The organism is Puniceicoccus vermicola (genome assembly GCF_014230055.1).
GTDB lineage: Bacteria > Verrucomicrobiota > Verrucomicrobiia > Opitutales > Puniceicoccaceae > Puniceicoccus > Puniceicoccus vermicola.
Genome location: NZ_JACHVA010000053.1, coordinates 230,687 through 312,358, shown reverse-complemented (window position 1 = coordinate 312,358; position 81,672 = coordinate 230,687). Strand labels below are relative to the sequence as shown.

The following is an 81,672-nucleotide window of genomic DNA, read 5'->3' as shown; positions in this document are numbered from 1 at the left end:
GTTTTTTTAAAAGGGGTCAAACGCAAAATATAATGATCTCTACCCATTCACCAAATTGCTCACGTAGTTTGGATGCCCCATCGCCAACCGCTTGGCAATCCACGGATTCTTTGCCGTCGTTTCTTTGCGCAGTCTTTTGGCGATCTCAATCTTCCAGTCCGCGCTTTTGGGACTGGAGATGATCGTCGCTTCAGAGATCTTTCGCTTCTTCAATTCTTCACACACAATCCCCTCCCAACGCGACTCGTTCAACTCCTTCAGGTCGACGCCATCCCAATCCACCTCCGAACCGGATTTCTCCAATTCCTTGACTAGCTCCTTCTTGGCTTGGCTACTTCCCAGAAACCAACCACGCCCGTATTTCCGATCCAGCTCGTCTTTTCTTTTCGGATCGCTTTCCTCTACAATCTCAAGCCGCTTCTGGTATTTGCGCATTCCCGCCAGACTGTCCGGCAAGTCACAGAGCGATAGGCAGCAACCCCGATCCAGCGGAGGCATCACCACCCTCTTGCGAAACTTTGGAAAACTCGATAGCCTATAGCTCTGCAAGTCCCCGACCGTGCAAAGACCCGCCCGCACCGGATTGAGATGAATGTAATCGATTAGCCCCAGCAAAGGTCGATCCTCCTCCACCAAAATCGATTTGTAGCGCCCTTGAAACACGTGCCCCCGCTCACCTCGGAACCGATTGAAACGGGTCGCAAATGTGCTCTGCAACCACTTCATCCCCTCCACCAGATTCGGCTCAGGCGTTTCCATCGCCAGATGATAGTGGTTACTCATGATCACATACGCAAACAACCGCCAGCCACAACGCTCCGCTGCCTCGAAAATCGTCTTCTCAAAAGACTCCCCACTGCCACCCTCTAGAAACAACTCCTTCCGGTAATTCCCGCGGCTGATCACATGATAGACCGCTCCCGCATACTCAATACGACTCTTCCTTGGCATTTCAATGACCCACAGAATTGATTTCCCTGAGTAATGTAATCTTTATATTTTGCGTTTGACCCCTTTTTCCTTCTCAAAATTTGCCATTTGACCGAACGCATACCCGCCATTTGGGCCATACCCCCTTTCCTTACGGCTGCCAGATACGGGGTTTGCATTAAATCAACTACCCCATTCAACTCGATCAACTTCCACTAAAACATCCTCTGCATCAATCAACAATAAGTCAAATCCTGGATTTCCTTTTTCTTGACCTTCCTCATCCACCAATCGCTGTTTCAACACCCAGGTATCTTTTCCTGACGTATTTTCTATCGTCAAATATTTAATATCCTTTCCTGGACTTTCACCGCTCAATTGAATGATAGCTGATTCTATTCTACTATCATTAATTTTAGCGCTCATATTTTCCCCAGAATCCGAGATCGACGAAGCAATAATATACCTTTCTCCTTCATTCAATTCTATCGAGATAGGAACACCGTTAATTTTTACAAACCAAGTAAGAGTATCATTTTCTGAAAAATTAATTAAATACAATATGCAACCTTTTGAAATAAAGGATTCTTCATGCAATAAAACTCTTTCCCTAGCGGCCGAACACAAGATCGAACTGCAAAAAAAGCAAACTATAAGAATCTTAATATATATAGATTTCACCCTACCTTTCCTTTAATTTAATTTAATTTAAAGTTCTAATAATTTCCACTCAAGTTCGACCACGCCCCCGAAGAGTTTATTGGAAACAACTGTATTCGTTTCTCCCCAATCTCCCCATTCTTCGTCATTCGCATTTCTCGTTCTTGTTTGAGTAATAATATTAATTCTCCCAATAACAACCTCAGCCTGCCACCACTGATTATCTTCATCGGGCGTCCTAGACTCTGCGCTTCCTAACGAAATGGAACTCTCATCGGTTCCACCATATCCCCAAGATACAGAACCACCTCCATACTCTGCAGCGGCGGTAAATTCGTAATGCTGGGCATTCGACCACCCGGAATTGAGAGTCACAGACAATGTCGAACCCGTGTCCCCGACTTTAATTTTTCCGGTGTTATGATACCCGGCATACACTCGTTTGTGCCTCGTTTGTGAATAATATTCTGGCAAACCAGGTCCAGGCCCCCCTCCGGGAGACCCTCCATGCGCAACTTCTTGCCCGACAACCCAATCACCTAACAAGAAAGGATTGGGACTTTCCGTCCTTACAAGAATCATCTCAAGTCCCATCGGATCCAATCCCGCCGTCGGTACCGGCGCGTAAAAATGCCGGTTCGGCCCGTCGGGGAATCCTGCCGGGTCTGCGGATGTCCACCGTGCCAGTTTCGCCGAGTAATTCCTGAACGGAAAGACATAAGCCTGAAGGTCTTCGTCGTAGGGCTTGCCGGTGAAACGGTTCATGACAGGAGCGTCTGCGCCCGTCGACACGTCCTCCTCAACATTCGCACCCATGGCGGTGGTCAGGAAACTGAAACCGGCGGTATCCCGGCGACCTTTGCCAAAGTCCGTGGACTCTTTGCCTGGCAACTCCATCATAGTATTGCCCAAATAATCGCTGACGAAGAATTTCTCATCCTCGCTTACCCGATCCGACCCGGCGACGGGGACTCCTCCGGAAATGTGAGGCTCGTTGGAAAACGATTCGCTTCCTTTGGCCAGCAGAGCTTTCGCTCCCTGCGGGGCACCTCCGGCCCCGAAAGCGTCTTCCCAGACCCAGGGCTCGATAGCCGAATCCGAGTAGTCGTGTCGTCCGGACGCAGAGCCCGAGGAGAAGAATCCGAAACCGGCTTGGGCGATTTGCACCCGGTTGTCGGCGCTTGTGCGCTGCTTCCCGGCGACCATGCCATCGGCTCCGTAGTGGTATTTCACGGCGGTGTCGTTCCGGACCAATTCCATCACCCGGTCGCGGTAGCCATAGCGGTATTCGGCGACGGGGTCGTGCCCATCGAGTTCCGCGACCAAGCGACCCGCATTGTCATAGCGGTAACGGGTGGTTTCTGTTCCGATATGGCTCACTTTCAATTGGTTCGCCAAATCATAATCAAATTGGCTCCGAACGCCAGCTATTGTTTTCTCGATGATGTTCCCCGAGGCGTCGTAGACGTATGTTTCGTCCAGCTCTGGCCGGTCGGCCGATTTCACGGCAACGAGGCGGCCCAAGGGGTCGTATTTGTAGTCCTGAACGATCCGGAACCACTCCTTCTTTTCCGGAACGGCGGTTTTCATCGACGCGAGCATCGGTGCGGCTGCATCGTCCGCTCCGGCAGCGTAGCCTTCGCGGATGCGTAGGGCGAGGCGACCGTCCGAGGACCATTCGTAGCCGATGCGGCCAACGAGTTCGCCCTCGCTGTCAGTCACTTCCATGACGGTGGTGCGGCCTTCGTCGTCATATTGGTAAGCGAGCGTTTCCCCGGAGGCCATGTGCTTGCGGGCTAGGCGCAGGGTGCCGGGGTCGTATTCGTAGAGCACCCCGGGGCGTTCATCGATTTCCACCAAGGTCATGCGACCGAGGGCGTCGTAACGGTAAGCAGTGGAGCGGACGGGGGTGACCATCTCGGCCCCCGGATCGGTCCGCAGGTAGCGGACGCTGGTTTTCTGCCCGGCGGCATTGTAGTCGTAAAGAACGGTGTGGGCCGAACCGTCGGGAAGGGCCGTGAGCTTGGCGGTCAGACGGCTCAGGCCGTCGTAGGCGTACCGGGTGGTGACCCCGCCGGAAGCGGCCTTGCTGACGCGGCCGAACTCGTCGTATTCGTAGGCGGTCTTTTCGTCGCCTCCGTAGTCGATGGCGGAGAGAAAGCCGTTCTCACCGTATTCGTAGGCGATCTTCTGTTCGCCATTGTTGCGGAAGACGAGGTTGCCGTCGGCATCGAACTCGCGGCGTTCGCGCTGGCCGACGCTATTCTCGGTGCCAGTGACCCGACCGAGGGCGTCGCGGTCGAAGCGGACTTCCCCGCCCCGTGGATCGGTCCAACCCACGAGACGGCCGACAGGGTCGTAATCGTAAGCGATTTGGTTGCCGAGGGCGTCTTCCTCCGAGCGAAGGTAGCCCTCCGGGCTGACCTGGCGGATGGTTTCGGCCCCGTGCATGTCCCGGAAGACGAGGCGCCAGTCACCATCGGCTAGTTCTTCGGCGCTGCGGTCGAGGATGCGTTCGCCGTTAAGCGAGACCCGGGAGAGGCGGCCCTGGGGGGAGTACTCATATACCCACTCCCGGTCGCCCTTGGCGACGGTGGCGACGCGGGCGTTGTCGGCAAAGGTGATGTCGGTGCGCTCGCCGTCGAGGTTCTGAAGGCCGACGACGCGGCCCCACTCGTCGTAGGAGATGTTGCGACTGTAGCCCATGGGGAAGTCGTGCCGGATCATCCGCCCGAAGGCGTCGTAACGGAAACCGTGGCGCTCGCCGCGCAGGTCAACCATGTCGACGAGATCGCCGTTCTGGTTGTAGTCGAAGCGGACGCTGTCGCCGAGGGGGTTGGTGACGCGGATCGGCTGACGGGAATCGCCTTTGTATTCCCAGAAGGTCGGTTCGGCACCGACGCGCTGGCGGGCGGTAAGGCGTCCGCGCTCGTCGTATTGGAAAAGTTCGGTGGCCCGACCGGCGCGCTTGACGGCGAGAACGTCGCCGAACTCGTTGTACTTGACCTGCACGAGGGCGATGCCGCCGGGGGAGTCGATCCGTTGGATCTTGCCGGAGGCGGCCCCGTTCGAACGCCCGTAGTAGACACGGGTGACGGCGGAGCCGTCGGGGCGGACGAGGGTCGATTCGCCGGAGCGGAAGTCGATCTCCAGTCGGCTCGTTTCGCCGACTGCGTTTTCGTGAGTGAGCTCTACCCCGTTGGTCCGGGAGCTCATGCGATAGAGGTCGTTCCCGACGCGAGCGATGAGGGCGTCGGCGGAAAACTCGGGGAGGTCGAGCTGGTGGCGGCTGATCCAGCCGTCGCCCGGCACGGTCCATTCGAAAGTAAGGTCGCCGGGAGCATCGCGGTCAACCGTGGAAAGAAGTCCGGCCTGGTAGTCGAAACGGACCGGAGCGCCGGGACGGGTGTTCGAAAGCCATTCGACGAGGCGGAAGTCACCGCTCTCTTTCTTGCCGACTTCTTCGTAGGTGAAGCGATGCTCGACCGGCCCGAGCCGAACGGCGAGCGGGCGGCCGTCTTCGGACCACTCGACCGAGAGAACTTCGAGAACCCGGCGATAACCACCTGGCGCAAGCCCTTGCCTGGGAAGCGTCTCGCGGAATACGCATCCCACCGACTATACCCGCCGAAAAGCCGGTTGATCGAAGGAGGGAACGGACAGATTCCGATCATCGTCGCCGAACCGACCGATCCGGAACCCAAGGCGCTGGTGGTCTACATCCCGGAACCGAAAGCCGGCAGCCCCGATCCGCTCCATTACCTCGCCGACCACGGATTGGTCGGGATCGGGGTTGAGATCGACCCGGAGAAAGAGAAGGAAAACATTCTCCGCGTTCGCCAATGGATCGCGTCGGTCGACTCCTGGCAACAACTCCCGATCTACTACGTCGGATACCGGGAAACCTGGCCCATTCTCGCCACGCTCTACGAGCACCCATCTTCGTCGGACCACGGACTATTTTTTCTGACTCCCGAGCCCACCAAACCCGCCGCTCCCGAATCGGGTCAGGCCCGCATTCCCCTCTATGTCCTCGACCTTCGCCCGAACGCCGAAGAGCTCAAAATGGCCAGCGATCATCCTCTCGCCGGAACGACCCTGGAATCGAGCCGATGGATCAAAATCCCCGGCGAGGAGGACATGGAAAGAGGAAAGCGATGGCAAGCGCTCTGGGAAACGATCGCCGACATGAGCCAGTAGCACCCAAAACGTTCCCTCCGATCACCATTCCGATCCAGTCCCACCTGCAATGATATTTACCGACAGTCCGATCCGCTCGACCTTCGGCTGGGAAAGCCCCAACGAAGCAGCCATTTTTTTCGCGACTCTGGTCCCCTTCCTCTTGACGGGAATGCTTTGGGCTCGGAAAATCCGAATCGCGAAAATCAAGTACCCGCTTCTCACCTGCCTGATGCTCGGAGAAGCGCTTCTCTACCTGAGTCTGGCCCGAACGGGTTCGCGCAGCGGGGCTCTTGCCCTCGTTGTGGGCTCAGGATTCTATTCCCTTCTTCTCTGGCGCGCTCACGCCCTCTCCCCGAAGCTCTGGGCCGCAAACGCCCTCGCCCGCATTTTGCTCTTCGGAGTCGTCGCCCTCTTCACGGTCACCGGCTCCCGGTTTTCTCCGGAGGCCTTATTGAACGACCGCTCGGGGGAGATCCGCCTCGATCTCTGGAAGGCCGGCTTGAAGATGCTCGCCCTTGAGCCCTGGACCGGTTGGGGAGTCGGACAGTCCGGCCTCCAGTATATGCATTGGTTCCAACCCCCAGACGACCCCAAACGGGTCGCTGGAACTATCCAGTCGTTCCTCCATATCGGGGTGGAGCGCGGAATCCCCGCCCTGTGGCTCTTCACGACGACGGTCCTTCTTCTGCCGATTCTCAGCTTTCTGGGCATACGACGCCTCTCGCCCCGTGAGAAATCGGCGAAGAGCATCGAAAACTCAGATCCGTCATTTGCCCGCAGGCACTCCGAAGACAGGGCGGGAACCCGGCGAGCCACAGCCAACCGGCCCGCTCTCCTGCTCGCATCCGTCGGGGCTGTCGGAGCGATTTGGTTCGTCGGCAATTTATTCAGCACGCAATGGATCATTCCAAAGCTGTGGATCGTTCCGTCCCTTTCTCTCGCCTTCGCGATGATTCTTCTTCTCTTCCGAAACCGATGGCGGGTCATCGTGATTTCCTTGGGCACGGCAGCTCTTGTCAGCGGCGTTCTCTGCGCCGTGGCATTCCAGGTAGGCAGTCGGATCCGACATTCCCCGGAAATCGCCGTTGAAGGCGACTGGATCGAAATTCTCCAGGGTGCTCCTGCCGAATCAGATACTCACTCAAAACAACGCATCGTGCTTCCCGACCCAGACATCCTTGGGAGGGATTACGGTCGAGAGCTTCGGAAATTCTTCGCCGAAGAAGAGTTCCCCTCGACAATCGTGCCCCGCTACGAGAACTTTACCATCCCCACCCGACCGTATGAAACGGTGATCGCCATGGGGAAGTACGTGAACAACGCCCTTGCCCTTCCGGCTCCAGAGATTCTCCTCTTTCACCCGACCGTCCGCCCGGACCCGGAAATTGTCGCCTCACCGCCCGAAGGAACTTCGGTCACCCTCTTCCTTCCCGATCTGGACGTCAGTGGGTACGAGGACCTCTGGAGAAAAGCCGCACGCCGTGAGGGTTGGAAAATCACTTCGACCGGATGGACCGGGCTCGACTTAAGAACTCAGTGGCCCGATATCGCCCTGATGCCCGTCGAATCGGCAGAGTGATCCGTTTGAGTGCCGAAAGAGGTGACGCAGGAATCGAACCTCCACGCCCAGAGAAATCCCTTGTAGCGACTGGGTTTACCCCAAGAGACCTCAAGATTGCACCGGGCGCAGGATCAACCCGAACCCTACACGAATTCCCCCTCTTTTTTTGTGATCTATTGTGCCTTTGGGTGGCCCTCGGATTGATCTGCCCGATCCGAGCTACACGGAGCGGGGCCCACACTTCCCTGCCTTGGTATCCTTGCAATGGGTTTTAAACTTCATGCGCGGCGGCAGCACGGGAGCCGACTACAGTCGGAACTACAAACCCGCCCCAACGCAATACGCACGACTAAAGTCATGCACGTACGACAATAATAAAATCGGACACTCATAGATCCCTCACCTCATCCCATGCGACTCCGGACAAACGGTTGTCGCGACTTGATTGATACTATGATACCCCGATCCAATGCAGGGCGCGGGATCAACCCGTAGACTACACGATCCTCCTCCTTTTTGTGCCTCTTGGTGGCCATCGGATTGATCTGCCCGATCCGAGCTACACGGAGCGGGGCCCACACTTCCCTGCCTTGGTATCCTTGCAATGGGTCTTAAACTTCATGCGCGGCGGCAGCACGGGAGCCGACTACAGTCGGAACTGCAAACCCGCTCCAACGAGATGCGCACGACTAAAGTCATGCGAGTACGACAATAATAAAATCGAACACTCATAGATCCTTCACCTCTTCGCATGCGACTCCGGACAAGCGCTTGTCGCGACTTGGTTGATACTGGGAACCCCCGATCCTACGCAGGGACACGGGATCAACCCGGACCCGACACGATCCTCCTCATTTTTCTGATCTTTTGCGCCTTTGGGTAGCACCGGAATCGATTTCGCCACCGCCCCGGAAAACAAAAAGCCCGGAGAGAACGGAGTCTCTCCGGGCGAAAGGTTGCGCCCAATGGCTTTTGCGGCGGGCTTACTTCTTAAACTCGGAAACGAGAGCGGTGACGGTTTCTTTGGCGTCGCCGTAGAGCATCCGAGTCTTTTCGAGGAAGTAGAGCTTGTTGACCAGACCGGAGAAGCCGGCGCCCTTGCCTCGCTTGAGGGCGTAGACGGTGCGGGCTTCGTTGGCCTTGATGATGGGCATGCCGTAGATCGGGCTGGACTGGTCCTCGGAGGCCGCAGGATTCACGACGTCGTTGGCACCGATGACGATGGCCACGTCGACCGAGGGCATGCGCGGATTGATCGCGTCCATTTCCACAAGCTGCTCGTAGGGGACGTCGGCTTCCGCGAGGAGCACGTTCATGTGTCCGGGCATGCGCCCCGCCACCGGGTGGATGGCGTAAAAGACTTCGGCACCATTTTCCTCGAGCAGGTCTCCCAACTCTTTCACGGCGTGCTGCGCCTGGGCGACGGCCATTCCGTATCCGGGAATGATGACCACGGTCTGGGCGGCTTCGAGGACGTAGTAAGCGTCCGAAGTCGTGGCCGCTTTCATCTCTCCTTCCACCTCCGTATCCGCGGCCCCGCCGGCGGAACCGAATCCACTGAAGAGGACGTTGGCCAGGTTACGATTCATGGCCTTACACATGATGAGGGTCAGGATGAGTCCCGAGCAGCCCACCAAACATCCGGCAACGATGAGGACGTTATTCTGAATGGCAAAACCGGCCGCGGAAGCCGCGAGACCCGAAAGACTGTTCAAGAGCGAGATGACCACGGGCATGTCTCCGCCGCCAATAGGCAGGACTCCGAAGATCCCCAAGCCAATCCCGGCCACAAGGACCCCAAGGAAAACTCCGTAGGCCACCGGGCTATCCGGAGCCCACCCGAAGAAGGCAACGCTGCCCACCGAGAGAATCAGCAGGACTAAGGCGATCAAACGCTGCTTCGGGAGAATGGTCGCAGAACCTCCGAGTTTCCCAGAAAGCTTCGCCCAGGCGATCAAACTTCCCGAGAAGGTCAAAGCCCCGATCCAAGTCGCAACTGCGATGACCACGGCAATAAAGGTCGCATTCTCGATGCCTCCGATCCCGCCTTCGCTGAAATACTTTTGATACTCCGCCCAAGCGACAAACACCGAGGCCAATCCTCCGAAACCATTAAAGAGCGCTACGAGCTCGGGCATCCCGGTCATCTTGACTACGCGCGCCCAGACGACACCGATAACGGTCCCTAAGCCGAGGCCGATCCAGACCCATTGAAAATCCATTCCGGATTTCATGAGGGTGACGACGACCGCCAAGAGCATGCCGATGGCCGAAATCATGTTGCCCTTGCGCGCCGTGCTGGCGGACCCGAGCATCTTGATTCCGAAAATGAACAACACCGCCGCAGCGATGTAAGCAATATTGAGGAAAACAGCACTCATTTGGGCGTCTTCTCCTTCTTCTTGAACATTCCGAGCATCCGGTCAGTTACGAGGTAGCCGCCGACGACGTTGATCGTGGCGAGAACGAGAGCGATAAAACCGAGCCATTGAGCAAAGACTGAGTCCGACAGGCCGGTGGCAGTAATTGCCCCAACGATCGTAATACCAGAGATCGCGTTCGAACCCGACATCAGCGGCGTATGCAGCTGCGAAGGCACCTTGGCGATCAACTCGAACCCGAGGAAGGCCGCCAGGGTGAAGATGAATAACAGTAAGACCAGTTCCATAATCGTGGGGTTAGGCGTTCTTGAATTTTTCGTGGACGATGGCTCCATCGCGGACGATGAGGCATCCCTTGAGGATTTCGTCTTCTTCGCGGTAATCGAAGTTGCCCGATTCTTTGTCGAAAAAGTGCTCGATCAAGGCAAAGAGATTGGAGGCAAGCATCCCCGACGCGTCACGGGCAACGGTGCCTTCCATACAGCGGGTGCCGATTATGCGGACGCCGTCGTCGGTCTCCGCGACCTCACCCGGAATCGTTCCTTCAACATTTCCCCCGGTATCGGCGGCCAGGTCGACAATCACCGCGCCCGGGCGCATGCCAGCGACCATTTCCTGGGTCACAATCTTCGGTGCGGGTCGACCGAACAGCTTCGCGGTGGTGATGACGATATCCGCCCCGGCACAGGCTTTCGCCATGCCCTTTTGTTGCAGCTCGATTTGTTCAGGAGTCAATTCCTTGGCATACCCCTGGTCAGTCTGCCCCGTATCTCCGAGATCGATTTTGAGGAACTTGGCCCCGAGGGACTTCACTTGCTCTTCGACGACCGGACGGGTGTCAAAGGCATCGACGCGAGCCCCGAGGCGCTTCGCAGTCGCGATCGCCTGCAATCCTGCAACCCCCACCCCGATCACAAAGACCTTTGCCGGAGAAATGGTCCCCGCTGGCGTCATCATCATCGGAAGAATTTTTCCCAGTAAGCCAGAGGCAACAACCACGGACGAGTAACCAGCCAAATTTGCCTGAGAGCTGAGCACGTCCATCTTTTGGGCAAGAGTGGTCCGCGGAATCATCTCCAGGCTGATAGCGTTCACTCCAGCGGACGAAAACGCTTCCAAAGCCGCACGATTGTTAAAGGGATCGAGCAGACTAATGGAGAGAGCGCCGGACGGATAGGACGCAATCTCGTCTACTGCCGGGGCATTCACCCGCAGCACGACATTGGCCCGCCCCAGGCCTTCTCCCCGAGTCTGGACGACGGTCGCCCCAGCTGATTGATAATCCGCATCCGGATATCCACTGGCGGCACCCAAGCCCGACTCCACGACAACCTCTGGAGCCGGTGCCAGCGCCAAAAGACGCTTTACGGTCTCCGGGGTTGCTGCGCACCGCTTTTCACCAGCACTCGCTTCATTCAGAACAAAAATGACCATAAAGGACTAAAGATAATCGGATTCGGGTGAGACGGAAAGGACAATTTGCGCTGGAACTCGCTCTTCCTTCAATGCTTCGAAATCGCTATCGCGCTTCCGCTCCCATCTCCTACGCACTGGAGAGGAACGGCGAGAGCCGTTTCTGCGAAACTCTCCGGAAAGTCCGAGGACGCTCCGGAACCTACCTCCGAAATCGCTATCGCGCTTCCGCTCCCATCTCCTACGCATTGGAGAGGAACGGCGAGAGCCGTTTCTGCGGACCTCTCCGAAAAGTTCGAGGACGCTCGGAACCTACCTCCGAAATCGCTATCGCGCTTCCGCTCCCATCTCCTACGCATTGGAGAGGAACGGCGAGAGCCGTTTCTGCGAAACTCTCCGAAAAGTTCGAGGACGCTCGGAACCTACCTCCGAAATCGCTATCGCGCTTCCGCTCCCATCTCCTACGTATTGGAGAGGAACGGCGAGAGCCGTTTCTGCGAACTTTCCGGAAAGTCCGAGGACGCTCCGGAACTTACCTTCGAAATCGCTATCGCGCTTCCGCTACGACCCGAGAGGGGAATGCCGATGCGATTACTGGCCGACAGGCACAGCACTTTCTGCATTCCAGGACTCCCAGACTGCTTCGGTGAAGGCCATGTATTTCAACCCATCGGTAAAATTGGTCCGGGTGACCGGAGTGCCTTCGCGGATGGACCGGACAAACTCACCTTCCACATCCCAGGCGTCTTCAATCGTTCGGACGACGGGCTCCTCCCCTTCGACTGCGAGGACAATTTTGCCCGCGGCGAGATCGACCAGCAGAGAGCCTTTTTCGCCGTTAATACAAATCGAATTCTCGGGCTCTCCTCCATGCAGCTGGCTGAGGTCATAGACCAGCCGTGGGCCGGAGGACGGAAATGCTACGATCTGCAAACTCTCAGGGATGACCGTCGGCTGAAGCTCACCGTTCTCATCGGGGCGCTTCTCGGCACCAAAGCCCGCGGTCGCGGTCACTTCGAGATCCGGAAAATCGACCCAGCGCAGGATCGCTTCGTGGAGGATGCCCATGACCATGGTATTTTTCCCGCTCATCTCCGAATCGAGCCGCCAATTCATCGGAGTCTTCGGATCGAGAAGAGCTCCATTGAGAAAACGAGAGCGCACCTCAAGAAGGTTTCCCAAAACACCCTTCGCAATCCGGGAGGCGATCCACTCGTCGTCTCCAAGAGTGAACGGCGAGGGAACAATCTGCGCGACTTGATCTCCATGCTCAGAGGCGACAAGAGCCATCTCCTGGGCCTCCGCCAGATTCCGCGCCATTCTCGCTTCGCAAAGCACATGCTTTCCCGCCCGCAAGGCGGCAATCGTCACTTCACGGTGAAGATATGGCCAAGTACCGATGCAAACCGCGTCAATCTCCGGGTCCGAGACCAGTGACTGCCAGTCCTCGAACACGCGGGGAATGTCAAATTCTTTGGCGGCCTCTTCACTCGACGCCCGGGAGCGGTTGACGACACCCGTAACTTCCACTCCCTCGATTTCCTGAAACCCAGGGATGTGTCGCAACCTGGAATTTCCACCTGCGCCAACGATTCCAATCCGAAGAATTTGCTCTGTCATCACGATACCTTCTGCGCCCCCTCCGCGATCGAAAGACCGCGAAACTTGGGAGCCTCCCCATATTTTTGCGAAAACTGATCGGCGATCTTCTGGGCGTCTTCTTCCGCGAACGACTTCTGGCAAAGAGCCATGACCGCACCGCCAAACCCGCCCCCGGTAAGCCGGGTGCCATACACCTTTTCCTCTGCAGACAGAAATTCAACCAAAGTATCCAACTCTTCGATACTATTCTCAAACAACTTCGATGAGCTCCAGTGAGAGGCGCAGAGCAACTCTCCGACCGCCTTCAAATCACCGTTGGCAAGCAGCTTCACACACTCCTGCACCCGACGGTGCTCTTCAATGACATGCTTCGCGCGACGGAAGACATTCTCCGGGAGTTCGCTTTCAAACTTCTGCAAGTCCTCCGGCGAAACATCGACGAGAAACTGAATCGCCGGGATCTTCTCCTTAAGAAAATCGAAGGCCTGACAGCACTCTTGATTGCGCGCCGAGTAAAGGGAATCGACCAAGCTGTGTTTTTTTCCGGATTCAAAAATCCAGATGCGGGTATGGGCGGGACCATCGACAGTGTGGATCTCCTCCGACGAACAATCGATATGAACGAGACGATCCTTTTCCCCGAATCCAGAAACGCCTTGGTCCAAAATGCCGCAGGGAACTCCCACCACCTCGTTCTCAGCCCGCCGAGCGAGACGCACCCGCTCCAAACGATCCAGCTCCTGGCCCGCAAGCGATTCAAAGGCGATCGAAGAGGCCAATTCAAAGGCGGCGCTACTGCTCAGTCCGGCCCCAGACGGGATCTCACTGGTTACGAGAAAGTCGAATCCCGACTTCACGGAAACGCCCTTTTCTCCCAACAGCGCCAAAACGCCAAGGGGATACTTGACCCACCCCACCCCCGTCGACATCGCGGTATCCAAGTCTGAAAACTCGACTAAATCCGGATTTCCATCGGTGGCAAAAATCAATTTGTCATCGTCTCGAGGGGCTACGCCTACCTCGAGGAAACGGTCAACCGCTGCGCCCAAGACCTCACCTCCGTTGTAGTCGGTATGGTTACCAATGAACTCGACGCGACCCGGGGCACGGGCAATGAATTTCGGCGATCTTCCGAAACGCTGCTCAAACGCTGCTTTTACCTCTGACATATGGGTTCAAGAATCCGTTCGAGGTTTCCTCTGAGCAAGAAAAAAGCCCGTCAGACGAATCCGACGGGCTTTTCAAAGAGAATCTAATCGAGATTAGAGGAGATCCTTCAGGCCTGCACCGGGCTTGAACTTCACGTTCTTAGCAGCCTTGATCTTGATGGCTTCACCAGTGGCGGGGTTGTGACCGGCACGCGCATCACGGCGGACGACGGAGAAGGTTCCAAAACCAACGAGCTGGACAGCTTCTGCCTTGCTGGCAGTACCAGTGAGCTTCACTTCCTTACCAGCCTTCTTGATGCTGGCCTTGACTGCGTCGAGGACGGCATTCAGGGAGCGCTCAGCAGCGGCTTTGGAGGTGTCTTCACCGAGGTTAGCTTGGATTTGTTCTACGAGTTCAGCTTTGTTCATAATTCAGTACTATAATCTTTTGAGGTTAGATAGTTCGAAGCCAAGGAAGGCGGCTCGTTTTCAGCTAGTCAACAGGGAAAAGTGCCCTAACCCCCTATTTTAGCTATCTCAAGAGCGGTTTTCTGGAGAATTGGGCGAATCTCCCACAAAATCTGCACCCATATTCTCGGCGACCAGTCGCTCTGCATCCGCAACTTTCTGTAGCAATTTGCCCATCGCCTCGATCGGGGCGATCCCCTCCTTCTCGGCCATGATCGCCGCACGCTTCATCAATTGACGCGCCGCGAACTCGGCCTGCTCGCGGTTGCCTCCCCGCTGCTCCATCCAGCCAATCAGGCTTTCCCGGTCTTTTTCGGAAAATAGTTCCTCACTCATGGAGAAAAGCCCTAGCGACCTTTGCGCAGAAAGGCCACTCCGAAGCGTCGAGGATCAGGAGGCAATTGCGACGGGCCGATCTGACGAGGTGGGCGCTGGAAGCAACCCACCCACTGTGGGGCATGGCTTCAGCCTTGCCCATCAGCCTGTTCCGGACGCCACCTCAGAAAAACCTTCCGAGACCGCTAGACCGCGCTGCTAAAGCTGAGCGGCTACTTTGATCGAAGACTTGCCCAAGAATCGGACTTGCTCCCCCGCATATCCAGCAACGCACCCAGCTCGCCACAGGCACACAAAACGCAGACCAGGGTCTCGAACCGATCTGACGAGGTGGGCGCTGGAAGCAACCCACTCCCACTGTGGGGCATGGCTTCAGCCTTGCCCATCAGCCTGTTCCGGACGGCACCTCAGAAACACCTTCCGAGACCGCTAGACCGCACAGCTAAAGCCGAGCGGCTACTTTGATCGAAGACTTGCCCAAGAATCGGACTTGCCCACACACACCCAGCAACGCACCCAGCTCGCCACAGGCGCACAAAACGCAGACCAGAATCTCGCACAGACCCGATGAGGTGGGTGCTGAAGGCAACCCACCCACTGATGGGCATGGCTTCAGCCTTGCCCATCACGCCTGCTCCGAACGGCACCTCAGAAAAACCTTTCGAAACCGCTAGACCGCGCAGCTAAAGCTGAGCGGCTACTTTGATCGAAGACTTGCCCAAGAACCGGCCTTGCCCACGCGCCCTCAGCAACTCACCGATCCTGCCGATGCACCTAAACCGCACTTCCAGCCTCACTCTGCAGCCCACTTCGCCTTGACCCAGAGGGCTTCCGCGACGATTCTGAGGGTTTTCTTCCATGCAAATCCATCCGCACCAGACAACCGACATCAATGTCGAAACTTTCGGTCCACTTCCGTCACCCGCCGGGCTGTGCACCGAGATTCCCGCCAGTGATGCCAACGAAGAGTTCATCCGCCAGAGCCGGGAAAACATCCACCAAATCATTTTTGGGAACGATTCACGCCATTTGGCCATCGTCGGGCCGTGCTCGATTCACGACACCGAAGCGGGTCTGGAGTACGCCGAGAAGCTCGCCGGACTGGCCGAAGAGGTGAAAGACCAGATCCACATCGTCATGCGGGTCTACTTCGAAAAGCCTCGGACGACGGTCGGCTGGAAGGGTCTCATTATGGATCCGCGTCTGGACGGATCCTGCAACCTGCCCGAAGGTCTGCGCAAAGCTCGGAAATTCCTCCTGTCCGTCCTCTCGACGGGACTCCCGACGGCGACCGAATTTCTCGACCCGATCACTCCTCAGTTCATTGCCGACCTAATCAGCTGGGCCGCAATTGGGGCCCGGACGACGGAGTCGCAGACGCACCGCCAAATGGCCTCCGGCCTATCGATGCCGATTGGCTTCAAGAATACCACCGCTGGAGCGGTTCAACCTGCAGTCAACGCGATCAAGGCGGCCAGTGAACGGCAGACTTTTCTCGGGATCGACCCGGAAGGGCACGCCTGTTCGGTTACGACCAAGGGCAACCCGAACTGCCACGTCATTCTGCGCGGGGGATCTTCCGGCGAGAATTACTCTGCCGAACATGTGTCCGCCGCCCGCGCCGCACTGGAGAAGGCCTCCCTTCCTCCCGCCATTCTCGTAGACTGCAGCCACGCCAATTCCAGCAAGAAGCCCGAGCGCCAGCCGGATGTCTTCCGCAACATCATCGAGCAGCGTCTCAATGGCGAATCGGCCATCATCGGCTCGATGATCGAAAGCAACCTCAAGGAAGGGAACCAATCCTTCCCCCGGCCTCTTTCCGATCTCGAACGCGGCGTATCCATCACCGATGGCTGCATCGGATGGGAAACCACTGCCGAAACGCTCCGCCGCGCCGCCGACCGGTTGTCCAAGTTATCTTGAGTCGAGCGATCGAGAATCGGCGCAAAGGACACCCGACTTCAGGTCTGAGTCCTTTTTCGACCTCTCGGCATTGCATCGAACCCGAAGTCTCTTACCCGTTCCCAGAATGAAAACCTCCCTCACCACTCTCTTCACCCTCCTAGGAACCGCCTCGGTCGCCCTCCTTTCCGGTTGCGGAGATGGGAACGAAGAGGTTCGCGTCTATCAGATATCGCATCCCGAGGGCCACGATCCTCACGCAGGACATAACCACGGGCCCCAGGAAACGGGTCCCGCCATGGCAGCTCCGACCCCGGCGGCTCCGCCCCCTGCTACTGGTCAGCCTTCCGTAAACCCGTCCTCGACCATGAGCACCCTGCCGGGGATGGAATCCGCCGCGGCCTCCATCGACACTCCGGACTGGACGGTTCCCGAGAGCTGGGAAGAACTCGCCCCGACCTCAATCCGCAAAGGCAATTTCCGTATTGTCGACGGGGAGAAGACGGTTGAGATTACCGTCACCGCTTTTCCCGGCGACGTGGGTGGACTCGAGGCGAACGTCAACCGCTGGCGCCGCCAGATCGGCCTCCCGCCAGAACCTTTGTCGACCTTGTCAGAATCGATCGAAACGATTGAAGTCGACGGCCAACCCGCCTCCTACGTGGACCTACTGTCCGTAGGGACACCGAATGGCATCGGAATTGTCGGGGCCGTCGTCCCCCACGGGGCGAAAACCTGGTTTGTGAAGATGGTGGGAGACCCCACCCTCCTCCAGGGACAAGAGTCCGAGCTCATGAGTTTCCTGAATTCCATCCAATTCTGATCCGTGGCTCGCCGCATCCTCCTCTTCTTCACTTCTCTCCGGCTGACGGTTGTTCTGCTGGGGTTTTCCATGGCGCTGGTACTCTTCGGAACACTGGACCAGGTCCACTTCGGGATCCATGAAACCCAACAACGCTATTTCGAGAGCTTCCTCGTTGTCTGGAATCCACTGCCACCGTATTCCGACTCGCCCTTTGCCCGCATCGGGCTCCCCCTACCCGGCGGCTATCTTCTGGGTCCACTCCTACTGATCAATCTGATCGCGGCTCAAGTTTTCCGCTTCCGCTGGTCGTGGCAAAAGTCCGGCATCCTCCTCATTCACGGGGGGCTGGTCCTCCTCATCCTCAGTGAGTTCATCACCGATTTCTATGCCGAAGAACGGCAGATGTGGCTGGATGAAGGCCAGACCAAGAATTGGGCGGAGTCTTTTATTGAGAATGAGATCGTGCTCATCGATCAAACCGATCCCAGCCTGGAAACCGTCTACGCCATCGATTCCGATGACCTGCGTTCGGGACAGTGGATCGAGAACGAGAAGCTCCCCTTCCGCATTCTCGTCGAGACCTATCTCCCCAACGCCAGCATCCGCAGAACGGGACCGAACGAGAATCTACCCGTCCAAGCCACCCGAGGCGTTGCCCCGCGGATGGGACTTTACGCCCAATACGCCCGTGAGACCTTTAAGGATAACGAAATCAACGCGGATACCGCCATCGTCCGTCTCTTCGACGGGGAAAAAGATCTCGGCTCCTGGATGATTTCCAATCTCTTTGACGAACGCTTCCCCCCCCAGACCTTTGAAGCGGGAGGCAAGACCTACGAAATCGATCTTCGCTTCAAGCGGAGCTATTATCCATTTTCGGTCACGCTCCTCGACTTCACCCACAAGCGCTACCCGGGCACCGAGATTCCGATGGATTTCTCCAGCCGCGTCGTCGTAACTCAGCCCGAAGAAAACGTGGAGCGTGAAAGCCTGATCTATATGAACCACCCTCTACGGTACGGCGGGAACACCTTTTACCAAGCCTCCTTCGCCAATCAGGACACCTCCTCCATGCTTCAGGTCGTGAAAAATCCCGGGTGGACGCTACCCTACATCAGTGTGACCCTCGTCGGCATTGGCCTCGTGGTGCAGTTTGCCCTCGGGCTCTCCCGCTCCCGCGTCATCCGCAACTCTCGCAAGAAGGAGGCCCGCTCATGAAACTCTCGCGCAAACTCGTTCCCTGGATCGCCTTCATTCTCGGGCTCGTCTACGTCTCCAGTGGCTGGCTTCCCAAAAAGAGTTCCCCCACTTTCGATTTTGAATCCTTCGGGAAACTGCCGGTCCAGGTCGGAGGACGCATCAAGCCGCTCGATTCGGTCGCCCGCAACTCTCTTCTCATCCTCAGCGAACGCCAAAAGGCCGTGCTGCCAGCCGAAGAAGCCGAGGCAGAAGACCAGACCGTTCCCGCCCTGATTTGGCTCGTTGAAGTCGCAACCCGACCCGAGGTCGCCGATCGGATGAAAGTCTTTCGCGTCCTCCACCCCCAACTCCGAAATACGCTGGGGATCATGGACGATGCCGGAAAGGTCTTTTCTTACTCTGACCTTCAACCCTACTTCGGCGAGATCTCCCGCCTTCAGGAACAGGTCAACCCGGAGCCCAAGCAGCGGGACAGCTTTGAAGAAGCCGTCGTTCGCCTGAACGAAAACCTTACCCGCTACCATCGTCTTCTTCACAGCTTCCATCCCTTGGGCAACCTCGACCAGTTGACCCAAGAGTATGAATCCTACCAATTGATCATGGCCCCTGGATTGGCTCAACTCAGCCTCCAGCAAAACGGCCAGCCCCACGAGGCCCAGATCCTCGAGAACTTCATGGCGTTCGCCGACCGCTACCTCAAGCTGTCGCAGCAAGCGATGCTGCGGGTCGTTCCCCCCGAAGGCGACGATCCGGTGAACAACGACTGGGAAAACGTCGGCGACAGCCTACTCCGCTCCATCCAAACCGGAACTCTCTCCCCGACCGTCCTTCAATACGCAATCCTGACCGAAGCCTATCGTTCAGGAGACGTCGAGACCTTCAACCAAACGGTTCAGGACATGCGCTCAAACTTCCGCGAACGGTTTCCCGATGAAAAGTTCCGGGTCAGTTTCGAATTCCTCTTCAACGCCGCCGAACCCTTCTACCGGGCGAGCGTTCTCTATGTGCTGGTTCTCGTCCTGGTGCTCATTTCCTGGCTCCGCTGGGGACCGGTTTTGAACTCCACGGCCTACGCCCTGCTGCTCGCGGCCTTCCTCATGCACACCTTCGGACTCCTCGCCCGGATGTATATCCAGGGGCGTCCCCCCGTCACCAACCTCTACTCCTCGGCCGTCTTCGTGGGCTGGGGTGCGGTCTTCCTCGGGATCATTTTCGAGCGATTTTTCCGCAACGGTTTTGGCAGCGCGACTTCGGCGCTTATTGGGTTTTCGACCCTTATCATCGCCCACCACCTGAGCCTGAGCGGCGACACCTTGGAGATGATGCGAGCGGTGCTGGACTCCAACTTCTGGTTGGCGACCCACGTCATCGTGATCACCATCGGCTATTCGGGTGTCTTCCTCGCTGGAGCCCTCGCCGTCTTCGCCATCCTTCGCGGAGTCCTCACGCCCAGCCTTGATCGCAAGACGGAGAAAAGCCTCTACACGATGGTGTACGGGATCACCTGCTTCTCCATTCTCACCTCATTCGTTGGCACCATGCTCGGCGGCATCTGGGCCGACCAGAGCTGGGGACGATTCTGGGGCTGGGACCCCAAGGAAAATGGCGCCCTACTCATTGTCATTTGGACCGCCATCATGCTCCACGCCCGCTGGGGAGCTCTGGTCAAAGCGAGAGGATTTTTCATTCTCGCCGTCTTTGGGAACATTGTCACCGCCTGGTCCTGGTTCGGCACCAACATGCTCGGTGTCGGACTCCACAGCTACGGCTTCATGAACGCCGCCTTCTTCTGGCTCTCCGCCTTCGTCGCCAGCCAATTGGTTATCATGGGCCTGGCCGCCATTCCCAAAGAACGCTGGCGCAGCGCCCACAACCTGGTGCGCGGGTAAGCTCGGAATCCTCTCTTCCGTGGAGAACGGCTTCGACAGCAGGGGTATTCCCGAAGACCTTCGGATCGCCCAGACTCAGCTCATTCTCTCCAGTTTTCGCGACGTCCTCGGGCGCGAGTTAATTCCGTCTACGGGGGATGCAGCCCGAGATGCCCAGCGACTTTTCGACGCTGAGTTCGTCGTCGTTTCTGCCGGCACTGAGAACGATCCGATCCTCAACTACGGCAACGCCACTGCTCTTCGGCTGTGGGAAATGAACTGGGAAGAACTCATTCGCACTCCGGGACGCAAGACCGCCGAACCCATGCACCGGGAAGAACGAGCACGCTTCCTGGAAAAAGTTCGCGAGCAAGGATACGTGGACGACTATTCGGGGATTCGGATCTCCCGCAGCGGAAAGCGGTTTCGCATCGAAAATGCGATCGTGTGGAACCTGACCGACTCTGAGGGCAACGACCGAGGGCAAGCCGCTACCTTTGCCGACTGGACGTTTCTGGATTGGGCGAGGCCAACCCGGACTTAAGCGCAACCCACCCACTGTGGGGCATGGCTTCAGCCTTGCACACTCACACCCCCGACACGCTCCTCTCCGGCAAAAGGGCAACATCCCGAGTATGCGGACCCCAGACCAACCTATCAGGTGGGCGTTGAAACAACCCACCCACTGTGGGGCATGGCTTCAGCCTTGCCCACGCACACCCCCGACATGCTCCTCTCCGACAAAAGAGCAACATCCCGAGTATGCGGGCCCCAGACCAAACCTCTCAGGTGAGCGTTGAAACAACCCACCCACTGTGGGGTATGGCTTCAGCCTTGCCCGCAGACAGATGGCGTTCGCCATTCGGGGGATGGACAAAATCGAAGGTAATTTGGATGTTCGCCAATTCCCGAAAACCTATCGATTCGGTATCCTCTCAACGCTCTACCCAATGAGAGCGCGAACCGAACTACCAAAAACTGGAGCTTCCCATGACCGTATCTTCCCTCGTCAGACTTTCCCCCTTTCCTTTGGGCTCACTGCACACAAAAGGCCCTGTTTCCGAACATTTGGAAACGTTCGCCTACGAGCGCATAACTTCGGAGTATGCGCGGGATGTGGTCTTTCAAGAAGCGGAAGACGCTTTTCGCAACAAACTGGACGACAGCTCTGGAGTCCATGGTATCTGGCAAGGCGAGTATTGGGGCAAGTGGATGATCGGCGCGGTGCGCTATTGCGAGTACGCCAACGACTCAAGTCTCAAGGAGTTCATTCGAAAGAGCGTGGGAATCCTGATGGCGATGCAAGAACCCTCCGGCTATATCGGAACCTATCGGGATCCGATGAATATCTTCCCCGCCGACCCGCAGGAAACAATGAAGGTTCTCGGCCATCCCAGCGAGTGGAACTGGAATATCTGGTGCCGTAAATACACCCTCTGGGGCCTGATCGAAGCGCACAGACTACTCGGTGATCCCAAAATACTTCGCTCCGCAGAACGGCTGGCCACCCACCTGATCCGCTCTCTCCGGGACAACGGCATCCGTCTCGGCGAAACCGGAACGTTCGCGGGAGTGGCCAGCGGATCCATACTCAAGCCGATCATCCTTCTTTACCGTCAAACTCGCAACGAACTCTACTTGGACTTTGCCCAAGAAATCGTGGCAGATTGGAATCGAGAAGACGGCCTCTCTCCCAACCTCATAGCGAATGCGATGGCGGGAAAACCGGTCCACGCCTGGTACGACGACCCCCACGACTACGCGAAAGCTTACGAAATGATGTCGTGCTACGAAGGGATTATTGAGCTCTACCGAACCACGGGGGAAAGCGAACTACTCGAAAGCGTGATCCGCTTCCACAAGCTCCTGAAAGAGCACGAATATAATACGGTCCATTCCGTCGCTTTCAACGACATCTTCCACAACGGATCTTCACAAATCAGTGCCATTACCGAACCCTGCGACGTGATTCACTGGATGCGGCTGTGCGGGGAACTCTTCCTGGAAACAGGCGATAGCTCCTACCTCGAGGATTTCGAACTGGCATTCTACAATCCCTTCCTCGCCTCCGTTTGTCGTGACGGTAAATGGGGGGCTCGAGGCGTTCGCAGCCACACCCATCATCTTTACGCTTTCGGACAGGCAAAAATGAAGTATAATCACTGTTGCGTGAACAACATACCACGCGGTTTCCTCAATTTCGCCCAGATGGCGGTGATTGCCGACGAGAATGGCCTCGCCGTCAACTTCTACTCTCCCTTCGACTCCGAACTCAGCCTGCCGAATGGCGGATCCGTCCAACTCCGCATCAGCGGCGACTACCTTGGCAGCGGCACGGTCGATATCAATTGGGATGCACAGATTGACATCCCCGTGAAGATGCGTCTCCGAATTCCAAAATGGGCCACGGAATCCACTATCGACATTAAGGGTTCTCAAGAAACCGGAGAAGGAGAATGGTTTGAGATCCAAATTGAACCCGGCCAATCCAATGCGCGACTGACTTTCGAACGGGACGTGATCGTGCGAGAGCATCCATCCACGCCTGAGGTCCCTGCATGGCACCACAAGCGATGGTCCGAGCCCGGCATCGAATCATCGATGCGCACGGAGCGTGGCAGCACCTTACAATACGGGCCTCTTCTTCTGGCCCGCAGTCACTTTATCGACAACACCGAGGAGGAAATGTTCGGCGACCCTCTGCCAAAGGGATTTGCCTGCACCCTTAAACCCTCCCCCTCCGACAAGGTGGATTATGCGTTCGAAGCCGAAATTCATTCCGATGACCGGAAACTCCACACAACGGTCTGTGATTTTGCCTCCGCCGCCAATGTAATTACGAAAGAACCAAAGCTGTTCAGCGTGTTTTTCTAAGCTCCCCGAAAGACCAACGGGCTTTTCTCTCTATATCTTAAGGATGACACGAAAACTATCTGGGCTCCCCAAATCTACGCGTCGATGAAAAAGGATGCCCCCTCCTACCTCGAAATTCTACCGAACCGGGTGCGTCGCAACTATCGCGGAGGAGCTCTGTTGGAAAGCTGGACAGGCGAAGGCCACGAAGGTGATAGCGAACGGCCGGAAGATTGGATTGGATCCACGGTCCGGGCTCTCAACCCCGGGCTCGCGAAGGTTCAAAACGAGGGACTCACGAGCGTTCGCCTTCCCGATGGGAGAAGCGCTTCCTTGCCAGAAGTGCTGACCGACGCTCCTGAATATTTCCTCGGGCCGAACCACGTCAAACAGCGCGGCCACGAACTCGGATTCCTCGCAAAACTCCTGGACTCCGCCATACGGTTGAACGTGCAGGCGCATCCGACTGCAGCGTTCGCCCGCGAGCACCTAAACTCTCCCTATGGAAAGTTTGAAACTTATGTGGTTCTCGCCGTGCGCGAAGGAGCGAACCCCTACCTCCGCCTCGGTTTCCAACACGCTCCTGAACGTGAAGAATGGAGGCGAATCATTGACGAGCAGGACATTCCGGCAATGGATGCCTGCTTCGAACCGATCCCTCTAAAGACGGGCGAGGTCTGGCGGGTCCCAGGCGGATACCCCCATGCCATTGGAGAAGGAGCCCTTGTACTCGAAGTGATGGAACCTTCGGACTGGGTGGTCCGCTGCGAATTCGAACGGGAAGGTATCGTCGTTCCTCCCCAAGGACGCTTTATGCAGCGCGGTTTGGAGTTTTGCTTGAATGTCTTCGATTACGCTTCGCGAAGTGTTAGCGAAATCAGAGAATTCTGTCGCCTCGAACCGAAGACCATTTCCAAGAATACCGAACTGACCGTCGAACAACTGGTCGACGAGACCCATACCGATTGTTTTTCCGTACGCCGCTTGACACTACGAGGCGAAACTCGTCTGCCTCGACCCGGAGCCGTTGGACTCTATCTCGTCTCTCATGGTGAGGGAGAACTACACTCCGGCGAGCAACCCTTAGGCCTCAAGCAAGGAAGCCGCTTTCTGATTCCTGCAGGTGCCGAGGCCCCCACCATCGTCCCCACTCGTACCGACGCCCTCCAACTTCTACTATGCCTCCCGACTCTGCAATCGACCACCTAGCGCTGAAATCCATCCCGTTCGGAGTCGTGCTGCTGGCCGAACGGGGCGTTTCGCTCATAGAAACCCGCAACGACCTGGAGAACATCGCCGCGCTCGGATTCAACACCGTCGTGCTCTATCCGAGCGTCAGCCGCTGGGATGCCGACATCCCCGGAGATCTCGCTTTTGACACGATCGATTCCATTCTGGACGTTTGCGCAGAGCTAAACCTCCAAGTGATTCTCGAACTCCAGGGCCAGGTCATGCAGGACGCCGACGCGCCGGAAAGTTCCGGCTACGCACAGGCTTCGAATTATCGGGAAAACGGTTTTCATCAGCCGGCCAAAGAAGTCCTCCTGGCCACATACCTGCGTGCGGTGGCAGCTCACTTCCGGGGCCATCCCGCCTTGCTGGCCTACGACCTCTTCAACGAGGTCGGTAACCACTCGCGGTCTCCCGAAACGATCCAAGCCTTCACGGAATACCTAGCCGGCCAATATGATGGAAATATCCAGGCGCTCAACCACGCCTGGGCCACCTACTTCCCGGACTTCGAATCGATTACGCGCGTCCCGCCCAACTACCGTGTGTGGAGTTGGTCGTCCGTCGTCGCCGAACGGGATTGGCAACGCTTCCGCTCAGCCGACTTCGCGACCCAGATCCGCCGTTGGCGCGTGATCATTCGTGAGGTCGACCCGGATACACCCTTGTTTGTCGACGTTCTCGGATCCGATGTACTCCACAATCGAACCGACGACTATTTCGGAGTCAGCGACTGGGACATCTCCGAAACCACCGACATCTTGGGCCTCTCCTGCTACGCCAACATGCTCGGACCTCGCTGGTGGGAAAGCGACGCTTGGCAATGGCCGCAATTCTGGCGTCATGCAATCAGTGTCGCCGACGGCAAGCAGACCATGATTTCCGAACTGATGACTGCGAACCGCTCTCTCTTTCCGACCGAGGGTTCTTCCATGACCGACGAGATCGGGCTCTGGAGTTATCAAGCGGTTTTCCACGGAATCCAGGGCATGATCTACTGGAAATACCGTCCCTTCCGCCGTGGACGGCAAGTGTCCGGTCGGGGACTGACCGATTTCGACGGCACCCCGAATCGACATGCCCACCAAGCGTCCAAGGTGGCAAAGTTTGTGGTCGAAAACGCGGTATCTCTCGCCGAGTCCCATCCAGACACCGCCGGATGCGCAATCGTCTTCGACCCGGATATGGAGCGCCTTTTCAGCGCCATCGGCGAAGGAGAGGCAACCGTGCCTCCCAAACCTTTTTATACCGATACGCATCGGGGTTGGTTTCAAGCGTTCTGGAAAAGCGGGATCGCACCGTGCTACCTGACCCCGGCCCGCATCGCAGCGCAAGGAATCCCGGCAGCAATTCGGGTTCTTGTGGTCCCGTGCCTGCCCGGAATTACCACTGAGTTCGCGGAATCGATTCGGGACTTCGTCCAGCGAGGCGGAACACTCGTCACCGAGAGCCGCTTTGGTCTACTCGACATCGACGGCAACCTCCAACCGCATGCCCCGGGGTTCGGCCTGCAAGAGATAACCGGCTTCGAAGAAAGAGGGTTCCACTGCCGCGGAGAGCATCGGATCCCCCTCCCCGAAAGTGAGCTCGTTCTGCAAGGCGACTACTTTCAGGAAATCGATTGTCCGGCCGACACCGAAATTCTAGTCGCGACTGAATCCAACCATCCGGCTCTCGTTCAACGATCCGCATCGACCGGACAATGCCTTCACGTTCCCTTTCTCCTAGGACACAAGGTCGAACGCGGCGAATCCCATTCCCAGGCGTTGACCTACTTCAACGTGCTGTTGGAACGGCTACGTCCTCACCTGACTCCGTCGGTCGTTGTGAGAGAAAAGTCTCCATTGCTGGACATCTCCGTCCTCCTTCGAGCCAACGGCACCCCATGGTTGATCGGCCTAACGAATTTTGACCACGCAACGGGAACGGTAACTTTGCGTCTCCCGAAGGGGACCGAACTCGCCGAGAACACACCATTCGACAACCTCACAAAAGAGGGCAGAACGATCACCGTCACCCTCCCGAAACGATCCGCCCACGCCGTAAAACTCGCCTAGATCCACAGAATGCAAACTTCACGCCTCAATGCCCCCCAATCTTTTGAGTTCATCTGGCGGAACGATTGTTCCTGCTGAAACGCGGTGCCCGGACACAGAGATTCGTCGGCGAGGGAAGATGTGGTGGGAGCTTCCAGCTCCCGCATCGAAACGTCCACCGACAAGACCGTCTGACCCTTGCCTCCATCTATCCAATGACGAGAACTACGAGTCAGTTAGAACGGATATTTCCCAACGAACGACCACAAAAGACCTTTTGCGAGGCAGGTTGACAACAAACCGGTTCTTCTCGATGGGGCCTACCGTCCCGGCGCCCGCAATCAACTCCGACTCCTCGAACATACTCTCCTCCAATTCATACACACGGGGCACTGAGAAAGAGAAATGATCGTCCGGGTGCAACTCTCGGAAAATGATTCCGTACAGAACTGTCTTTCCCTCCTGTTGATCGAGCGACAAAAACCCGGTCCAGCTGAATCCATTGGGCGGATCTCCAATCGGCAATACCGAGCCGCGATGAAATGCCCTCCGATGAGGTTGCCAAGCCTTGAATAGGTCTCCCCATATTCTCCGACGCTCCTCCGGCACCCGACTCATTTCCATCCACGCCAGCGGTGAAGCCGCTAACGTAATCGCCACCTGATAATCCGCAGGCCAGCGTTCAGGACTCAGAGGGTCGCCCTCTGAATAGCAGTCCGGGTTTCGCGTCGTATTCAGAAACTCAAGTCGTATCCGAGACGGCAGAATTCCATGCAAAGTCAGTGTCCACAGAGCTCTCAAGGTTTGGTGTGGGTAATAATTCCCAAAGTCCGTATAGCGGTTTTCCAAGAACAACTGCCCACCCCCGACCCGTCCCCAATAGGTTGGACGCCTCTCCGCCGTGGCATCGAAATCAAAGACAATCGCACAGTCACTCGCCTTCAGGACTTTCTCACAGAGTTGATGAAAACGCGTTTCCGCCAAACGGGATGTCAGCTTTACGGCATCCAACTTAAAGTATCGAACTCCCCACTTCCTCCAAAGACCCAGCAAAACCAAAACATCCTTTTCCCAGTTCGCGAATTCGTTACTGGAATCGGGCGCGAACCAAAGCCCCAACTCGATCCCGACTTCGCGCATTTTCTCCACGATCGGACGGAACCCATTCGGAAACCGGCCCGGATGCACTTCCCAAAAATTCGGATCCGCCTCCCAAAAACCATTCCAGACCCCGGCCGACCGATCCTCTACGGTATTGACCGTAGCACCCTTCTGCCAACCGTCGTCGATCTGCAAAACCTCGACCCCCATCTCCTTTGCTGCCTCGATCTCCTCCTCCAGAAAGGATGCCGACAAATGGCGAGCCCCGCCCCGATCGCCCCAAGTATTCGAGAGAACCGTCCCTTCCGCGGAAACTCCGAACGAGCGCAATGTTTTCTGCAATCTCTGCATCGCAAGCAACGCACCGTTACGTCCGCCTTGATAAGCGACCCGGGCCAAGGAGTATCCCGAAGTCCAGATACGGAATGTCAAGTGCTCCTCCCCAAAAGCCAGCAAGAAATCGAAGGGAGCACTCCAGCTTTTGCGAACGTGACCGAGGGGAGCCAACAACACCCACAGGACGCCTTCTCCGTGCTCGTCTGGATTCACAGACTCGAGGGAGACTACATTCGACCTCATCGGAAGAACTTTTTCAGAGGGATGCATCAACCACTCGCGCTGGTAGGCGAATTCAGAATGGTAATCCGTTTGATCCACATACTGAAACTCCCGCAAACAGAGATGGCGGTCTTCCAATTGCCATGCAGGCAGCGTTTCGTTCGGTAGAGTGACCCCCAATCCACCATCACTTTCCGTCTCGAATCCGTCGGCCTCGTGGACTCCCAGCGAATGATTGGCATCCGAACCTTCGTTTCCCTCCACGGACGGATCTTCCACCTCAAGAATCGAACCAGCCAAATCGGGAAACAACTGGAACCTGAAGCTGCGCCATCGGTCCGACTCCTTCAAGCTCTCCAGACGCAACGAAACAATAAGACCCTCCGCACTACTGACACTCCGCTTACCGTATTCGCAAGAGCAACAAACCCGCCATTCCGATTCCCAAACGCTTTCTCCACCGGTCCGATCTCCCCAGATTTTCCCACCCTTGCGGCGGAGATCCTGGGGTTTCAGAAACCCATCAGGGGCCTGAACCCACCGCTCCTCGAAATAAGAGTTCCCGAACTTAAGAATTCCATCCTCCCAGGTCGCATAACAATCCTCAAGACGATCCGAATCATGACCATTCTCTTTGTGTATGCTCATAGATCTTAATTTACCGTTTCAAATAGCTTTCTGGATCCTTTGATGGACAACACTTTCACGATCCGATCAGTAGTATCCTAGGGAGTCACGTCTTCTGCGAAGCTTCTCCAGATCCGACGCGTACCGGACGTCATCGACAAAATTGATCCGCTCTAATGGATCTCGGGCAAGGTCAAAAAGGACTTCCGGACCATCGTCACCATAGCATTGATACTTCAATTCGTCCCGTTTGATCATGAGATGCCCGTTTCCGAAATGAGACAGGCACTCGTTGTCCCATCGCAGATCATTCCCACCCTCCAACAAGGGCCGAAGGCTCCGGCTGTCCAAACCTTCGGGACACTCCAACGCCGCGAGGTCGCAAAAGGTCGCATAAAGATCGCATAAACTGACGTTCTGGGGAATCCGCCGTCCGCCCGCAAAGCCCTTGGGCCATCGAATCATCAAGGGAACCCGAACAGAGCCTTCGAAGAATTTCTGTTTCTCCCATGCGGCATGCTCACCCAGCATATCGCCATGGTCGGCGGTAAAGACAACAATCCACTCATCAAGATTCTGGCCGACCGCTTCCAGCGCTCGGCCCAAACGGGCAAAATCCGCGTCCGTCTCCTCAACCATACCGTAATAGGCGGCGGTCGCCCGCCTTAAATCGCGCTCCGTGAGGGAGGAGTCCGTGCTCACGTGCAAGTCTTCCGCCCCCAGAACCGGATGATCGAACCGGGGCTCATCCGCATAGACCGGGACCCGATTCAGATAGTAGGCGAAGCGCTCCTCCGACGTCAGAAATGCGTAGTGAGGCCGATTAAAGCTGACCTTCAACATCAACGGCTGATGCGCTCCGGGCCGGTCATAGTAGGAATCGCAGAAATGTTGCTCGATAAAGCGCAATGCACCCTCCAAGGCATAAGCGTCGGTATCGTGAGTATTCGGACCATGTCCGATTCCCGCCCGCAGGATCTCCTTCCGCTGCGACCATTTTCCGCAACCGGGTAGGGGCTTCACCGGATCCGCGCGGTAATCGTCGATGAAGTTCGGACTCACATGAGTGTTGTCGCCAATACGACGAAGCCACCCCTGCATCTGGTCACGTCCCATATGATGAAGCTTTCCGGCACAAACGGTAAGATAACCATTCCGCGAAAAATGATCGGCAAACGTATTGCTGAATGGGGGTAAGTCTTCCCCGTACCGCCGAACGTTACAGGTATGCGGGTACTGCCCCATGGCAAGACATTGACGAGACGGTATACAAATCGGAGAAGGTGTATAGGCATTGTCAAAAACCAATCCGGTCTCCGCCAACTGATCCAAAAAAGGCGTGCGCACCACTTGATTTCCAGCACAGCCCAGAACATCGAAACGGTGTTCGTCGTTCATCAAAAAGAGGATATTCGGTCTCATGGGCTTTTCCAGTTCTCAAACGATTGTATCCCATCGCAAAGATCACCGGAATCGGACAATATCCAAATAACCTTCGCTTTCGTCTAAGTCAGCGGACATTCAGAGATCCTTCACCTCTTGCCATGCGACTCCGAACAAATGCCTGTAGCGACTGGGTCTTCCTCTGTAGGCCCGATCCAAAGCATCAGAGCAGAACGAAATCGACCCCGCGCGAGAAGCGCCCTCGTCGCAGGCCGAGGTTCAACGACTGAGAGAGCCGCCCGCCAAAGCTCAACGCTCCAAAATTTTCTTTCGGAATTCTCGTGGTGGCTGACCAAAAGCGCGACGAAACCTCGTAGAAAAGTAATAGGCATCCGGCATTCCAACCTGCTGAGCGATCTCGGATATCGAATACTCCGGCAACGCGAGCAGCTGGACCGCTCGACGCAGCCGAGTGTCCTCCCGATATTGGCGGGGAGACACTCCCACCGCATCTTTGAACTTCTGGTAGAGCCCCGCCCGGGAGACACCACAACGCTCGGCAATTTCGTCCACGCTGTCATTCGACTCCGTGAGCATCTGCTGCGCCCGAAGAACCATTCTGCCAATTCCCGCCGACTCGGAGATGTTCTGATTGTACCCGCGAATCAGCACGCTCTCCACCAGAATCAATGCCAAATCACACCAGTTCCGCGGCCGCCTCAAATCCAGAAAGAGAGCCTCTTCCAACGCACTCTTCGCTCGACGAAACTCCTCCGGCTCCAGATGAACCTTACCCACTCCCCGAATCACTTCGGGCCAACTCAGCGCTTCGGTAATATGCGGACGCACCGGAAAATGAAACCATTGGAAAGACCAACCCTCGCCGGGATGAAACGAATGAGGCACCCCGGGTTTGAGAAGGAGAAGATCCGACGGCAACACATCGACATCCCGATTCTCGAATCGAACCATACCTTTCCCTTCTCCACAAAGGACCAAGCCCACTCGTTCGGTAATTCTCTGGCTCCACGACTTCTTCTCCGAGGCGCAATGCCGAGATCCGCAAAGAAAATCATAGTGAGGATCCGGGTTCTTAAGATGACTTTCCCTTCGGACGTGGTGTGAAAAATTTTCTGACATGCTTGTGATGGGCCAAATCGATCTGGCAATCAAAATTGCACTGAGTCTCCCCTATCTCCCAACCTCCTCGAATCAACATGATCTCTCGAATTTTGTCTACAGAACAATCACTTCGCGAGGATCATAATCGACCTCCCAGCCTCGATTTTTACCCGATCCTAACAACTCTTGCCCACTCCAATTCTAGAAGAAGGAGTAGCTCTCCCGGAGAGATCACGGCAAAGCTCAAGTTTTCCGAAAAAGGGGAAACTCAACGCCATTGAGAGGCAACGACCACGCGGGGATTATCAAAGATAATGGCGAACACCGAACCGACACCGTCTCTTGAGCGTCCAACCAATCCGAGCAATCCAGAAATCAGTATTCAGGAGAACCGGAACCATGGCCCGGCGCACCCGTTTATGGCATACCGTTCATTCTGGCCGCAAAAAGAGGCGGTCGCTCAGTTCGCAGGGATCGGGATCGATACCATTTGCATCTACCCCTCCAATACCCTGAACAGCCTCGGGGTCCAATACAGTCAACACCCCCCCAACTGGACTCATTTTGGCGTCTACAAATGGGAGAATCTGGATTGTCAGTTTGACGAGATCCTCGAAGCCAATCCAAAGGCTCGATTCATCTGCATGGTCGATCTGAATACCCCAAATTGGCTGACTCGGTATTCCCGCTACGACGACTCCTTTTACAACCTCGGAAAGGTTGTGAGCGATGCACGTTGGCGCAAAGAGACGGCAGAGTACATGAATGTTTTTCTCGAACATTGTGAGACTCATTACGGAGACCACATCGACAGCTACATTCTTTGTGCGGGAGCCACTTGCGAGTGGCAGGACTCCTCCAACGGCCAGGAATCTCCCAGCCGCATCGAAGCGTGGCGCAATTGGTGTCACGAACACGACATCGACGAATCGAGCGACCTCCCCTCCCGCAACCAACGGGGAAGCGCCGCCCACGGGCTCTTAAGAGACCCGAAGATCGACAAACTGGGTCGTCTATACTGGGACTTCAATCGCAACCAGATCGCCGACACGATTCTTCACTTCGCCCGCAAGGCGCAATCCATCCTGCGCCACCGAGCGAAGCTCGGAGTCTTCTACGGATACCTGCTCGAACACGGCAAGGGACGTCTCGTCTCTTACGGGCACCTCGGATACGATAAAGTCTTTTCGTCCCCCGACATTGATTTCTTTGTTTCCCCCGGCACTTATTTCGACCGTGAAATGGGCGGAGCCAGTGGATTCATGTCGCTTATCGACAGCATGAAGCTTCACGGGAAATACTACATCCGCGAACTCGATCACTTCACCCACACGGCCAACGGCAATCCTCTTCTTCCCTGGGGAATCCCTTGGGGAGAATCCTGGAACCATCGCTGGCCCGATGAACTTTCCTCGATCGCCGGGCTACAACGCGAATTTTCGATCGCCCTCACCGCAGGAGTCTCACTCTGGTGGTTCGACATGTGGAACCACTGGTATGAAGCTACCGAGGTCATCGATGCCCTCAACCGCATGAAGGAGATCTGGATGGAGCAAGCCCAAGACAGCCTCCCACCCTCCGCCAAGGAGATCGCGGTAATCGTAGACGCGGAGAGCTGTCTCCACCTCAACGAAAACCATGAAGACATTACCAAAGTCCTCCGCAACATTCGTAAACCTCTGGGCAGAATTGGGGCACCCTACAGTCTCTATTCCTTCGCTGACATCGATCGAATCGACTTTTCCCACTACAAGCTGGTGATCTTCCCGAACCTATTTTCGTGCGACAACGAGAAGTCGGAAAGAATCCGACAATATGTAGCCAAGAACAACCGAACGATCCTCTGGATTCATCGCGCCGGCGTTATTTCCGGAGAATCCTACAATGAGACCAACATCAAGAATCTCACCGGAGTTTCCTACGAACCCGGAACGATCGGCGAGTACCAGTTCGACCATTGGAAATCCATCCTCCATGCCGACCTAATGCCCTCTTACTCGTTTCTCCGGGAAGTCGCCGGAGATGCGGGCGTCCACCTTTACGGAGATGGCGGCGAACCCGTCTACGCGAATTCGAATCTACTCGCGACGCACACGACCACTGGCGGCAAGCGCAAATTCCGCCTCCCCTATCAATGTCTCACCGTACGAGAACTCTTCAGCAATCGAATCGTGGCCAACGATTGTCGTGAATTCGAAGATACGCTGAGCTCCCCCGGCAGCGCCCTCTACTCCCTGGAATGGTAACCCGCGGCTCTACAGCTAGCGGCCCGAAACTCGAGGCTCACTGAAACTCTCCAGCCCAACCTGGCGAGTGTGCAGTCCCTGCCCATTGAGTAAGATCAATTTCGGGCCACAAAAAATCACAAAAAAGGAATCGTTTAGGGGCTGAGTCGATCCCGTGCCTCGCTTTGCCTATCGCTGATCCTTTCCAACACGCGGGAACGGTGGAACGGAAGCGCTACAGCGATTTCGACAAGGGATTGGACACGAATCGCACTTTTCCGGAGTTTCGGAGAAACGGCTCTCGTCATTCCTCTCCAACACCGGGCAAAGAGACCAACAAAATCTTGTACAGGCCGGACGCAAAATATCTCGCATCAACAAACTGGTCACACCGCCTCTACCAACCCCTTGGCGACTTCCTATCGACTCCCGGGGTGATCAAATCGTCAAAATTCCACTCCTCTCATTTCTTCTCCGGAAGGGAACCGTCCGGATAAACGATTTCGAAATAGGGAGTTCCATACTCAAGCGATTCCGTATCCATCTGAAGTGTCAGCTCGCCAGCCTTCAATTCACAGGGAACTGTCTCACCCCGGGTCCCATCCATATTCAACGCATAGACTACTGGTTTGACGGTCTGGGAGGTTTTTAACCGGAGCGAAACTTTCGCGGTCTCCATCAGAATGGGGAGGTCTCCGATCTCAGCGAGAAGCAGCATGTTCGAACGCTCGAACGTCATTCCATCATTCAACGCATTCGTTGCGAATACGAGGAGCAGGTGGCTGGAATTGAGAATATCTCCCTCGCTCTCGAGGGTCCCCACTACAACCGATGCAGGACGGGAACATTCCTCAATTTTCAGATTTCCCAAATCAACGGGAGAGTTCTCTTTCAGGATAGCCCCCTCCAAACGTGGGCTCACGACAGACATTGTTTCCTTTTTGGCATCCAGAACGATTTCCTTCGTATCACTTTCAAAAACTCTCTCTTCAAAGCTGGTTCGATTGTCCGAAGCGAGGACACCCGCGTCTCTCAATTCCTCGATCAGGCCATCGAAATACCCTTCGTCCGCGGACGAGGCCTTCACATACCAGGTTGTGACTTTCAAAGGAGAAAAATGGTTGGGCATCATCTTCAAGGTGGGCGTCACCTTTCCGACCGCCATGAGCGGCTCCACCTCAGAGTAGGACACCCCGATTTTCGCAAGCATGGAGAGCTTCGCATACCCATCTCCGATCGCTGCAAGGAAATGCTTGGGAAACATAAGGTCCCAGGTCAGAGGAAATTCGATCGTCTGCTTCGACTCTTCCACATCTCCCCGCCGGAATGCGAGTGCGGCCACGGTTTCGGACGCTCTCGATATCGGATCGATGGCGCTTTCAAAAAGGGCCAGGGGCTCATACACAGTATCTCTCACTGCCGTGGTATCTCCATGAACCGTTAGGCAATCCCATCCTTGAAACGAAGCATAAGAACCGAAGTAAAGCCCTCGCTCGTGACGAAACTTATTGTACGCACTGTGCGAATATTCGGTAACCAAGAACGGCCTATCCAGAAAGCGCGCAGCGGCAGCCGCCCGAAAGTAACTCGAATTCAAGGAGCTTTCCTGGCGTACCATGATGTCGTACTGAGGACTTCCGAGTTTGAAGCGCCAATTCGGCGATTTCTCGACCAAATTCTTCGTAGGGATTCCCTTTGAAGGATGACTGAAATATGAATGCTGGGCGATGACCGGCATCAATGCCCGGACAGGAACTTCCATTGTTCGCATAATCATATCCCACTGCGAGATCAGGCCGTTATATCCGATCCCTCGAAGAGTCTCAAAATACCACTTTGTCATGTCCGACATCGTTTCGATGAGAAAGCTTCCAGCATCCTCCGACCTTGCATCCCCTTTTCGCAGCAAGTCCTCACTGATCACCGGAACGTTTGCGAACGTAATCGAAGGATCACTCCAGGCCTTCTGAAGATCTTGATCATTGCCATACTTCTCCCGCAGGAATTCGACAAAGAAGGGAGTAAACTCCTTCAGCATGTTTTTGTCGTAGAGACGAAGATCCTGTTCATTGAATGGTTCTACGAGAGCCACCATCGGATCACTCTTCAGACTGGTTCCCGTATACTGGTTCTCTCGGGTGAGGAGATATTCGACGGCATTTTTCCAATGCTTTCGATACTCCGAATTGAAGAGAAGCTGCGTTCGAAAACTCCTCCGTGAATCAACCTTGCTGGTGTAGGCTAAGGTGTAGCCACTGTTGGCGGCCATCAGATCGAGGTTGATATAGATCCCACGCTCCTTCAGGCAAAAGATCAGGTATTCGAAGCGATCGTAATTTTCAAAATCGAAATCGATTTCTTCGGCCGATTCTGGAATTCCGGTCTCCAGCAAAGTCTTGTGAGGCCGGTCATGAATTTTGAATCCCAGAAGAAACCGTTCCACGTGATGCAAACGCACCATATTATACCCCTGCCGCGCGATCGCATCGGCGTAGTTTTCAATATCCTGCTTTGTCCAAGTGTGCGCGTTCTTGCGCCACCAACTAAGGGAATTGTTAAAGGCAAGAAACCGAACCGGATGATCCGGACGTTGTTCGAAGACCAACCGCCCTTCCTCCGAGACGATCAGACGCCCATAAGATCCGGCGGGCTCGGGCTTCCCCATGAGATTCGCGAAATCCAGAGCCGTACCGGATTTCACGATGTAGGCATCCATATTCAGTGGCTTCCACCGTTTTCCCGGCCGAATCACTAGCAGACCGGGGTCGAGAGGAGCTCGTGACGGCTCGCCATAGACAAAGCGCCAGCCCTTCGATCCACTTTTCACCTTAACCGCAAGAACGTTGTTTCCCTTTTGGACCGGAAAATCAAATACATGGTCATTGACGGAAAAGTCCTGGGAAACGTTCCCGGTGCCCAGCGTATCATAGATCGGCTTGCCATTCATGAAGACCTGCATCCACCAATCGGCGGCCATCCCGACGCGCATTGTCCCCACGCCCGAGGACTCAAACTCATTGAATAGAATCGCAACTCTTCCGGATTCTCCGCCCCCCGAAGCGGACTCCAGGTCGATCTCTCCATCAACACCCCCCACGAGGAAAGGAGTCACCGAGCCCGAAGGTCCCTTCATCTCGCTCGGGATTCTCGCAAAATCCTCGGGCGGAGATACATTTTTAAATACCACCCAATCGTCACTCAGTGCCAACGGCACCATGGGAGGAACCTCCCGCAATCGAATCGGTCCAAAGTATAAAGTCGAGGGCTGACCATAGGAGGCCAGCATTACCCGGGATACGGTCATTTCCTCCGCGTAATCCCTATCCGTTTTAAATTGAAAAGAGTATTTTTTCCAGTCTTCCGAGACTTGAAACTCCTTGGTCGATCCGGGCACCACCGTATAGGGATTATTCCTCAGTCCGGCACAGATATCCAGAACTCCCCCTTCGGTGGCTCGACAAAAGAAGCTCACTTCATAGGTCTTCCCGACCTCCAGGCCTCCCTTGTAATCTGCAGAAAATTGAATCTCCCAGGGCACCGCTCCGAAGTTCAAGCTCTCCAGTTCAATCATTGCCACCTTCTCGCCAGCAGGGGTGCGAACCTCGGAATTATAGAAAATCTCTGCAGAATGATGCTTTGATGCAGAAAATCGCACATTCTCGGGAGGATCATACTCCCACGTAGCGAGGGAGGAATCGCCAAAAACAATCGACGACGACGACACCACACCCAGAAACAAGCACTTACAAAACAATTTATTCATATCAAATGTTGTCATGATTCGTTCAGCCAAATTACTGGCCGCAAAGCTTTTCACTCCGCCTCGACCAGCAGATAATCCCGAAAGTTTTCAGCAAATTCGTCTTCGGGCACCGCTTCCACGTGACCATCAGCGAAGACTCCCAGAACCGTATCCGTTCCCCGAGTGCTAGGCCTCGCTCGCGAGATACCGAAGACATCGCCACCGAGCTTCTTGGAGTTTATGTACCACATCCCGTGCTCATTCTCCGCGCCTCCATTTTCGGCTGCCAAAACCATCATTAACTTCGCCGTATTGGTGTTCCCAAGACTCGAAATCCGCAAAGCTCCTTCCCCCGGGTAGCTGGGATAGCCTCTCAACACTTCTGCATTTGCGCCATAATCCCCCAGTGTTCCATGTCTATCGTAAGCGAGCATGGGATCGACAAATACCGGGTGTATTCTCCTTCCGCCCTCAAGCTCAAATCGATTTTCATCGAGGTATTCAGGCAACGTATTCGTGCTCCAGATCGGGCTCTGCCATGCATCCGAAGAACACATAAGAGGGAATTTCCCGGAATGGTCTGCCGCGTACAGCATGATAGCCTGCCCGATTTCTTTGAGATTGGAGACACTTTGGGATTTTTGCGCATTTACTCGAGCCCGAGAAATGCCGGCGTATCCCAATCCAATTAGAACGAAAATCACGGCGACCGTGGCAATCAGCTCAATCAAAGAAAAACCGGAGCGTTTCGACAAACTATTCATGGGGAGGACAATAAACTGGGATATCTTCGGATCGAAACGGTGGTTTTAGAAACCCAAGGGAGACTCCCATGTCGAACCCGTGAGATTCCCTTTGTCGAATCTCCTAGGGAGGGACAAAACGGAGTTGTCGACTATTTCCTTCTACGGCGAACGAGGACGACAAATGAAATCACCGAGCCGAGTAGTAACAACGAGGTGGAATTGGGCTCGGGAATCGACTCCAAAGACATATTGTCGACCGCGAAATAGGAATCCGCACTTGGGGAGGTCAGGGAAACCGCGTTCAAGGAGTCGATCTCAGATTGAAAATAGGTAATGTTCGAAACCGTCGTTTCCTCGTCGCCAACCATTCCGTAGGAGATCGAATACGACGGGGTTTCGGACGCGAAATCGACCTCAACGGAAAGATTGTATAGATTTTCCGTGGTAAAAGTCCCGCCTTCGTAAACCGATCCTTCAAACGCATTCTCAACCACGTTCACCCATCCGGCACCGGATCCATCGTAGGCCTGCAAACTGAGCAGATTTGAGTCCCACTCTCCGGTGGTATTGACCATCCGAAAATTGATCGACGGAGTCGAACCGCCTTCAAATGATCCGATCCCCAGATTAAAGGCTCTATTGCTCGCGCTCGTCGAGCTACTGGCGGCAAAGGTTAGACTCAGTTTCGCGACCGCCGGACCGTCGACAATCATTTGCCGAATCGAATCACCGTTTTCGATCAACACGGCGGAAGTGGATCCGAGAACCAAACCGTCGATCTGAGTGGGCTCTGTCGCACCGCTTCCGAAAAGGGACCATCCGACCGGCATCCCATCTTCCCAATCGTCAAAAGATCCGTTCTCGATCAATTGAGCGGACAAATGTGAAGCCGACAGAAGGAACAGGGAGCCAAAGGTCGACAACAGGATTTTTTTCGTCGGGGCAGTGAGGAAATTTGAGGTAAATGAGAACATTCTTACGAAAATACCTCGAAACAGATACTTTCAAAGGCGAATAAGTTACCCGTTCTTGATAAAACTTACTGAGATTCCATAATTCGCTCCAGAGAGCCTTCATATAGCATCAAAAACTCAACTTAGGATTTGTTATCTCTCTGTCTTAAAAATGATTTCCCTCGAAATTCCCTGGGGGAAACTTGCTCCAATCTTTTAAACCAATTCGAGAACTTGGAGAGATCCACGAATCCCATTTCATACGCAACTTCCTTAATACGCACTTCCGGACGCAGCAATTGCCGGCGTGCATATCGGATCCGCCTTTGCTCGTGATAACCGCACAAGCTCTGGTGATAGAACTCGAAAAACAGCTTGTTTAGGTGCCCTAAACTCAGGTTAACCCGATCCGCCGCTCCTTCAAAGTCCAACACCGGCAGCATCTCAGACTGCTCCTCCAACCACCGGCGCGCTTCCACCACCCTCGGATCAACCTCACTGGAACTATCCAGATCTGGGAGAGATTCGCGCCAAACGGGAATCGACGCAGCCAGCCAGGAAAGGAACCAAGTCTTAATCTCCAACACCTTCGATAGATCACAGGTGATTCCGCGAAAATGCCATTCGAACTCCTCTGGATGACCCTCCTGTTCTCGGATTCGGTTCATCGCCTTTTCCAATTCGCCCAATTGCGGAACAATCAATCCAGGGCGAAGGTCGAGTGCCGGTCGCAAACTGTCCAACCAGAACACCCGAAAGGCCAATGAGAACAATCGGGCATCCGCACTAAATTCCTGCCTTCTGTATCCATTGGGCAGAAACAACCACTGCCCCGTTTCAGCAGTGAAGTTACGCCGCGACGTTCTCACCTCGACCTGACCCGACTCCAAATACCAAGCGGTTAACTCATCGGGACTGCACTCCATGGATCGACCGGATTTCGTCGGCTCCCCCCAGCGTAAACAAAGCAAATGAACACAGCAATTTTGCCACTTTTCGGGGGTCAGGGAAAGGGTGCCGGACATAACCCAAGATTACCTAAGATTCTCAAATATCCGCAAGTTTATCCATCCCGATTCTGATGTTTTCATCCACCTCCCCGTTCCCTCCAATCCTGATTTTTGATAAGATTTTGGCCGATTTTCATTATCGATCCATTTAATGATGTCCATAAAGTATTGTCGTTCTCGATGAGATCCGATCAACTCAATGTTTTTCACCAAAGCATCCGATCAAACCTCAAGTGCGGGGAGTTTTGGAACGAAATGATCGCATTTGCTCCGGCCTTTAGGAGCGCAACGCTTCAGCCTGCGCTGCGTAATCACAAGAACGCACCGAAGACGCGGGCTGAAGCACCGCGCTCCCCTGAACCTTTCCGTGGTTTTCTCCCAAAGAGGGCTGCTCTTGCCAAGTGAAGTCCACGCACCCGTGGTTAGACCCTCTCCTCAACTCACTGAAATTCCCACTCGACAATTCAGCCGGAAACCGGAGAATCCTCCGCTTTTACGTCCCATCTTGCTTCGTCGGCAGTGGGACATTCCGCTTCAGGAAACGGCCGGGGGATTAGCTCAGCTGGTTAGAGCGCCTGCTTCACACGCAGGAGGTCGGCGGTTCGAGTCCGCCATCTCCCACCAGGCTTCGTTCCGAGCGAAGCGAAAGAACGAAGCCTGCCACGGCGTATAGCGCGAAGCGCAGGAGCCGGGCCCTAAACAGCAACACCGTTCGCTCTCCTCTACGCCCGGGCGCGCCATTTTTGCTAGATCTCATCCACCACGATTCAATTCAACCGTGTTTCCCACCGAGAATTGAAGGATTGTCTCTGCTGGTAATTGACGTCCTAATCGGAGATTCTCTGAGCACCAATTTGCACGTCCTCCCTCCGCACTACATCTGGACCGTCCGGAATGATCACCAACTTTTTCAGACCTCTCGTTTTTGGCCTTTCGGTCATTGTCGCCGGTTCACTTCACAGCGAACCGGAAGACTTTCCTCTTCCCGCTGAGACCTCATCCCCTCGGGAGACCTTGGAGACCTTTCTTCAATCTACCCGCAAGGTCGACGAGTATTTCCAGTCTCCCAAACACGGCGATGACCAAACCCAGAACTTGGACTGGGAGATCAAACGAGCCCTCGACACCCTCGACCTCAGCGAGATTCCCGATTTCGTCAAAAGGCAAATGAGTCGCGAAGCGGTCCTCAAGCTCCGGGAAATTCTCGACCGAGTAAACCTCCCCCCAATGGATTCGATTCCCGGGACCAACGACCCCTCGCTCCCAAAAATCTGGCGGGTGCCCGGAACCATGATTGAGATCGGCAGAGTCGAGAGTGAAGGCGAAGAAACCCAATACCTCTTTACCTCGGAAACGGTCGCGCGCCTCGATGACTACTACGCCCGGGTTGAGCCGTTTCCCTACCAGTCCGGAGCCCTCCCCGGCTTTTACGAACGACTCAGATACGTTCCCGGCGATCCCTTCCTCCGCCGGATCGTTGCCAGTCTTCCGGACTGGACGCAGCGGGTTTGGTTGAATCTGAAAATCTGGCAGTGGATTGGATTCGTCGGTTCCATTGCAGCCGGATCCTTCCTGCTCGTTTTCCTCATCTGTATGGCTCGCCTCTCCCGCAGGATCGACCCATCGCGGCATCGCATCGGACTACTGGTTTCCTCGATTCTCCCTTTAGCAGTACTCCTCGTTCCTTTCAGTCTCAAGTGGTTTGCCAACCACGGCCTCGCTCTTTACGGCGTCCTCCTCGAGGCAACCAACCTGATTCTCAATGTCTTTTTGATTGCGACCGCCCTCTTTGCGGTCTGGGGGATTGGCTTCCGATTTGTCGAGGTATTCGCCGAGCTGGCCTCCCGCTCCTCCCGAGCGATGGACCGTCTACTGGTTCGCCTCTTCGGGCGCCTTGCGACTATTTTCTTTGCGATCGTCGTTCTTCTGGAGGGCGGCAACAGCCTGGGAATCCCCATGACGACCCTGATCGCCGGTGCGGGAGTAGGAGGTCTGGCCCTTGCGCTGGGCGCGCAAGCTGCGGTCAAAAATCTGGTTGGCAGCATGATGATCCTTCTCGACAAACCTTACAAGGTCGGGGAACGAATCTTGACTCGCGGGTTCGACGGGATCGTCGATGACGTCGGCATTCGTTCCACCCGAATCAAATTGCTGAACGGAAATATCGCCACTATCCCTAACGAAGAGATGGCCCAAGCGGAGGTCGAGAACATCTCGCGGCGGCCCTATATCCAGAAGTTCTTCAAATTCTACCTCCCCCTCAATTCTACCGAAGAAGAGCTCGCAACCACTCTGCGCATTCTCCGGGAGACCCTTGCTGACCACGATGGCATGGTCGAAGACTTTCCTCCGCGGGTCGTGATCGGAGGATTCGAACGCGACGGGATCGAGGTGATGGGAATCGTCTGGCACCACCCCCCTGGAATCATCGGCTTTCCAGATTGGATGGAGTCCACCACCCGCACCCTGTTGCGCGAATTCAAGGAGAACAAGATCCGCCTTATTCCGCCAGCTCGCTGGATGGAGTCCCCGCAGGATTCCGCGAAGACGAATTTGCCAGAGGCTTAGACCTTACTGTCCGGCCCGCAAGCCTTCCACACGCCGACGGAAGGATCGGGCTATTCGGCGATAAAGTTCCATGCCGAGCATTTTGTCCTCGATGCCCGCTTCAATCGATGGGTTGTCATTGACCTCAATGACCATGACCTCCTTCCCGATCTGCTTGAGATCGACTCCATAGAGTCCATCGCCGACGAGACGAGCTGCGCGTTGAGCGGTCTCGAGCACCTCACGGGGAGTGTCGTCAACATGCAGGGTTTGCGCCGCACCGCTTTGAAGATCTTCCGATTCGGCCGCCCAGTTGTAGATTTGCCAATGCCCCTTAGCCATGAAGTAACGACAGACAAACAAAGGCTGATGATCCAGAATGCCCACCCTCCAGTCGTACTCACTGGGAACATACGCCTGAGCAAGAATGAGTTCTGATTTTTCAAGCATACTCGACAATGTGGAAATCAGCTCCTCAAGATTCTCTACTTTTCGGACCCCGAGACTGAAAGCCCCATCTGGAATTTTCAGCACGCATGGATAGGTCACTTTCAAAGAGGCTCCATTCTTCAGATCATCCTTGGTGAGAATCCATGTCTGAGGCGCCGGGATCCGGGCTCGGGCCAGCGATTCTGAGAGGTAGATTTTATTCGTGCTCTTAAGAATCGACCATGGGTCATCAATCACTGCCAAGCCTTCGGCGTAAGCCAATCGCGACAGTTGATAGATGGGGCGATCCACGGCGGTCGTCTGTCGAATAAAGACTGCATCAAATTCTCGAATACGATCAACATCATCCGTGGTAATGGTCTCCGTGTAGAAACCCTCCTCACGGGCCGCTGTAGAGAAGCGTTCGAGAGCCTTGGCGTCGGAGGGAGGAGCCGGATCCAAGGGGTCAACAACAATCGCCATATCGTAAAGAAACTTCTTCTTCAGCTTTGGGACCTGCTGCCGTTTTGCGAAGAATTTGCCGACCCGCTCCTTAACCTGTGAGCGCTCTTCCTCCGAGAAGGATTGAAGGGATAGCGGCGCGACACTGGCAATTGCCCAAGTTTTCTTCCGGCGGGCAAACTGCACCCGCAAGAGAGGCGCCGGGAACAATCGATAGAGACGCTGCCCCAACGCCCCGAACCCGGGAGTCAACGGCTGACCAAAAACCAAGCGCAATGCGATCTCATCCGTTTCCACTTTACGGAGAGCCGACTGAATTTCATCCTCCCACTCCATTCCGCGCAGACGCAGAACGGCGTTGGAACGAAAGTCGCGAAGCGTAGCCACGTCCGGAATTGCCCGATGCCCCCGCGCCTCCGCCAGAAGCGACACATAATAGCCGAGACTTTGGTAGCTATAGGATCGGCACAGATTGAAAACGCGAGCTCCCGTACTGAATCGCTGAAAGCGAACATGCGACAGGTAGTTTCTGGCAGAAACCACCTCGACGAGTTCACCGGGAAACTCCCAACGAGCCGGATTATCGACGACGAGCAAATTGAGGACAGGCATGGATGATGAAGAGAGTCAGGAAGAGAGTTCAGAAGGGGAAAGGTCCTTAAACATACGAATCCCCGAATCCGTCGGGCCATAATAGTCGGGCAGAAACTCGTCCCGGCCAAAACCACGGCGGTGATAGAAGTCGACTAATCGCACGTCCGAGGCATCTACCTCGAGGCTCATTCGTAAGGCCTTACGGTCGATGGCGCGGGACTCGCCCCAATCAAGAAGAGTTCGACCTCCTCCTTTCGCCTGAGCCTCGGGGAGAACTCCCAAAGAGTAGATTCGGGTGAGGTGCGGATGGTTCCGCAGCGTGATGGAACCAATGGATTGATTCAATTCGTCGAGGAGAAGCCAGACTTCCTGGTGGGGGCTGACCACGCTCCGCCGAATGGACCGGCGGCTCTCTCTTCGCGTTGGGGCGAAAAGGACACATTCCAAATTAAAGAGGAAAGGCAGGTCGGCGAGCGCCGCCCGACGGATATGCAGGGGCATCGATGTAAAAAGAAGACGATATAAATGACCGGTCTGGGTTCGCCCGTCTAGGCAAATCAATCGACTCTGATGCGAATTCCGCCTCGCCGCCGGAGCCCCTAAAAGTCCGGAGGACTTACTTTGCCTCGGCTTGTTCGTCCTGCTCTTCCAATTCCTTCTCGTGCTCGGCGACGACCTCTTCGTGTTCCGCCTTTCCTTGCAGCGGATCCTTGCGCTCAGACAATGCCGCGATCCGTTCCGTCTTCCCATAGATGACCAACTTATCGTCTTCGAGGATCTCGTATTTTCCCCGCGGAACACCGATATAAGTGTTGTCCCCCCGAATGATTCCGAGAGCGAGGAGCCCCTCCTCATCCAGATTCAACTCCGCCAGGGTTCGCCCTTTCATCCACTCATTTTCGCCGACATCGACTTCGGCAATTTCGAAATCCTCCATGACATTCATCAGGCTTGAAAAGTCTTTTGTTCGAATCCCGGTATAGCGATCGAGCAGACGGTTGATCAATGGGGTCAACAATCGGTCCAACCGCTGTGATTTAGCCAAAAAGAAGAGAAACCCCAAACCAAAGAAAAGAAGAAGAAGAGTCTCGACGTTGCTCAACTTGGAGCCGCCACTCACGAAGCCGAGAATCAAGGTAGACACCGCCGTCACCAAACCCGCGTTTCCGACGAGAATGAGAATCATAATGATTCGCCGGCGGACCGGGTGCTTCACAACCATCTCAGATTCCTGAGTGGTGAAGCCCGCACCCGAAAAGGCCGAGCGAGCCTGAAAACGGGCCCGATTTCGCGACATCCCGGTATGCGTCAGAGCGATTGTGGCCACTTTGGTCACCAGCATCGAAAAGCCAACGACGAATAAAAGAGTGATGATGGGAACCATTTGAAATCAGTTTAGTGCAACGGCGATCAGAACTCAAGAATCCTGAACACACCTGGGAATGAGAACACGAAAGAGGGTCCCTTTTTCTTCCTCGGATTGGACTTCAACCGTCCCTCCCAACGATTCGACGGCCTCGCGAACGAGAACCAGTCCTAACCCTGAACTCGGCTCTCCCTCGGTGCCCGCTCGACCATTGCGCGCAGAGATTTCCCACAAATCCCGGAGAAGTTTTTCAGGGATTCCGATACCGTGATCTTCCACCTCAAAACACACATCCTTGACCCCATGAGCAAAAACCCGCAAGTGAACTGTGGCCCGCTTGGGGGAAAACTTGACCGCATTGGAGAGAAGGTTTCTCAGACAGGTCTCCAGAAGGGTTCGATCCGTCGTCAACTCGAGCTCGGAATCTGAACTTTCTTCCAACTCGATCTCTTTGCTGGTGAGAGATGCTGCCAAGTAAGAGCGAACCTGCTGGACAACCTCCGAAACCGGAAAACAGGTGGACTGCTGCGTATACTTGCCCCGTTGCATTTTCGCCCAAAACAAAAGATTTTCAAGAAAGGCCGAGGTTGCGGCAGCAGACTCCTGCATCGTTTTCAGCAATTCTCTGGACTCCTCCGAACTGAGATCTATATCGGCCTGCGACAGGATTCCGCTCAGATTCTCCAGTCCTCCCAAGGATCCCCGCAAATCGTGACCGATCACCGAGAAGAGTTTATCTTTTTCGGCGTTAAGGTTTCTCAATTCCTGCTCCATTCGAAGCTGCGCGGTATCGTCTCGGATGACCAAGAGATATCCCGTGCGATGATGATGGCTATCTTCAATGTTGCTGCGCGAGGCTACACAAATTTTCGCCCCTTCTCCACCGCCAATCGTGACCCGCACCGTCTCTCCGTCCGCCATGTCCGAGGTCTGGTTCAGGGCAGGATAGGCCTCAAAAACCCGAGAGCTAGTTTCTCCAATCGGCAACTCATCCAGCCCCAAGAGATCCTTCGCGCTCTGGTTCGCTTTGACCAAACGCCCATGATAATCGAAGACCAAACAAGCGTTGCCGATTCGCTCGAAAACTCTTTCCAAAGCGACGGGGAGCAGATCGAACAGCTGGAACCAGAATATCCCAACTCCGAGAAGAATCCCGGATGCGAGGAAGAAATAGGTCGTCAGATCAATGTCCGGAGCCCAAAACCAGTCTCCCAAAAAGAGGATAAACCCGACATAGGGGAGAATCACCGCAATCAGAACAAAACCGAATTGCTTCCGCATAGTCGGTTCCGATCGAGGCGGAAAACGCCGCAACAAGTGCAGGACTCCGATAGCCCCCATCCCACAAACGTAAATTGCGTCGATGATATACCATGGCCCTGCCGTCAGCGAGAGCCAACTCCTGCTCCCGTTCCCAAACACCTCAATGGACTCATAGAAAAGATGATGAAACTCGTTAGTCGTCTGCAGCAAGAAGGTGGTCGCCGGGACAAACCAAAGGCCCACCCGCAAAGAGGGGCGGAGTTTCGGCATCCCGAGAAACTCCCGCAGGATGAGGTACATCATCGGTGCCACCAGTGGAATCGCGAAATACTCGGCCTTGAGCCAGAAGCGCATTCCTTCCTCGTGGATGCTCCCGAGCTCCAATGCATAAGTGAGGCTCCACCACCCCAGGGACAGAGTCAGAACTGAGAACATTTTTCCCAGATGCCCAAATTTTGGCCGCGAGGTTTCAATTGCCAGCCAGAAGGAGACAGCAGCGGGGGCGATGAGAAAGAGACTCCACCCGTTGGGAGCGAGTGCGAAGAGCGAGGCCATGGAAAGCCCTTTCTTTATGCCGATTGAAGGGTGGGGTCAAGCGGGGGTGAAATGCAATTTTCCACCAGCGCCCCCTCCAGAATACGAACTACCGGGCCAACGAATCGTCAATCGCGTTCTGTTGGCGGGCAATATCGTGCAGAGTGACGATCCCCAAGAGTTTGGAGCCATCCTTACGGCTAACGACCGGCACCTGCATCACATCCTCCATCACCAGCGTATTGGCCACATCCCGAATGGAGTTATCCGGAAAAACCGAGACGAGATTTTTCTGAGCGAGGAATTCGGCCACCGATCCAGAGTTTCCAGCTTCGACAGCTTCGCGCAGTTCATGGTGAGTAAACATCCCGATGAGTCCATCTGCCTCATTCACCACCGGGTAACCGTGGTGAAGATGAGTAGCCGCATCCTCGAGAGCGCTCTCCAATTCGTCCGCACCCTGAAGAACAACCGGATCGTGGGTCATGATCGTGGAGACCGGCAGATTCCGCCAATCCTGTTCCCCTTGATAAGAGGGCATCCGTTTCAGGCTTACGTGATCCTGAATCAGCAGAGCATCGTAAACTGGGACCGCCCGCAGACGGGCTGAAATCAGGTAGGCGATCATATTCCCCACCATGAGCGGGAGAATCAGCGAATAGTTTTGCGTCATCTCGAAAATGATCAGCATCGAGGTCATGGGACAACGAATCACCGCAGCGAAGAAGGCTCCCATCCCGAGAAAGGCGCAACCGGCGGCAACTTCCATGCCCATATCGAAAGCCTGAACAGCGCCCATCCCAAAGGTACCCCCGAGCATCACCCCCATGAAGAGAACCGGTGCAAACAGCCCGCCACTGCCTCCCATGGCATAACACAAGGCCGTGGCCACAAGTTTACCAATGAAGAGCATGAGCAGCATATCCCAAGCGAGGGTGCCCTGGAGGGATGAATTCAAGTCCTGATATCCAATGCTAAATACCCCGAGACGATCGGTGAAAAGGAGGACCGTGCATCCGATGATGCCCACGATTAAACCGCCAGCTGCGGGACGCAGAACCGCCGGGAAATGCTTTGACTCCCGCACCTTGCCCCGGGTTCTGAGCAACATCTCGATAAAGAAATGCCCCGAGATCGCGGCCGCGACCCCGAGCGGGACGCAAATCAACATCCACCAAGCGAGCCGGAAATCGTCCAATCCCCCGACATTGAAAATCGGGTGCTCTCCGAGGATGCTGCGCTCGACGACCGCGGCAATGACCACGGCGACGAGGATCGCTCCGAGGGCCTTACTGCTGAAGTCGTCCAACAGTTCTTCAAAAACAAAAGTAATTGCCGAGATCGGGGTATTAAAGGCCGCCGCGAGTCCCGCTCCCATCCCGACCGGAACCATCGCCTGAATTCGTCGGCGAGCCAGCCCGAAATAACGACCCAGGGCCGAGGAGACAGCACTGCAGATATGCACAGTGGGCCCCTCTCGCCCGAGGCTGTTCCCAGTCCCGATCGAAATCGTCCCGGCAATGAAGCGCCAAAATCCATCCCGCAAACTGATGTTTCCGAAATCATTGTGGAAGGCCTGCTTCACCTGCGGAATCCCACTCCCCGCAGCCCGAGGAGCAATATAGGTCAAAATGACCCCGGTCACCAATCCCCCAAAAGCCGGAGCCAACAGGAGGACGACGTAGGCGGTCTTTTCCCCAAAATGATCACGCAGAGAGAGCACCCCATGAAAAACGGCCTCGATCGAAAAGTGAAAACTGACGGCCACCAGCCCACACAGGGCTCCGGCAATAATGCAGAGAAACAAATACCTCTGCGCATCGTCAAAATGGATCCTCAACCAATTGGGAAACGTCTTCACTCTTTTCTTCTTACTCTCGCGGTTTCTGACAAAAAAAACAGGGGCTGGTAAACCTGCCCCATCCTTCGCATGGCTTAAGGCAATTGCCTCACATAGACAAGGGAAGAAGTCACGACCCCCACCGAAACTTCCGCACTCTCATCAAACCGCCCTCTTTACCCCTCCGACACAGCAGCGCGGTTCCCTCTGAAAACTTACCTCTTAAAAAACTCTAGATTGCCGTTGCGAGGAAGACCATCACTCCTATCTTACCAACTAGTGATAGAAGTCAGGGAGAAACCTAAACTCGTTGAGCGCGCCTTTCTAGTCGGCATCACCTCCCCCGAGCAAACGGACGAACATACCGAGCTCCTTCTCGACGAACTGGCCAGTTTGGTGGAAACGTTGGAGATTGGTGTCAATGGCAGGACCGTAATCCATCTCAGTAAGCCCCAACCGAAGCTTATGGTCGGAAAAGGGAAGGCGGAGGAGATTCTCGCGGAAGCGCGTGCGCTCGATTGCGACGTCATCATTTTCGATCAGGAGCTCTCCCCCTCCCAACAACGCAACTGGGAAAGAATGGCCGAGAAGTTTCTGGTGATTGATCGTCAGGAAATCATTCTCGATATTTTCGGAGAGCGGGCATCGACCAAAGAGGCTCGCCTCCAAATCGAACTCGCCCGCATGGAATACAGCCTGCCTCGATTGCGCCGGGCATGGACTCACCTCGGCCGCCAACGCGGGGGCGTCATGCAGCGTGGTGAAGGGGAAACTCAGCTCGAGGTCGACCAACGACTGGTCCGAAAACGCATTCAGCGGATGCGGGCCCAGCTCGAAATCGTCCGCCGTCAGCGCGAAACCCAGCGTAAACGACGCCGCTCGCTTCCCGTTCCGACCGGAGCCATTGTCGGCTACACCAACGCGGGGAAATCCTCCCTGCTCAACGCATTGACCGAGTCCGACGTTCTCGCCGAGGACAAACTCTTCGCGACTCTCGACCCAACGAGCCGACGACTTTCCCTGCCCAACGGGCAAAACCTCGTCCTCACCGACACGGTGGGATTTGTCCGCAACCTGCCCCACCGCTTGGTCGAAGCCTTTAAAGCTACCCTCGAAGAAGCGGTGGTTTCCGACTTTCTCCTCCACGTCGTCGACGTTCGCAGCGCCGAACTCGAAGAACATAAGGAAACGACGGAATCCGTCCTCGAAGAACTTCACGCCCTCGACAAACCGACGGTGCTCGTCTTCAACAAAATCGACGGGGAAGTCGATCCCGCAACCATTTCCTATTGGCGTTCTCGCTACCCCGAAGCCCACTTCGTCAGCGCCCGCACGGGAGAAGGGCTAGGCGCCCTCAAGGAGCGGATGGTCGATCTCGTGCAACAGGGCATCCGCCCAATGAAACTCCTCATCCCGCACGACCGCTATGATCTCGTGCACTTCCTTCACGAAATCGGGGCGGTCGACAAAGAATCCTATGAAGATGAAGGCGTGCTCATCCGGGGCAACATCCCGGAGAAACAAGTCGCCCGCGTCACCGATTTTGCCCTAGCCGGCACATGAAACGAGCGTCAACCGGAACCGGATTCTGGCGCAATCTCTCCCTCTTCCTGCTAGGGATCGCCCTGCTTAACGGGTCCCTGATGGCTGAGGACGGCCCTGAAAAGCAAATCCTCCGTCGAGGCAACGGATCGGAGCTGCAAAGCTTGGACCCTCATGTCATTTCCGGAGTGCCCGAGTCTCGGGTCCTCCGCGCAATCTTCTCAGGTCTCGTCGCACTCGACTCGCGCACACTCGAACCGGTTCCAGCCGCAGCCCTCTCCTGGGAAATCCTCGACGAGGGAACTCGATACCGCTTCCACCTCGATCCGAACGGGCGCTGGTCCAACGGAGAGCCCGTTCGGGCTAACGATTTCAAGCAGAGCATCCAGCGCATTCTCACCCCCGCCCTCGCCGCACCCTACGCCTCCCAACTCTTCGTCCTCAAGAACGCCCGCGACTTTTTCGAAGGCCAATTGGAGGACTTCGACCCCGTGGGAGTGAAGGTCCTGGATCCGCTCACCCTTGAACTCTCGCTCGAAGCTCCGACTCCGTACTTCCTCTCGCTTCTCGTGAATCCGGCCTGGTTCCCGGTTCATCGTCCGAGCATCGAAGCCGCCGGCTCCTGGACCTCCCGCAATGCAGAGTGGGCGAAACCGGGAAAACTCATTTCGAACGGCCCCTACCAACTCGCCGAATGGAGGCTCAATGACTTTTTGCGGGTCACCCGCAACCCTTACTTTCCCAATCCCGAAGAGTTCCCTCTGGATGAGATCGTTTTCTTTCCCATCCCCAACATCTATACCGAAGAGCGCGCCTTCCTCGACGGCCTCCTCGACGTGACCGCCATCGTCTCCCCACAGCGGATTCGCTACTATCTCGAAGGAGACGACCCCGGCATCCTGCAAATCGAGCCCGACCTCGGCGTCTACTACCTCCTCCTCAACACCCGCAGGCCCCCGCTTGACGACGTGCGCGTGCGCCAAGCATTAAGCCTCGCCCTCGAGCGTTCCTCCATCAGCCGCGACATCCGCAAACGTGGCGAACCCCCTGCGGGCCACTTCACTCCGGTCGGCATCGGGGGCTACAACCCACCGGCCCTTCTCGAAGAAGATCTGCAGCAAGCCCGCGATCTGCTTGCCGAGGCTGGCTACGGCCCCGACAACCCTCTCCCGCCGATCCCCTTCCTGTTCAACACCTCCGAGACTCACCGCCCCATTGCCGAAGCGATCCAATCCCTCTGGAAAAACCGCCTCGGGATTGATATCGAACTCGTCAACAAGGAGTGGAAGACCTACCTCGCCGACCGCCAGCAAAGAGATTTCTCCATCGCCCGCGCCGGATGGCTCGGCGACTACCTCGACCCCGAAACCTTCCTCGGTCTCTGGACAACCGGATCCACGAACAACTTCAGCGGCTGGAGCAACCCAGAATACGACGGCCTCATGGCCGAAGCCGCCAAACTCCCGGCCGGTCCCGAGCGAAACGACTTCCTCGTCGACGCCGAGTCCATCCTCCTCGAGGAGGTTCCCATCATCCCCATTTTCTTCTACAATCGGGCCTACCTCCTTGCCCCCCGGGTCGAAAACTGGCCCACCAACATCCTCGGATACACCAACTACGAAGGAATCCGCGTTCAGAAGTAACGCAGGTCATGGCGCGCTTCCGCTCCAAAAGATCTCCCGGAGAGGATCGACGATAGGCGCTTCTACGCATTGGCCTAAAGGAGGAGGAAGGCGCTGAAGCAACCTCCCCACAATGGAGTCATGGGGTGAACACGTCTGTTTCAATTCGCGCCAGAGAGGTTCGACGATAGTCGTTTCCATCCATCGGAGGTCGTTCGAAATCGTTCTCGCGCTTCCGCTCCAAGGATCCCAGCTTTCCGCTCTTGCCCGAATCCGCGAAGAGCATTCACTCTTCCGAAAATGCCTTCCGCAAAGAACAGCCGCCTGCCTTGGTTCGGAGAAGGGAAATTCCCCCTCTATCTTGCCCCGATGGCCGGCTTCACCGACATCGCCTTCCGGCATCTCTGCAAACGATTCGGGGCGGACGTCATGGTGTCGGAGTTCGTGATGTGCGAAGCGCTCCTCCGCGATGCACCGAACGTCTGGGAAACCATCGAATTTACTGAGTTCCAACGGCCGATGGGAGTTCAGATTTTTGGTTCGGAACCTGATCGGATGGCCGAAGCGGCCAAAGCCATCGAGGAACGCCTGCGCCCCGACTTTCTTGACCTCAATTTCGGATGCCCCTCCGAGAAGGTGACGCGGGCGGAGGCGGGATGCTCCCTCCTCCGGAACCTTCCCCTTCTCGGGAAAATCGCCGGCGCAGTGCGACACGCGCTGCCCAACACACCCGTCACGGCAAAGATTCGCATCGGTTGGGACACAGACTCGATTGTCGCCTCGGAGACGGGAAAAATCCTTGAAGACGAAGGAATGGAGGCTTTGGCGATCCACGGGCGCACCCGAATGCAAGGCTACAAGGGCGATGCCGACATGGAGGTCATCGAGACGGTTGCCCGCGAACGCAAAATCCCGGTAATCGCCAACGGCAGCGTCGAAGATTGGGAACGAATCCACCACTTGGCCAACGGTGCGACTTGCGCCGGAGCCATGATCGGGAGAGGAGCCCTCGGCAATCCATGGATCTTTGACCGAATCAAAGAATTCCTCCGCACAGGAGAAATCCCCCCCGCCCCTACGCTGGAAGAACGCATCGAGGCCCTCTGCTTTTTTGCCGAAGAACTCCTTCGTTCGCCTCTCGGCCAGACACGAGGAGATTCCGTCGCCTGGATGCGGCCCAAGCTGAAAGCCCTCCTCAAGGATCTACCTCATAGTCGCAAAGCTCGAGTCGCCATCGATCAAGCCAACAACCCGACAGAGTTGATGACGGTCCTCGAGACCATTTCCGCCCGAGTTGCTGCCCTCTAGGGTCAATTCACAAAGTTGTTACCTCTCAAACGTCTGGCTTTCGCTTGGAAGACCTTTCCAGAGTTGCCGAGAAAAGATGAATCCGACAATCTGATGCCGTCATGAGAAAGCTCCCCCTCCTTGCCCTCCTTTTTACGGTTCTTTTTTCACCCTCCGCTCGAGCGACCAACGTCGAGCTCGTCGGATTCCATATCGGGAGCGAATACTTCATCCTTACGGAGGAAATCAATTCGGACGACTTCCGGGCTCGCCAAATCATTTTCGTCCTCAAGTGCACCTTCAACGAAGGGCAAATCAGTGGGATCAACGAGGATTCCATCCGGTTGCGAGTCATTCCGGAGGGATCCACCAGTGGGATCTCCTACTCCGCGAATGACCTTTCCGTCCTCGTAACCGAGGTTCTCGACGACCGAACCGCCCTTCTCCAAATTTCCTGCCCCTACGACGTCAACGTCCTGGGCACCAAAGCCGAGATTCAGGGCGAGGTTCTGGTGATTCTCGAAGAAGAAGAGAAGCAATCACGGCCGATTCAACTCAAGCTGGAGCCCGGCTTCGAGATCATGCTCGACACCTTTCCAGTTCTGCTCTCCGGGGTCGAGATTCCGAAGAACTCCCCTTATCCCCTGGCCATCACCTTCCGCATGTCCAAGGGCAATAACAACGAGCGCAAATATTCCGTCCAGTTCTTCGACGAGAAAATGCGCCCGATAGCCTCCGACCGGAGCGACTACGTGATCGACGATATTCACGAGGCGACCTACAACCTGCAAAAGCGCCCTTCTACCGTAAATGCCGTTTTCAAGTATGTCGGAGTCTCGAAGAGTTCGACCGTCAAATTCAATCTGGATTGCGACCTCAACCTCGTAAACATGACCCAGGACTCCGAGTAATTCTCCGAGTTCTCACCGCCCCACCGCCCTGAAAACCGGCATCTTTCGCTTACCTCTGAAAGATTTCGCAAAACAGTTTTCACAGTTCTTGCGAAATCGCTTGCGCATCGCGCCGGATTCCGATTGCCTCCTCCCTTCTCTGATTGGCGGGGTATAGCGCAGCCTGGTAGCGCATCTGCTTTGGGAGCAGAGGGTCGCAGGTTCGAATCCTGCTGCCCCGACCATTTTCAGAATTACGTCACCCCTCGTGCAGCCTGTGCACGAGAAGACTTGCGCGCTCGTTCGCATAATGGCGAAATAAAGGGATGAAACTTCCCAGCGCCGCCCAGACGCACAATATTGCCGAATTCATCGAGCATCCGGAATCTGGACTATCAGCCATCAGCCGGATTCCACAAAGCGTCCGAGAGCATTTAAACGACAACGCCCGCCAGCGAGCGCTTTACAGCACCGGGTGCGAGATCCGCTTCAGACTCCAGAGCCCGTCCGCAAAGATTCACATCCGCACCTGCGAAATCGGGGCGGCCCACCATGGGCCCGGTCTCGGGCAAATTCTGTTTGGCGACTTTAGCCAAACCTACTTCTACGTCGGCAAGGAGCCCACGGTCGTCGAAATCAACGCCCCGGACTACGAACATCTCTCGAAAGCATGCAATCAATCTTCGCTATTCGATCCAAGGCTCCTCCGGGTGCTGCTTCCCACCCACACGGCCATCTGTGAAGTTTCCGTAGAAGGTGAAATTGCCCCTCCGGAGGCCGGGGACATTCCTTCCCGGAGGATCCTCAACTACGGCTCCTCCATCACCCACGGCTCGGGTGCTCTCACATCTCGCGAGTGTTGGGCGGGCTGCTGTGCCCACAACCTTGGATTCGATCTCATCAACCTCGGATTCGGCGGAGGCTGCCACTGCGAACCCGAAATGACCGAATACCTCTGCCAACGGAATGACTTCGACTGCGCCATCATCGAGACCGGCATCAACATGCTAGGACTTGAGGCTTCACTCGTCAACGAACGCATCGAAAACCTGATCCGACGGCTTAGCTCAACACATTCCGAAGTGCCAATATTTTGCCTGGGAGTCTTTCCCTGCGACGAGGATATCGGCAAAGATTGGAATGGCCGGGCCGAGGAAATTCGACAATTTGTCCAGAAACTGGTCGCCACGATCGATTCACCGAACCTGCACTTTATCGACGGCAAACAAGCGGTGCGTCATTCGCTGGGAATGACAGTCGACCTCACCCATCCTTCCCCCGCGGGAATGATCGAGATCGGGACTTACGTCGCGCGACAGATTCGCAAAACTCTTGGCTGGGACGACTCGGCGCCCCAAGGCTAGGCGAAGGACTCTACTGACCTCCCCCATCGGCTCCGGGCGGTGCCGATCTCATGGACTGAACTAAACGACGCCTCTGCCAATCCTCAGATCTGAAGCAAAGACTCTTGAGAAAAGTTTAGTGGACGGCCCTCTCCGAAGAGAGGCCCTACCCACAAACCTATTCGGAACCAGGAACCGAACCAGGAGAAAAATTATTCTTTGCTCGAAGCGGAAGAAGCTGCCGGATAAATCGACACCCAATCGTCTTTCATGCTGACCACCAGCCAGTCGTTATCGGAAGCGGCATCAAGTGCTTTGTCCAGCTTCCCAAAATGGGAGTCACGGTCGTAAGCCCACTCGCGATCAGCGTCGTCGTGATGAACCAAAAGTCCAAACCGGGGTAAGTCATCGTCACTGCTCCGGCGAACCGTCGTATACTGCAACATCTGCATGTCTCCATCGGAATTTCCCGCAGCGAAAATAGGACGACGGCCGATGTGCTGGTAGATGCCCAAGGGTTTACCGGCCTTATCGTCGATAAAGTCGAGCGAAGACTCTTTGATCATAACCGGCACACCGTCTTGCATTGCAAACTTTGCTTGCAGCTCACTTCCCACAACTTGCTCAGGAGGGATTCCGTAAACTTCCTCGGCGAAGACTCGCATGAAATCAATTCCACCTCCGGAAACGATGTAAGTCTTGTAGCCCTCTGCCCTCAAATAGGTCAGAAGCTCTAGCATCGGCTGAAAAACCATGTCTGTGTAGAGCATTTTCTTTTCCGGGTTCTTTGCAGTCTTGATCCAGTCACGGACTGCATCCGAATACTCTTCGCTAGTCATTCCAGAACTCGTTGCTGCCACCAGCTCCATGATCGCCTTGTCCCCACCGGAGAGGGCTTTGGCGTAGTCCCCTTTCAATACGGAGGCGAAAGGCTCCTGCGTCTTCCAATCAGGGTGCTTTGGGGCCAGCTCGTTCACTCGATCGAAAATAAAGAACAACTGGGAATACATCGGCTGCTCTGACCAAAGGGTTCCATCGTTATCAAAGGTCGCGATGCGCTCGGCGGGCGGCACATAGCTATCCGACTCAGGATCCGTGGTCGATTCGACAAATTGAATGATCTCCGTCTTCGCAGGAGTTTCTTCCCACGAGGGCAAAGGATCCGCTCGCAGCGCAGAAGCAACAAGCAAAATGGGCAGCAAAGAAGTAATGGTCTTATCGGCAATTTTCATGATTTCAAAAACAGGGATTTTATCGAAGTGAATCGCAAAAAAAAGTGGGCCGTCCTTCTGGAAGGACGACCCACTGGCAGAGAATTGTATTAGTTGCCGGTGGGCATCGGGAGGCTAATGCCTTCCTTTTCCACGGCTTCACGAATGTGCTCGTAGCGCTCGTAATCGGTGAGCGTAACCGGACCGGTGTAGACCTCGCTCTGCAGCTTCCGCGGAGGATATTGCGCGTAGGTCTTCATCAACTTGGAGGTCGCTTCACCGAAGGAGACAAGAGCCCAAGTGCGTTCTGTCCAATTCGTCATGAATAGGTCGTAGCGTTCTTGAGGATCCTGCAAGAGGTCGAAAATCTGCGGAACCGTAGCGACATACTTTTCCGGACCCTTCCATCCGAGATTGGTATCCACGGCCAGACCACCGGTCACAGCCCCGTCATCCCCACGAATGTTGTAGAGAGCCTTGAGGTGACCGACACGGGCTGCACCGGGACTCAACTCATTTTCTGAGAAGTAGAACCAGGAGTTCCGAGGGTTTTCACCCGTTCCGAAAAGGACCGGAGAAATGTCGTAACTATCGAAGATAATGGGCTCGCCGGCACGGTCGACCTTGGGAAGGCGCTGACCCGCGAGAGAGGCAAAAGTTGCCATCAAATCCAAACCGCCGGTGATGTCGTGATTACGCACACCTTCTTCGATCTTACCAGGCCAGACAGCAATCGCGGGCACTCGGTTTGCACCTTCACGAAGAGTTCCCTTGGTTCCACGGAAAGGGGTATAACCGGAATCCGGATACACATCTTGCCAGGCACCATTGTCAACCGTGTAGAAAACGAGAGTGTTTTTGTCGAGGCCGAGTTCTTTCAGCTTGGCCATCACGTTTCCGATGCGAGTATCGAGCTCAACAACCGAATCTGCATAATCCGTCTTGGAGATGGACTTATGTTTGAAGTCCGGATGTGGAAGATTCGGCTGGTGGTTCTTCATGAAGTTGATGTTGATGAAGAACGGCTCATCGGGAGTTTTCGCGGCTTCTTCGAGGAAGGAAATACCCGCTTTTTCCACGTAAGCATCCAGGTAAGGGATTCCCACAACGCCTTTATCCGGTGTATCGACATACTCGCCGGTCACGCTGAACATTTCTTTCGCTTCTCCGCCGGCTTTTCCGCTCAGAGCACCTTTCGTCACCTTCTTGAACATCTCGCGAAGTTCATCCGGCATGTCGGGGAACCAATTTGGATCGGTATAGGTATAGGCATTCAGGTGGTAGAGGAAGCAGTATTCCATCTCGTCGTAACCCTGATTGATCGGCAGAGCGTAATCCGACTCTCCCAAGTGCCATTTCCCGGTAAAGTAGGTCTTGTATCCGGCTTGCTTGAGCACGGAAGCCAAAGTCCACTCAGCCGCAGGAAGACCACCACCTTGACCTTGGAAGGCCACTGTCGTCATTCCGCTGCGGTTCGGGATACGACCAGTCTGGATCGCGGCCCGTCCTGGGGTGCAGCTAGGCTGCCCATAGAAAGAAAACAAAGTCATTCCGGAATCGGCCATGGCGTCCAGATTCGGAGTCGGCATCCCGCGACCCTCGCCACCACCATACACACCGGGATCACCCCATCCGGTGTCGTCGGAGACGATCAGAAGAATGTTTGGCTTGGAAGTATCAGGAGATTGGTCTTTCGAAGTTTTATCCTCTTTCGACGATTGCGCCGAGAGAGACCCTCCGAGGCAGAGGCAGCTGAATAGAGCCGCGAGAGTGAGTCGTTTTAGTTTCATTAAGTGAATAGTGGTTTTTTAGAAGCTACTAAGAATCAGCCTCAGTTTACCCGCCCAGAAGGCGCCTCACAATAGAGCATATGTGCAAACCTTTTGCACCTTTGGGCAATAAATTGTAAAAATTCTAAGTTTCTTATTGAGAGGGACCTAGGAGCCCAAATCGACTAACGAAGTCCGGCTTCGAAATGGAATCGGACTAGATCGGCGACGCACTGCGCATTCAATTTTCGGGAGAGATTGGATCGATGCAGCTTTACCGTTCTCTCAGCGTTCCCGATTCGAGACGCGATCGCCTTATTCGGCAGCCCTTCGATGATCATCTGATAGATCTTCTTCTCCGTTGGAGTCAGGGTAGCGAACAATTCCTTGAGCCTCTTGCGATCCTTCTCTTTCCGAATCGATTCCTCGCCATGAATCAAGGCATTGCGAATGACCTCAATCAATCGCTCCTTCTCAACGGGCTTACTCAGGATATCGAAGGCCCCTTTTCGCATCGCCTCGACGGCAGTCGGAACATCTCCGTGACCTGTAAGAAATACCACCGGCGGTCCCACTTCCTCCTTCCGCAGATAATCCAGAAGCTCCATTCCATCGGGCCCTGGCATTTTTATGTCCAGGAGCAAGCAACCTTCAGCCGATCTTGAAAACTTCAACAGGAAGTCTCCCACCGAAGCGAAGTCATAAACCTTGAACTTGGAAAGGCTCAACAAACGAGCAACCGACTTGCGAAACGACTCGTCGTCATCGACCAAATAAACTGGCCCCTGCAAACAATCCTGTATCTCAGTGCTCATTCGTAGGTTCATGGAGCAAGAGCCTTATCTGGAAACGGGCTCCGCTGCCATCCATATTTCTTACGGTGATTTCTCCTCGATGATCTTCGACAATAAAACGGGAAATGGCCAGTCCCAATCCCATACCGTCCTCCTTGGTGGAATAGAAGAACTCGAAAACGGAGGAAAGGTGATCGGGGGGTATCCCCGGTCCACGGTCGCAGACAATGAGATCGACCCACCCATCCTCCAAAGAAGCCTCGCACGCCAGGGAGACGATTCGCTTGGACATCGGCACCCCACCGACCGCATCCATCGCATTAAAGACGAGATTCAAAAGAACTTGGACAAGCAAGACCCGATCCCCGAGAACCGACACCTTAGGGATCCCTCCCGAGGGGTATCGCAGATCTACCACCCGGCGTTTCGCTTCGGGCGAAGCCATTCGGAAGACATCATCAAATATCTCGGAAACCGCCAAGGGGCTTTTCGTTGTCGAATGATTCCCCAACATGGTGCGAATGTGTTCCACAACTTTGGTGGCCCGCCGATCCTCCTTCTTAATATCGGAGAGAATTTCCTGAAGTTCTGTGTCACGTGCCTGCTCCGCCTCTCGCTCCAAGAGGAGCAGTCCAGACTCCGCATTGCTCAGAATCGATCCCAGGGGTTGATTGATCTCATGGGCAATCCAAGCAGAAACCTGCCCGAGCTGGGCGACCCGATTCCCACGAGAGAGACTGTTCCGCAGCTTTTCCGCCTCGATTCGGTCGCTAGCATCAACCGTGGTAAGAATGCGCACTCGGCTCCCTCCGACTTCAACTGTGTTGCTGTAGAATGCCACATTCCGCAACTCTCCGGACCCCGTGCGCACTTCGCGTTCGTAGCCGGAAAGGACCTTACCATTCTTGACAAAATCCTCATATAAGCCGGCGTCTGTATCGCGGGAGAGAATTCCGACATCGAGAGGAGTCCTTCCTAAAACCGCCTCACGGGTCAGCTCATAGAGCTTCTCCCAAGCAGGATTAATGTCCTGCAGGGTCCCATCGGATACCCGGATCACCGCCATCGGATTCGGATTCTCCTCAAACACCGTGGCGAAATATCGCTCCATCTCGCGCGCCTGATTCTCGGCCTTCTGCTTCTGATAACGAGTCCAGAGAAGAGAGCAAATGAGCAACGACTGAACCAGTATCGCCATCGTCCCAAAAAAGAAGGCATATGGATGAGACTCAATGAGCCCAGGATACTCATAGAAGATCTCCACCCCTTCCGGGGCTAGCTTAGGGTCCAACCCATAACGACGCATTTCCCGGGCATCGAAGCGGAATTTAAGATCATCGTCCACGATGGTGCCGATTTCCCGCGGGGACTCCCCTGCCACAATACGCTGGATCAATTCGCCAGCCTGTCTCCCTTGATCAATAAAGGGAGACGCCCCAATGCCCGTAGCCCCGCTACCCAGCATCGTGTCGTAAAGGGCGAAAATCGGTGCAGACGATTTCTCTGAAAGCTGCTTGAGAATCTTCCGCGGGATATAGGTGACCCCTTCCGTATTCTGGAAATAACTCGTGAAGACTACGACCGTCCCCGAAGGTAAATCGGAGAGCTTCTCGGCAGCCGATTCCGGCATCTCCCCCACGATTTCAGAGATCTCCCATGAACCCTTGTCTTCGAGTTGATCTTTGACGATTTCAACCACCTCCCTGTCAAATTTCGCCGCGCCTGCGACCAAGACCACCGAGTGAACCTCTGGCATCATTGCCTCGACCTTTTCCAGTAGGGGCTGAACCGCGAGTTCATAGACAACTCCCGCCGATGGATACCGCTCGCCAAACAATCGCGCCTGATCCTCCAACACACCCGCGAAAACCTTTTTTGCGTCGGGAAAAATCGAAGACATCCATTTCTCCGAGAAATCCAGGGCCTGAGTCCCGATCAAGACGATCACGTCGGGCACCATCTCCTTGTATCGTTTCTTTAAGAAGGAAACCATCGGCGGATTCTCATCGGCCACCGGAAGACGATGAAACTCGAGATATTCCTCAAACAACTCAATCCGGTGAGAATTAATCAAAGGCTCCAAGGAGGACCATATGCCCCGCTGCATCTCCTGATTGGCTGGCAATGTACGCTGATTCGAAAACAAAACCAGGACCCGAAGTGGCTTAGACGGCTGATCCTCATCGGCTCCCGCACTCTCACCCGATACCCAAAACCCACAAACGAACATCAATACCAAGGCGAGTTTTCTCATAAAGGTGATGAATGAAACCGGAGTCAGATCATGGCGACTCCAAAATTTTCCGAGGATCCACGCTCCTCAGAGATCCCCACCCTCACGAGAGCGGATCACTCACGCCTCGGATTCGCAGGTCCCGGAACAGCTCCAACCAATAATAAACTGAATAGCCCACAACCTGTGAGCACCAACAATCCTCGATCCACTCCCGCAGAAAATGAAGAGGCTAAAAGAGCCAAAGCCTCTCTTTCTTTCTCTCTCGGCAGTGCAACAAGAGCCTCATGCCACGAACCTTCTTCGGTCAATACATCCAGAAGTTTCGTTTGGGGAAGCGAGAGTGACTCCGAAAGAAGTTTCTGATCCAGAGCCGAACGGCTGGCCCCATGAAGAACCAGAGTCATGACCGCGATCCCCAAAGCAGACCCGAGCCAGCGAGCCATCATCGAAATCCCTGAGGCGGCACCCGACTTCTCCACCGGCATTTTCCCCTGAGCCAACGACATGGCTGCGTTGTTCGCGAAAATATATCCGAGCCCCACGAGAGCGGCCCCCACCCCAAGAAACCCGTAAGGCGTGCCCTCATCCACGAAAGAAAATCCACCGATTCCAGCCGTGAGAATCGCCAAACCGATAAAGAGGAAAGGTCGCCATCCCATCCACTTCCCCAGATGGCTCGAAAGCATTCCGCCTAGAAAATAGGCAAGGGCATAGGGAAGGAAGAACAAGCCTGTCTCCAAAGCACTGAATGCTTTGACATGATGGAGATAGAGGCTGAAGAGAAAGAGCCAGCCGAGACTGATCGCATAGGAAAGAAAGGCGCAAAGGTTCGCCGGGATGAATCCGGAAACCGTCAGAACCGAAAAATCCAGAAGGGGTTCTTTCGCTCGCTTCTCCCAGACGATCAAAATCCCAAGGCTCACAAAAAATCCACCGAGAAGACCCAGCGTCCACAAAGAAGACCAGCCCCACTCCCCTGCCTGACTCAAAGGAACCGCGAGCAGAAGCACAGTCATGGTGAGAAGCACCAATCCGGGAAAATCGAAAGACTTCCTCAGTGCCGGCTGCTGCTTGGGAAGAAAAATGAGATTGTTCGCCAGAAAGAGAAACGTCATCGGAAGGTTAGCCCAAAAGACCGCCCGCCAATCGAACCAATGAATGAGGGCGCCCCCGAGTAACGGTCCGACCCCCATTCCCAAACCGGCCATGGCCATAATCGTAGAGAAAACGCGCGCCCGCGCCGCCCCCTCAAAGTGTTGGCCGGCAATCCCCAGGCTACTGGAAATCATGAAAGCTCCGGCGACTCCCTGTAGCAGCCGAGCGGCAATTGCCACGCCACTACTGGGCGCCAACGCCATCAAAACCGAGGCCCCCGCAAACAAAAGCATACCCGCGCAGTTCATCTTCCGCGCTCCGAAAAGATCGGACAATTTCCCCGCCGAGATCAGAAAGGTCGCCACCCCAATCCCATATCCGGACATAAACCACTGCAAGGTCGAGAGCGACGCATCGAGGTCTCCCGCCATGGGAGCGAGGGCCACCCCGATCGAAAGCATGTCCGTCCCAATAATAAACGGGCCTCCGCAAATTCCGAAAATCAGAAAAAAAGTCCGTCTCCGGGAAGAGGAGGTATCTCTCATAGATCCCAATCCAAAACACCTTCCCACCCGTTGTCGATTCAAGCGAGTTCCCCTGTGAGTTTTCCGGACAAGGGATTTATACGAAATCGCAAATTACACCTCCCGGCTGCCGAGCACTAATATTGAGAACTCAACAAGCTACCGCCTAGATGGAACCATTAATAAGCTTCCGCAGGATATCGTTCAGCGTTTTTTGCTCGTCCGAGGTCAGAGGAGCGAGGACCGCACGCTCATTCTCGACATGAACCTCCAGCATTTCATCAATCAGCGCCTTTCCTCTTTCCGTTAAGCCGACAAGTGTGCCTCGCCGATCAGTCGGATGCTTGCTTCTTTCGATCAGGCCAGCCTTCTCCAGCCTGTCAATCCGCGCCGTCATTCCACCAGACGAAATCATCGTTGCCTGGTAAAGGGCCGTTGGTGTCAGCGAATAGGTTCCCCCAGTGCGGCGCAGCGTCGCCAGCACATCGAACTCGCCGTTCTGCAACCCGAACTTCGCAAAGATCGGATTGAGCCTGTCCCTGGCGATGATCAACCCCAACTCGGTCAACCGCCCGATCACCTCCATGGGAAAAGCGTCGATATCCGGGCGCTCGGCTCGCCACTGAGCTGCGGCGATGGCGGCGCGGTCTCTGTCTTCGTTTATTTTTGTCATCTCATTTATCTTGCCATTAAGATACTTAACATCGAAATACTAAAGAATAAGACGCGGAATCACAACTGCGATCTTTCTCCCGCTCCTCCAAAGAAAGTCCGAGTAGGCCATGCCAGTCTCAAAAAACACTCCGTTCACAAATCCCAAAGCAATGAATTCCCGGGAGAGTCTCCCAGTCGGAAAGTTGCTGACATTCACGGTCGCAGGGTTTCTCGCCATCATGACCGAGAACATGCCCGCTGGGCTCCTCCCCCAGATTAGCGTGAGCCTTGGCGTATCGGAAGCCATGGCCGGGCAGACGGTGACGCTATATGCGCTCGGTTCAGTGGTGGCGGCCATCCCGGTCATCGCGGTGACTAGAAGCTGGAATCGCCGCCCACTGTTCTTGCTGGCGATTGCGGGATTGATGATCTTCAACATCCTGACCGCCGTATCGGCGCATTATGGACTCACGCTTCTCGCGCGCTTCATCGCGGGCATGTCGGCGGGGGTGGTCTGGGGGCTGGTCGCGGGCTACGCAAGACGACTCGCGCCGCGGCACCTGCAAGGCCGGGCGCTCGCCATTGTCGGCGTCGGCCAACCCATTGCGCTATCGCTCGGGGTGCCACTGGGTGCCTGGCTCGGTGGCCTGTTCGACTGGCGCGCGGTCTTCTGGATCATGTCCGCCATCGGCTTGCTCCTCATGGCTTGGGTGCGGCTTGGAGTCCCCGACTTTCCCGGTCAGGCAGAACACCAGCGCCTGCCAGTGAAAAGGATCTTCCTGATTCCTGGAATCCGCCCGGTGTTGCTGGTACTGCTCGCCTGGATATTGGCGCACAACATCCTTTACACCTACATCGCGCCGTTCCTCGATGCGTCCGGCACAGGATTGCGGGTCGAGATGATTCTATTCAGCTTCGGAATAGCGGCGGTTGTCGGAATTCTGGGGACGGGTGCCCTGGTAGATCGACACTTGCGGTATGTGACGCTCATCAGCCTCGCCGCCTTCGCCATCGCCGTAGCCTTGTTGGCGATACCCCATGGATCAGCGACGCTGGTTCTGGCTGGAGTCATCATCTGGGGGCTGACCTTCGGCGGTTCGCCGACCTTACTTCAGACAGCACTTGCCGATTCCGCGGGAGAACATGCAGATGTCGCCCAATCGATTTTTGTCACCGTCTTCAACCTCGCCGTCGCAGGCGGAGGGCTGATCGGAGGACTAGTGATCGACGCAGTCGGGCCGAAATGGCTGCCGATGACCCTGATTCCGCTAGTCGTCGTTGCGCTGGCGACAACATGGCAGGCGAAAGCCTACGGCTTTCGAACTGGACGCAGAGGAGCCTAACAAAATGAGTGGACGCAATTCGGATCTTCTCCTGACCACAATTGCCCCAGTCATCTGGGGCAGCACCTACCTTGTCACGACGCAATTCCTGGCCAATTTTTCCCCGATGACGGTAGCCATGCTACGCGCATTGCCAGCCGGCCTCCTATTGCTCCTGATCGTGAGGGAGCTGCCGACTGGCCTATGGTGGATTCGGACCTTCGCACTCGGTGCGCTCAACTTCTCGATTTTCTGGAGTCTGTTGTTCGTCTCTGCCTATCGGCTGCCGGGCGGTGTTGCAGCAACAATCGGGGCGGTGCAACCGCTGATCGTCATCGTGCTCGCCCACTTCTGGCTCGGAAATAAAATCCGCTTGCTGTCAATTCTTGCCGCCATGATCGGCCTCGGCGGGGTAGCCGTTCTGGTTCTGACACCAGAAACGACCCTTGATCCGATCGGAATCGCCGCCGCTTTCGCAGGGGCTTTTTCGATGGCATGTGGCATCGTATTGACCCGCAAATGGCAACCGCCCGTCTCATCGCTGACTTTCACCGCCTGGCAATTGACGGCCGGAGGAATTCTGCTCGTACCCTTCGCCTTGCTTCTCGAACCGACCATCCCCGTGCCAACTCCGGCGAACATGATGGGCCTGGTGTGGCTAGGGCTGATCGGCGCTGCGCTGAGCTACATTCTCTGGTTCCGTGGTGTGGCCAAACTGGATGCAGCGGTGGTGTCATCCCTCGGGTTTCTCAGCCCAGTGACAGCCGTTCTCTTAGGATGGTGCTTCCTCAATCAAAATCTGACCCCACCCCAAATTATCGGTGCTCTATTTGTCATCGTCAGTATCTGGCTCGGCCAACGCGAAACGCCTATCGCGCGGAAGAGGCAAACACAATGCGCCCACAGTCGATAGAGAATACACCGCCTCATTTCCTCCCAGGAACACCCAACAATCCTAAAGGATATTCATCAGAAATGATGCCCGGTCCCCAAACTTTGGAGTAGACCCAGTAGACCCCGGTTCGAATCTCGCGTTCTTTGATTTTCGCTTCGTGAAGGCCGCCTTTGGCGGAAGGGGAGGGATTCGAACCCCCGGAGGCTTTCACCTCAGCGGTTTTCAAGACCGCCGCAATCGACCACTCTGCCACCCTTCCGGAAAGGAGAAACAAAATCTCCTTCGGATTCGTTTTTCAAGCTTTGTTCGCCCGCGATGTGCCTAATTCTCTATTTCCCTTTATTCTTCTTGGGAAAAAGACAGCCACAGCCCGCTCCACAACAATTCTTTCGGCGAATGCACACGTAGTTCCGCCCGCCTGCCAAAAAGAAAGCGACGATGAGCAAAACCAATAACAGAGCACTTGCGAAAATCCAAACCATCTACTAACGATAGAGCTACGCCCTTTTTCCATTCAGTCAAACGAAGTTCCTTCTATGAGAACAATCCCCGCTTTCATCCTCTTGATCTTCATGGTCATTCCCGCCCTCTCCCAGGCACAAACGATGCCCGAGGCAGTGGAAAAGGGTCTCGCCCTCGCAAAGAGCGAAGGACATCTAGGCCCGACCGTCGAATACTGGTCGGGACCCGACAACCTTAACTTGGAACCCGACGACAAGGTTCGGCGTAAAAAACTCCGCTGGGCGCAAATCTACGAGGACCGATTCGGAAAAATCCGGGAGGTTGAGGTTCTTGCGGTCGATCAACCGATTCCCGAAAACATCATCCTCTACTCCGTTCTCAAATACGAGCGAGGCGCGGTCTACCTTCTGACCATCTGCTATTACGACGGCTCAGACTGGAATCTCACGCGATACCAATTTTGCGACCACCCGGCTCACATTCTACCGGATAACCTTTACGACGATCCACCCTCTACCGAAGGTCAGTAAACTTCGCTCTGGCCTTCGGCCAGGGTTCGTCAAAAGACGCGAATTCCGAAGCGACCGCGTCTTAGGCGTACCGACGGAACGCAATCGAAGTATTGTGACCACCAAACCCAAGGTTGTTGGTCACGGCCACATCGACTTTTGCCTCGATCGCCTTGTTGGGAACGCAGTTGAGATCGCAATCCGGATCGGGCTCTTCGTAATTGATGGTGGGAGGAATCTTCCCCGTCTCGATCGCTTTACAGCAAGCCGCCGCTTCGATTCCTCCAGCCGCACCGAGAAGGTGCCCCGTCATCGACTTCGTCGAAGACATCAGTAGATTTTGGGCGTGCTCGCCAAAAACATTCTTCACCGCGAGAGTCTCGAACTTGTCGTTATACTTCGTCGAGGTTCCGTGCGCATTCACGTAGTCCACTTCTGACGTCGTGATCCCACCATCCTCCAATGCGCCCCGTAGGGCTTCGGCCAAACCTTTTCCTTCCGGATCCGGCATGGTGATGTGATGGGCATCGCAAGTCGCGGCATATCCCGCGACTTCGCAATATATGCGAGCGCCTCGGGCTTTCGCCGATTCTTCCGACTCCAAAATCAGGATTCCAGAGCCTTCTCCCATCACGAATCCGTCACGATTCATATCAAATGGGCGGCTGGCCTTCTGCGGATCGTCGTTGAAGTTGGTGCTCATGGCCTTCATCGAGCAGAAACCAGCATAACCCAATCGGGTAATGGCGGCTTCGCTCCCTCCGGCAATCATGATATCCGCACGACCATCCCGAATCATCTGAGCCGATTCCCCGATCGAGTGAGATCCGGTGGCGCAAGCACTCACGAGACCGAAATTCGGTCCGCGGGCGTTGATCTCAATCGCCACCACCCCAGACGCCATATTGGCAATCAGGGCGGGAATCATGAAAGGCGACACTTTGCGCGGGCCCCGCTCGAAGAGAGCAAAAGATTGCTTCTCAATCGTCTCCATTCCGCCGATTCCCGAACCGATCAAAACTCCGATCCGTGAGGGATCGAGCGTCGATGGGTCGAGAGCAGCGTCTTGGAGAGCCAGGCGGGTGCCTGCTACTGCAAACTGAGTGTAGCGGTCGTTTCGACGGGCCTCCTTCGCGTCCATGTACTCAGCGGGGTCGAAGTCATTGACTTCAGCACCGACCTGGCACGTGTATGACGAAGCATCAAAGCGGGACACATTCCCAATGCCGGATTTCCCAGCAAGGAGAGATTCCCAATACTCGTCGATCGACTTCCCGAGGGAAGTGACGATTCCGAGTCCCGTGACGACAACCTTTCGCTTTTCCATTTCAGGAGCCATGGAAGAAATCGCCGACAACAGAAGATCTGCTTTGCGGCAAGATCAGGAAGACTTGCTCTTGATGTATTCGACGACGCTGCCGACGGTAAGAAGTTTCTCGGCGTCAGACTCTGGGATTTCTCCGTTAATCTGATCCTTGAACTCCTCCTCAAAAGCCATGATCAACTCAACCGTGTCCAGCGAGTCGGCGCCCAAATCGTCGAGAAAAGAAGCTTCAGGTGTAACCTGCTCTTCATTGACGTTGAGCTGATTTACAATGATCTCCTTGACGCGGTCTTCGATGGATTTCTCTGCCATATTCCTTGGTGTTTTAAAGCTTGTGTGAAAAGAAGGAAGAATCACATGACCATACCACCGTCAACCGTAAAAACCTGACCGGTGATGTATCCTGCATTTGGACCCGCGAGGAAGCCCACAGTCGCGGCGATATCCTCTGGTTTCCCCATCCTCTTGAGAGGGATCATCTTAAGGATGTTCCCTTGAATATCTTCGCCCAATTCATTCGTCATGTCCGTTTGAATAAATCCGGGCGCTACGGAGTTTACTGTAATCGACCGAGCGGCCAACTCCTTCGCTAAACTCTTGGTGAAACCGATCATCCCCGCCTTGGCGGCTGCGTAGTTCGCCTGACCTGCATTGCCGGTCAAACCGATCACCGAAGAAATATTGATAACCCGGCCCCAACGGCGACGGGTCATCGGACGAATTAAATTTTTCGACCAATAGAAGCAGCTGTTCAAATTAGTCTGCAGCACCGCGTCCCAATCATCCTCGCTCATGCGAATAAACAGCATGTCGCGGGTAATCCCGGCATTATTTACGAGAACATCGACGCACTCGTACTTTTTCAAAATCTCTTCCGAGGCCGCAGCAACCGCCTTCGAATCAGAAACATCGACTCCATAGGCTTCCGCCTCTCCGCCATCCGCGCGAACTGCCTCGACGGCCTTCGATGCGGATTCCTCTGATCGGGCGACACACAAAACGCGAAAACCGAGGCTTCCGAGTTCCCTAGCGATCGCGAGTCCAATTCCCCGACTAGCCCCAGTAACGAGGGCTGTCTTTTTCTCTTCAACTTGCTCTGACATGCCGGAAGCCTGTCCAGAAAATCTGCCATCGGCTAGGAAAAAATAGCCCGACCCCTGCTCTACCCGAAGCCGCCACGCTCCTCTTTCCTTACGAACAAGGCCTCAACCCCAATACGAAATAACCTTTCTCTTTGGGCGGATGCCATTTTCCGCGAGCCTCCTCAAATGCCTGATCATCCCGATCCGCGGGCAAGATCTCGATCCAAATATAAACAACAAATTGTTCCCAGGAATAATCGGATCAGCCTTCATAAGCCCCATCGGCCCCGATTCGGTGCGCTTTCGGATCGAATTACCGTGGGTTTTCCCCTATGCCCGCCTCAGTGAAGTCTGAAATTCGTCTCCAAAAATTCCTTTCCCAGTCGGGAGTGTGCTCGCGCCGCAAGGCCGAGGAGCTTATCCGCGAGGGCCGTGTCGAGGTCGATGACCGCATCGCCCTGATTGGCGAGTCAATCGTTGCAGGCAGCGCCGTGGTCCGTGTCGATGGCAAGCGAATCATCGCCCGCCAGCAGGATCATCTCACCCTAGTCCTCAATAAACCGCGCCACTACGTCTGCACGAACGCAGACCCCCATCAGGATCAGACCGTCTTCGATCTTCTGCCCAAAATCTGGCAGGATCCGCGGATGATCTGCGCCGGACGACTCGACAAAGATACGGAAGGGCTCCTGATCCTCACCACCGATGGTGACCTTGCCCAGCGATTGACCCACCCCTCCAAGCGGGTCATCAAGCGCTACCAAGTACGAGTTCAGCGGGATCTTCAAGGGGACGACATCCCCAAACTCCTCCGCGGCCGCACTCTGGAGGGGCAATGGTTGCAATTCGACAAGATCATTCCCCCGAAACACAAGGGTTCTGAATTCGAGGTGCACCTGGATCACGGCAAGAAGAGGGAGATCCGTCGTCTTCTCGAGTCCTTCGGCTACCTCGTCAAAAAGCTGAAGCGCACGCAGATCGGGGCCTACAAAATGAGAGGCTTGGCGCGCGGACAAGCAAGGCCGCTCAAATCCAGCGAAATCAAAGCTCTTCTCGCTCCGGCACGGGAAAACGAGCGCTGAACGCTGCTCAACAGACCAAACCTCCACCCGGCAATTTATTCTCGCCAACAAATCCCGCTAGCACGCACGCTTAAAACCAAGGCAATTGGCCATAAAACAGTTGTTCGTCAGGGCAAATCACGATTAGTATCCACAATTCAAAATTTAAAAATCAAAGACGGTTTATGAAACGAGTCCTCATCTCTCTCGCGGCCCTAGGCGCAGTCCTCTCCGCCAAGGCTGAAATCGAAATTCTCTACCTCGCTCCGAATGACACGGCTCCGGTTCTAGGATCGATCTCGTCCGAATCCGACGCAATCGAAACCGCGACCCCGGTCGAGGGCAAGAAGGGCTGGATGGAGATCGTCCGCAAGGACTACTACAGCGGTTTCATCGCAAAAGACAGTCTCACTCCCGAAGGAACTGTGGAAATCGGCACCTCGATGCTCATGACCCCTTCAAAATCGGGCAAGGTTCTCACAACGATCGAAGCAGGTGATGAGGTCTCCATCAATCTTGTCGACGATTGGACCGAGATCACCGTTAACAAAGCGATCCCGGGCTACTTTATTCCTGCGGACAGCAAAGTAACTCCCCCAGCCGGTGCGGGAATGAACAGCAACCGCCGCGTAACCTATGCCAGCGACCCCCTCCTGGCTCGAGCCGGGCAGACTCGCTACAGCCCGGAAACTCCCAGTCTTTCAACTTCCACCTCAGGCCCGGTTGCAGCCCGGCCAACGATCCCTACCTCCGAACCCATGACCGGATTTGAGGAAGTGGATTCCCTGAACCCGACTTTCGGACGCACTTCCGACAGCGGACAGACCCGCGGCTACAGCCTCGGTGCCGGATCGACTCCGATCCCTGAGCGTGACACCACGGCTCCCTTCGAAGACGCATCGATGCAGGCACCAACCTCCGTCGCCGCCATTCCGATCCCCACCGCCGAGGATCCAGACCCGACAATCGAAGCCCCGACCCAGGCCGAAGAAGTCGACACTCTTTCAGAAACAGAAGACGCCGACATCGAGCAGACTCCTGACGAGCCGAGCGATATCGAGCCCGTAGAAGATCCTGAATTGCCCATGGCCGCAGCCAACGAGGCTGGTGCCGAAGGAGCCCAGGAATCCGCAATGGAAAACCTCGACGAGGGAACCGAAGAGATGGTCGGAGAAGAAGGCGCCAGCAGCGAAGACCTTTCCAACGAGGAAGACAGCGATAGCAACTCCGAGGTTATTCCTCTGGCTCCTGCAGCCGCCGTCACGGGCAGTGCCGCCGCAGCCGCCGGATCGGCCGCCGCCTCTACCGAAGCATCCAAGCCCGCCGCCGAAGTCGTCGAGACCACTCCAGCCGTCATTGTCGAAACCGAGGAAGATGTTGAAGTCTCCAACGATGTGGCCGAGTCCGTCGTCCCCGGCGTCACTCAACCCATGGTTCCGGACGAGCCTCCGCTCATCCCTCCGACAGACACCAACCGGGTTTACATCGGAAGACTCGAACGCACCTCCAAGGGATTCTGGGGATCCAAGCCCAAATATGATTTCGAGCTCCTGAACTATTCCGGCGACCGGATCGCCTACGTTGACATTTCGGAGGTTCCGATGAGCAGCCAGGAAAAGTTTACCGAACAGATCGTCCAAGTTTACGGAGTCCTCGTCCCTACCGGCGAAAAGGATACCCTGCTGATTAAAGCCGCGAACATCACTCTCCGCTAAGACCCTATTCGGCTCAGAAAATCCATGGAATTGATAGACGGCAACCAAATCGCCCGCCAGGTAACCGAAGAGCTCGCTGAAGAGATCGGAAAGCTGCCGGAGAATCATCGTCCCAAAGTAGCCTTTGTCCGCGTCGGCGAGGATCCCGCTTCGGTCTCCTATGTCCGCAAGAAGGAGAAAACTGCCGCCGCAGTCGGAATCGACAGCGATTTGCACGTCTTCCCCAGTGACATCCCCAAAGAGGAGTTATTCGCGGAAATCGACCGCCTGAACGCAGACCCTTCCATCCACGGCATCCTCGTGCAGGCCCCGCTTCCGAGCCACATTCCGGATCAGGAAGCGTTCGACCGAGTCAGCGCCGAGAAAGACGTCGACGGGTTTCACCGGATCAACCTCGGTAAACTCTGCCAGGAAGATCCGACCGGATTCGTTGCCTGCACTCCGAGTGGCGTCATTGAACTCCTCGATCGCTCCGGCGTAAGCATTCCCGGAAAGCACGTCGTCATCGTCGGCCGCAGCCTGATCGTGGGTAAACCTCTCTCGCTCCTCTTCCTCCGCCGTCACCCCCAGGGCGACGCTACGGTGACCGTCTGCCACTCGAAGACGCCAAATCTGGAGGAAATCACCCGCCAGGCCGATATTCTCGTCGCCGCCGTAGGCCGCGCCGAAATGATCAAGGGCCACATGGTCAAACCTGGAGCGACCGTCATTGATGTCGGCATCAATCGCGTCGAAGATTCCAGCCGGAAGTCCGGCTATGCCCTCAAGGGGGATGTGAACTTCGAAGAAGTCTCCGAAGTTGCCTCTCACCTCACCCCCGTGCCCGGCGGCGTGGGGCCCATGACGGTTGCCATGTTGATGCGCAACACCTACAAGGCCTTTCAAATTGCCCAGGATTAATCATGAATGAGGAGCCTGAGATCGTCGAAGCGGAGGTTGTCGGCGAGCCAGAGGCTCCCGAATTCGAACCCAGCAGTATGGGTGCCCGCTTCGGAGCCCTCTGCCTGGACCTCATTCTCCTGATCGCGGTGTTCGGACTCATCGCCACGAAAGTCATTCTCCCGGAATGGTATCCTGGAGCGATGAATGAGTTCATCGAGCTCATCGAGCAATACGAAGACGCCGGAGAAGATCCCGCACCCCTCAATCCCAGTTCCGAGCTCATGAAGGCGGCCCAGACCATAAATGCCATCTTCTTCCTATCTATTTTCTTTTATTTTACATTTGTGCCCCTTTTGATAGGTGGAGGAACTCTGGGCATGAGAATTTTCAATCTACGCATTCAGCAACGCGAAGCCGATGCTCCGGCTTCTTTCCGTGCCCATCTGGTCCGGGGAGCCGTGAAGACGGTCTGCCTCCAGATTTTGTTCCCTCTATTAACCCTCCTCTTCCTCTTCGCCTTCTTCAACCCGCAGCGAGCAGCCATTCATGACCTGCTCGCAAAGACGCGGGTGGTCCGAGGGCCAGCATTCTCCTCAAAATGAAAGCCAAGAACAAGATCCTCATCGTCGATGACGAACCCGTTAACGTAAAAGTTCTCCAACGCAAACTGGAGAAGGCGGGCTACGAAGTCCGTATGGCGACAAACGGCTTTGAGTGTCTTGACCGGGTGGAGGAAAGCCGCCCCGACATCATCCTCCTCGATATCATGATGCCGGATATGGATGGCGTCGAAACCTGCCGCCGACTCAAGCAAAACCCCAAGACCGAGACCATCCCCGTCATTTTCGTGACGGCGAAGATGGATCGGCACGACAAAATTTCCGGTCTGGAGACGGGCGCGATCGACTACATCACGAAGCCGATTGATATGGAAGAGACTCTGGCCCGAGTCCGCACTCATCTGCGCTTGGAGACCATGCACGAGGAGAACATCGAATTGCAGCAGCGTCTCGGCGAAGCCCGCCGCACGGCCGCAATCGGTAGCATGACCCAAGGCATTGCCCACAACTTGAACAACCTTCTCGGCGTGGTCGTCGGCTATCTGGACCTGCTCAAGCTCCGGATGAATCAGCCCGAGAAGCTCGAGAAGGGAATTGCCTCGATGGAGAAGGCCGTCAAACGGATGGTCAATCTGGTGCGGCAACTGAGCTCGATGGTAACGGATGAACCCGTAGCCCGAATCAAAGCCGATCCCGCGGAATGCGTCGCCAACGTCGTAAACCGGGCGACCCGCCAATCCGAAGGTCGGGTCCAAACGGTTTCGATTGAAAACAACCTTCCTGAGGATTTCCAGACGTTCACCTCGCTGGAAACGATCGAAACCTGCGTCGAACATCTCATCCGCAACGGCATCGAGAGCTATCCTGAAGGCACTCCGGCCGAAGACCGCCCGATCCGCGTCTCTCTCAACCTCCTCGAAGAGGACGGAGAGAATGAGGTCGAGATCCGCGTCTCTGACCGTGGAGAGGGAATCCACCCATCTGTCCGTGATAATCTCTTCGATCCATTCATTTCTACGAAAAACTCGGTAGGCCGGGGATTTGGTCTTACCGTTGTAAAACACTCGATCTCTCATATCGGAGGCGGCGTCACCATCGGCGCGAATCCTTCTGGCCAAGGCACCTCTGCCGTTCTGAGAATCCCAGTCGAAACCGAATGACCGGATCCAAAACCTCTTTTCCCACGACCCTTTTCGTCGGTGCGGGCCGCATGGCCTCTGCGATTGTCCAAGGACTGCTGGCCACGGGCCGGGCCCAACCGGAAAATTTACTCTGCACCTGCGGGCAGGACCCAACTGGCCCAGCCCTCGCCCAACGAACAGGCATACGCTACGTAGCCGATGCGAGCGAAGGTCTTCCCGAAGCCGATTTCGTGCTCTTGGCCTGCAAGCCGCAACAACTTGCCAGCCTCCCCGAATCCTTGGCAGAAGAGACCTCCGGAAAACTGATTCTCTCCATTCTCGCCGGAATCCCACTGGCCCGGCTGAGACAGGTCGCCCCGAAAGCGCGTAACGTCGTCCGGGTCATGCCAAACACACCCGCCCAGATCGGACAGGGGATCTCCGCCTACGCCAGCGACCAGCCTCTCTCGGAGGACGATCAGTCTGCAGTCGAGATTCTCCTCTCCTCGATGGGAAAAACCATTCAGCTCGAGGAATCTCATATCGATGCGGTCACTGCGCTCAGCGGCAGTGGCCCCGCCTATGTCTTTGAGTTTACCCGCCTTCTCGCAGAGGCAGGAAAATCCCTCGGTTTACCGGAAGAGGTCGCGGCCCAACTCGCCCGTCAGACTGTCGTCGGATCTGCAGCTCTCATGGATAAGCGGGAAGAAGCCGATCCGATTGAGCTGGTCCGCGAGGTCACCTCACCGGGAGGTACGACCGAGGCCGCGCTCAAGACCCTCGAAGGCGACTTCGGCAAGATCGTCGACCGCGCTCTCCGCGCAGCCCGTGACCGCAGCCGCGAACTCTCGAGCATGTAAGGCGGCCCACCCTTTTCCTCTCCCAACCATGGTAATACTTTCCCGACACGATCTCTCCAAAAAGAAAATCCTGATCACCGGCGGTGCCGGATTCATCGGGAGCGCACTGGTTTGGGAACTCAACCAGCGCGGACTGAACAATATCGTCATCGCAGACTATCTTGGCACTGACGAAAAGTGGAAGAACCTCGTTCCTCTCCAGTTTGACGACTATCTCGAGGCCGACACGCTACTCGACCGCATTCGCTCCGGCCCGGAATATCTCAAGAGCTTTCATACCGTTTTTCATCTCGGCGCGAACTCCAGCACGACTGAAACCGACGCCCGCCACCTCATCCAAAATAATTTCGAGTTCACGAAGCTCCTCGCCTACGCGACCCTCCAGCAAAGCAGCCGCTTCGTCTACGCATCCTCCGCGGCTACTTATGGCGACGGAGCCCAAGGGATGAGCGACGAGGGCACAGAGCACCTCTCTTCGCTCCGCCCGCTAAACATGTATGGATACTCCAAACACATGTTTGACCTCTACGCATTGAGGAATGGTTTCCTCAACAATATGGTCGGTTTGAAGTATTTCAACGTCTACGGCCCGAACGAGAATCATAAGGGAGACATGCGCAGCCTCGTGATGAAAGCATTTGAGCAAGTCCAGCAAGACGGACGCATCCGACTCTTCCGCAGCCACCGCCCCGATTACAAGGACGGCGAACAAATGCGTGATTTCCTCTACGTAAAAGATGCCATCAAAATGACGATCCAACTGGCGGAAAATCCCCGCGCAGGAGGACTCTTCAATTTGGGATCAGGCGAAGCCAATACTTGGCTCCGTTTGGCACGAGCCATCTTTACCGCTGCCGGGGTCGAGGAGAACATCGAGTTCATCGACATGCCTCCGATCTTGCGAGACAAGTATCAGTATTATACCTGTGCCGATATCTCGAAGCTTCGCGAAGCCGGCTACACCGACGACCTGACCCCACTGGAGGAGGCGGTCGCCGACTACGTCAAAGAATACCTGATCCCCGGTCGCCGGCTCGGTGAGTAAAACGCGGATCGACACTTCTCGCACGATCCAAACTGAAGGCTCCGGATTGATCGAATTCCGTTCGATCGCTATTTGACCCGGGGTTGCCTAGCGAATCCTGAAATCCATTCTATTGTGAAACTACTCTCTTGGAACGTAAATGGCCTCCGCGCCTGCCTCAAAAAAGGTTTCTCTGAATCCATCCAATCGGTCGATCCCGATGTCGTCTGTCTCCAGGAGACCAAGATGGGACGGGATGGACCTCCCGATACCGGTCTCGGCGAGTATGCCCACCAGATTTTCCATTCGGCGGAGAAGCCCGGTTACTCCGGGACTGCCATTCTCTCCAAGACAGAACCGATCTCGGTTGAATTTGACTTTGGCGATTCTGAATTTCAGGGCGAAGGGCGAGTCATCGCCGCGGAGTTCGCGAACTTCTACCTGGTCAACGCCTACGTTCCGAACAGCCAGAACGAACTGCGTCGCCTACCTTACCGTTGCGATTCCTGGGAGCCCCGCACCCGCAAATACCTGAAATCTCTTTCAACGAGCAAACCAGTCTACTACTGCGGCGACCTTAACGTTGCCCACAAAGAGATCGACATTGCCCGACCGAAAGCCAATCGCCGCAACGCCGGTTTTACCGACGAGGAACGCCATGAGATGGATCTCCTCCTCGGTGCCGGATTCACCGATACCTTCCGCCACTTCCACCCCGATGCCACAGAACGCTACTCCTGGTGGAGCTACCGCGCAGGAGCTCGGAAGCGAAACATCGGATGGCGACTCGACTACTTCATTGCTTCAGAGTCAGCTTCAGATTCCTGGATCTCCGCCGACATCTTCGATCAGATCGAGGGTAGTGACCACTGCCCGGTCAGTCTGGAGGTCAAAGACTAAGAAAGCTGGCTCAGCCGTGAGCTGCCCCAACCCCCTGCGCAAGGATCATCTCCCGAACAGGAGCTTCTCCTGTTCCTCCAAACGCATGGCGTCTCGACCCTCTTCCAACAGCCCGGAGGGAAGCGAATATTCGCGAATCATCATGCCATCGAGGAAGATCGCCACGTAAAGCCCGTCCAACTTATCACGAGCATTCTTGGGAGCATTACTGGCCCACCTATATCCTGATTGCACTTTCACTTCCCGAAGCAGAACCCGACCGGTCTCGAGCTCCTTCTCTTCCCGATCGCTAAGATCGACATCCTTGATTCGGCCTTTCGTCCACAAATCGGCTTTTCGGTCGTGGACCTCACCGGCTGCGGTTTTCTCCACACGTATTGCCCAGCGAACTTCCAAGTCGTTTAAATTTGTACCGGTCCGGTTTTCGAGAGTGATCTCATAAAACCCATCTCTTTCTTCAATATCCAAGCCGGTCTGAGTGGATTTCGTTTCGTTCTCGTCCAAACGCTTCGCCGAAATCTCAAAGAGTCTCTCATCGGAGATCGCCTGCAGTGAAACCCATTTTTTCACGTATTCTTGGTCCTCTCTCGAGAGCGTCTGCAGCGGGATCGTAAATCGGCGCCCGTCCTCCCTGCGAATTTCCACGTAGGTGTCATCCACCGATTCGAGGGATGCTTGAATCGACTGACCCTCGTTATTGGTAAAGGTCCTCACCTCGGTACCGAGAAGCGTGGAAAAGCCTCCGAGAATTACGAGGCCACAAAAAATGGGGAGCAGGCGTCCAAGTCTCATACTAACCATCATCAATCCCAAGAGCTGGTTCGCAAACCAATATACATGGGTGTATCCCCCAAATGAATCCATTCGAGAGGGTTCTCGCGATTTTTACCCCGAGTTTAGAGAATCTGCACCGATGGCGGTTGCCAAAGAACGGACTCGGTCTTCGTGGGCGGGAAACTCCCACGCCCCCAACTTTGTCGCTGATCGTAAAATCATCCCGGCATTGGAAAAAAACAACCCATCCGCCTCCTCGAGGTCTTCCAATCGCAATCTCTCTTCCCGCACGGTAAGGTCTCCAATCGACTTTAGTGCCAACAGGCGATGCCGGATCACTCCCGGCAATGCCCCACTGGTCAGCGGAGGGGTCAATAATTCTGCCTCTCGCAAGATCCACACATTGGAACGAGTTCCCTCGACGACTTCATCGCCCCGGCACATCAGAGCCTCATCCCATCCCGCTTCCTGCGCCTGACGGAACGCAAGGTGATGAAGGAGATAGTTGTTATTCTTCCAGCGGCTCAACAGCGAGGCCCCCGGATGAACCATCTCCGAAAGACCCACTTGGAGTGAGCCTCGCGAAGCCCTCTTTCCCAAAAATACCCGGAGCATCCAATCGACGTTCTCTCCATTCAGATGAAGCGACAACCGGGCGATCCCGTTCGGGCATTCATTCTTCCCAGCCATCTCCGAAACCTTATCCTCGATCTGCTCCGGAGAAAATGGGATCTGCAAGCCCATTGCAGACGCAGTGGAGTTCAACCGATGCCAATGGTTCTCAAAGAACCGAATGACTCCACCTTTCAGGCCCATGGTTTCGAAGCATCCAACCCCATAAAGCCACCCTTCCGAGGTAGGGTTGATCGAGATCTCCTTTGCCGACTGGAGAGATCCGTTCCACACTAAGAATAGTTCGGCCTCTTTGCCTCCTCCGCTCATCGCGGCTCCTCCTGCTCCTCCGGCCAACCCAAGCTGGACAGGATCTTCTGCGCCTTGTGAAGCGTCTCCTCAAACTCTGCCTCGGGATCCGAATCCCAGACAATGCCTGCACCGACTCCAAACTCCACTCGATTCCCCAAAACCTCCATCGTGCGGATGGCAATGTTCCAACGGGAAACCCCTCCTGCTGATAAGAAACCCATCGTCCCACAATAGGCTCCTCGCCTTTCCGGTTCCAACTCTCGAATAATCTCCATCGCACGAGACTTGGGTGCCCCAGTGATGGACCCCCCAGGGAAGGTTGCCGCAAAGAGGTCCGACATTCTGACCTCCGGGCGCAACTCGCCACGCACCCCACCGACCAGATGGTGCACCGAAGCAAATGACTCGAGGGCGAACTCCTTCTCGGCCCGGACCGACCCCGTCCTGCAGACCCGGCCCAGATCGTTGCGCTCCATGTCCACAATCATCAGCAACTCGGCTCGCTCTTTCGCATTCTTCTGGAGATCCGACGCCATCTCCCGATCCTTCTTCGGCTCGGCCGAACGCGGACGGGTTCCCTTGATCGGTCGTGTCGAAACCGATCGATCGGCGCCCACCTCTAAGAACAACTCTGGAGAACTGGATAAAATCTGCTTCACGCCACAATCGATATAGGCCGAATAGGGAGCCGGATTTTCCTTTCGCAGCGAACGATAGAGATCTTCCGGCTGCACCTCAGTCTCACACCGGAATCTCTGGGAAAGGTTCGCTTGATAAATATCCCCGGAAGCGATCCATTCGCGCACCCGCCGCACCCCACCGACGTATTCCGCGCGCGTCTGATTCGAAATCGGCTTCGAACTGCGAATCGCCCGCGGAGCGGGAGTCTTTTCTGGGAGGTCCTTCAATTGATCAACCCAAGAGCGCAACTCCTCCTCCGCACCTTCAACCCATTCTCCGACCACGGCGAACATCCGACCACTCGGGCGGTGTTCCGCAAGGGCTCGGTCATACAAGCCCATCCATCCAGACAAACGAGGGATCCCCTCGGAAGGATACGGCGGCATGGCCTCCTCGTAGTCCAACTGCCCGATCAATCCGCCGAGAAAGGGGATTTCCGCCGTCGCTACGGTTTTCAAGCGAGCCTCCCATTCGTCCAACCAAGCCAACAAGTCCTCCTCCGGGCCCGAACGGCATTCCACCGGATCCGCGGCAAGAATGGACCAGTCCGCTCCTCGCGCACCATCCACTCCATCGAGCCAGGCGCAGTGGTTCCGTTTCGAGAAGACGCCAAACCATCTCGGAAGCCCTCCCCGTCTCTCGATCTCAATCAGCGGCATGCCAAAACCGAATCCCTCACCCGTTCAATCCCCTCCTCGGAGACCGCGAGCAAATGTTCGCGCACCGAAAGGTTTCCCAGCCGCTTTTCTGGAATCAAGTCCGCCAAGGGCCGAAGAACAAAGGCTCTCTCCGTCATCCGCGGATGAGGGAGGATCAACTCCTCCGTTTCCCAGACCAAATCGTCAAAAAGGAGAAGATCGAGATCGATCGTGCGCGGTCCCCAGCGGATTTCGCGGGATCTCCCCAAGCCGTTCTCAACATCAAGGCAGAGACCCAGGAGCTCCGGAGGCTCGAGTGAAGTTCTCACCTCAATCACGGCATTCCAATAGCGATCCTGACCAGGAGGTCCAAACGGAGGGGTTTCGTAGATCGCCGATCCCCGAACGATATCCAACCCCGAAGCCTCTGCTAATCTCTTCAGGGCCTCGGCGAACATCGATTCCCGGTCACCCAGGTTCCCGCCGAGAGCGATCCAAGCTCGCCTCATTCCTGCCGGCATCGTTCCACCGAAACCGAGATTTCGTCGAAGATTCCCGGAAGCGGCGCCTGCGGCTTGCGCACTTCCACCACAACCGAGGAAACGCGTGCGAAATCCTCCAAAATTCCCTCGGCGATCCGGGTTGCCAGAGCCTCCAGCAGATGAAAACGCTCCTGCTCCATCCAGTGACGCACTTTGAGATACACCGCAGAATAGTCCACGGCGTGCTCTAGATTGTCCGACTTCCCCGCCTCACACACGTCGGTTCGCAATTCCAGATCCACGAAGAACCGTTGGCCAAACTCGGCTTCGGCTGGGTTGTTCCCATGGAACCCAAAAAAGGCCAACCCACGGAGACGAATAAGATCAGGAGATTCTTTCATGACGATAAATA

At 55.5% G+C, this 81,672-nt stretch carries 66 protein-coding genes and 3 tRNA genes (1 of these 69 running past the window's edge); 30 read left to right on the top strand and 39 right to left on the bottom strand.

Annotation, left to right across the window (positions count from 1 at the left end):
• Positions 1–39: 39 nt before the first annotated feature.
• The 3 genes from H5P30_RS07440 to H5P30_RS07430 all read right to left on the bottom strand — a co-directional run bounded on the left by H5P30_RS07440 (position 40) and on the right by H5P30_RS07430 (position 4,806).
• Complete coding sequence (locus H5P30_RS07440; protein WP_185692329.1) at positions 40–951, bottom strand: transposase; 912 nt, start codon at positions 949–951, stop codon at positions 40–42.
• Positions 952–1,113: 162 nt separating this feature from the next.
• A complete protein-coding gene (locus H5P30_RS07435; protein ID WP_185692328.1) occupies positions 1,114–1,527 on the bottom strand; it encodes a hypothetical protein in 414 nt (137 codons plus the stop codon).
• 111 nt (positions 1,528–1,638) lie between these two features.
• Positions 1,639–4,806: an RHS repeat-associated core domain-containing protein gene (locus H5P30_RS07430; RefSeq protein ID WP_185692327.1), complete on the bottom strand. Its 3,168-nt coding sequence runs from the start codon at positions 4,804–4,806 to the stop codon at positions 1,639–1,641.
• Here H5P30_RS07430 and H5P30_RS07425 point away from each other — a divergent pair.
• A complete protein-coding gene (locus H5P30_RS07425) occupies positions 4,771–5,790 on the top strand; it encodes a hypothetical protein (RefSeq protein WP_185692326.1) in 1,020 nt (339 codons plus the stop codon). The two genes, H5P30_RS07430 and H5P30_RS07425, sit on opposite strands and share 36 nt — an antisense overlap.
• Before the next feature lie 49 nt (positions 5,791–5,839).
• A complete protein-coding gene (locus H5P30_RS07420; RefSeq protein WP_185692325.1) occupies positions 5,840–7,351 on the top strand; it encodes an O-antigen ligase family protein in 1,512 nt (503 codons plus the stop codon).
• Positions 7,352–8,316: 965 nt separating this feature from the next.
• Here the strand turns inward: H5P30_RS07420 and H5P30_RS07415 are convergent.
• From H5P30_RS07415 to H5P30_RS07385, 7 genes are all read right to left on the bottom strand, one after another.
• On the bottom strand, positions 8,317–9,714 hold the full coding sequence (locus H5P30_RS07415) for an NAD(P)(+) transhydrogenase (Re/Si-specific) subunit beta (protein WP_185692324.1): 1,398 nt from the start codon (positions 9,712–9,714) through the stop codon (positions 8,317–8,319).
• Complete coding sequence (locus H5P30_RS07410) at positions 9,711–10,001, bottom strand: NAD(P) transhydrogenase subunit alpha part 2 (protein WP_185692323.1); 291 nt, start codon at positions 9,999–10,001, stop codon at positions 9,711–9,713. Before H5P30_RS07410 ends, H5P30_RS07415 begins: the two co-directional genes overlap by 4 nt.
• 10 nt (positions 10,002–10,011) lie before the next feature.
• Positions 10,012–11,148 (bottom strand): NAD(P) transhydrogenase subunit alpha, encoded by a 1,137-nt coding sequence (locus H5P30_RS07405; RefSeq protein WP_185692322.1) that lies wholly within the window; start codon positions 11,146–11,148, stop codon positions 10,012–10,014.
• Between the two features lie 570 nt (positions 11,149–11,718).
• On the bottom strand, positions 11,719–12,747 hold the full coding sequence (locus H5P30_RS07400) for a Gfo/Idh/MocA family protein (protein ID WP_185692321.1): 1,029 nt from the start codon (positions 12,745–12,747) through the stop codon (positions 11,719–11,721).
• The gene (gene galK, locus H5P30_RS07395) at positions 12,747–13,898 is read right to left on the bottom strand and encodes a galactokinase (RefSeq protein ID WP_185692320.1); all 1,152 of its coding nucleotides are present in this window, start codon (positions 13,896–13,898) and stop codon (positions 12,747–12,749) included. The genes H5P30_RS07400 and galK overlap by 1 nt, the downstream gene beginning before the upstream one ends.
• 93 nt (positions 13,899–13,991) lie before the next feature.
• Positions 13,992–14,306, bottom strand: a complete 315-nt coding sequence (locus H5P30_RS07390; protein WP_185692319.1) for an HU family DNA-binding protein — start codon at positions 14,304–14,306, stop codon at positions 13,992–13,994.
• Positions 14,307–14,414: 108 nt separating this feature from the next.
• Positions 14,415–14,681: a hypothetical protein gene (locus H5P30_RS07385; RefSeq protein ID WP_185692318.1), complete on the bottom strand. Its 267-nt coding sequence runs from the start codon at positions 14,679–14,681 to the stop codon at positions 14,415–14,417.
• A gap of 858 nt (positions 14,682–15,539) precedes the next feature.
• Here H5P30_RS07385 and H5P30_RS07380 point away from each other — a divergent pair.
• The 8 genes from H5P30_RS07380 to H5P30_RS07345 all read left to right on the top strand — a co-directional run bounded on the left by H5P30_RS07380 (position 15,540) and on the right by H5P30_RS07345 (position 26,596).
• Positions 15,540–16,604: a 3-deoxy-7-phosphoheptulonate synthase gene (locus H5P30_RS07380; protein WP_185692317.1), complete on the top strand. Its 1,065-nt coding sequence runs from the start codon at positions 15,540–15,542 to the stop codon at positions 16,602–16,604.
• Positions 16,605–16,710: 106 nt separating this feature from the next.
• Positions 16,711–17,406: a hypothetical protein gene (locus tag H5P30_RS07375; RefSeq protein WP_185692316.1), complete on the top strand. Its 696-nt coding sequence runs from the start codon at positions 16,711–16,713 to the stop codon at positions 17,404–17,406.
• A 3-nt stretch (positions 17,407–17,409) separates the two neighbouring features.
• On the top strand, positions 17,410–18,606 hold the full coding sequence (locus H5P30_RS22440; RefSeq protein WP_185692315.1) for a cytochrome c biogenesis ResB family protein: 1,197 nt from the start codon (positions 17,410–17,412) through the stop codon (positions 18,604–18,606).
• Entirely contained in the window at positions 18,603–20,477 is a 1,875-nt protein-coding gene (locus tag H5P30_RS07365) for a cytochrome c biogenesis protein (RefSeq protein WP_185692314.1), read from the top strand. Before H5P30_RS22440 ends, H5P30_RS07365 begins: the two co-directional genes overlap by 4 nt.
• Positions 20,478–20,496: 19 nt before the next feature.
• Complete coding sequence (locus tag H5P30_RS07360) at positions 20,497–21,000, top strand: MEKHLA domain-containing protein (RefSeq protein ID WP_221774315.1); 504 nt, start codon at positions 20,497–20,499, stop codon at positions 20,998–21,000.
• 446 nt (positions 21,001–21,446) lie between these two features.
• Positions 21,447–23,330: a beta-L-arabinofuranosidase domain-containing protein gene (locus H5P30_RS07355; protein ID WP_185692313.1), complete on the top strand. Its 1,884-nt coding sequence runs from the start codon at positions 21,447–21,449 to the stop codon at positions 23,328–23,330.
• A gap of 84 nt (positions 23,331–23,414) precedes the next feature.
• Positions 23,415–24,518: a class I mannose-6-phosphate isomerase gene (locus H5P30_RS07350; RefSeq protein ID WP_185692312.1), complete on the top strand. Its 1,104-nt coding sequence runs from the start codon at positions 23,415–23,417 to the stop codon at positions 24,516–24,518.
• Entirely contained in the window at positions 24,488–26,596 is a 2,109-nt protein-coding gene (locus tag H5P30_RS07345) for a beta-galactosidase (protein ID WP_185692311.1), read from the top strand. Before H5P30_RS07350 ends, H5P30_RS07345 begins: the two co-directional genes overlap by 31 nt.
• 204 nt (positions 26,597–26,800) lie before the next feature.
• Here H5P30_RS07345 and H5P30_RS07340 read toward each other — a convergent pair whose 3' ends face one another.
• From H5P30_RS07340 to H5P30_RS07330, 3 genes are all read right to left on the bottom strand, one after another.
• The gene (locus H5P30_RS07340) at positions 26,801–28,882 is read right to left on the bottom strand and encodes an alpha-galactosidase (RefSeq protein ID WP_185692310.1); all 2,082 of its coding nucleotides are present in this window, start codon (positions 28,880–28,882) and stop codon (positions 26,801–26,803) included.
• Positions 28,883–28,948: 66 nt separating this feature from the next.
• On the bottom strand, positions 28,949–30,283 hold the full coding sequence (locus tag H5P30_RS07335; protein ID WP_185692309.1) for a sulfatase-like hydrolase/transferase: 1,335 nt from the start codon (positions 30,281–30,283) through the stop codon (positions 28,949–28,951).
• Positions 30,284–30,553: 270 nt separating this feature from the next.
• Entirely contained in the window at positions 30,554–31,384 is an 831-nt protein-coding gene (locus H5P30_RS07330; RefSeq protein WP_185692308.1) for a helix-turn-helix domain-containing protein, read from the bottom strand.
• A 296-nt stretch (positions 31,385–31,680) separates the two neighbouring features.
• On the opposite strand from H5P30_RS07330, the gene H5P30_RS07325 reads away from it, so the two are divergent.
• Positions 31,681–33,612, top strand: coding sequence for a hypothetical protein (locus tag H5P30_RS07325; RefSeq protein ID WP_185692307.1), 1,932 nt, complete (start codon positions 31,681–31,683; stop codon positions 33,610–33,612).
• A 442-nt stretch (positions 33,613–34,054) separates the two neighbouring features.
• On the opposite strand, the gene H5P30_RS07320 is transcribed toward H5P30_RS07325, so the two are convergent.
• From H5P30_RS07320 to H5P30_RS07305, 4 genes are all read right to left on the bottom strand, one after another.
• The gene (locus H5P30_RS07320) at positions 34,055–37,354 is read right to left on the bottom strand and encodes a carbohydrate binding domain-containing protein (RefSeq protein ID WP_185692306.1); all 3,300 of its coding nucleotides are present in this window, start codon (positions 37,352–37,354) and stop codon (positions 34,055–34,057) included.
• 50 nt (positions 37,355–37,404) lie between these two features.
• Positions 37,405–38,097 (bottom strand): type II secretion system protein, encoded by a 693-nt coding sequence (locus H5P30_RS07315; protein WP_185692305.1) that lies wholly within the window; start codon positions 38,095–38,097, stop codon positions 37,405–37,407.
• A 131-nt stretch (positions 38,098–38,228) separates the two neighbouring features.
• On the bottom strand, positions 38,229–39,053 hold the full coding sequence (locus H5P30_RS07310) for a PEP-CTERM sorting domain-containing protein (protein WP_185692303.1): 825 nt from the start codon (positions 39,051–39,053) through the stop codon (positions 38,229–38,231).
• Between the two features lie 122 nt (positions 39,054–39,175).
• Positions 39,176–39,958: a helix-turn-helix transcriptional regulator gene (locus H5P30_RS07305; protein WP_221774314.1), complete on the bottom strand. Its 783-nt coding sequence runs from the start codon at positions 39,956–39,958 to the stop codon at positions 39,176–39,178.
• A gap of 631 nt (positions 39,959–40,589) precedes the next feature.
• Between H5P30_RS07305 and H5P30_RS07300 the strand changes: the two genes are divergently transcribed.
• A tRNA-Val gene (locus H5P30_RS07300) sits at positions 40,590–40,666 on the top strand.
• Between the two features lie 270 nt (positions 40,667–40,936).
• Positions 40,937–42,610, top strand: coding sequence for a mechanosensitive ion channel family protein (locus tag H5P30_RS07295; protein WP_185692299.1), 1,674 nt, complete (start codon positions 40,937–40,939; stop codon positions 42,608–42,610).
• Positions 42,611–42,613: 3 nt separating this feature from the next.
• Here the strand turns inward: H5P30_RS07295 and H5P30_RS07290 are convergent, their stop codons facing one another.
• The 5 genes from H5P30_RS07290 to H5P30_RS07270 all read right to left on the bottom strand — a co-directional run bounded on the left by H5P30_RS07290 (position 42,614) and on the right by H5P30_RS07270 (position 49,098).
• On the bottom strand, positions 42,614–44,092 hold the full coding sequence (locus H5P30_RS07290; RefSeq protein ID WP_185692297.1) for a RimK family protein: 1,479 nt from the start codon (positions 44,090–44,092) through the stop codon (positions 42,614–42,616).
• Positions 44,093–44,107: 15 nt separating this feature from the next.
• On the bottom strand, positions 44,108–44,575 hold the full coding sequence (locus H5P30_RS07285; protein WP_185692296.1) for a GNAT family N-acetyltransferase: 468 nt from the start codon (positions 44,573–44,575) through the stop codon (positions 44,108–44,110).
• 115 nt (positions 44,576–44,690) lie between these two features.
• Complete coding sequence (locus H5P30_RS07280) at positions 44,691–45,458, bottom strand: TrkA C-terminal domain-containing protein (protein WP_185692294.1); 768 nt, start codon at positions 45,456–45,458, stop codon at positions 44,691–44,693.
• A 33-nt stretch (positions 45,459–45,491) separates the two neighbouring features.
• Positions 45,492–47,258: a sensor histidine kinase gene (locus tag H5P30_RS07275; protein WP_185692292.1), complete on the bottom strand. Its 1,767-nt coding sequence runs from the start codon at positions 47,256–47,258 to the stop codon at positions 45,492–45,494.
• Positions 47,259–47,346: 88 nt separating this feature from the next.
• Positions 47,347–49,098 (bottom strand): chloride channel protein, encoded by a 1,752-nt coding sequence (locus H5P30_RS07270; protein ID WP_185692290.1) that lies wholly within the window; start codon positions 49,096–49,098, stop codon positions 47,347–47,349.
• A 258-nt stretch (positions 49,099–49,356) separates the two neighbouring features.
• Between H5P30_RS07270 and hflX the strand changes: the two genes are divergently transcribed.
• From hflX to H5P30_RS07240, 6 genes are all read left to right on the top strand, one after another.
• The gene (gene hflX / locus H5P30_RS07265) at positions 49,357–50,640 is read left to right on the top strand and encodes a GTPase HflX (protein WP_185692288.1); all 1,284 of its coding nucleotides are present in this window, start codon (positions 49,357–49,359) and stop codon (positions 50,638–50,640) included.
• On the top strand, positions 50,637–52,262 hold the full coding sequence (locus H5P30_RS07260; protein ID WP_185692286.1) for a peptide ABC transporter substrate-binding protein: 1,626 nt from the start codon (positions 50,637–50,639) through the stop codon (positions 52,260–52,262). Before hflX ends, H5P30_RS07260 begins: the two co-directional genes overlap by 4 nt.
• Positions 52,263–52,541: 279 nt before the next feature.
• The gene (locus H5P30_RS07255; RefSeq protein WP_185692284.1) at positions 52,542–53,549 is read left to right on the top strand and encodes a tRNA dihydrouridine synthase; all 1,008 of its coding nucleotides are present in this window, start codon (positions 52,542–52,544) and stop codon (positions 53,547–53,549) included.
• A gap of 101 nt (positions 53,550–53,650) precedes the next feature.
• Positions 53,651–54,439: a hypothetical protein gene (locus H5P30_RS07250; protein ID WP_185692282.1), complete on the top strand. Its 789-nt coding sequence runs from the start codon at positions 53,651–53,653 to the stop codon at positions 54,437–54,439.
• 147 nt (positions 54,440–54,586) lie between these two features.
• A tRNA-Pro gene (locus H5P30_RS07245) sits at positions 54,587–54,663 on the top strand.
• An 81-nt stretch (positions 54,664–54,744) separates the two neighbouring features.
• A complete protein-coding gene (locus tag H5P30_RS07240; protein ID WP_185692280.1) occupies positions 54,745–55,782 on the top strand; it encodes an SGNH/GDSL hydrolase family protein in 1,038 nt (345 codons plus the stop codon).
• A gap of 191 nt (positions 55,783–55,973) precedes the next feature.
• On the opposite strand, the gene H5P30_RS07235 is transcribed toward H5P30_RS07240, so the two are convergent.
• The 6 genes from H5P30_RS07235 to H5P30_RS07210 form a co-directional block, all read right to left on the bottom strand.
• Complete coding sequence (locus tag H5P30_RS07235; protein WP_185692278.1) at positions 55,974–56,993, bottom strand: HAD family hydrolase; 1,020 nt, start codon at positions 56,991–56,993, stop codon at positions 55,974–55,976.
• 89 nt (positions 56,994–57,082) lie between these two features.
• Positions 57,083–58,762: an arylsulfatase gene (locus tag H5P30_RS07230; RefSeq protein WP_185692277.1), complete on the bottom strand. Its 1,680-nt coding sequence runs from the start codon at positions 58,760–58,762 to the stop codon at positions 57,083–57,085.
• Between the two features lie 164 nt (positions 58,763–58,926).
• On the bottom strand, positions 58,927–59,556 hold the full coding sequence (locus H5P30_RS07225; RefSeq protein ID WP_185692275.1) for a response regulator transcription factor: 630 nt from the start codon (positions 59,554–59,556) through the stop codon (positions 58,927–58,929).
• On the bottom strand, positions 59,546–61,789 hold the full coding sequence (locus H5P30_RS07220) for an ATP-binding protein (protein WP_185692274.1): 2,244 nt from the start codon (positions 61,787–61,789) through the stop codon (positions 59,546–59,548). The genes H5P30_RS07225 and H5P30_RS07220 overlap by 11 nt, the downstream gene beginning before the upstream one ends.
• 95 nt (positions 61,790–61,884) lie before the next feature.
• Complete coding sequence (locus H5P30_RS07215) at positions 61,885–63,411, bottom strand: MFS transporter (protein WP_185692273.1); 1,527 nt, start codon at positions 63,409–63,411, stop codon at positions 61,885–61,887.
• Positions 63,412–63,556: 145 nt separating this feature from the next.
• Positions 63,557–64,063, bottom strand: a complete 507-nt coding sequence (locus H5P30_RS07210; protein WP_185692272.1) for a MarR family winged helix-turn-helix transcriptional regulator — start codon at positions 64,061–64,063, stop codon at positions 63,557–63,559.
• A gap of 109 nt (positions 64,064–64,172) precedes the next feature.
• On the opposite strand from H5P30_RS07210, the gene H5P30_RS07205 reads away from it, so the two are divergent.
• Positions 64,173–65,387, top strand: a complete 1,215-nt coding sequence (locus tag H5P30_RS07205) for an MFS transporter (protein ID WP_221774312.1) — start codon at positions 64,173–64,175, stop codon at positions 65,385–65,387.
• 4 nt (positions 65,388–65,391) lie between these two features.
• Entirely contained in the window at positions 65,392–66,279 is an 888-nt protein-coding gene (locus tag H5P30_RS07200; RefSeq protein WP_185692271.1) for a DMT family transporter, read from the top strand.
• Positions 66,280–66,432: 153 nt separating this feature from the next.
• Here H5P30_RS07200 and H5P30_RS07195 read toward each other — a convergent pair.
• A tRNA-Ser gene (locus H5P30_RS07195) sits at positions 66,433–66,520 on the bottom strand.
• Between the two features lie 80 nt (positions 66,521–66,600).
• Positions 66,601–66,783, bottom strand: a complete 183-nt coding sequence (locus H5P30_RS07190) for a hypothetical protein (RefSeq protein ID WP_185692270.1) — start codon at positions 66,781–66,783, stop codon at positions 66,601–66,603.
• A gap of 14 nt (positions 66,784–66,797) precedes the next feature.
• Here H5P30_RS07190 and H5P30_RS07185 point away from each other — a divergent pair, with 14 nt between their 5' ends.
• A complete protein-coding gene (locus H5P30_RS07185; protein WP_185692268.1) occupies positions 66,798–67,253 on the top strand; it encodes a hypothetical protein in 456 nt (151 codons plus the stop codon).
• A 61-nt stretch (positions 67,254–67,314) separates the two neighbouring features.
• Here the strand turns inward: H5P30_RS07185 and fabF are convergent, their stop codons facing one another.
• Genes fabF through fabG form a run of 3 tightly spaced genes read right to left on the bottom strand, consistent with a single transcriptional unit; the run spans position 67,315 to position 69,659 of the window.
• Positions 67,315–68,559 (bottom strand): beta-ketoacyl-ACP synthase II, encoded by a 1,245-nt coding sequence (fabF, locus tag H5P30_RS07180; RefSeq protein WP_185692267.1) that lies wholly within the window; start codon positions 68,557–68,559, stop codon positions 67,315–67,317.
• Positions 68,560–68,613: 54 nt separating this feature from the next.
• Positions 68,614–68,868, bottom strand: coding sequence for an acyl carrier protein (locus H5P30_RS07175; protein ID WP_185692265.1), 255 nt, complete (start codon positions 68,866–68,868; stop codon positions 68,614–68,616).
• 41 nt (positions 68,869–68,909) lie between these two features.
• Positions 68,910–69,659 (bottom strand): 3-oxoacyl-ACP reductase FabG, encoded by a 750-nt coding sequence (gene fabG, locus H5P30_RS07170; RefSeq protein WP_185692264.1) that lies wholly within the window; start codon positions 69,657–69,659, stop codon positions 68,910–68,912.
• 323 nt (positions 69,660–69,982) lie between these two features.
• Between fabG and H5P30_RS07165 the strand changes: the two genes are divergently transcribed.
• From H5P30_RS07165 to H5P30_RS07130, 8 genes are all read left to right on the top strand, one after another.
• Complete coding sequence (locus tag H5P30_RS07165; RefSeq protein ID WP_343075435.1) at positions 69,983–70,720, top strand: pseudouridine synthase; 738 nt, start codon at positions 69,983–69,985, stop codon at positions 70,718–70,720.
• Between the two features lie 164 nt (positions 70,721–70,884).
• Positions 70,885–72,414 carry a hypothetical protein gene (locus tag H5P30_RS07160; protein WP_185692262.1) on the top strand — a complete coding sequence of 510 codons (1,530 nt, stop codon included), beginning with the start codon at positions 70,885–70,887 and terminating at the stop codon, positions 72,412–72,414.
• Between the two features lie 24 nt (positions 72,415–72,438).
• Positions 72,439–73,314, top strand: coding sequence for a bifunctional 5,10-methylenetetrahydrofolate dehydrogenase/5,10-methenyltetrahydrofolate cyclohydrolase (locus tag H5P30_RS07155; RefSeq protein WP_185692261.1), 876 nt, complete (start codon positions 72,439–72,441; stop codon positions 73,312–73,314).
• A gap of 2 nt (positions 73,315–73,316) precedes the next feature.
• The gene (locus H5P30_RS07150) at positions 73,317–73,898 is read left to right on the top strand and encodes an RDD family protein (protein WP_185692260.1); all 582 of its coding nucleotides are present in this window, start codon (positions 73,317–73,319) and stop codon (positions 73,896–73,898) included.
• Positions 73,895–75,016 carry an ATP-binding response regulator gene (locus tag H5P30_RS07145; protein WP_185692259.1) on the top strand — a complete coding sequence of 374 codons (1,122 nt, stop codon included), beginning with the start codon at positions 73,895–73,897 and terminating at the stop codon, positions 75,014–75,016. The genes H5P30_RS07150 and H5P30_RS07145 overlap by 4 nt, the downstream gene beginning before the upstream one ends.
• Positions 75,013–75,837: a pyrroline-5-carboxylate reductase gene (proC, locus tag H5P30_RS07140; RefSeq protein ID WP_185692258.1), complete on the top strand. Its 825-nt coding sequence runs from the start codon at positions 75,013–75,015 to the stop codon at positions 75,835–75,837. Before H5P30_RS07145 ends, proC begins: the two co-directional genes overlap by 4 nt.
• A 28-nt stretch (positions 75,838–75,865) precedes the next feature.
• Complete coding sequence (rfaD, locus tag H5P30_RS07135) at positions 75,866–76,882, top strand: ADP-glyceromanno-heptose 6-epimerase (protein WP_185692257.1); 1,017 nt, start codon at positions 75,866–75,868, stop codon at positions 76,880–76,882.
• Between the two features lie 114 nt (positions 76,883–76,996).
• The gene (locus tag H5P30_RS07130) at positions 76,997–77,761 is read left to right on the top strand and encodes an exodeoxyribonuclease III (RefSeq protein ID WP_185692256.1); all 765 of its coding nucleotides are present in this window, start codon (positions 76,997–76,999) and stop codon (positions 77,759–77,761) included.
• Positions 77,762–77,806: 45 nt separating this feature from the next.
• On the opposite strand, the gene H5P30_RS07125 is transcribed toward H5P30_RS07130, so the two are convergent.
• The 6 genes in view from H5P30_RS07125 to folP are tightly spaced (at most 21 nt apart) and all read right to left on the bottom strand, a layout consistent with a single transcriptional unit that may run on beyond the window.
• Positions 77,807–78,625, bottom strand: a complete 819-nt coding sequence (locus H5P30_RS07125) for a hypothetical protein (protein WP_185692255.1) — start codon at positions 78,623–78,625, stop codon at positions 77,807–77,809.
• 21 nt (positions 78,626–78,646) lie between these two features.
• Positions 78,647–79,477 carry an aminotransferase class IV gene (locus H5P30_RS07120; RefSeq protein ID WP_185692254.1) on the bottom strand — a complete coding sequence of 277 codons (831 nt, stop codon included), beginning with the start codon at positions 79,475–79,477 and terminating at the stop codon, positions 78,647–78,649.
• The gene (gene pabB, locus H5P30_RS07115; RefSeq protein ID WP_185692253.1) at positions 79,474–80,799 is read right to left on the bottom strand and encodes an aminodeoxychorismate synthase component I; all 1,326 of its coding nucleotides are present in this window, start codon (positions 80,797–80,799) and stop codon (positions 79,474–79,476) included. Before pabB ends, H5P30_RS07120 begins: the two co-directional genes overlap by 4 nt.
• Entirely contained in the window at positions 80,790–81,287 is a 498-nt protein-coding gene (gene folK / locus H5P30_RS07110) for a 2-amino-4-hydroxy-6-hydroxymethyldihydropteridine diphosphokinase (RefSeq protein ID WP_221774309.1), read from the bottom strand. The genes pabB and folK overlap by 10 nt, the downstream gene beginning before the upstream one ends.
• Positions 81,284–81,661, bottom strand: coding sequence for a dihydroneopterin aldolase (gene folB, locus H5P30_RS07105; protein WP_185692251.1), 378 nt, complete (start codon positions 81,659–81,661; stop codon positions 81,284–81,286). The genes folK and folB overlap by 4 nt, the downstream gene beginning before the upstream one ends.
• Positions 81,645–81,672, bottom strand: the 3' end of a protein-coding gene (gene folP, locus H5P30_RS07100; protein ID WP_221774308.1) for a dihydropteroate synthase. It continues 818 nt past the right edge of the window; only the last 28 of its 846 coding nucleotides appear in the window; its start codon lies beyond the right edge, outside the window; the stop codon is at positions 81,645–81,647. Before folP ends, folB begins: the two co-directional genes overlap by 17 nt.

What these genes read in the sequence shown, in the direction of transcription:
- H5P30_RS07440 (WP_185692329.1), bottom strand. Translation starts at nt 951, where the DNA reads ATGCCAAGGAAGAGTCGTATTGAGTATGCGGGAGCGGTCTATCATGTG.
- H5P30_RS07430 (WP_185692327.1), bottom strand. Translation starts at nt 4,806, where the DNA reads ATGAGCTCCCGGACCAACGGGGTAGAGCTCACTCACGAAAACGCAGTC.
- H5P30_RS07420 (WP_185692325.1), top strand. Translation starts at nt 5,840, where the DNA reads ATGATATTTACCGACAGTCCGATCCGCTCGACCTTCGGCTGGGAAAGC.
- H5P30_RS07415 (WP_185692324.1), bottom strand. Translation starts at nt 9,714, where the DNA reads ATGAGTGCTGTTTTCCTCAATATTGCTTACATCGCTGCGGCGGTGTTG.
- H5P30_RS07410 (WP_185692323.1), bottom strand. Translation starts at nt 10,001, where the DNA reads ATGGAACTGGTCTTACTGTTATTCATCTTCACCCTGGCGGCCTTCCTC.
- H5P30_RS07405 (WP_185692322.1), bottom strand. Translation starts at nt 11,148, where the DNA reads ATGGTCATTTTTGTTCTGAATGAAGCGAGTGCTGGTGAAAAGCGGTGC.
- H5P30_RS07400 (WP_185692321.1), bottom strand. Translation starts at nt 12,747, where the DNA reads ATGACAGAGCAAATTCTTCGGATTGGAATCGTTGGCGCAGGTGGAAAT.
- galK (WP_185692320.1), bottom strand. Translation starts at nt 13,898, where the DNA reads ATGTCAGAGGTAAAAGCAGCGTTTGAGCAGCGTTTCGGAAGATCGCCG.
- H5P30_RS07390 (WP_185692319.1), bottom strand. Translation starts at nt 14,306, where the DNA reads ATGAACAAAGCTGAACTCGTAGAACAAATCCAAGCTAACCTCGGTGAA.
- H5P30_RS07385 (WP_185692318.1), bottom strand. Translation starts at nt 14,681, where the DNA reads ATGAGTGAGGAACTATTTTCCGAAAAAGACCGGGAAAGCCTGATTGGC.
- H5P30_RS07380 (WP_185692317.1), top strand. Translation starts at nt 15,540, where the DNA reads ATGCAAATCCATCCGCACCAGACAACCGACATCAATGTCGAAACTTTC.
- H5P30_RS07375 (WP_185692316.1), top strand. Translation starts at nt 16,711, where the DNA reads ATGAAAACCTCCCTCACCACTCTCTTCACCCTCCTAGGAACCGCCTCG.
- H5P30_RS07365 (WP_185692314.1), top strand. Translation starts at nt 18,603, where the DNA reads ATGAAACTCTCGCGCAAACTCGTTCCCTGGATCGCCTTCATTCTCGGG.
- H5P30_RS07355 (WP_185692313.1), top strand. Translation starts at nt 21,447, where the DNA reads ATGACCGTATCTTCCCTCGTCAGACTTTCCCCCTTTCCTTTGGGCTCA.
- H5P30_RS07350 (WP_185692312.1), top strand. Translation starts at nt 23,415, where the DNA reads ATGAAAAAGGATGCCCCCTCCTACCTCGAAATTCTACCGAACCGGGTG.
- H5P30_RS07345 (WP_185692311.1), top strand. Translation starts at nt 24,488, where the DNA reads ATGCCTCCCGACTCTGCAATCGACCACCTAGCGCTGAAATCCATCCCG.
- H5P30_RS07340 (WP_185692310.1), bottom strand. Translation starts at nt 28,882, where the DNA reads ATGAGCATACACAAAGAGAATGGTCATGATTCGGATCGTCTTGAGGAT.
- H5P30_RS07335 (WP_185692309.1), bottom strand. Translation starts at nt 30,283, where the DNA reads ATGAGACCGAATATCCTCTTTTTGATGAACGACGAACACCGTTTCGAT.
- H5P30_RS07330 (WP_185692308.1), bottom strand. Translation starts at nt 31,384, where the DNA reads ATGTCAGAAAATTTTTCACACCACGTCCGAAGGGAAAGTCATCTTAAG.
- H5P30_RS07325 (WP_185692307.1), top strand. Translation starts at nt 31,681, where the DNA reads ATGGCGAACACCGAACCGACACCGTCTCTTGAGCGTCCAACCAATCCG.
- H5P30_RS07320 (WP_185692306.1), bottom strand. Translation starts at nt 37,354, where the DNA reads ATGAATAAATTGTTTTGTAAGTGCTTGTTTCTGGGTGTGGTGTCGTCG.
- H5P30_RS07315 (WP_185692305.1), bottom strand. Translation starts at nt 38,097, where the DNA reads ATGAATAGTTTGTCGAAACGCTCCGGTTTTTCTTTGATTGAGCTGATT.
- H5P30_RS07310 (WP_185692303.1), bottom strand. Translation starts at nt 39,053, where the DNA reads ATGTTCTCATTTACCTCAAATTTCCTCACTGCCCCGACGAAAAAAATC.
- H5P30_RS07305 (WP_221774314.1), bottom strand. Translation starts at nt 39,958, where the DNA reads ATGGAGTGCAGTCCCGATGAGTTAACCGCTTGGTATTTGGAGTCGGGT.
- H5P30_RS07295 (WP_185692299.1), top strand. Translation starts at nt 40,937, where the DNA reads ATGATCACCAACTTTTTCAGACCTCTCGTTTTTGGCCTTTCGGTCATT.
- H5P30_RS07290 (WP_185692297.1), bottom strand. Translation starts at nt 44,092, where the DNA reads ATGCCTGTCCTCAATTTGCTCGTCGTCGATAATCCGGCTCGTTGGGAG.
- H5P30_RS07285 (WP_185692296.1), bottom strand. Translation starts at nt 44,575, where the DNA reads ATGCCCCTGCATATCCGTCGGGCGGCGCTCGCCGACCTGCCTTTCCTC.
- H5P30_RS07280 (WP_185692294.1), bottom strand. Translation starts at nt 45,458, where the DNA reads ATGGTTCCCATCATCACTCTTTTATTCGTCGTTGGCTTTTCGATGCTG.
- H5P30_RS07275 (WP_185692292.1), bottom strand. Translation starts at nt 47,258, where the DNA reads ATGGCCTCGCTCTTCGCACTCGCTCCCAACGGGTGGAGTCTCTTTCTC.
- H5P30_RS07260 (WP_185692286.1), top strand. Translation starts at nt 50,637, where the DNA reads ATGAAACGAGCGTCAACCGGAACCGGATTCTGGCGCAATCTCTCCCTC.
- H5P30_RS07255 (WP_185692284.1), top strand. Translation starts at nt 52,542, where the DNA reads ATGCCTTCCGCAAAGAACAGCCGCCTGCCTTGGTTCGGAGAAGGGAAA.
- H5P30_RS07250 (WP_185692282.1), top strand. Translation starts at nt 53,651, where the DNA reads ATGAGAAAGCTCCCCCTCCTTGCCCTCCTTTTTACGGTTCTTTTTTCA.
- H5P30_RS07240 (WP_185692280.1), top strand. Translation starts at nt 54,745, where the DNA reads ATGAAACTTCCCAGCGCCGCCCAGACGCACAATATTGCCGAATTCATC.
- H5P30_RS07235 (WP_185692278.1), bottom strand. Translation starts at nt 56,993, where the DNA reads ATGAAAATTGCCGATAAGACCATTACTTCTTTGCTGCCCATTTTGCTT.
- H5P30_RS07230 (WP_185692277.1), bottom strand. Translation starts at nt 58,762, where the DNA reads ATGAAACTAAAACGACTCACTCTCGCGGCTCTATTCAGCTGCCTCTGC.
- H5P30_RS07225 (WP_185692275.1), bottom strand. Translation starts at nt 59,556, where the DNA reads ATGAGCACTGAGATACAGGATTGTTTGCAGGGGCCAGTTTATTTGGTC.
- H5P30_RS07220 (WP_185692274.1), bottom strand. Translation starts at nt 61,789, where the DNA reads ATGAGAAAACTCGCCTTGGTATTGATGTTCGTTTGTGGGTTTTGGGTA.
- H5P30_RS07215 (WP_185692273.1), bottom strand. Translation starts at nt 63,411, where the DNA reads ATGAGAGATACCTCCTCTTCCCGGAGACGGACTTTTTTTCTGATTTTC.
- H5P30_RS07210 (WP_185692272.1), bottom strand. Translation starts at nt 64,063, where the DNA reads ATGACAAAAATAAACGAAGACAGAGACCGCGCCGCCATCGCCGCAGCT.
- H5P30_RS07205 (WP_221774312.1), top strand. Translation starts at nt 64,173, where the DNA reads ATGCCAGTCTCAAAAAACACTCCGTTCACAAATCCCAAAGCAATGAAT.
- H5P30_RS07200 (WP_185692271.1), top strand. Translation starts at nt 65,392, where the DNA reads ATGAGTGGACGCAATTCGGATCTTCTCCTGACCACAATTGCCCCAGTC.
- H5P30_RS07185 (WP_185692268.1), top strand. Translation starts at nt 66,798, where the DNA reads ATGAGAACAATCCCCGCTTTCATCCTCTTGATCTTCATGGTCATTCCC.
- fabF (WP_185692267.1), bottom strand. Translation starts at nt 68,559, where the DNA reads ATGGAAAAGCGAAAGGTTGTCGTCACGGGACTCGGAATCGTCACTTCC.
- H5P30_RS07175 (WP_185692265.1), bottom strand. Translation starts at nt 68,868, where the DNA reads ATGGCAGAGAAATCCATCGAAGACCGCGTCAAGGAGATCATTGTAAAT.
- fabG (WP_185692264.1), bottom strand. Translation starts at nt 69,659, where the DNA reads ATGTCAGAGCAAGTTGAAGAGAAAAAGACAGCCCTCGTTACTGGGGCT.
- H5P30_RS07160 (WP_185692262.1), top strand. Translation starts at nt 70,885, where the DNA reads ATGAAACGAGTCCTCATCTCTCTCGCGGCCCTAGGCGCAGTCCTCTCC.
- H5P30_RS07155 (WP_185692261.1), top strand. Translation starts at nt 72,439, where the DNA reads ATGGAATTGATAGACGGCAACCAAATCGCCCGCCAGGTAACCGAAGAG.
- H5P30_RS07150 (WP_185692260.1), top strand. Translation starts at nt 73,317, where the DNA reads ATGAATGAGGAGCCTGAGATCGTCGAAGCGGAGGTTGTCGGCGAGCCA.
- H5P30_RS07145 (WP_185692259.1), top strand. Translation starts at nt 73,895, where the DNA reads ATGAAAGCCAAGAACAAGATCCTCATCGTCGATGACGAACCCGTTAAC.
- proC (WP_185692258.1), top strand. Translation starts at nt 75,013, where the DNA reads ATGACCGGATCCAAAACCTCTTTTCCCACGACCCTTTTCGTCGGTGCG.
- rfaD (WP_185692257.1), top strand. Translation starts at nt 75,866, where the DNA reads ATGGTAATACTTTCCCGACACGATCTCTCCAAAAAGAAAATCCTGATC.
- H5P30_RS07125 (WP_185692255.1), bottom strand. Translation starts at nt 78,625, where the DNA reads ATGGATTCATTTGGGGGATACACCCATGTATATTGGTTTGCGAACCAG.
- H5P30_RS07120 (WP_185692254.1), bottom strand. Translation starts at nt 79,477, where the DNA reads ATGAGCGGAGGAGGCAAAGAGGCCGAACTATTCTTAGTGTGGAACGGA.
- pabB (WP_185692253.1), bottom strand. Translation starts at nt 80,799, where the DNA reads ATGCCGCTGATTGAGATCGAGAGACGGGGAGGGCTTCCGAGATGGTTT.
- folK (WP_221774309.1), bottom strand. Translation starts at nt 81,287, where the DNA reads ATGAGGCGAGCTTGGATCGCTCTCGGCGGGAACCTGGGTGACCGGGAA.
- folB (WP_185692251.1), bottom strand. Translation starts at nt 81,661, where the DNA reads ATGAAAGAATCTCCTGATCTTATTCGTCTCCGTGGGTTGGCCTTTTTT.